The organism is Bradyrhizobium iriomotense (assembly GCF_018129405.1).
Lineage (GTDB): Bacteria > Pseudomonadota > Alphaproteobacteria > Rhizobiales > Xanthobacteraceae > Bradyrhizobium > Bradyrhizobium iriomotense_B.
Map to the genome: position 1 here is coordinate 57,672 of NZ_JAFCLP010000017.1, position 113,358 is coordinate 171,029.

Annotated in this window: 99 protein-coding genes (1 of these 99 cut by a window edge); 53 read left to right on the forward strand and 46 right to left on the reverse strand. The window is 62.1% G+C overall.

The window, feature by feature from the left end:
* The 6 genes from JQ592_RS28060 to JQ592_RS28085 all read right to left on the reverse strand — a co-directional run.
* A protein-coding gene (locus JQ592_RS28060; RefSeq protein WP_211406013.1) for a branched-chain amino acid ABC transporter permease crosses the window boundary here: on the reverse strand, positions 1 to 400 show its beginning. The gene continues 683 nt to the left of window position 1, outside the view; the window shows 400 of its 1,083 coding nt (coding positions 1-400); the start codon lies at positions 398 to 400; its stop codon lies beyond the left edge, outside the window.
* Position 401: 1 nt separating this feature from the next.
* Entirely contained in the window at positions 402 to 1,412 is a 1,011-nt protein-coding gene (locus tag JQ592_RS28065; RefSeq protein WP_211406014.1) for a branched-chain amino acid ABC transporter permease, read from the reverse strand.
* Positions 1,413 to 1,695: 283 nt separating this feature from the next.
* The gene (locus JQ592_RS28070; RefSeq protein ID WP_211406015.1) at positions 1,696 to 2,523 is read right to left on the reverse strand and encodes a helix-turn-helix domain-containing protein; all 828 of its coding nucleotides are present in this window, start codon (positions 2,521 to 2,523) and stop codon (positions 1,696 to 1,698) included.
* Between the two features lie 124 nt (positions 2,524 to 2,647).
* Complete coding sequence (locus JQ592_RS28075; protein WP_211406016.1) at positions 2,648 to 3,898, reverse strand: ABC transporter substrate-binding protein; 1,251 nt, start codon at positions 3,896 to 3,898, stop codon at positions 2,648 to 2,650.
* A 436-nt stretch (positions 3,899 to 4,334) separates the two neighbouring features.
* Entirely contained in the window at positions 4,335 to 4,700 is a 366-nt protein-coding gene (locus JQ592_RS28080) for a hypothetical protein (protein WP_211406017.1), read from the reverse strand.
* 255 nt (positions 4,701 to 4,955) lie between these two features.
* Entirely contained in the window at positions 4,956 to 5,204 is a 249-nt protein-coding gene (locus JQ592_RS28085) for a hypothetical protein (protein WP_211406018.1), read from the reverse strand.
* 492 nt (positions 5,205 to 5,696) lie between these two features.
* On the opposite strand from JQ592_RS28085, the gene JQ592_RS28090 reads away from it, so the two are divergent.
* From JQ592_RS28090 to JQ592_RS28110, 5 genes are all read left to right on the forward strand, one after another.
* Positions 5,697 to 6,377 carry a response regulator transcription factor gene (locus JQ592_RS28090; protein WP_211406019.1) on the forward strand — a complete coding sequence of 227 codons (681 nt, stop codon included), beginning with the start codon at positions 5,697 to 5,699 and terminating at the stop codon, positions 6,375 to 6,377.
* A gap of 9 nt (positions 6,378 to 6,386) precedes the next feature.
* Positions 6,387 to 7,811 carry a sensor histidine kinase gene (locus JQ592_RS28095; RefSeq protein WP_211406020.1) on the forward strand — a complete coding sequence of 475 codons (1,425 nt, stop codon included), beginning with the start codon at positions 6,387 to 6,389 and terminating at the stop codon, positions 7,809 to 7,811.
* 60 nt (positions 7,812 to 7,871) lie between these two features.
* On the forward strand, positions 7,872 to 8,795 hold the full coding sequence (gene rpoH, locus JQ592_RS28100) for an RNA polymerase sigma factor RpoH (protein WP_211406021.1): 924 nt from the start codon (positions 7,872 to 7,874) through the stop codon (positions 8,793 to 8,795).
* Between the two features lie 80 nt (positions 8,796 to 8,875).
* On the forward strand, positions 8,876 to 12,058 hold the full coding sequence (locus JQ592_RS28105) for an efflux RND transporter permease subunit (RefSeq protein ID WP_211406022.1): 3,183 nt from the start codon (positions 8,876 to 8,878) through the stop codon (positions 12,056 to 12,058).
* Positions 12,055 to 13,326, forward strand: a complete 1,272-nt coding sequence (locus tag JQ592_RS28110) for an efflux RND transporter periplasmic adaptor subunit (protein WP_211406023.1) — start codon at positions 12,055 to 12,057, stop codon at positions 13,324 to 13,326. Before JQ592_RS28105 ends, JQ592_RS28110 begins: the two co-directional genes overlap by 4 nt.
* Before the next feature lie 67 nt (positions 13,327 to 13,393).
* On the opposite strand, the gene JQ592_RS28115 is transcribed toward JQ592_RS28110, so the two are convergent.
* The 3 genes from JQ592_RS28115 to JQ592_RS28120 all read right to left on the reverse strand — a co-directional run bounded on the left by JQ592_RS28115 (position 13,394) and on the right by JQ592_RS28120 (position 15,176).
* Complete coding sequence (locus tag JQ592_RS28115) at positions 13,394 to 13,981, reverse strand: hypothetical protein (protein WP_211406024.1); 588 nt, start codon at positions 13,979 to 13,981, stop codon at positions 13,394 to 13,396.
* Between the two features lie 179 nt (positions 13,982 to 14,160).
* A complete protein-coding gene (locus JQ592_RS38370) occupies positions 14,161 to 14,394 on the reverse strand; it encodes a hypothetical protein (protein ID WP_246820719.1) in 234 nt (77 codons plus the stop codon).
* On the reverse strand, positions 14,358 to 15,176 hold the full coding sequence (locus JQ592_RS28120) for a hypothetical protein (protein WP_246820720.1): 819 nt from the start codon (positions 15,174 to 15,176) through the stop codon (positions 14,358 to 14,360). Before JQ592_RS28120 ends, JQ592_RS38370 begins: the two co-directional genes overlap by 37 nt.
* A gap of 64 nt (positions 15,177 to 15,240) precedes the next feature.
* Between JQ592_RS28120 and JQ592_RS28125 the strand changes: the two genes are divergently transcribed.
* Entirely contained in the window at positions 15,241 to 16,896 is a 1,656-nt protein-coding gene (locus JQ592_RS28125) for a molybdopterin-dependent oxidoreductase (protein ID WP_246820721.1), read from the forward strand.
* On the opposite strand, the gene JQ592_RS28130 is transcribed toward JQ592_RS28125, so the two are convergent.
* From JQ592_RS28130 to JQ592_RS28150, 5 genes are all read right to left on the reverse strand, one after another.
* Positions 16,843 to 18,339, reverse strand: a complete 1,497-nt coding sequence (locus tag JQ592_RS28130) for a sensor histidine kinase (RefSeq protein ID WP_211406025.1) — start codon at positions 18,337 to 18,339, stop codon at positions 16,843 to 16,845. The genes JQ592_RS28125 and JQ592_RS28130 overlap by 54 nt on opposite strands.
* Before the next feature lie 91 nt (positions 18,340 to 18,430).
* Positions 18,431 to 21,571, reverse strand: a complete 3,141-nt coding sequence (locus tag JQ592_RS28135) for an efflux RND transporter permease subunit (protein ID WP_211406026.1) — start codon at positions 21,569 to 21,571, stop codon at positions 18,431 to 18,433.
* Complete coding sequence (locus tag JQ592_RS28140) at positions 21,568 to 22,740, reverse strand: efflux RND transporter periplasmic adaptor subunit (protein ID WP_211406027.1); 1,173 nt, start codon at positions 22,738 to 22,740, stop codon at positions 21,568 to 21,570. Before JQ592_RS28140 ends, JQ592_RS28135 begins: the two co-directional genes overlap by 4 nt.
* 19 nt (positions 22,741 to 22,759) lie before the next feature.
* The gene (locus JQ592_RS28145) at positions 22,760 to 23,245 is read right to left on the reverse strand and encodes a hypothetical protein (RefSeq protein WP_211406028.1); all 486 of its coding nucleotides are present in this window, start codon (positions 23,243 to 23,245) and stop codon (positions 22,760 to 22,762) included.
* 183 nt (positions 23,246 to 23,428) lie between these two features.
* Complete coding sequence (locus JQ592_RS28150; protein WP_211406029.1) at positions 23,429 to 23,788, reverse strand: hypothetical protein; 360 nt, start codon at positions 23,786 to 23,788, stop codon at positions 23,429 to 23,431.
* 252 nt (positions 23,789 to 24,040) lie between these two features.
* On the opposite strand from JQ592_RS28150, the gene JQ592_RS28155 reads away from it, so the two are divergent.
* The 9 genes from JQ592_RS28155 to JQ592_RS28195 all read left to right on the forward strand — a co-directional run bounded on the left by JQ592_RS28155 (position 24,041) and on the right by JQ592_RS28195 (position 31,974).
* Positions 24,041 to 24,826, forward strand: a complete 786-nt coding sequence (locus tag JQ592_RS28155; RefSeq protein ID WP_211406030.1) for an alpha/beta hydrolase — start codon at positions 24,041 to 24,043, stop codon at positions 24,824 to 24,826.
* A 99-nt stretch (positions 24,827 to 24,925) separates the two neighbouring features.
* Positions 24,926 to 26,575: a malonate decarboxylase subunit alpha gene (mdcA, locus tag JQ592_RS28160; RefSeq protein ID WP_211406031.1), complete on the forward strand. Its 1,650-nt coding sequence runs from the start codon at positions 24,926 to 24,928 to the stop codon at positions 26,573 to 26,575.
* 9 nt (positions 26,576 to 26,584) lie between these two features.
* Entirely contained in the window at positions 26,585 to 26,902 is a 318-nt protein-coding gene (gene mdcC, locus JQ592_RS28165) for a malonate decarboxylase acyl carrier protein (protein ID WP_211406032.1), read from the forward strand.
* Entirely contained in the window at positions 26,899 to 27,837 is a 939-nt protein-coding gene (locus JQ592_RS28170) for a biotin-independent malonate decarboxylase subunit beta (RefSeq protein WP_211406033.1), read from the forward strand. Before mdcC ends, JQ592_RS28170 begins: the two co-directional genes overlap by 4 nt.
* Complete coding sequence (gene mdcE, locus JQ592_RS28175) at positions 27,824 to 28,546, forward strand: biotin-independent malonate decarboxylase subunit gamma (protein ID WP_211406034.1); 723 nt, start codon at positions 27,824 to 27,826, stop codon at positions 28,544 to 28,546. Before JQ592_RS28170 ends, mdcE begins: the two co-directional genes overlap by 14 nt.
* Positions 28,521 to 29,201: a malonate decarboxylase holo-[acyl-carrier-protein] synthase gene (gene mdcG, locus JQ592_RS28180; RefSeq protein WP_211406110.1), complete on the forward strand. Its 681-nt coding sequence runs from the start codon at positions 28,521 to 28,523 to the stop codon at positions 29,199 to 29,201. Before mdcE ends, mdcG begins: the two co-directional genes overlap by 26 nt.
* Positions 29,198 to 30,079 (forward strand): triphosphoribosyl-dephospho-CoA synthase MdcB, encoded by an 882-nt coding sequence (mdcB, locus tag JQ592_RS28185; RefSeq protein WP_211406035.1) that lies wholly within the window; start codon positions 29,198 to 29,200, stop codon positions 30,077 to 30,079. Before mdcG ends, mdcB begins: the two co-directional genes overlap by 4 nt.
* Positions 30,076 to 31,026 (forward strand): AEC family transporter, encoded by a 951-nt coding sequence (locus JQ592_RS28190; RefSeq protein ID WP_211406036.1) that lies wholly within the window; start codon positions 30,076 to 30,078, stop codon positions 31,024 to 31,026. Before mdcB ends, JQ592_RS28190 begins: the two co-directional genes overlap by 4 nt.
* Before the next feature lie 9 nt (positions 31,027 to 31,035).
* The gene (locus JQ592_RS28195; protein ID WP_211406037.1) at positions 31,036 to 31,974 is read left to right on the forward strand and encodes an acyltransferase domain-containing protein; all 939 of its coding nucleotides are present in this window, start codon (positions 31,036 to 31,038) and stop codon (positions 31,972 to 31,974) included.
* A gap of 189 nt (positions 31,975 to 32,163) precedes the next feature.
* On the opposite strand, the gene JQ592_RS28200 is transcribed toward JQ592_RS28195, so the two are convergent.
* The 4 genes from JQ592_RS28200 to JQ592_RS28215 all read right to left on the reverse strand — a co-directional run bounded on the left by JQ592_RS28200 (position 32,164) and on the right by JQ592_RS28215 (position 36,649).
* Positions 32,164 to 32,991: a helix-turn-helix domain-containing protein gene (locus JQ592_RS28200; RefSeq protein WP_246820724.1), complete on the reverse strand. Its 828-nt coding sequence runs from the start codon at positions 32,989 to 32,991 to the stop codon at positions 32,164 to 32,166.
* 621 nt (positions 32,992 to 33,612) lie between these two features.
* On the reverse strand, positions 33,613 to 33,996 hold the full coding sequence (locus JQ592_RS28205; protein ID WP_211406039.1) for a response regulator transcription factor: 384 nt from the start codon (positions 33,994 to 33,996) through the stop codon (positions 33,613 to 33,615).
* A 107-nt stretch (positions 33,997 to 34,103) separates the two neighbouring features.
* Positions 34,104 to 34,775, reverse strand: a complete 672-nt coding sequence (locus JQ592_RS28210) for a response regulator transcription factor (protein ID WP_211406040.1) — start codon at positions 34,773 to 34,775, stop codon at positions 34,104 to 34,106.
* Positions 34,772 to 36,649, reverse strand: coding sequence for a PAS domain-containing sensor histidine kinase (locus JQ592_RS28215; protein WP_246820725.1), 1,878 nt, complete (start codon positions 36,647 to 36,649; stop codon positions 34,772 to 34,774). Before JQ592_RS28215 ends, JQ592_RS28210 begins: the two co-directional genes overlap by 4 nt.
* Before the next feature lie 475 nt (positions 36,650 to 37,124).
* Between JQ592_RS28215 and JQ592_RS28220 the strand changes: the two genes are divergently transcribed.
* Positions 37,125 to 37,979, forward strand: a complete 855-nt coding sequence (locus JQ592_RS28220) for a helix-turn-helix domain-containing protein (protein ID WP_211406042.1) — start codon at positions 37,125 to 37,127, stop codon at positions 37,977 to 37,979.
* Positions 37,976 to 38,230, forward strand: a complete 255-nt coding sequence (locus JQ592_RS28225) for a hypothetical protein (protein ID WP_211406043.1) — start codon at positions 37,976 to 37,978, stop codon at positions 38,228 to 38,230. The genes JQ592_RS28220 and JQ592_RS28225 overlap by 4 nt, the downstream gene beginning before the upstream one ends.
* A 455-nt stretch (positions 38,231 to 38,685) precedes the next feature.
* Here JQ592_RS28225 and JQ592_RS28230 read toward each other — a convergent pair whose 3' ends face one another.
* Positions 38,686 to 39,378 carry an SDR family NAD(P)-dependent oxidoreductase gene (locus tag JQ592_RS28230; protein ID WP_211406044.1) on the reverse strand — a complete coding sequence of 231 codons (693 nt, stop codon included), beginning with the start codon at positions 39,376 to 39,378 and terminating at the stop codon, positions 38,686 to 38,688.
* Positions 39,379 to 39,617: 239 nt separating this feature from the next.
* Here JQ592_RS28230 and JQ592_RS28235 point away from each other — a divergent pair, with 239 nt between their 5' ends.
* From JQ592_RS28235 to JQ592_RS28275, 9 genes are all read left to right on the forward strand, one after another.
* Positions 39,618 to 40,421, forward strand: a complete 804-nt coding sequence (locus tag JQ592_RS28235) for an SDR family oxidoreductase (RefSeq protein ID WP_211406045.1) — start codon at positions 39,618 to 39,620, stop codon at positions 40,419 to 40,421.
* Positions 40,414 to 41,616 carry a pyridoxal phosphate-dependent aminotransferase gene (locus JQ592_RS28240; RefSeq protein WP_211406046.1) on the forward strand — a complete coding sequence of 401 codons (1,203 nt, stop codon included), beginning with the start codon at positions 40,414 to 40,416 and terminating at the stop codon, positions 41,614 to 41,616. Before JQ592_RS28235 ends, JQ592_RS28240 begins: the two co-directional genes overlap by 8 nt.
* Before the next feature lie 331 nt (positions 41,617 to 41,947).
* The gene (locus JQ592_RS28245; RefSeq protein WP_246820726.1) at positions 41,948 to 42,769 is read left to right on the forward strand and encodes an ABC transporter permease; all 822 of its coding nucleotides are present in this window, start codon (positions 41,948 to 41,950) and stop codon (positions 42,767 to 42,769) included.
* Positions 42,769 to 43,572, forward strand: a complete 804-nt coding sequence (locus JQ592_RS28250) for an ABC transporter permease (RefSeq protein WP_025576071.1) — start codon at positions 42,769 to 42,771, stop codon at positions 43,570 to 43,572. The genes JQ592_RS28245 and JQ592_RS28250 overlap by 1 nt, the downstream gene beginning before the upstream one ends.
* A 28-nt stretch (positions 43,573 to 43,600) precedes the next feature.
* Positions 43,601 to 44,665, forward strand: a complete 1,065-nt coding sequence (locus tag JQ592_RS28255; protein WP_246820727.1) for an extracellular solute-binding protein — start codon at positions 43,601 to 43,603, stop codon at positions 44,663 to 44,665.
* Positions 44,666 to 44,676: 11 nt separating this feature from the next.
* Positions 44,677 to 45,771: an ABC transporter ATP-binding protein gene (locus JQ592_RS28260; protein WP_211406049.1), complete on the forward strand. Its 1,095-nt coding sequence runs from the start codon at positions 44,677 to 44,679 to the stop codon at positions 45,769 to 45,771.
* A 138-nt stretch (positions 45,772 to 45,909) separates the two neighbouring features.
* On the forward strand, positions 45,910 to 46,605 hold the full coding sequence (gene pxpB / locus JQ592_RS28265; protein WP_211406050.1) for a 5-oxoprolinase subunit PxpB: 696 nt from the start codon (positions 45,910 to 45,912) through the stop codon (positions 46,603 to 46,605).
* Positions 46,602 to 47,579, forward strand: a complete 978-nt coding sequence (locus JQ592_RS28270; protein WP_211406051.1) for a biotin-dependent carboxyltransferase family protein — start codon at positions 46,602 to 46,604, stop codon at positions 47,577 to 47,579. Before pxpB (JQ592_RS28265) ends, JQ592_RS28270 begins: the two co-directional genes overlap by 4 nt.
* Positions 47,580 to 47,614: 35 nt before the next feature.
* Positions 47,615 to 48,382 carry a LamB/YcsF family protein gene (locus tag JQ592_RS28275; protein ID WP_211406052.1) on the forward strand — a complete coding sequence of 256 codons (768 nt, stop codon included), beginning with the start codon at positions 47,615 to 47,617 and terminating at the stop codon, positions 48,380 to 48,382.
* Here JQ592_RS28275 and JQ592_RS28280 read toward each other — a convergent pair.
* From JQ592_RS28280 to JQ592_RS28305, 6 genes are read right to left on the reverse strand one after another with little or no spacing between them, the layout of a single operon-like run.
* A complete protein-coding gene (locus JQ592_RS28280; protein ID WP_211406053.1) occupies positions 48,375 to 48,782 on the reverse strand; it encodes an acetyl-CoA carboxylase biotin carboxyl carrier protein in 408 nt (135 codons plus the stop codon). The two genes, JQ592_RS28275 and JQ592_RS28280, sit on opposite strands and share 8 nt — an antisense overlap.
* Positions 48,773 to 49,750 (reverse strand): biotin-dependent carboxyltransferase family protein, encoded by a 978-nt coding sequence (locus tag JQ592_RS28285; protein ID WP_211406054.1) that lies wholly within the window; start codon positions 49,748 to 49,750, stop codon positions 48,773 to 48,775. Before JQ592_RS28285 ends, JQ592_RS28280 begins: the two co-directional genes overlap by 10 nt.
* Positions 49,747 to 50,409 (reverse strand): 5-oxoprolinase subunit PxpB, encoded by a 663-nt coding sequence (pxpB, locus tag JQ592_RS28290; protein WP_211406055.1) that lies wholly within the window; start codon positions 50,407 to 50,409, stop codon positions 49,747 to 49,749. The genes JQ592_RS28285 and pxpB (JQ592_RS28290) overlap by 4 nt, the downstream gene beginning before the upstream one ends.
* Positions 50,406 to 51,761: an acetyl-CoA carboxylase biotin carboxylase subunit gene (gene accC / locus JQ592_RS28295; RefSeq protein ID WP_211406056.1), complete on the reverse strand. Its 1,356-nt coding sequence runs from the start codon at positions 51,759 to 51,761 to the stop codon at positions 50,406 to 50,408. Before accC ends, pxpB (JQ592_RS28290) begins: the two co-directional genes overlap by 4 nt.
* The gene (locus JQ592_RS38775) at positions 51,761 to 52,219 is read right to left on the reverse strand and encodes an acetyl-CoA carboxylase biotin carboxyl carrier protein (protein ID WP_211406057.1); all 459 of its coding nucleotides are present in this window, start codon (positions 52,217 to 52,219) and stop codon (positions 51,761 to 51,763) included. Before JQ592_RS38775 ends, accC begins: the two co-directional genes overlap by 1 nt.
* A gap of 47 nt (positions 52,220 to 52,266) precedes the next feature.
* The gene (locus JQ592_RS28305) at positions 52,267 to 53,025 is read right to left on the reverse strand and encodes an SDR family oxidoreductase (RefSeq protein WP_211406058.1); all 759 of its coding nucleotides are present in this window, start codon (positions 53,023 to 53,025) and stop codon (positions 52,267 to 52,269) included.
* 201 nt (positions 53,026 to 53,226) lie between these two features.
* On the opposite strand from JQ592_RS28305, the gene JQ592_RS28310 reads away from it, so the two are divergent.
* From JQ592_RS28310 to JQ592_RS28320, 3 genes are all read left to right on the forward strand, one after another.
* Positions 53,227 to 54,189, forward strand: a complete 963-nt coding sequence (locus JQ592_RS28310; protein ID WP_211406059.1) for a LysR substrate-binding domain-containing protein — start codon at positions 53,227 to 53,229, stop codon at positions 54,187 to 54,189.
* Between the two features lie 96 nt (positions 54,190 to 54,285).
* Positions 54,286 to 54,957 carry a 4-carboxy-4-hydroxy-2-oxoadipate aldolase/oxaloacetate decarboxylase gene (locus JQ592_RS28315; RefSeq protein ID WP_211406060.1) on the forward strand — a complete coding sequence of 224 codons (672 nt, stop codon included), beginning with the start codon at positions 54,286 to 54,288 and terminating at the stop codon, positions 54,955 to 54,957.
* Positions 54,958 to 55,464: 507 nt separating this feature from the next.
* A complete protein-coding gene (locus tag JQ592_RS28320; protein WP_211406061.1) occupies positions 55,465 to 55,905 on the forward strand; it encodes a cupin domain-containing protein in 441 nt (146 codons plus the stop codon).
* 128 nt (positions 55,906 to 56,033) lie between these two features.
* On the opposite strand, the gene JQ592_RS28325 is transcribed toward JQ592_RS28320, so the two are convergent.
* The 7 genes from JQ592_RS28325 to galE form a co-directional block, all read right to left on the reverse strand.
* Positions 56,034 to 56,309, reverse strand: coding sequence for a hypothetical protein (locus JQ592_RS28325; protein ID WP_246820728.1), 276 nt, complete (start codon positions 56,307 to 56,309; stop codon positions 56,034 to 56,036).
* Positions 56,310 to 56,365: 56 nt separating this feature from the next.
* Entirely contained in the window at positions 56,366 to 56,959 is a 594-nt protein-coding gene (locus JQ592_RS28330; RefSeq protein WP_211406062.1) for a DsrE family protein, read from the reverse strand.
* A 38-nt stretch (positions 56,960 to 56,997) separates the two neighbouring features.
* Entirely contained in the window at positions 56,998 to 57,540 is a 543-nt protein-coding gene (locus tag JQ592_RS28335; protein ID WP_211406063.1) for a hypothetical protein, read from the reverse strand.
* A complete protein-coding gene (locus JQ592_RS28340) occupies positions 57,537 to 58,580 on the reverse strand; it encodes a TAXI family TRAP transporter solute-binding subunit (protein ID WP_211406064.1) in 1,044 nt (347 codons plus the stop codon). Before JQ592_RS28340 ends, JQ592_RS28335 begins: the two co-directional genes overlap by 4 nt.
* A 25-nt stretch (positions 58,581 to 58,605) precedes the next feature.
* Positions 58,606 to 60,993, reverse strand: coding sequence for a hypothetical protein (locus JQ592_RS28345; protein WP_211406065.1), 2,388 nt, complete (start codon positions 60,991 to 60,993; stop codon positions 58,606 to 58,608).
* Positions 60,994 to 61,264: 271 nt separating this feature from the next.
* The gene (locus JQ592_RS28350; protein WP_211406066.1) at positions 61,265 to 61,486 is read right to left on the reverse strand and encodes a hypothetical protein; all 222 of its coding nucleotides are present in this window, start codon (positions 61,484 to 61,486) and stop codon (positions 61,265 to 61,267) included.
* Positions 61,487 to 62,425: 939 nt separating this feature from the next.
* Positions 62,426 to 63,472 (reverse strand): UDP-glucose 4-epimerase GalE, encoded by a 1,047-nt coding sequence (galE, locus tag JQ592_RS28355; protein ID WP_211406067.1) that lies wholly within the window; start codon positions 63,470 to 63,472, stop codon positions 62,426 to 62,428.
* Positions 63,473 to 63,996: 524 nt separating this feature from the next.
* Between galE and JQ592_RS28360 the strand changes: the two genes are divergently transcribed.
* The 4 genes from JQ592_RS28360 (at position 63,997) to JQ592_RS28375 (ending at position 68,448) form a co-directional block, all read left to right on the forward strand.
* Positions 63,997 to 64,356 (forward strand): VanZ family protein, encoded by a 360-nt coding sequence (locus JQ592_RS28360; RefSeq protein ID WP_211406068.1) that lies wholly within the window; start codon positions 63,997 to 63,999, stop codon positions 64,354 to 64,356.
* A 377-nt stretch (positions 64,357 to 64,733) separates the two neighbouring features.
* Positions 64,734 to 65,630 (forward strand): polysaccharide lyase, encoded by an 897-nt coding sequence (locus JQ592_RS28365; RefSeq protein WP_211406069.1) that lies wholly within the window; start codon positions 64,734 to 64,736, stop codon positions 65,628 to 65,630.
* Positions 65,631 to 65,825: 195 nt separating this feature from the next.
* Positions 65,826 to 67,094, forward strand: a complete 1,269-nt coding sequence (locus tag JQ592_RS28370; protein WP_211406070.1) for an NAD(P)-binding domain-containing protein — start codon at positions 65,826 to 65,828, stop codon at positions 67,092 to 67,094.
* Between the two features lie 13 nt (positions 67,095 to 67,107).
* Positions 67,108 to 68,448 (forward strand): hypothetical protein, encoded by a 1,341-nt coding sequence (locus JQ592_RS28375; protein WP_211406071.1) that lies wholly within the window; start codon positions 67,108 to 67,110, stop codon positions 68,446 to 68,448.
* Between the two features lie 82 nt (positions 68,449 to 68,530).
* On the opposite strand, the gene JQ592_RS28380 is transcribed toward JQ592_RS28375, so the two are convergent.
* Positions 68,531 to 69,529, reverse strand: coding sequence for a UDP-glucuronic acid decarboxylase family protein (locus JQ592_RS28380; protein ID WP_211406072.1), 999 nt, complete (start codon positions 69,527 to 69,529; stop codon positions 68,531 to 68,533).
* Between the two features lie 92 nt (positions 69,530 to 69,621).
* On the reverse strand, positions 69,622 to 70,983 hold the full coding sequence (locus JQ592_RS28385; RefSeq protein ID WP_349630506.1) for a polysaccharide biosynthesis/export family protein: 1,362 nt from the start codon (positions 70,981 to 70,983) through the stop codon (positions 69,622 to 69,624).
* A gap of 296 nt (positions 70,984 to 71,279) precedes the next feature.
* On the opposite strand from JQ592_RS28385, the gene JQ592_RS28390 reads away from it, so the two are divergent.
* The 4 genes from JQ592_RS28390 to JQ592_RS28405 all read left to right on the forward strand — a co-directional run bounded on the left by JQ592_RS28390 (position 71,280) and on the right by JQ592_RS28405 (position 77,330).
* Positions 71,280 to 72,740 (forward strand): undecaprenyl-phosphate glucose phosphotransferase, encoded by a 1,461-nt coding sequence (locus tag JQ592_RS28390; RefSeq protein ID WP_211406074.1) that lies wholly within the window; start codon positions 71,280 to 71,282, stop codon positions 72,738 to 72,740.
* A 175-nt stretch (positions 72,741 to 72,915) separates the two neighbouring features.
* Entirely contained in the window at positions 72,916 to 74,694 is a 1,779-nt protein-coding gene (locus tag JQ592_RS28395) for a Wzz/FepE/Etk N-terminal domain-containing protein (RefSeq protein WP_211406075.1), read from the forward strand.
* Positions 74,695 to 74,705: 11 nt separating this feature from the next.
* Positions 74,706 to 75,911 carry a glycosyltransferase family 4 protein gene (locus JQ592_RS28400; RefSeq protein WP_211406076.1) on the forward strand — a complete coding sequence of 402 codons (1,206 nt, stop codon included), beginning with the start codon at positions 74,706 to 74,708 and terminating at the stop codon, positions 75,909 to 75,911.
* A gap of 93 nt (positions 75,912 to 76,004) precedes the next feature.
* Positions 76,005 to 77,330: an O-antigen ligase family protein gene (locus tag JQ592_RS28405; protein ID WP_211406077.1), complete on the forward strand. Its 1,326-nt coding sequence runs from the start codon at positions 76,005 to 76,007 to the stop codon at positions 77,328 to 77,330.
* Positions 77,331 to 77,639: 309 nt separating this feature from the next.
* Here JQ592_RS28405 and JQ592_RS28410 read toward each other — a convergent pair whose 3' ends face one another.
* The 6 genes from JQ592_RS28410 to JQ592_RS28435 form a co-directional block, all read right to left on the reverse strand.
* Positions 77,640 to 78,452 carry a class I SAM-dependent methyltransferase gene (locus JQ592_RS28410; protein WP_211406078.1) on the reverse strand — a complete coding sequence of 271 codons (813 nt, stop codon included), beginning with the start codon at positions 78,450 to 78,452 and terminating at the stop codon, positions 77,640 to 77,642.
* Between the two features lie 150 nt (positions 78,453 to 78,602).
* The gene (locus JQ592_RS28415) at positions 78,603 to 79,400 is read right to left on the reverse strand and encodes an FkbM family methyltransferase (RefSeq protein WP_211406079.1); all 798 of its coding nucleotides are present in this window, start codon (positions 79,398 to 79,400) and stop codon (positions 78,603 to 78,605) included.
* A gap of 24 nt (positions 79,401 to 79,424) precedes the next feature.
* The gene (locus JQ592_RS28420; protein WP_211406080.1) at positions 79,425 to 80,663 is read right to left on the reverse strand and encodes a glycosyltransferase family 4 protein; all 1,239 of its coding nucleotides are present in this window, start codon (positions 80,661 to 80,663) and stop codon (positions 79,425 to 79,427) included.
* Positions 80,664 to 80,757: 94 nt separating this feature from the next.
* On the reverse strand, positions 80,758 to 82,023 hold the full coding sequence (locus JQ592_RS28425) for a nucleotide sugar dehydrogenase (protein WP_211406081.1): 1,266 nt from the start codon (positions 82,021 to 82,023) through the stop codon (positions 80,758 to 80,760).
* 495 nt (positions 82,024 to 82,518) lie between these two features.
* Positions 82,519 to 83,622 (reverse strand): glycosyltransferase, encoded by a 1,104-nt coding sequence (locus tag JQ592_RS28430; RefSeq protein ID WP_211406082.1) that lies wholly within the window; start codon positions 83,620 to 83,622, stop codon positions 82,519 to 82,521.
* Between the two features lie 205 nt (positions 83,623 to 83,827).
* The gene (locus JQ592_RS28435; protein ID WP_211406083.1) at positions 83,828 to 84,844 is read right to left on the reverse strand and encodes a polysaccharide deacetylase family protein; all 1,017 of its coding nucleotides are present in this window, start codon (positions 84,842 to 84,844) and stop codon (positions 83,828 to 83,830) included.
* A gap of 426 nt (positions 84,845 to 85,270) precedes the next feature.
* Here JQ592_RS28435 and JQ592_RS28440 point away from each other — a divergent pair, with 426 nt between their 5' ends.
* The 6 genes from JQ592_RS28440 (at position 85,271) to JQ592_RS28465 (ending at position 95,102) form a co-directional block, all read left to right on the forward strand.
* On the forward strand, positions 85,271 to 86,752 hold the full coding sequence (locus JQ592_RS28440) for an oligosaccharide flippase family protein (RefSeq protein ID WP_211406084.1): 1,482 nt from the start codon (positions 85,271 to 85,273) through the stop codon (positions 86,750 to 86,752).
* A complete protein-coding gene (locus tag JQ592_RS28445; RefSeq protein ID WP_211406085.1) occupies positions 86,749 to 87,882 on the forward strand; it encodes a glycosyltransferase family 4 protein in 1,134 nt (377 codons plus the stop codon). The genes JQ592_RS28440 and JQ592_RS28445 overlap by 4 nt, the downstream gene beginning before the upstream one ends.
* A complete protein-coding gene (locus tag JQ592_RS28450) occupies positions 87,882 to 88,691 on the forward strand; it encodes a heparin lyase I family protein (RefSeq protein ID WP_211406086.1) in 810 nt (269 codons plus the stop codon). Before JQ592_RS28445 ends, JQ592_RS28450 begins: the two co-directional genes overlap by 1 nt.
* Positions 88,692 to 89,442: 751 nt before the next feature.
* Positions 89,443 to 90,942: a heparin lyase I family protein gene (locus tag JQ592_RS28455; RefSeq protein ID WP_211406087.1), complete on the forward strand. Its 1,500-nt coding sequence runs from the start codon at positions 89,443 to 89,445 to the stop codon at positions 90,940 to 90,942.
* A 109-nt stretch (positions 90,943 to 91,051) separates the two neighbouring features.
* The gene (locus JQ592_RS28460; RefSeq protein WP_211406088.1) at positions 91,052 to 93,691 is read left to right on the forward strand and encodes a type I secretion system permease/ATPase; all 2,640 of its coding nucleotides are present in this window, start codon (positions 91,052 to 91,054) and stop codon (positions 93,689 to 93,691) included.
* A complete protein-coding gene (locus JQ592_RS28465) occupies positions 93,678 to 95,102 on the forward strand; it encodes an HlyD family type I secretion periplasmic adaptor subunit (RefSeq protein WP_211406089.1) in 1,425 nt (474 codons plus the stop codon). The genes JQ592_RS28460 and JQ592_RS28465 overlap by 14 nt, the downstream gene beginning before the upstream one ends.
* A 192-nt stretch (positions 95,103 to 95,294) precedes the next feature.
* Here the strand turns inward: JQ592_RS28465 and JQ592_RS28470 are convergent, their stop codons facing one another.
* Positions 95,295 to 96,194 carry a LuxR C-terminal-related transcriptional regulator gene (locus tag JQ592_RS28470; protein ID WP_211406090.1) on the reverse strand — a complete coding sequence of 300 codons (900 nt, stop codon included), beginning with the start codon at positions 96,192 to 96,194 and terminating at the stop codon, positions 95,295 to 95,297.
* Between the two features lie 618 nt (positions 96,195 to 96,812).
* Here JQ592_RS28470 and JQ592_RS28475 point away from each other — a divergent pair.
* Entirely contained in the window at positions 96,813 to 97,460 is a 648-nt protein-coding gene (locus JQ592_RS28475) for a response regulator transcription factor (RefSeq protein WP_211406091.1), read from the forward strand.
* A 517-nt stretch (positions 97,461 to 97,977) separates the two neighbouring features.
* Positions 97,978 to 98,235, forward strand: a complete 258-nt coding sequence (locus JQ592_RS28480) for a hypothetical protein (protein ID WP_211406092.1) — start codon at positions 97,978 to 97,980, stop codon at positions 98,233 to 98,235.
* A 122-nt stretch (positions 98,236 to 98,357) separates the two neighbouring features.
* On the opposite strand, the gene JQ592_RS28485 is transcribed toward JQ592_RS28480, so the two are convergent.
* The 4 genes from JQ592_RS28485 to JQ592_RS28500 are packed head-to-tail and all read right to left on the reverse strand — an operon-like array spanning position 98,358 to position 102,187.
* The gene (locus JQ592_RS28485; RefSeq protein WP_211406093.1) at positions 98,358 to 99,743 is read right to left on the reverse strand and encodes an AMP-binding protein; all 1,386 of its coding nucleotides are present in this window, start codon (positions 99,741 to 99,743) and stop codon (positions 98,358 to 98,360) included.
* Positions 99,730 to 99,975, reverse strand: coding sequence for an acyl carrier protein (locus JQ592_RS28490; protein ID WP_211406094.1), 246 nt, complete (start codon positions 99,973 to 99,975; stop codon positions 99,730 to 99,732). The genes JQ592_RS28485 and JQ592_RS28490 overlap by 14 nt, the downstream gene beginning before the upstream one ends.
* A 35-nt stretch (positions 99,976 to 100,010) precedes the next feature.
* Positions 100,011 to 101,921, reverse strand: a complete 1,911-nt coding sequence (locus JQ592_RS28495; protein ID WP_246820730.1) for a long-chain-acyl-CoA synthetase — start codon at positions 101,919 to 101,921, stop codon at positions 100,011 to 100,013.
* Positions 101,918 to 102,187 (reverse strand): phosphopantetheine-binding protein, encoded by a 270-nt coding sequence (locus JQ592_RS28500; RefSeq protein ID WP_211406113.1) that lies wholly within the window; start codon positions 102,185 to 102,187, stop codon positions 101,918 to 101,920. The genes JQ592_RS28495 and JQ592_RS28500 overlap by 4 nt, the downstream gene beginning before the upstream one ends.
* A gap of 244 nt (positions 102,188 to 102,431) precedes the next feature.
* On the opposite strand from JQ592_RS28500, the gene JQ592_RS28505 reads away from it, so the two are divergent.
* The 5 genes from JQ592_RS28505 to JQ592_RS28525 are packed head-to-tail and all read left to right on the forward strand — an operon-like array spanning position 102,432 to position 108,034.
* Entirely contained in the window at positions 102,432 to 103,658 is a 1,227-nt protein-coding gene (locus JQ592_RS28505) for an acyl-CoA dehydrogenase family protein (protein ID WP_211406095.1), read from the forward strand.
* 26 nt (positions 103,659 to 103,684) lie between these two features.
* Complete coding sequence (locus tag JQ592_RS28510) at positions 103,685 to 104,689, forward strand: amino acid--[acyl-carrier-protein] ligase (protein ID WP_211406096.1); 1,005 nt, start codon at positions 103,685 to 103,687, stop codon at positions 104,687 to 104,689.
* A gap of 32 nt (positions 104,690 to 104,721) precedes the next feature.
* Positions 104,722 to 106,023 carry an O-acetylhomoserine aminocarboxypropyltransferase/cysteine synthase family protein gene (locus tag JQ592_RS28515; RefSeq protein ID WP_211406114.1) on the forward strand — a complete coding sequence of 434 codons (1,302 nt, stop codon included), beginning with the start codon at positions 104,722 to 104,724 and terminating at the stop codon, positions 106,021 to 106,023.
* Positions 106,020 to 107,162 carry a homoserine O-succinyltransferase MetA gene (gene metA, locus JQ592_RS28520; protein ID WP_211406097.1) on the forward strand — a complete coding sequence of 381 codons (1,143 nt, stop codon included), beginning with the start codon at positions 106,020 to 106,022 and terminating at the stop codon, positions 107,160 to 107,162. Before JQ592_RS28515 ends, metA begins: the two co-directional genes overlap by 4 nt.
* 11 nt (positions 107,163 to 107,173) lie before the next feature.
* Positions 107,174 to 108,034: an acyl-CoA acyltransferase gene (locus JQ592_RS28525; RefSeq protein WP_211406115.1), complete on the forward strand. Its 861-nt coding sequence runs from the start codon at positions 107,174 to 107,176 to the stop codon at positions 108,032 to 108,034.
* A gap of 689 nt (positions 108,035 to 108,723) precedes the next feature.
* Here JQ592_RS28525 and JQ592_RS28530 read toward each other — a convergent pair.
* Positions 108,724 to 109,560: a xanthine dehydrogenase gene (locus JQ592_RS28530; protein WP_211406098.1), complete on the reverse strand. Its 837-nt coding sequence runs from the start codon at positions 109,558 to 109,560 to the stop codon at positions 108,724 to 108,726.
* A gap of 322 nt (positions 109,561 to 109,882) precedes the next feature.
* Here JQ592_RS28530 and JQ592_RS28535 point away from each other — a divergent pair, with 322 nt between their 5' ends.
* From JQ592_RS28535 to JQ592_RS28545, 3 genes are all read left to right on the forward strand, one after another.
* Positions 109,883 to 110,710 (forward strand): SDR family NAD(P)-dependent oxidoreductase, encoded by an 828-nt coding sequence (locus tag JQ592_RS28535; RefSeq protein ID WP_211406099.1) that lies wholly within the window; start codon positions 109,883 to 109,885, stop codon positions 110,708 to 110,710.
* A 255-nt stretch (positions 110,711 to 110,965) separates the two neighbouring features.
* Positions 110,966 to 112,699, forward strand: coding sequence for a nif-specific transcriptional activator NifA (gene nifA / locus JQ592_RS28540; RefSeq protein WP_211406100.1), 1,734 nt, complete (start codon positions 110,966 to 110,968; stop codon positions 112,697 to 112,699).
* 145 nt (positions 112,700 to 112,844) lie between these two features.
* Positions 112,845 to 113,039: a 4Fe-4S binding protein gene (locus JQ592_RS28545; protein ID WP_211406101.1), complete on the forward strand. Its 195-nt coding sequence runs from the start codon at positions 112,845 to 112,847 to the stop codon at positions 113,037 to 113,039.
* Positions 113,040 to 113,358 lie beyond the last annotated feature (319 nt).

A 113,358-nucleotide genomic window follows, 5' to 3' on the forward strand; every position in this document is an offset into this window, starting at 1 on the left:
GCACCGCGAGTGCGCCGCCGAGCGTTCCGAAGGCGGTCGCTAGCGCAAGCGCCATCGGGACTGCGAGCCACCACGGCCAGCCCAGGCTGATATTGGCATTGCCGCTGACGCCAAACACGGCGACCATGTACGCCGAGAAGCCAGCGATGGTGAGCTGCATCAGGCTGACCGTGCCGCCATAGCCGGCAAGGAACATCAGGCTCAGCGCCATGGTGCCGAGGATCAGCGTGGTGGCGAAGATCTCGATCAGGAAGAAGCCGTTGGCAATCAGCGGCATGATCAGGAGGACGGCCGCGACGACCCAGGCGGCGGGATTGTTCACCTCCGGCCACGTCCGCGCGGGGCGCTGTGCTCCGGCAGCGGGACGAACGGCAATGCGGGCGTCGTGGGCAAGCGACATCTCAGCGCCTCGCCAACAGACCTTGCGGCCGGATCGCCAGCACCAGCACCATGATCAGGAAGGTCACGACGATGGCGTAGGTCGGGATGTAGACCGAGCCGAGCTGCTCGGCGAGGCCGATGATCAGCGCGCCGAGCGCCGCACCGGGGATCGAGCCCATGCCGCCGACGATCACGACCACGAGGGAGGCCAGCAGGAAGCGGATGTCCTCGCCGGGCGACAATGACTGGAACGTGCCGCCGACCACGCCGGCTATACCGGCAAGTCCCGCGCCGAAGGCGAACACCAGCACGAAGACGAGCTGGATGCGCACGCCGGTCGCAGCGAGGATATCGCGGTCGTCGACGCCGGCGCGGATGATCATGCCGACGCGGGTGCGGTTGAGCGCGAGCCACATCGCCACGCCGATGACCACGGACGCGGCGAAGATCACGAGCCGCACCAGCGGGTATCGGAGATAGACCGGCTCGCCCGAGGATTTCACCGCTGTGATCAGCGGCAGGTCCACAGGTCCGATCAACCAGCTCGGGGTCTGGATCTGGTAGAAATCGCCGCCGCAGGCCCAGAGCATGAGGTCGGCAAACACGATCGACAGCCCGATCGTCACCATGGTTTGCCTGAGGTCCTGGCCCTCCATGCGCCGGAACACGATCACCTGGAGCAGCACGCCGACCAGGGCCGTCAGGATAAAGGCGACGATGAAGCTGAGCAGCCAGGAGCCGGTCGATGTGCTGATGGCGTAGCCGACATAGCCGCCGAACAGATAGAGCGAGCCATGCGCGAGGTTGACGTTGCGCATCAGGCCGAAGATCAGAGTAAAGCCGCTGGCGACGAGGAAGTAGAGGCCACCGAGCGTGATGCCGTTGAAGACGGCGTTGAGGAAGACGCGCTTGCGGCCGATGGCCTCTTCGAGACCTGGCGGCCAGACCGCAAATATCAGCCAGAGCACGACGGCAATGGCAATGATCGTGATCAGCGCCCAGGCGGGATGGCGTTCGACAAAGCGGCTCATGGCTTCACCTCGCCCCGCTTGCGGGGAGAGGTCGCGCCGAAGGCGCGGGTGAGGGGGAGTTTCCGCGAGTCGAACTGCCACCGACCTCGTGGAGATTCTCCCTCACCCCAACCCTCTCCCCGCAAGCGGGGCGAGGGGGCATGCAAGCCGTTGCCGGCTGCGAGCCCTGCCATCGACGTGCGTCCTCCCGGACTCAGCGATCCTCTTTTCGGGATCGCGTTGCCCACATCCTAGCCGGGCGGCGAGGGCGACGTTTGATCGTGAGTATCTTTTCGTGCAGCAGTCAGGCGCGCAAAACCTTGGCTGCGCGACGATAATCGGTCGGGGCCATCCCCACATTGGCGGCGAAGAAGCGGGTGAAACCGCTCTGCGAGGAGAAGCCGAGATCAAAGCCGATATCGGCGATCGGCGTCTCGCTGGCCACCAGCGCTTCGAGCGCCTGTTCCATGATCAGCGTGTTGAGATAAAGGTTTGGCGTAACCCCGGTCTGGACGCGGAACAGCCGGTAGAAATGCGGCCGCGACAGGCCGGATTCGCGCGCAATGGTGTCGAGCTCGATCTCGGCGCCGGGGCTCTCCGACATCATCTTGATACACTTGCGCACGCGAAAATCGGTGACGGAGCCGCTTGCGCGCGGATCCCGCGCTATCTCGGCCTGCTGCCAGCTTTCATCGTAGCAGATGTCGATCAGCCTCCGCAGCTCGCAATCAAGACTCGAGAGTGATGGTGCGCCGCACACAAGCGCCGCGGTTCGTCTGATGTGCTTGTCGAGCGCCGGCGTGCGCTTGAATTGGGTGCGGCCGAAACGCAAACGGTCGGTGCCCGAGGCATCGGGCGCAAACCATTCGGCATTGACGTAGAGCACGAAGAAGATGGCGCCGCCGTCGAGATCGGTCGGCAGGAAGTTGTGTGGTTCCCAGGGATTGACGGCGACAACGGAAGATTCAGTGAGATCGTAATGTCCATCGGAAACATCGATGCATGCCGGCATACCGCCGACATGGAAGATCAGATGACCTTCACGATGCGCGTGGATATTGAAAGGGCGGTTCAACTGATAAACCGTCGCCCGACCGAACCGGCCGTGGAAGACGGCGAGCGCCCGGCTCATGCCTTCCCCTCCCGAATGTTCTTGTCTTTTCAGCCAGCGTTCAACAACGCCGCCGAGATTGCAAGAGCGGAGAGCGACCGCGTCAGCAAGTCGCTCCCCAGTTGCGCACTGTCGATGTGATGCGTCAGTACTTCTTACATTCCGGCACGGTCCGGCTGGGCAGGCCGATCTTCGAGAACACGGCCGCATCATAGCCGAGCGTCTGATTCACGTTCGGGATCACCTTCACGACCTTGCTGAACAGCGCGCCCTTGCCGTCGTCGACGACTTCGGTGACGAAGTTGGTGCCGATCGCCTGCCTGTTGGAGTCGAGCTTGATCTTGCCGTTCGGCGCGTCGAGCTCGATCTTCGCCAGCGCTTCCCTGAACTTCGCCTGATTGTTGGAGAGATCGCCATTGACCTGACGGAGTGCGAGGATCAGCGCCATGGTTGAATCATAGTAGTTGGTCGCCAGCAGCGAGGGGCTCGGGAAGCGCTTGTTGGGCGGGAAGGCGTCCTGATAGGCCTTCACGAACTTCTGCCAGCCCGGATCCTCCCAGGTGTCGGCCTGGCCGCTCGCTGCGATGGTGCCGATGAGGGCATTCTTGGCGTTACCCTTCGACGACAGGATTGTCTGGTCGATCATGATGGAACCGCCCATCAGATGCGCCTTGCCGCCGGCCTGCTGATACTGGTTCAGGAAGTTGACGGCATCCGCGCCGCCAAGCCCGAGATAGATCGCATCGACATCGTCGGGCAGGGCGGCGATGACGGAGGCAAAGTCCTTCGTTCCCAGCGGCACCCATTGCCGGTTGGTGACCTGTCCGCCGGCGCCGCAGAACTCGAGCACCAGCCCGAACACCTGGGTATAGATGAAGGAATAATCCTCGCCGACGGTCGCGATCTTGCGATACTTCTTGTCCTCATAGGCGTATTTGCCGAGGCCGACCTGCCACTGCGCGCCGTCCATGTTGTAGCGGAAGAAGTTCGGAGCAGGATCGACATAGGTGGTTTCCTGCGCGCCCGACGCCGCATTGACGAAGGTCAGCTCGGGATGGGTCTTGGCAAAGTTCTTCACCGCGATGCCTTCGTCGCCGGAGAGCGGCGAAAGCAGGATCTGCACCTTGTCCTGCTCGATCAGCTTCCGGACCGCGCGCACAGCGGAGTCAGGCGTCGCGTCGGTCGAGGCGACGATGAATTCGAGTTCCTTGTCGCCGATCTTCTTGCCCAGCACATTGAGCGCGGTCTGGTGGCCGCGCATGCCGTCCTCACCAAGCACGGTGTAGGTGCCTTCGAGCGTTGCGGTCACGCCCACCTTGATCTTTTCCTGGGCGATCGCGGCGCCTGAAAGAAACAGGCTGCTCAGCGCGAGCAGCCCCATACTGCATTTCGACATTGTGCTCCTCCCTGTGTCATTGATTTATTGCCGCACCGAACCGGCACGACGCCCGTGGCTCGAAAGGCTCGCGGATTTGACGGGAAGGCTAGCCGAAGTCTGATGCGGTGCATGCGTGGACGCCTCGTTCGGCTTGACGGGCAGTCTCATTTTGGATGTTGCGGCGCAAATGGTTTCGCGGTGCAACAGGTGGTGGGTGAGGCGTTCTCGGGCTCGCCAATTCGAGCCACGATGCCAGCAGTTCAGTCGAGCGCGAAGTTGCGTGCGCTCCGAGCCTGAGGGCGGCCGTGGTCGGGATTTACCACCACGACCGTGACTCGTGGGTTTGACTCCTCTCGGCGTTGTAAGGGTACGGCGCGCTTCATCGCCGTTATCTTCGACTAAGACGGCAATACGCTTTGGTCAGTCCGGACCGATGGATGTTGAACGCGCAGGGCTAGCTGCAGCTGAGCGGTAACGGCTGGTCAGGATGCAGCTCGTACCAATCGTAGCAATCCGGATAGGCGCCGTAGAATCCATAGCCGGGCCGGTAGCGGCCGTAGCTGTGAAACGCGTGCTGGCGAAGGCCACCGGCATGACCACCGAAGCCGAGGTGCTCGCCGCCGAACCGGGCGCCGCCGCCAAAACCCCCATCATGGCCCATGCCGCCGAAATGCGCGCCGCCGCCAAAGCCCGCATGTCCGCCGCCGAAGCCGCCACCGCCGTGGCCGCCGCCACCGCCGCCGCCATGCGCATTGGCCGCGCCGATGGCGAGCGTCGAGGCGAGTGCTGCCGTCGCCAGAATCATGATTGTGCGTTTCATGAGAAACTCCTCTCGTGTTGGGCTCCTGGTCATGCCGTAGGCGAGGCTGCGGATGATCGGGCCAGTGATGAAAGAGAGGTAGGCGCGCTGCGCGGCAATCCAACTGAATTCGGCGTCAGATATCGGCGTGCCGCTCGCGAAGATCATCTCGTCGCGCGTGGCCGTGACGCACGCGAGGGAGCGGGCTGAACAGCGCAGCCCGCTCCCGTCATTCCAAATCCCGGCGGCGCTACACGGCCGGCCGCGTTGGTGCGATCAGAAGCTGCCCGTGCCCGGCTCGCACGGCACGTTGTTGCCGGTCCACGGCGCGGTGGCAAAGGCGCCGACGCGCGGTGCTGGAACGCAGGCGCGTTCGCCCGGATAATAGAATGGCGCGTTCGTCGCGACCGTATCGGCTTCCATCGCGGGCTGCTGCACGACGCGATGGTGCTCGCGCGCCATGACGGGGCCGCCCAGCATGGCGGCTGCGATCAATCCCATCGACAACAGTTTGGACGTGGTCATTCGCTCTCTCCATTGATGACATCAGGCCGAACCAAGCCGGCTCGTCATCGAGGTGTGAACGATCGGTCGCGATTCAAACGCACGATTTGCTCACCGCAGTTCAACCGCCTGTGAGCCGATGCGGCGTCGCAACCACGATCGTGCGAATGCATAACATCCGTGGCCCCTGAAACTACAGCACGTGCGTTGACGGCATATGTTCGATCCATCGCAGCTCGCAGCGGAGCCCCGGAAGATGATCACGAGCTTGGCAACACGCATCGTTCTTGCATCGGCGCTGCTCGTGAGGCGCGTCGTCCGCAACATGAACTGGAATTCAATGGCAGCGTCCGCGCCGCAAGCCTATCTCGTACCACAGCGAATGGCCGGCATCAGGCGGCGTCAAAGCCACGGGTTCGGCGCGCGCGGACGTCGAACATGACACCGCGCGCCGCTGAACCCATGCTTCCTCACCGCGCACTAAGGCGCCGCGCGGAACGTGGAGCGAAGATCATGAACCGGATTCTCCTGATCGAGGACGACACCGAGACCGCGGAGGCGATCGTCGCCGAGCTCGCCGATCGCGGCTTCGAGGTGCAGTGGGCCGGCGACGGCGTTGACGGTCTCGACCGGGCGCGCGCGTCTAGTCCCGATGCCATGATCGTCGATCGCATGCTGCCGGGAATGGACGGGCTGACCGTCATCGAGGCGCTACGCAAGGATCAGGTCAGGACGCCTGTGCTGGTGTTGAGTGCGCTCGGCGCCGTGGATGACCGGGTGCGCGGATTACGCATGGGCGGGGATGATTATCTCACAAAGCCGTTCGCGCTCGTCGAGCTGGTCGCACGGATCGAGGCGTTACTGCGCCGGCCGATCGATAGCCGTGAAACCATCTTGCATGTCGGGCCGCTGGAGCTCGACCTGATCGAGCGGACCGCGCGACGCGGCGCGCGCAGGCTTGACCTGCTGCCGCGCGAATTCCGCCTCCTCGAATACATGATGCGCAGGAACGATCAGCTGTTGACGCGCGCGATGCTGCTCGAGGAGGTCTGGAACTACAAGTTCGTTCCGGCGACCACCAACCTGATCGACGTGCATATGGGTCGGCTTCGCCACAAGGTGGACGGTCCCGGAGAGCCGCAGCTGATCCACAACGTCCGGGGCTCCGGCTTCGTCCTGCGCTCGCGGCAATAGGGGCACGGGATGCACCAGATCCAGTTGATCCGCTCCAGCACATTCCTTTGGGCCCTGGCCGTGGCGGCCGCCTTCGCGCTGTTCGTGGTTGCCTTGTTCGCGTTCATCTACTGGAAGCTCGATGGCTATCTGGTCACGCGATCCGACCGTATGATCACCGCGCAGATCCATTTCATCGCAGACTTGCCCCCGGCCCGCCGCATCAGCGCCATCGCGGATCATCTCGCGCAGGATTCGAGGGGCGTCCAGTACGCGGGACTGTTCGATGCCGCCGGCAAAAGGCTGGCCGGCAACATCGACCGCGTGCCGCGCGAGCTGGGACTCAATGGAGCGGTGCAGGGCGTGCGACTCGATCTGTTGGAAAAGCAGTTGGCCCATGTTCCCGTCGTCAGGGCAGTCGGCAGGCGTCTCGATGGCGGCGATGTCCTGGTGATGGGACGGAACGTGGATGAGACGCGCGAGATATCGAGCGTGGTGGGCCAGGCCTTGGCCCTGGGCTTGCTGCCGGCCTTCAGCCTCTGCCTGCTCGCCGGTGCCTGGCTGAGCTTGCGTGCCCAGAGGCGCGTGGAGGAGGTCAACCAGCGGGTCCAGCGCATCGTGGCCGGCGAGCTTCGCGAGCGGCTTCCCGAGGGCGGTACGGACGACCCGTTTGCGCGGTTGGCCAGGATCGTCAACGGCATGCTCGACGAGATGGAGATGATGATCAATGCGCTCGCCGGCGTTGGCAACGATATCGCTCATGATCTCAGGACGCCGCTCACGCGCGTCCGCCTGGCGCTGGAGCGCGGGCGGACGCATGCGGCAACGCTGGAGGAGCTCCAGGACATTACGGACAAGGCCATCGCCGGCATCGACCAGTCGCTCGCGATCGTGACCGCCTTGTTGCGCCTGACCGAGATCGAGAACAACCGCCGCATGGCAGGGTTTGGCGACGTCGCGCTCGACGAGATCCTGCGGGAGGTGTGCGACGTCTACGAGCCGATCGCTGAGGACAGGCATGTCGGGCTCTCCGTCGTCACCGAGCACAATGTGCAGGTGTGGGGTGACCGGGACCTGCTGTTCGAGGCGGTCGCCAATCTCGTCGACAATGCCATCAAGTTCACGCCGTCAGGCGGACGGGTGGAGCTAGCCCTGGAAGCGGAGGACGACACCGCGCTGGTGCGCGTAAGCGATACCGGGCCCGGCATCAGCGAGCAGGAGCGCGAAGCGGTGCTGCGGCGGTTCTACCGGTCCGACAAGATGCGCAACACCCCGGGCGTCGGGCTTGGATTGAGCCTGGTTGCCGCGATCGTCAAGCTGCATGGCTTCCGGCTGATCATTGGTCCCGCTCCCGGTGGGCGGATCGAGATCCTGGCCTGGACCGGGAGGGCGCGCAGACCCATCACGCGCCGATCGCGGACATTGCTGCACGCAGACGCGAGCCAGATGGGATGAACCGAATGATGCGCGATGCTTTCGCGATCAATCAGCCGGCCTGGAATGTAGGAGTGACAAATGCAGACTAGCCATCAAGTCGTGAGGCGCGATCCTGTTGCCGTGCCGGCCGCAGCGGTGTCGACGCCGTTCCTCACCGCCTATTCCGCCGCCATCCGGCGCTACGAGCTGCTTGAGTCAGGTCAGGAGCAGCAGCTGGCGCGTCGCTGGCAGGAAACGCGGGACCGGAGCGCCGCGGATGAGCTCGTCACCAGCCATCTTCGGCTCGCCGCCAAGCTGGCGCGAGGTTACAAGGGATACGGCCTGCCACTGGTCGATCTGATCGCGGAAGCGAATCTCGGCCTCGTGATCGCAGCGTCGCGCTTCGAACCCGGTCGCGGCGCGCGATTCTCCAGCTACGCGATCTGGTGGATCAAGGCCACTATTCACGAATACATCCTGCGGTCCTGGTCCCTGGTCAAGATCGGGACGACGGCTGCGCAGAAGAAGCTGTTTTTCAGGCTCCGCGGCGAGATCAGGAAAGCCACCGGCAACGTGATGGCAGGCGTTACGCCCGAGGTCGCCGAATTGATCGCCGGGAAGCTCGAGGTGACGGCGCGCGAGGTGATCGAGATGGACGCGCGACTCAATGGTGACATGTCGCTGAACGCGCGCGTCGGTGACGAGGACAGTGGAACCGAGTTGGAAGCCCTGCTGGTCGATGGGGCGGTCGACGCGGAGACATTGCTTGCCGATCACGAGCAGACGGATCAGCGCAGCAAGGCCCTGCGTGTTGCGCTGGACGGGCTTGCGGCGCGGGACCGTCGTGTCTTCGAAGCGAGGCGGCTGACGGAATGCCCCGTTACGCTCGATCAGCTCGCCAAGGAGCTGTCCATATCCAGTGAGCGGGTTCGGCAGATCGAGATCCGCACCTTCGCCAAGGTCAAGCGCGTCGTCATGCTCGCCGCGCAGGATGCGCCACGCGCCGCCGCGCGCAGCGACTGAATTCGTTTTCATTTGAACGGGGGCCCGGCCGTCCTCACCTGTCCGACGATCTCGCGCAATTTTGCTCCAGGCAGGCCACCATGGGAATTGTTCGCTTCGCGCTGCGGCTTCCGCACACATTCTATGTGCTTGCGGCGCTGATCCTGTTCCTCGGCGGCATCGCGATCCGCTCGATGCCGACGGATATTTTTCCGGAGATCCGGATCCCCGTCGTCACGGTCATCTGGAGCTACACCGGCCTCTCGACGCCGGAGATGGAGCAGCGCGTCAGCACCTACAGTCAATATTCGATCAGCGCCAATGTCAGCGGCATCAAGAATATCGAGGCGCAGACCCTCAACGGCCTGTCGGTTCAGAAGATCTACTTCCAACCGGACGTCAATCTCGATCTCGCAATCTCGCAGATCGTCTCGGCGACCAATGCCATCCGCGCCCTGATGCCGCCGGGCATCCAGCCGCCGATCATCGTGCAGTTCAACGCCTCGAGCGTGCCGGTGCTCCAGCTCAGCCTCGAATCGAACAGCCTGAATGAGCAGCAGCTCTACGATTTCGGCATCTACCGGGTCCGCCAGCAGCTGGCTCCCGTTCCGGGCGTGACCTTGCCCACGCCTGCCGGCGGCAAATACCGTCAGATCATGGTCGACATCGATCCGAACAAGCTGCTGTCGCGGGGATTGACGCCGCTCGACATTGTCAACGCGGTGAACAGCCAGAACCTGACGTTGCCGACCGGCACGACCAAGATCGGCGACACCCAGTACACCGTTCGCACCAACGCGACGCCGGCGACGATTCAGGATCTCAACATGATCCCGGTCAAGTTCGCGAACGGGGCCACGATCTTCCTGAAGGACGTCGCCCAGGTCCGCGACGGCGCCCAGGTCCAGCAGAACATCGTGCGCGAGGACGGCCATCGCGCCGTCCTGCTCAGCGTCATCAAGAACGGCAATGCCTCCACGCTCGCTGTCGTCAACGGCGTGAAAGCGGCCCTGACGTCGATCCGCGCGTCGGCGCCGGCGGGGCTGAAGATCAACGAGCTGTTCGACCAGTCGATCTTCGTCACTCATTCGGTCGACGGCGTGCTGCGCGAAGGCGCGATCGCGGCCGGCCTGACGGCACTGATGATCCTGGTGTTCCTGGGATCGTGGCGGTCGACGCTGGTCGTCCTGATCTCGATCCCGCTGGCGATGCTGTCCTCGCTGATCGTCCTGCATTTCCTCGGCGAGACCCTCAACACGATGACGCTCGGCGGCCTTGCCCTTGCGGTCGGTATCCTCGTCGACGATTCGACCGTAACGATCGAGAATACGCACCGGCTCTGGACCGAGGAGGGCATGCCGCTACCGGACGCCACCCTGCACGGAGCCGCCGAGATCGCGGTGCCGACGCTGGTCTCGACACTCGCGATCAGTTGCGTGTTCACCTCGGTCGTGTTCCTGGAGGGCCCGGCCAAATACCTGTTCACGCCGCTCGGCCTCGCTGTGGTGTTCGCGATGCTGGCGTCATACGGGCTGTCGCGGACGCTGACGCCAATCACCATCGGCCTGCTGCTGAAGAGCGAGCGGCGTCATGGCGAGGGCGAGCGCCCGTCAAACATCTTTGCCCGCGCCTCCGCGGCGTTCGAGCGGACGTTCGAGCGCCTGCGCGACGGCTATTCCGATCTGCTGCTCCGACTGCTGCGGCATCGCGCCATCGTGCCCGTTGTCGCCGTACTGGTGCTCGCGCTCGGGGCCACCATGTTCGTCTATGTCGGCAGGGACTTCTATCCCCTGATCGATGGCGGTCAGATCCAGCTCCATGTTCGCGCCCCCGCGGGTACGCGAATCGAGCGTACGGAGGCGATTTTCCAGGCGGTCGAGGACAAAATCCGCGACGTCATTCCGGAGCGCGACCGGGCGCTGATCGTCGACAATATCGGCCTGCCCGCGCGTCCCTATAACCTCGCTTTCACGGACGGTTCGACGATCGGGGTGAATGACGGCACCATCCTCGTGTCGCTGAAGGAAGGGCACAAGCCGACCGCGGATTACATCAGAAAGCTGCGGCAGGTGCTGCCGTCGGCATTCCCGGAGGACACTTTCTATTTCCAGGCGGCCGATATCGTCACGCAGATCCTGAACTTCGGTCTCCCGGCGCAGATCGATGTCCGCACGGTCGGTTACGGCAACAACAATCTGACTGTGGCCAAGGAGCTGCAGAAGAGACTCGCCGCGATCCCCGGCGTGGTCGACGCGCATCTGCAGCAGGAGGTCGATGCTCCCGCATTCTATGCCGACATCGACCGCACCCGCGCCGCGAAACTCGGCCTCAATGCGAGCACGGTGGCGACAAACATCAATGTCAGCCTGAGTTCGTCCGCTCAAGTCTCGCCGAATTTCTGGACGGATCCGGCGTCAGGCATCCCTTATTACCTGGCCGTGCAGACGCCTGAATACAGGGCCAACTCGCTGAACGCCCTGGACAACACGCCGGTGTCGGCCTCGCTCGCCGCAAGCGGGCAGACGGTGCCCGGCCTGCTCAGCAATGTCGCGACCTTCAAACGGGGCACTGTTCCGACCAATTCGAACCAGGCCAATGTCCAGCCCGTGTCCGACGTCTATGCGAGCGTGCAGGGCCGTGATCTCGGCAGCGTCGCGGCCGACATCGAGAAGGTGACGTCCACCCTGCAGAAGCAGCTCCAGCCGGGCAATTCGATTCAGGTTCTGGGACAGATCCAGAGCATGCATCAGTCGTTCCGCGATCTCGGACTCGGACTTCTGTTCGCGGCGATCCTGGTCTACCTGCTGATGGTCGTGAACTACCAGAACTTTGGCGATCCCTTCGTCGTCATCCTGGCGCTGCCGGCGACATTCTGCGGCATCGTGACGATGCTGTTCATCACCGGGACGACGCTCAACGTGCCATCGCTGATGGGAGCCATCATGGCGATCGGCGTTGCCTCCGCAAATTCCATCCTGCTCGTGACCTTCGCGCGCGACGAGCAGTTGAAGGGACACTCGGCATTCCAGGCGGCGCTGAGCGCGGGCCGGACGAGGATCCGGCCCGTGCTGATGACCGCGGCGGCGATGATCGTGGGCATGATCCCAATGGCGATCAGCGGACCCGGCGAGGAGCAGAATGCAGCGCTCGCGCGGGCGGTCATCGGCGGCCTGCTGTTCGCAACCCCGACCACCTTGCTGGTCGTGCCCTATCTCTTCGCCATGCTGCGCAAGGGCAACGACGGCAAGCCTCGCCACGGCGTATTCGAGGAGCAACCGGAATGAGTGACGTTCGCGCAAGGACCAATGACGACGAGGCAAGTGACCGCCCCGCGGCGGAAAGCCTCCGGATCGTGGAGCTGCCGGGCAAGGGCGCACGGTCCGGACGCCGTTTCGGTGGTGCGCTGTTCGGGGGAGGCGTGCTCCTGCTGCTTGCGGGCGGTCTCGGCATCGGCGGCTGGCGGCACTACCAGGCCGCGCGAGACGTTGCCGCAGTGGCAGAGCAGGTTCGAACCAACATTCCCGAGGTTCGTGTGGCGACGGTCCGGCCCAGCGGCGACCTCATGAAGGTGAGCTTGCCGGCGACGACGACCGCGTTCGAGGCGGCCAACATCTTCGCGCGGACCAGCGGCTATATCGAGAAGCGCTACGTCGATATCGGCGATCGGGTCAAGAAGGGCGACCTCCTCGTGGAAATCACTGCGCCGGAGCTGGATCAGCAGATCGCGCAGGCGCAGGCGACGCTCGCCCAGGACCAGGCCGCGCTTCAGCAGGCGCAGGCAAGCCGGGAGCTGGCCGACGTCACCAATTCGCGCGACAGCAATCTCGTCAAGCAGGGCTGGTTGACGGCACAGCAGGGCGACAATGATCGTCTCACCCTGCGCGCGCAGCAGGGCGCGGTGGGTGTCGCCCAGTCGAACATCGCTGCGCAGGAGGCGCAGATCCGCGTCCTTGAGCAGGAAAAGTCTTACCAGCGTGTGGTGGCGCCGTTCGACGGCGTGGTCACGCAGCGCAACGTGGACAATGGCAGCCTGGTGCAGGCAGGGTCGACCTTCATGTTCACGCTGATGCATTCCAACGTGATCCGAACCCAGGTGTTCGTGCCTCAGGACGAGGCGTTTGGCGTTGCTCCGGGCGTCGATGCGGACATCCGCGTCCCCGAGATTCCGGGGCGGACATTTGCTGGCAAGGTCACGCGGATCGCAACCGCGCTGCAGCCGGGGAGCCGGACGCTGCTCACCGAGATCGACGTTCCCAATCCCGACGGCCTGCTCAGTCCGGGCATCTATTGCACGGTCGAACTATCGATCCCGCGCAGGACGGCATCGATGACGATCCCCTCCGACGCGCTCGTCTTCGATCAGAACGGCCTCCATGTCGTGGTCGTCCGGAATGGCACGGTTCATTTTCAGCAGGTCTCGATCTCCCGGGATTTCGGCACCACGGTGGAAGTGCGCGCCGGCGTGCAGTCCGGCGACCAGGTCGTGCTCAATCCTGCGGTCAATCTGGTGGAAGGCAGCAAGGTCACCGTTCGCAAGACCGAAGTGAGCTAGGAACACGAAAGATGATGCGGATCGCATTCGTAACGGTGATGGCTCTGCTGCTGGGCGGCTCTCCTGGTCAGGCGCAGGTCGCAACGACCGGCAGCACGGCAATGGATCTGCCGACGGTGCCGGGCGCGATCGTGATCTCACCGCTCACCAGTCCCGGGCCGTTTTCGGCAACGACGGTGTCAGGTGCCCCGGACACGACCCTGGCGCCTGTCCCGCTCGCCTCGGATCCGACCACGCCGGGCACGGTGGTGGTCTGCGCTCCACCGTCGTCATCGCCAACGCCGATGCCGGCGACTCCGACCGTATCGTCCACAGGCCTTTCGACATCAGGCATCGCGGCCTCTATCCTGCCAGTCACGGGGCAGAACGGCAGCTCGATCGGGACCATCTCGACGGCAGCGCCGGCGGGAACGGGTGCGACGGTGGCATGCAGCTCGACGCCGGGGGGGCAGGTGACGAGCGCTGCGTCTCTGCCGTTGTCGATCCCGCAAGTGTCAGCAAGCCCCGCGCCCGGCACGATCCTGGCGGACGCCACTGGTGCCGGCGGCACGGGCATAGACCCGAGCGCCGCCGTCGTGCCCAGCCCGAACAGCTCGGCTTGTGCGGAGGGGGTCTCGATGAATCTTGCTTCGCCTGCGACTGTGTTGCCGGCCAACGCCTCAGGCGCAGCGCCAACGCCGGGCGTGTCGCCGATCCTGCCGCCGGGATGCTGAGGTGGATGGCGGCTCGAACCCTAAAGCGCGATGAGGTCTGGCTGAATCGTCATCGCGCTTTAGGTTGTTGTTTGCGCATGATCTTTTCGGAAAACCGCTTCGCACTTTTCCGGATCATGCTTTAGTGGCAGGTGCAAGACGCAGGACCGTTGCCGTCGCATGTCGAGAGGCCCGGTATCTCGGCCAGAGCGCGGGCAAAGGCGAGTGCGGGAAGATCGATCTCCTGGTCGAACAGGGCGCTGACCGGACCGACGAGATCAAGTGCCGTCTGCTGACGGTTCGATCCCGCCATGATCCTCGCCCAGGCTGCCGCAACCTTCAGCTCGTAGAAGCGGCAATGCTGGTCTCGGGCCACGGATAGTCCCTCGGCGAACAGCACTTCGGCTCGCGAGAGATTGGACGGGTCATTGGCCTCGGGCAGACGGCATTCCGAAGTGCGTAGGCGATCGCAAGCTTGTCCTTCTCGCGCTCGGCCTCCTGGAGGCACTCGGCGGCAAGGGATCTGCTCTGGCCGATCTTTCCCTGCAATAGCAGCACGCGGGCCAGCATCGCCTTGGCGAGGACGCTCTGGTTCAGCAGAAACCACATCTGGTTCGCGCCGCCGTCCAATCCATGAGCCGCATGGTCCAGCGACAAGGTCAGTTCGCGCCGTGCATCTTCCTGCGCGCCGAAGAAATGGGTGGCAGCGCCGATCAGGCGACGGCCTACCGTTTCGTTGGCGGGATTTCCGGTGCGCAGCGCGATCTCGAGGTAGCGTTCGCCGACCTCCTTGGCCTCAGCGTATTGGCCCGAATTGAGGTTGTAGCTCCACAACGTCCAGACCGCCTTGAGCTGAAGCTCGAGATCGGACAGCTCCTCGGCGAGCGCGAGACCGATGCTCAGCGCCGCCTTCATGCGATCCGCGGACCCCGTCGTGTTGAGGAGCGCGAATCCCAGCGCGACATAGAGCTGCGCCTTGAGTTTTGGAACGCAGGTGAACTCGGGGCTGAAATGCGCAAGCGCGTGCTCGATCCGCGCCGAGCATTCCACGAAGGACAATAGCTGCATCCAGACCGGAACGAAGCACACATCGTCGTTCGAATTCTGCGAGAACGGCGGCAAGGCGATCGCGTGGGAGGCGACGTCGAAGCGCTGCACCCCCGAATTCTTTGCGGAGCATACCGTCACGGAGCTCGCGAGCTGGAACGATTACGATCTCGAAATGGTCGGTCGGCTCACCCATCCGATGGCCTACGATGCTGCATCCGACCGCTATCTCCCGGTGGAGTGGAGCGCATTCGACATGATCGGCCGCGAGCTCGGGGCCCTGCCGGATCCGAACATGGCGGAGTTCTACACCTCGGGGCGGACCTCGAACGAGGCCGCGTTCCTCTACCAGCTGTTCGTGCGCGAATACGGCACCAACAATTTCCCCGACTGTTCGAACATGTGCCACGAGGCGGGCCAGAACCCGGGAACCAACAGCCCGCGGATGATGACCAGCCTGCGCAATGCGGCCCGCCGCGGTGCATCGATCATCTCGTTCAACCCGTTCCGCGAGCGCGCGCTGGAGCGTTTCCAGGCGCCGCAGAGCCCGGTCGAGATGATCACGCTGTCCTCGACGACCATCAGCTCGAAGCTAGCCGGCGCGTATAGGAAGGCGGAGCGCGCCATCCTCGTCTACGGCATGGGCATCACCCAACACTGGCGCGGCGCGAACAACGTGCAGCAGATCGCCAACCTCGCGCTGTTGCGCGGCAATGTCGGGCGCGAAGGCGCCGGCGTCTGCCCGGTTCGCGGCCATTCCAACGTGCAGGGCGACCGCACCGTGGGGATCACGGAGGTTCCCAAGGCGGACCTCCTCGAGCGCCTCGAGCAGCGCTTCGGCTTCAAGCCTCCCGCTGCGCCGGGGCATAATGTTGTTACCGCGCTGGAAGCCATGATCCGCGGCGAGGTGAAGGCCTTCTTCGCGATGGGCGGCAATTTCGCCGCCGCCATTCCGGACTGGCAGGCGACCCAGGCGGCGCTCGGCAAGCTCGATCTGACCGTCCACGTCTCGACCAAGCTCAACCGCAGCCACCTGATCCACGGCCGCGCCGCCCTGATCCTGCCGTGCATCGGGCGCACCGAGATCGATATCCAGGAATCGGGGCCGCAGTCGATCACGGTGGAGGACTCGATGTCGATGGTGCATGCGTCGGGCGGCCGCAACACGCCGGCATCGGAGCATCTCCTCAGCGAGGTCGCGATCATCGCCGGCGTCGCCAAGGCGACGCTGGGCGAGCGCACGGTGGTGGACTGGGACGGCTTCGGTGCCGACTACGACCGCATCCGCGATGCGATCGAGGCGGTGTTCCCGATCTTCCAGGGCTACAATGCCCGCATCCGTGTGCCCGGCGGCTTCCATCTCACTTCGACGGCGCGCGAACGCATCTGGGCGACGCCGTCGGGCAAGGCGAATTTCCTGGTCTTTCCGGGTTGCGGCGAGGACCCGGCGCAGAGCGATGACGATTTTCTGTGGCTCACCACCATCCGCAGCCACGACCAGTACAACACCACGCTTTATTCGATGTCTGACCGTTACCGCGGCGTGTTCGGCCAGCGCGATGTGGTGTTTCTCAACGAATACGAGCTGAAGAAGCGGGGATTGGCCGACGGCGATCGCGTCGACCTGGTCACCGCCTCCACCGACGGCGCCGAGCGGATCGCGCGCAACTTCCGCGTGGTCGTCTATTCCTTCCCGACCGGCTGCTGTGCGGCGTATTATCCAGAGACCAATCCGCTGGTCCCGCTCTATGCCCGCGACCCCCTCAGCTTCACGCCGTCATTCAAGGGCGTCCCGATCCGTCTGGTGCGTTCGGCGGCTGCCAGAGAATAGCGGCAGCGTGAACCAGAAGCGGGCTCCGCCATTTGCGCCACTGGTTTCGGCGCCGATGCGGCCTCCATGTGCTTCGACGATCGATCGGCAGATGGGCAGTCCCATGCCCATGCCGCTCTCCTTGGTCGTGAAGAAGCTTTCAAAGAGCCGGCCGACATGTTCGGCGGCGATGCCGGGACCGTTGTCCTCCACGGAACAGCACAACGTCGTCGCATTCTGCGTGACCGTGCTGATGACGATCCTGCGATCGTCGTATCCGGCTTGTATCATCGCCTGAACCGCGTTGATGGCGAGATTGACGATCACCTGCTGGAGCTGGGTGCGGTCACCGAGCACCTGCGGCGCGGCGGGATCAGGCCGGTGCAGGATCGCGACGCCGCGTGATTCCATCTCGTGTCGCAGGAACAGAAGCGCTTCGCGAATGATCTCGTCGAACGACAGGCAGGCCTGCTCCGGAGCTTTCCGCGAGGCCATGCCGTGAACGCGGGCCACAATGTTCGCGGCGCGCTTTGTATCCACGACGATGTTTTCGATGGTCTTGCGGATCTCGACGATATCAGGGGTTGGCCTGTTCAGCCATCGTAGCCCGGCGGCGCCGTTGGTGGCGATGGCGGCGAGGGGCTGATTGACTTCATGGGCGATCGAGGCGGTGAGCTCGCCGAGCATCGAGACCCGCGCGGCATGCGCGAATTCGGCCTGCACCTGCTGGAGCTTCTGCTGGGCGCGAACACGCTGTGAGATGTCAATCGTGCCGACCAGGCTGACCTCGAGATCGTTGATCGGGCCGACGCGGGCGGTCGTGAAGAGCACGTCGACGACGCGGCCGTCCCACGTGACCATTCTGGTTTCTTCCTCGAAATTCGTCTCGCCGCGATAGCGGGATTCCATCGCGCGCCGGAACGTATCGGGCCGTTCCTTCCAGCTCTCGGCCATGGAACGACCGACATAGCCTTCGACGCCTCCCCCGAACATCTGGATGGCGCGTTCATTGGCCTCCTGAAACGAGAGTGCATCCATGCAGGTCCGCAGAAACTCGGGATGGCTGTCGAAATAGGGGCCGAGATCCTTGACGCCCTCGGCGCGCAACTTTCGAAACAGCGCGACCAGCCTGCTGGCGTCGAGCTGCCGGAATGCAATCGGCATCCGGCTGAACAAATGGCGGTAACGCTGCTCGCTCCGCTCCAGCTCGGCGTGGGCCTTCTTCAGGGCCGTGATATCCATGATTGCCCCGACGAGCGTCAGCGAAGCGGCCAGAAAAGCGGCGAAAGCGATCGCCGTGAAATTGTCGCCAAGCAGTGAACAGGCGAAGGACAGCAGGGTCAGAACAAGGCTACCCCAAGCCCACAGCAGAATCCGATCCTGTATTGTCTGGATCGGCAGCACGCGGCGCCACCATCGCTGGGGCTGTGCGGGGTTAGAGCCATCCAGGCCTTCGAGCGTCATACGCGAGGTCTACCGCGGTGCGGAACGAGCGTCTTTTGCGTTTCTGCAGGTGCTTTGTCAAAACGCACGACGCTACCCGGCGTGGATCTGCTCAAGCCGATTCATGGCTGATTCCCGTCTCTGCCTCGCTCGTGGATGGGGTGGATGTCTCGGCCCGAGGCTTGCGTCCGGTGAGCCAGTTGCCGAGCCGGTCGAGATAGAGATAGACGACGGGCGTGGTGTAGAGCGTCAGGACCTGCGACAGCATCAGACCGCCGACGATGGTGTAGCCGAGCGGCTGGCGCAGCTCCGCGCCGGTGCCCGAGCCGATCATCAGCGGCACGCCGCCGAGCAGTGCCGCCATCGTCGTCATCAGGATCGGGCGGAAGCGCAGCGTGCAGGCCTGGTAGATCGCCTCTTCCGGGCTGAGCCCATGTTGGCGCTCCACCTCGAGCGCGAAGTCGACCAGCATGATGCCGTTCTTCTTGACGATGCCGATCAGGAGGATGATGCCGATGATGGCGATGACGCTGAGATCCATGTGGACCGCCAGCAGCAGCAGCAGCGCCCCGATGCCGGCCGACGGCAGCGTCGACAGGATCGTGATCGGGTGGATCAGGCTCTCATAGAGCACGCCGAGGATGATGTAGATCACGATCAGCGCCGCGCCGATCAAGAGCGGCGTGCCCGACAGGGAGGACTGGAACGCCTGGGCATTGCCCTGGAACGAGGTCGACAGCGAGGCCGGCTTGCCGGTGTCCTTCTCGATCTTCTGGATCGCCGTCACCGCATCGCCCAGCGCCACGCCCGGCCGCAGGTTGAACGAGATCGTCACCGATGGAAACAGGCTCTGGTGATTGATCAGGATCGGTGCGGGCTTGATGACGCTGTGAACCAGCGCGCTGAGCGGGACCTGCTGGCCGGTGGCCGAGTTCAGGTAGATGTCCTTGAGCGCTTCGGGCCCGTACTGGAAGCGCGGATCGACCTCCATCACGACATGGTACTGGTTCAGCGAGGTGAACATGGTGGAGACGATGCGCTGGCCGAAGGCGTCGTCGAGCGCATTGTCGATCGTCGTGGGCAGGATGCCGAAGCTGGAGGCGACCTCGCGATTGACGGTGACCTCCAGCCGTGGGCCGGCATTGGCCTGATCGCTCGCGACATCACTGATGACGTCGAGCGCGCGGAGCTTCTCCAGGAAGATCGCCGACCAGCGGGTGAGCTCGTTGGAATCGGCATCCGTCAGAGTGTACTGATACTGTGTCTTCGACAGGCGTGCGCCGATCGTGATGTCCTGTGCCGCCTGCATGTAGAGCGTGATGCCCTGGATGTGGGCGAGCCGCGGGCGCAACCGGTCGATGATCTGATCGGCGCTCGCCTTGCGCTCCGGCTTCGGCTTCAGGACGATGAAGATGCGGCCCTGGTTGAGCGTCGCGGTTGGGCCTCCCGGCCCGATATAGCTTGCCACCGACTGGATCGCGGGATCCTTCGAGAGTATGTCGACGATCGCCTGTTGGCGCTCCGACATCGCGGGGAAGGAGATGTCCTGGGCGGCCTCGGTGATGCCGACAATCTGCCCGGTGTCCTGTTGCGGAAAGAATCCCTTCGGGATGATCACGTAGAGGTAGCCGGTCAACGCGATGGTCGAGAGCATGACCAGCAGCGTCGCGAAGCGATGGCGCAGCACGACGCGAAGGCCCCGTGCGTAGAGCGCAAGCAGGGCATCGAAACCTCGCTCGAACAGCAGGTAGACTCGGCCGTGCTTCCTCCGTGAATCATTCTTCAGGAGGCGTGCGCACATCATCGGAGTCAGGGTGAGCGAGATGACCAGCGACAGCAGCAGCGAGGCGGTGATCGTGACGGCGAATTCCTGGAACAGCTTGCCGACGTAACCGCCCATCAGGAACAGCGGGATGAAAACCGCGATCAGCGACAGGGTGATGGAGACGATCGTGAAGCCGATTTCGCTGGAGCCCTTGAGCGCGGCCTCCATCGGCGTCATGCCCTGCTCGAGATGGCGTACGATGTTCTCGATGACGACGACGGCATCATCGACCACGAAACCCACCGCGATCGACAGCGCCATCAGCGAGAGGTTATCCAGGCTGTAGCCAAGCACGTAGAGCACGGCGAATGTGCCGACCAGCGCCAGGGGCACCGTGATTGCGGGGATGATGGTGGCCCAGAAATTCCGCAGGAACAGGAATATGACCATCACCACCAATGCGACCGTCAGCATCAGCGTGAATTGGACGTCGGAGACCGCGGCGCGGATTGTGGCGGTGCGATCGGCGGCGATCGTCACCTTGATCGCCGGCGGAACGGAAGCCTGCAGCTGCGGCAGGAGTTTCTTGATGCGGTCGACCGTCTCGATGACGTTGGCGCCGGGGACGCGCTGGACGGCCAGGATGATGGCGGGCTCCTTGCCGTACCAGCCGGCCAGGAGGTCGTTTTCGGGCGCCTCGATCGCGGTGCCGACGTCGCGGATCCGCACCGGCGAGCCGTTGCGATAGGCGATGATGAGGTCTTCATAGGCGGAAGGCTTCAGCAGCTGGTCGTTGGTGTTCAGCGTATAGGTGACGCGCGGGCTGTTCAGCGTGCCCTTCGGCAGGTCGACATTGGCGCCGGCGATGACGTTGCGGACATCTTCGAGGCCGATGCCGCGGGCGGCAAGCGCCTGCGGATTGACGCGAACACGGATCGCGGGTTTCTGCTGGCCGCCGATGCCGACCAGGCCCACACCGGGCACCTGGGAAATCTTCGGCAGCAGGATGTTTTCGGCATAGGCGTCGACCGTAGTCAGCGGCAGCGAATCCGACGTCAGCGCGATCAGCATGATCGGCGTCTCCGCCGGATTCACCTTTCTGATCGTCGGCGGGTAGGGGATGTTCGGCGGCAGGAAAGGGCTTGCGGCATTGATGGCGGCGAGCACATCCACCGCTGCGCTGTCCACCGTGCGCGACAACTCGAACTGCACGGTGAGCTGGGCCACGCCCAGCGCACTGGACGAGGTGAGCTGCGTGACGCCGGGGATCTGGCTGAGCTGCTGCTCGAGCGGCGTGGCCAGCGACGAGGCGATGGTGCCCGGATCGGCGCCGGGCAATTGCGCCGAGATCTGGATGGTCGGGTAATTGACGTTCGGCAGCGCACCGACCGGCAGCAGCGGATAGGCCGCAAGACCGCACAGGAGCAGGCCGGCCATCAGCAAGGCGGTCGCGATCGGCCGCAGGATGAAGGGCGCGGAGAGGTTCATGGGATCGCGTCCTGCACGGCGCTCTGCAGGTCGGCTTCCTGCGCGGCCTTGCCGTGCAGCTCGCGAACGCGGCTGCCCTCTGTCAGCCGATACTGGCCGTCCACCACGACGACGTCGCCGGATTTCAGCCCCTGGTCGATCAGGGCCTGGCCGTCGCTGATTTGTGCGACGTGGACCGGACGCAAGGCCGCGGTCTGGTCGGGAGAGACGACATAGACATAGCTGCCGTTCGGCCCCTGCTGCACGGCCGAGCCGGCGACAGTGAGCGCGTTCTTCTGAACCTCGAGCAGCAGGCGGGCGTTCACCAGCTGGCCCGGCCACAGCCGGTGCTCATGGTTCGGAAACACCGCCTTGAGCTGGACCGTGCCGGTCGTCCCCGCGATCTCGTTGTTGACCAGCAGCAGCGTGCCCTCGTCGAGCTTCATCTTGTTGTCCTGGCTGTAGGCGATGACCTTCAGCTCTCCCTTTGCGGCGTGCTGCTGGATCACGGGCAGGTCCGTCTGCGGCAGGGTGAAGAGCAGCGAGATCGGCTCGATCTGGGTCACGACGACGAGGCCGTTGGGATCGGTCGGGTGAATCACATTGCCGACGTCGATCTGGCGAACGCCGGTGATGCCGGGAATCGCCGATGTCAGGCGGGTATAGCTAAGCTGGACATTGGCCTGGTCGATCTGGGCCTGGTCCGCCTTCACGGCGGCCTTGAGCTGCGCCACCTGCGCTGTCTGCGTCTCGATCAGTTGCGGGGTCGCATAGCCCTTGTCGCCGAGTTGGTTGTAGCGCGAGAGATTGGCCTCGGCGTTTGCGAGTTGGGCCTGGTCCCTGTCGCGATTGGCGGTCAGCTGCTCGATCTGCGCTTCGTAAGGGCGCGGATCGATCTGGGCGAGCAGGTCGCCGGTCTTGACCGCCTGTCCCTCGGTGAACGCAATCTTGACGATCTGCCCCTGAATCTGGCTGCGCACGACGTCGGTGTTGTAGGCGATCACCGTGCCGATGCCGCGCAGATAGATCGGCACGTCCTTCCCGGTGACGGTGGCGGCGACCACCGGCACGACGACGGGCACCGGGGCGGCCGCGACGGCCGGCTTCTTGTCGCTAGCGAAGAACCAGAGGCCTCCGCCGATCAGGATCGCGGCGAGAGCAACGAGTGCAATGGTGAGGTTCCGTTTCACGGCGATGGTCCTTGTTGTCTCAGGGATTGCCGGAGCCGACGATTGAACCCGTGCCGCCCATGGACGTGGGTCCAGGCACCGCCACGGACGGACTGATTCCGGCGCCGCCGAGCTCGGTGGACCCGAGCGGAATCCCGACGCGGCCGACCGTCGAGGTCGAGGGAGGCAGGGCCGACTGGGAAGCCGTGCCGTTGGCGCAGGCGAGCGAGGAGCTTCCGGAGAGACCGCCGCCGTCGAAAAGAGCTCCCGATGATCCGGTATTGCCTGATGCGGCGCAGTTGGTCATGCCCTGCGATGGCGTGATCGGAGACACGCCCGGCGTTGCAATTTCAGTTGAGCCCAGCGGAATGCCTTCAGGCCGCGTCGAACCCATGTTGAGCGGCGAGGTCGAGGGCATGCCGGTCGATTGTGGTGTCGCTGGCATCGTCGGCAGCGTCATTTGCGCTATGGCCGCGACCGGAGCGAGCCATATCAGGCCCATCGCGAGCGCCACGCCCAGATGCATCGCTGCATACGGGCGGCACCGGAACCGCCCCGGCTGACCGCTATTCGTTGAGAGCTGTTCTCGCATGGGCTGCTCCGAAGACTTTCACTTGCGCCGGACGATAGGGACCGGCCAATGCAACCGTATTCCCTGAATGCACGTCGTGCTGTCTGGCCGCACGATCGGGGGGCATCCCTTTTGTGATCATTGCTGCTGCTTCAGAAGGATCTGCGTTGCCTGGGACAGCTCGCGGCGGCACGTGGCGATGTCTCTGGAACGGTCTGCGGCGCGGGCGCGGTCGAGTGCATCGAGCGCGAGCCGAAAGTCCAGTCCGCTGGGGCCCTCTGCCTGTGCCAGCGATCGCGGTGTGGGCTGATGACTGCGCAGCGCATCGAGGCTTTCCGGGCCCCAGCCATGCGCGCCGGCATTCTTCTCGATCGCCGCGTCCAGTTGCGCCTGGACGCGCCCGATCGAATCCGCGCAGGAAGCTGCATGAGCCGGGGATGCCGCATGGAGGAGGATTATAAGCGCAGCCGCAATCTGGATGAGTGAATTCGATGTCATTGTCGATCCTCTCGTGTCGGTGATTGAACGTCTGTCTCGAATGACGGAGCCGATACGAGCCGTCTTTCGCTTATGAACGTCGGCAGCTCCACATGCGCACGAGGTCGTGCCATCAGAGAAACCGGACGTGAGCTGGATCGGAGTTGTAGCGGACTTGCCGGCGTGCGAAGTGGCAAGGGCCGTTGTTTGCCGAAATACGCAAGGGAGCGGCGAAACTAGTGTCGCGTCATTCCAACCCGGAGTGATCCCGACATGAAACACCTCAACGCTGGCCTCGCCTTTGCCGCCGCTCTCTCCCTATTCGCGACCGTCACCCCGGCGAGCGCGGAACCCCTGAAGAACATCGTCCTGGTGCACGGCGCCTGGGTCGATGCGTCGGGCTGGAAGCCCGTCTACGAGATCCTGACCAAGGAAGGCTTCCGCGTGACGATGGTGCAGGAGCCCGAAACCTCGTTCGCCGACGACGTCACGGCAGCGAAGCGCATTCTCGATCTCCAGGACGGCCCGACGCTCCTCGTCGGCCACAGCTATGGCGGCTCGATCATCACCGAAGCCGGCGTCCACCCGAACGTCGTCGGCCTCGTCTACGTCGCCGCACACGCGCCCGATGTCGGCGAGGACGAATCGGCGCTGGGCAAGAAGACGCCGAGCGTGCTCGGCAAGACCGAAGGCGTCATCAAGGTCACGCCCGACAAGTTCACCTATCTCGATCCCGTGCAATTCCCGAAACTGTTCGCGCCCGATCTGCCGCGTGAGCGCGCCGAGTTCGTTGCGCGCTCTCAGGTCCCGGCTGCGACGCAGGTGTTCAGCACGCCGCTCACGGCGGCGGCGTGGAAGACCAAGCCGAGCTGGGGCATCGTTGCCGGTGGCGACCAGATCATCAATCCGGATCTCGAGCGCTGGTACTACGAGCGCGCCAAGAGCCACACCACGGTGATCCCGGGCGCCAGCCACTCGGTCTACGAGTCCCATCCGAAGGAAGTGGCGGCCGTCATCACCCGCGCCGCTCGCAGCATCGATCAACCGGCCACGCGCTGACGACGTGTTTTTGCCGGTCTTGACGCACGGCCGGCAGAAGGAAGGACGGCGGGAGCGACAGCACTCCCGCCGGCCTGACTGCCCCATCAGGAGGATTCCGTGAACACCAGCTGGCAGAATAACCGCGCCGCGCGCGATGCGCGCATAGCGGCCGGCGCCGGGCTCGCGCGCGGCAAGGTCGTTGAGGCGAGCGACGCCACGCGGATGCTCGAGGCGGTGATCAGGCCGGGCGACCGGGTTTGCCTCGAGGGTGACAACCAGAAGCAGGCCGATCTACTCAGCCGTGCGCTGCTCGCCGTCGATCTCGCGAAGGTTAACGATCTGCACATGGTGCAGTCGGGCGTCGTTCTTCCCGAACATCTGGACCTGTTCGAGCGCGGCGTCGCGAAGCGCCTCGACTATGCCTATTCCGGGCCGCAATCGGCGCGCATCGCCCGCATGCTGTTCGGCGGAAAGATCGAGCTGGGCGCGGTCCACACCTATCTCGAATTGTTCGCCCGCTATTTCATCGACCTGACGCCGCAGGTCGCGTTGATCGCAGCCGTCAGCGCCGACCGCGAAGGCAATCTCTACACCGGCCCCAACACCGAGGACACGCCGACCGTCGTGGAGGCGACCGCCTTCAAGGATGGCATCGTGATCGCCCAGGTCAACGAGATCGTCGAGACGGTGCCGCGGGTCGACATCCCGGCGGACCGCGTCCACTTCATCGTCAAGTCCGACAAGCCGTTCTTCGTCGAGCCGCTGTTCACGCGCGATCCGGCCGCGATCACCGAGGGACAGATCCTGACCGCGATGCTCGCGATCAAGGGCATCTATGCGCCCTATGGCGTGCAGCGGCTCAATCACGGCATCGGCTTCAGCACCGCCGCGATCGAGCTCCTGCTGCCGACCTTCGGCGAGAGGCTGGGACTGAAGGGCAGGATCGCAACCCATTTTGCTCTGAACCCACATCCGGCGCTGATTCCCGCGATCGAGTCCGGCTGGGTGCGGCAGATTCACTCGTTCGGGTCGGAGGTCGGCATGGATGACTACATCCGGGCCAGATCCGACGTCTACTTCACCGGCCCCGACGGCTCGCTGCGATCCAATCGCGCCTTTTGCCAGACCGCCGGCCTCTATGCCTGCGACATGTTCATCGGCTCCACGTTGCAGATCGACCTGCAGGGCAATTCGTCGACGGTCACGACATCCCGTATCGCCGGGTTCGGCGGCGCGCCGAACATGGGCGCGGATGCCCGCGGGCGCCGTCATCCGAGCGAGCCCTGGCTGAAGGCCGGAGCGGAGTCTGATCCCGACAGTCCCGCGGCGCTACGCCGTGGCCGCAAGCTGGTCGTGCAGATCGGAGAGACGTTCGGCGACAAGAACGTGCCGTTGTTCGTCGAGAAGCTCGATGCGATCGAGCTTGCGGAGAAGCTGAACCTCGAGCTCGCGCCGATCATGATCTATGGCGACGACGTCACGCACATCGTCACCGAGGAGGGTGTCGCGAACCTGTTGCTGTGCCGCACCGCGCAGGAGCGTGAGCAGGCCATCCGCGGCGTTGCGGGCTACACCGATGTCGGCCGTCGGCGCGACCACGGCATGGTCGCGCACCTGCGTGAGCGCGGGGTGATCCGCCGCCCTGAGGATCTCGGCATCAATCCGCTGGATGCGGATCGCAGCATGCTGGCGGCGCGCTCGATCAAGGATCTCGTGCGCTGGTCGGGCGGCCTCTACGCGCCGCCGTCGAAATTCAGAAACTGGTGAGGATGGTCCATGGAAGATCTCAGGTTTCAGCACAGGGTTCGCGCACGGGCCGGCGGCACCAGGCAGAGCGCGATCGTCGGCGTGGTCGCCTCGGGCAATCTGGAAGTGCTGGTGGAGCGCGTGCTGCCCGATGCGGAGTGCGCCCTCGACATCAAGACCGCGGCAATTGGCTTCGGAGAAGTGTGGACCGCCGTGATCGGCGATTTCGTCGAGCGCTATTCGCCCGGCGGGCTGAGATTTTCAATCAACGACGGCGGTGCGCGCCCCGATACGGTCTCGCTTCGGCTGGCGCAGGCGGTGCGATCGATCGCGGAGAATGGCCAATGACCGCGCCACTCAAGGACATCACCCCGGCCGAACGGGCCCGCAGCACCAGCTTCTACGAGGCGTCGGCCCGCACGCGGCTGGATCTGCTGCTCGATGCCGGCAGCTTCGTCGAGTTCATCGGGCCGGAGCAGCGCGAAGTCAGTCCTCACTTGAAGATTTTTGATCTGCCCGAGCAGTTCGACGACGGCATCGTCGTCGGTCGCGGACGCCTCGATGGCGCGCCGGTGTTCGTTGCCGCACAGGAGGGCCGCTTCATGGGCGGCGCCTTCGGCGAGGTGCACGGCGCCAAGTTGACAGGGCTGCTTCGCGCCGCGCGCCAGGTCGCCTCGATCCCCGTGCTGATCCTGTTCGACACCGGCGGCGTCCGGTTGCAGGAAGCCAATGCAGGCGAGCTCGCCATCGCCGAGATCATGCGCGCCGTCATGGAAGCGCGCGCCGCTGGCGTGAAAATCATCGGTCTGATCGGTGGCAGGTCCGGATGCTATGGCGGCGGCGGGTTGATCGCCGGCTGCTGCTCGGCGCTCGCCGTCTCGGAGCCCGGGCGCATCGCGGTCTCGGGCCCAGAAGTGATCGAGACCAATCGCGGTGTCGAAGAGTTCGACTCCCGCGACCGCGCGCTGGTCTGGCGCACCATGGGCGGCAAGCATCGCCGCCTGCTCGGCGCCGCCGACGTTTTCGTCGATGACAATGTACAGGATTTCCGCGAGGCCGCGCTGGAGCTGCTGGGTCTGGTCGGACCTTTCGGTCTCGATAGCCTGAAGGCCGAGCAGGAGCGGCTTGCCGACCGGTTGCGCCGCTACGGCGCCTGCTTCGATGCCGTCGACATCTGGACAGCCGAAGGCATTGCGCATGCCGAAACGGTTCCGGAGCTGCCGGCCGATCAGTTCATTGCGCTCGCCGACAGGATCGGGAGGACCAGCCGTGACGCTCGATGACATTCTCACTGCGCTGTTCCCCGACGGACATGAGGTCAGGAACGACAAGGGCGTGCTGCTCGGTACGGCGACGCTGCGATCCGGCGACAGCATGCTCGTCCTCGGTGTCGCGGATCGAACGGCACTGGGCGTCGACGAGGCGATCAGGTTGTCCGGTCATGTGCTCAGGTCGATCGGCCGGGACAGCGGTCCGATCCTGGTGCTCGTCGACAGCGACAGCCAGCGCATGAGCAAGCGCGACGAGCTGCTCGGGCTGAACGAATTCCTCGCGCATCTGGCCAAGGTGTTGATCCACGCGGACATGAACGGCCGCCCGACCATCGGTCTTCTCTACGGTCACTCGGCGGCGGGCGCGCTGCTCGCGACGGGACTTGCGACCCGCGTGCTGGTCGGATTGCCGGGCGCAGACCCTGCAGTGATGGACCTGCCGTCGATGGCGAAGGTCACCAAGCTGTCGATGGAAGCGCTGGAAGAGAAGGCGAAATCGACGCCGGTGTTCGCTCCGGGCCTGTCCAATCTCACGCAGATGGGCGCCGTTCACTTGACATGGAGCCATGCCGCTCCGCTTGCCGACCAGCTGGAGGCGCTGCTGGCCGACATGCCGGCCGCGCGGGACGGGCGGGATGCGCTCGGCAAGGCGCGTGGCGGCCGGCTCAAGGCCGCCGAAATCGCGGAGCGTGTTCGTGACCTCGCCCTGCAAGCACGCTGAGCGTCCACCGGGTCGTCACGACCTCGTCTTCGTCAGCCCGGCAGGGTGGCGCGCGATGCTGGATGCGCGCAGCGATCTCGCGACAGATTCCCTTCTCGCGCGCTGGCCTAAAATGCGTTGGCCGACGGTCAGGCGACGCGCGCTGCCACGGGAGGAAAGCGGTCTCGCTTTGGGCCTGCCCTTGCCGCCTTCGGCCGGCAAGAAGCGAATCTCCCTCCTGGTTGATAACGACCACGTCACCTCCGTCGCGAGGCCGCCGTTGCTGCGGCAGGCGCGGGCTTACGCGCCGCGCAACTGGTGGCCGACGCTCGACCGGCTCGACGCGATGGCGCATCGCCATGCGGTGGACGCGCGCGTGTTCGGCAGCCTGGCCTGGCAGTCGCTGACGGGACTCGACTACGTGACCACCCATTCCGATCTCGATGTCCTGTTCGAGTTTCGAAGCGAAACCGACGTCGATCGCTTCGTCGCCGATGTCGCCGCGATCGAGATCGAGGCCCCAATGCGGCTCGATGGCGAGCTGATGCGCGCGGATGGTGCTGCCGTGAACTGGCGCGAATACCATGGCGACGCGAGCGAGCTCTTGGTGAAGAGCATCGAGCGCGTGGTCCTGCTCGGCAGGCATCAATTCATTTCGGGAGCGATCGTATCATGATCACCACAGCCGCAAGAGGCGTGGAACGGACGGCGCTGCGCCGGGCGCAGATCGCGCCAAATGTCTCCGCTATCGGTGCTGTCGCCACGGATTGCCTGGTCAAGGAGCTCGAAACCTGGCCGAAGCCGGGGCTGGTGAGCCACGTCGACAACGGCAGCCACGACGACATGGATGCCGGCACGTTTCGCCGCAGCGCTGCGGCGATCAGGCCTCATCTGCAACGCCTGGCCGATGCGGGCGCGCTTGGTTGCGGCATGGGGCGGCTGCGGATCATCGGCCTCGAGGCGGAGCGGGCCATGTTCGCGGCGACGGTGGGGGTCAACACGCATCGTGGCGCGATCTTCGGGCTCGGCCTGCTGTGCGCGGCGGCCGGCGCGAGAGCCGCTGGATTGGTCGATCCCCGGCTCCCGCTTGGCGATGTCGTGACGCGCCTGTGGGGCGACAGCATCCTCGACGGTCCGGTGCTGCTGCACAGCCATGGCAGCGCGGCCCGCCGCCGCTTTCGCGCGGGTGGTGCGCGCATCGAGGCGGCGAGCGGATTTCCCAGCGTCTACGGAATTGGCTTGCCGGCCTTGCGCAGAGCGGCGCCTGTCGTGCCGGAGGATGCGGAAGCAGCAAGGGTCGAAGCGTGCTTTGCCTTGATCGCATCCGTTGAGGACACCAACCTCCTGCATCGCGGCGGGCTCGATGGCCTTCGCTTTGCGCATGAGGAGGCGCGCAGCTTCATCGCTTCAGGCGGCGTCTGCGCGTCCGGCTGGCGTGCGCGGGCGCAAACGATCCACGACAGCTTCGTCGCCCGTCGTCTTAGTCCGGGTGGATCGGCCGACCTGCTGGCTATGACGCTCTTCGTCGATGCCCATGAGGGGCTGAGCGCATGACGTCGAATGTCATCCTGATGGCGCTGGTGCCGGTCTTCTTCGTCCTGCTGCTCGGGTTCGTCGCAGGCAAGGCCCGCATCGTCGACAATGGTCGCGTCGAAGGCCTCAATGCGCTCGTGATGGATTTCGCCTTGCCGGCCTCGCTGTTCGCCGCGACCGCATCGGCCCCGCGCGACCGGATCACCGATCAGGTCCCGGTCTTTCTCGTGATCGGCCTGACCATGCTGATCATCTATCTCGCCTGGTACCGGTTCGAGCGCACATTCTTCGAGGTGACGAGGTCCGACGCAGCGGTGCAGGCTCTGACGGTCGGCTTCCCAAATCTTGCCGGAGTCGGTCTGCCGATCCTGTCGACCGTGCTCGGGCCGGCCGGTGTCGTCCCGGTTGCCGTTGCGCTGGCAACGGGATCGATCCTCGTCAGCCCCCTGACCCTCGTGATCGCCGAGATGAGCGGCAGTAAGACCCGCATCGCCGATGCTCCGGCGTCGCCGGTTCTGACGGCCACCCGGCGCGCGTTCGCCAAGCCGGTCGTGTGGGCGCCCGCGCTCGGCGTCGTGTTCTCGTTATCTGGTCTGAAGCTCGATCCACTTGTCCATGCCTGCCTCGTCCTGATCGGGAACGCGGCTGCGGGAGTTGCGCTGTTCCTGACCGGTCTGGTTCTGTCGGCCCAGTCGCTCCGGGTCGATTGGCGGGTCGTTGCAGCGACGGGAGCTGCGGACATCCTGCGTCCGTTGCTGGCCGTCGCGATCGTCTACGGCTTTCATCTCGGTCCTGATGTTGCGAAGACGGCAATTTTGCTCGCGGCATTGCCGTCGGGCTTCTTCGGCATCCTGTTTGCGGTCAACTACCGGCTGGATTCCGCGACGGTGGGATCGATGGTCATCACCAGCACCGGATTCAGCATCGTGACCCTGGCGATTGCGATCGCAACCCTCTTTCCTCGTTAGGCCGCGATCATGACGCTTGCGATCCTCTGCTCGGGGCAAGGCAGGCAGCATCGGGAGATGTTCGCCCTCACGGGCGATGCGCCTGAGGCCGCGCATCTGTTTGCGCACGCGGCGGCATTGCTCGGCGGCGAGGATCCGCGCGAGTTCGTCCACGCCGAAGCCGATGAGGCCCTGCATCGCAACCGCGCCGGCCAGATTCTCTGCACCCTGCAGCCACTCGCAGCAGTGAGCGCGCTCGCAGATGCCATTTCGCGTGGCGTCATCATTGCCGGCTATAGTGTCGGCGAAGTCGCGGCCTGGGGTGTCGGCGGCCTGTTCGATGCGACCGCTACGCTCGATCTCGTCGCGCGCCGCGCGGAGGCCATGGATACGGCCACGTGCGCAGGCGACGGGCTGATCTACGTCCGCGGTCTTTCGCGAGAACAGCTCGATCGCCTTTGCGAGCGCTACGACGCAGCGATCGCCATTGTCAATCCGGGCGAAGCCTTTGTCATCGGCGGCGGCCGCGAGGCGCTGAGCAAAATTGCCGGAGACGCGCAGGTGATGCATGCCGCAAGGATCGTCGCGCTGCCGGTTGAGGTCGCCTCGCACACCAAGCGGCTCGCAGAAGCATCGTCGGTCTTTCTTGAGGACTTGCGCAGTGCGCGGGTGGTATTCCCGCCGCAGGCCGGCGTGCGCATTCTGAGCAGTATAGATGCCGCTCCGGTCGTCTCGGCCGAGAGCGGCCTCGACAAGCTTGCGGCGCAGATCTCGCACACCGTGCAATGGGCCGATTGCCTGCAAGCCTGTGTCGAAGCGGGCGCGACGGGCTTTCTCGAGCTCGGTCCGGGGCATGCGCTGAGCGGAATGGCTGCGGAAATCGCTCCCACGCTTCCGGCGCGCTCGCTTGATGATTTCAGGAGTCTTCAGGGCGTCCGCGCCTGGGTTGCGCGTCATCTGAGCGCCTAGCTGGAGCCGCGCCGTCGAAAAAAGGGGGCCGTCCTTTGGGGGGAGGACGGCCCCTGAATGCTCGTATGCCCAGGGAGGAGGAAGGCTCGAGCGGTGACTTGGGGGTCTCAGTCACCTAACGCACACAGCATCGCCGATCCCGCAACAGAAGTATTTCACGAAGCCCGGCTAGTTCTCATTTCGCATGATTCACGAGAAATCAGCGGGCAGCACGTGAGCCACGGTCCTTGATGTCGAGGCCGGATCGGACAGCCTGAGCGAGACCGACGCGTTCCGGCTGGCGCAGCGCCACCGCGCGGGCGTGTCACCCGTGATCCGTTTGAAGACGGTGGAGAAATGCGCCTGGGTGCAGAAGCCGACGGTCAGCGCCACCTCGGCGAGGGCCATCTCGGAATTCGACAGCAGCGATTTCGCACGCTCGATGCGCTGATGCAGCAGATACTCGCGCGGTCGGTACCCCGTCGCGGCGCGAAACTGGGCTGCGAAATGCATCCGGGACAGTCCCGCGACCTTGGCGAGCTCGGACAGGCTGATGCAGTGGTCGAAGTGCGTCCCGACATATTCCTCGACGCGCCGCAGCCGCCATTTCGGCAGGGCATTCACCCTCGCGTGTGGCAGCTCGCGCCGGGCAAGGTGCATGGCCAGCGTCTGGCCGATGCAGCGCGCGAAGTCCCGGTCGGCCGAATGGCCGCGTTCGGTCAGCGCTTTCGCAAGCTGCTCGGCGAAGGGGTCGCGGAGCAGGATGAGGTCGTTGAGCCCTTGGGCAGAGGCAGGTCCTGCTCCAGCCCGCAGAGGCGGAAAATAGCTGCTGGCCGAGACGTGGAAGTGGAGGAAATCGCAGGGCGCGCAGAACTGCGCACTGAGCTGCTGCGACGGGGCGCCGATATACAGCGTGCCCGTCGGCATGACGCCGTCGAAGATGGTGTGACGGCCTCTGGTCAGCTTGACGCGGGTCGTCTTCAAGGCGATGGCGAAGAAGTATCGGTCCGCGGGCGTCGTCGCGTCTTCGCGCCTCATGCCCGTTTGCGTGCAGGTCCAGCGCGAGATCGTGATGTCGTCGGGCGCGGTGCCCGCTCGTTGACCGGGCTGACGCCACCTCCGTTCGAGGGGAAATGCGCGAGTCTCCTGCGGGGAGGCAGGTTCGCGGCGGCTGGGTTGATACGTCAACCGGGCGCCGGCCGCTTGCATATCAGTGAGCATCGTTCGTCCCCGTGTCCTGAATTCCGCTGCCGTGGTGATGGCTGCCGAATGCGATTGGTGGATGCTCAAACGATAGGTGCGATATCACCGCAAGGCTCGTTAAGGATGCTTAAGCGATATTAGATTTTGCAAATGCGAGGGGTGCGACCGCGTGTCGCAAAAAGTTCAATTGAACCAACGGGATCAATTGGATGCGTTGTGAGGCCCGCTGTTGGGGCCACGCGATTTTGACGCGAGGCGCAGGTCTGATTCAGGGGCAGGCGCGGTGACACGTCGATGCCGGGGGTGAGGCCCGGCGCGATCGCCTGCCGATGTCGACGAAATCGACGGCGACTATGAGGTTTGCCGAGGCCTGCCGGTATTTCCGGTCCACCAACCCGGTTGCCAGAATGCACGCTTGGGGGACGAGGGTGCCGCGCGAGGAGCGACGGATGGATTTTACGGCCGTGCGTCGTGGCCTGCCAGCGCGTCCTCGAGACAGCGGATGATCTCGTCGCCGCTGGAAGGCTTGCCGAGATAGCAATGCGCGCCAGCGGCCATTACGCGCTGACGCACGGCTTCGGTTGGAAATGCCGTCATGAAGATGATCGGGAAGCGCCGGCCGGAGGCGATCAACTGTGCCTGCAGTTCATCGCCGGTGATCACGGGCATCTGAATGTCGGCGATCATGCATGCCGGATCGTCTCCTGGCGCATGCCGCAGGAAGTCGACGCCGGACTCGTAGGCATCGGCCTGGTAGCCAAGCGAGCGAACGAGGCTCGCAAGCGAAGTGCGAACGCCCTCATCGTCGTCCACAATCGCAATCACAGGGGTTTTGGCCATTCGCGCACAATCCTGACCGCGGTGTTCCGCCGGGGCAAGGAGGATATCTCCCGTTGCGCGGCCGATGGCGTCTTATGCACCCGGGGCGAGGCCCACCGGAATTATACTCAGGTTTGGTCCGTAGACCTGCGGGTCTGGGAAACCCCGAGCGCCTCGGCCTTGCGAACGAGGTCGGCCAGTGACCTAACCCCCATCTTGCGCATGACGTTCCCGCGGTGGATCTTGACGGTGATCTCGCTGAGGCCGATCAGGGCGGCGACCTGCTTGTTCATCAGGCCGGCGGTGACATGGCCCATCACCTCGCGCTCGCGCGCCGTCAGGGTCTCGTACTGGGCCCGGATGTCCTCCCTGGTCGCGGCTTCGGCACGGTGCTGGGCATCGCGCTCGAGCGCCGCCGTCACGGCATCGAGCATGTCCTGGTCGCGGAACGGCTTGGAGAGGAAGTCGACGGCGCCAGCTTTCATGGCGCGCACCGACATCGGAATGTCGCCATGGCCGGTCATGAAGATGATCGGATAGCTGATGCCCTGCCGGACAAGTTGCCCCTGCAGATCGAGCCCGCTCACGCCCGGAAGGCGGACGTCCAGCACGATGCAGCCGGGGCCGTCGGGCAGCGAGCCGGCGAGCAGTTCGGCCGGCGAGCCGAACAGCCGCGTCTCGAGGCCGACGGATCGGAACAGGCTGTCGAGTGAGGCGCGGATGCCCGCATCGTCATCGACGATGATGACAGTCGCGCTGGAGGGTTGCGCCGGCGGCTGAGCCTGGTTTGGTCGTGTCATGGCGAGGCGTGTTCTTGGCTATATGGCAGTGTCAGGTGGAATGTCGCTCCCGAACCCGGGGTGCTCGCCACCGACAATCGGCCGCCGTGAGCTTCCACCGTCGTTCGGCAGATCGCAAGCCCCATGCCCATTCCGCCATCCTTCGTCGTGAAGAACGGGTCGAACAGGCGCGGCAGGTCGTTAGGGTGGATGCCCGGGCCGCTGTCCTGCACCGTGATGGCGAGGGTTTCGCTGCCCACGATGCCGGCGCGCAGCGTGATGGTGCGGGGACCGGGCCGGCCTGACATGGCCTGGCCGGCATTGACCAGAAGATTGACCAGGACCTGTTGCAGCTGAATCCGGTCGCCGCGAACCGGCGGCAGGCCGGGCTCCGTCTCGACGACGAGGGCGACGTCGTCCTTGGCGAGCTCGCGCGCGACCAGCGCCGTCGCCTCCGCGATGATCTCGCCTATTTGCAGCATGTCTTGCTGGGCCGGGGCCTTCTTCAGGAAGGTCCGGATGCGAGTGACGACCTCGCTGGCGCGGCGGCCCTGAGCAACGACATGGCCGATCGTGGTCGCAACCTCCTTGAGATCGGGGACGTCGCGCCGCAGCCAGCGCAAGCCGGCTTCGCCGCTGGTGACGATCGCCGCCAGCGGCTGGTTCACCTCATGCGCAATGGAGGCGCTGAGCTCGCCGAGGGTGGCAACGCGCGCAGCATGGGCTAGGTCAGCCTGCGCTGCGAGCAGCGCGTCTTGCGCCTGCTTGCGCTCGGTGATGTCGATGACGAAGACGAGCACGTCGTGATCTTCGTCGGATCGGGGCGAAAAGGTGATCGTGAACAGCACGGGGATCTTGCGTCCGTCGAGCCGCACGAGCTCGGTCTCTCCTTCGTGGAACCGCTCTCCTTGCGCGAATGCGACGAGGGCGTCGAGGAAACTGCGATCGTTCTCGCCCAGCAGCTTGTCCGCACTCTCGATGAAGGCCGCAGAGCTGCTTGCCCCCGCCATCTTCTGCAGGGCCGGATTGACGTCGACGATCCTGGCGAGCCCGCGGGCATGCCGGACGAAATCGGGATGTCGTGCCAGATAATCGCGCAGGTCCGCCCCGCGCGTCGGTAGCGAATCCAGCGCGGCCCGCAATCCGCTCCAGTCTTCCTCGACGACGCCGATCCGAGTTGCGTCGAACATCCGGCGGTATCGCTGCTCGCTCTGCACCAGCGCGCTGTGCGCGGCCACGCGGTCCGTGACATCGGTGTGCGTTTCGAGCACCGCCACGGGTTTGCCGAGGTGGTCGTGCTGCAGGGCCCATCGGGCATCGACGGCGAGTATGGAGCCGGCCTTCGTCCGCTGCTCCACCCTGCCTTCCCATCGCCCGGTATCGAGCAGGCTGGTCTCGATGACTTCCCGCCGGTCGGAATAGCTGGTTCGCAGCAGCTTGTCGGCGAATTGCCCGAGCGCCTCGTCGGACGACCAGCCGTAGGTCTGTTCCGCAGTCTTGTTCCAGAAGGTGATCACGCCGCCGCGATCCCTGACGAAGATCATGTCATGCGAGAGATTGAGCAGGCGCGCCTGCGCCGCGAGGCGCCTCGTCGCCGCGTGATTCTGCAGCACCAAGAGGGTCGTGATCCCGATTGCCGCCAGACTCACCAGCGCGCGAAGGGCAGGGGAGGCGATCGTCTCCAAATCGTGCGAGATGAGATAGGCGCTGATGGTCAGGACGATGCAGCCGGCTGCGGCGATGATGATGTCGTTGCGCCGGTTCGTCCGCGCCGCAAGCAGGATGGCAACAACGTAGAGAACGGCGACCGCGCCCTCGAGCGGCGTCAGCACGTCGACCATGAAGACCGCGAAGGCGAGAGCGGCGGACCAGAACCGCAAGCCGGCGCGGCTCATGGATGAACCCGTGGGCCGATCAAGGTTCGTCATCGTCGCAGGCGGTGTTTCTTCTCATCGCAGCGGCGTTGATGCCGCGATTTGATCGCGTCCACAATATCCGGCCAGACGATTTTCGTGCTCTCTTGGAAGACCTCGTGGGAAGTTGAATTCGGCGCGAGCTCCGACAAAGGGATTCCCCGCCAGAACAAGGCTTGTCGCTGATCTCGCCGAACGCGGGCGCGTCAAACTACCGCAGGCGCGTCGCACCGCCGGGCTCGCACGTCCGCGGATGCAGACGAGGAGTTCCGCTCGCGCTCTCGTCCGATGACTGCGCTTGCGATCATACCTAGGTATGACGCGGTTAACCCGAGACCTTATCCGTGCACCCGCGCGTAGAATGGAGCGTGCGGATCACCGAACTACTCTGCCCCCATCGCATTCGGGCAAGCCTGCCAGGCATTGCCGGTGCGTACTGGGACAAGGAGGCTCGACGATGTCGCTGCAGATGTCATACCCGCAAACCGCCAAGGATCATGTCGCCGCCGCAATCGACGTCTCGTCGATCGACGGCCCGCTTCTGCGGCCATCGAAACGTTCGCCGCGCTCCGGCGAGGGGGCAATGACGCTCTCCCTCGTGCATTTGGATGTTGCACTGGCCATCGAGCCGCCTGCGCCGGACGTGCCAGGTTTGGCCGACGGCGAGCCGAGCTTCAAAGTGTCCGCGAAACGTCTTGCGCGCGCGTCCGCCGAGTCCGATCGGGAGACGGATGCCGAGGAGGTCGCTGACCCCGTGATGCGGCGCCTCTCGGATGCGCTCGCGGCCACCAGAGCTATGCACCATCCCCATTCTGCCATCCTTGTCGACGCGTTGCGTCTGGCCATGCTGACCCGCAAAGCCAGCCGGCGGACGGTGGTCGGTCGAGGCCAGTCCGAGCCGGCCGAAGGCGACCGCGAAGGGCAAGCCTGCCGGGCGGTGCGGTCGCTGCAGAAATGGCGCCTCAAGCGCGTCATGCAGTATATCGACGATAATCTGGACGCGAAGGTCACCTTGCAGCATCTGGCCGCCGTGGCCGGCCTGAGCCGGATGCATTTCGCCGCGCAGTTCCGGGCGGCCGTCGGCATGCGGCCCCACGATTATTTGCTGAGGCGGCGGATCGAGCGAGCCCAGGAGTTGCTGCAGCGGGCCGACGTCTCGCTCGTCGACATCGCCTTGACCGTCGGCTTCCAGACGCAGGCTCATTTCACGACGGTGTTCAAACGCTTCGTGGGCGATACGCCGTATCAGTGGAGGAGTGCGCATCTCGCTCAATTTCTGCCGCTGCCGCGCCCCGAGGCGAGGCCGTCATGAGCAGCGTCGGCATTCAGGCCCTGTTGCTTTCACTGCTCGGCATTCACTCGGCGCTGACGCACCACGAGATCATGGCATTGTTGGCGATCGTTCGCGGTCTCGGCGCCTCCTATCGTTTCGCATCTTCGGAACCGGGGGCGGGCGTCTTCTATGGTCGCGTCACCCTAAGCTTCTGCAGGCTCATTGCCGCCGGCATCGCGCGTTATGCATCGATGGAGTCGGCGATCGAAGAAACGGCCACGCAAGTCTGAAAGCTCGTAGGATGGGTTGAGCCCTTGCGAAACCCATCTTCTGAATTGCAGTCCAGCACACTCAGTGCCGGATCATCTGTCTCCCTCCGCCGCCGACGCAAAGGCCTGACGCGAATCTGGTTCTCGCAAGTTCGAGCCGCTATGGGCGGATGACGAGAAGAAGCTCTCAGTGCTCTCCCGTGCGAGACGCCGGGACAGGCGGCCCGACGTGGAGCCCTGACATCGCTCCCGACGGATTTTCCGAAGGTGATATAATGCCCCTGTTTTGCCCGACGAGTCAAACGGCACCGTCACCGGCATAAGTGCTTGATCCCGCAGGCCGCGGCTACTGTGCATGGGGTTGTTTTCGACGTTTTTTTGCCGGAGCGCTCAACCATTCGCAAATCTCCGCTCCCACTCGCTCCGCCTCCCATCCCCAAAACGTCACGTTGTGGAGAAGTAGTTCCGGCCCCGCCTTAAAGCATCGGTTCGAACTGGCAGTGCACGAGCATCTCGGAGACCGACGCGTTGTTCGGCAGCATGAGTGCGGTTTCCACCAGGCGGGCGATGTCGCCCGGCTGGCTCATCTCGTGGCGGGGGATCTCGTCGTCGTTCAACGTCATGTCGGTGGCAACGTAGCCCGGACAGATCACCGTCGCCCGAATGCCGGCCGCGCGTCCTTCCCGGCGAATGCCGTGGGTGAGTGCGACAACGGCGAACTTGGTCATCGCGTAGCCAACGTTGCTTCCCACGCGCTTTCCGGCAAGGGACCCGAGATTGATGACCCGGCCATGACCGCAGACGGCCAAATGAGGGAGGGTGGCTCTGACGAGGCGGAGGGGACCCTTGACGTTTACGCGCCACATTTCGTCCAGTTCGTTCTCGCCTTCGTCGGAGACGCGGACCTTCGGATTGATTCCGGCCGCGTTGATGATGGCGTCGACGCCGCCCCACCGCGCGACCGTTGCGTTGACCCAGGCGATCGGGCTCTTGGCGTCTTCGGCATCATAGCGGTGCGTCATGAGCCTCTCGCTCTCGGAGAGGCGGCTCGGATCGCGAAGTCCCGCCGATACGCGGAAGCCCGACGCCAGCAGCCGGTCGACGACGGCGCGTCCGATGCCGCGCGAAGCCCCGGAGACCATGACGATCCGATTGCCGACTTCCAACATCCGTGTCCGTCTCCTACTGCGGGCCAAGAGTGTTGCGAAATGTAAGGGGACACCCGCGACGACGAGTAAGAGAAATTCACTCTGACTGCATCGGGTATGCTTATGGCTCGCGTGCCCGACGACTTTCAGCCGGGGATATTGGATGTCCTTATGAGGGCAGAACAAATCCGCTGTATGCGTGCGCCAATCTCCGCACGTAATTTTCCGCCGCTCGGCCTGACTGCAAGAGAGCTCTGCGGATGGGATTTTCGGACTACCGAACGGCGTTGGTGACGGGCGCGTCCTCCGGTATCGGGGCTGCGACGGTTCGGCGCCTCCGCGCCGAGGGGCTCGAGGTTCATGCGCTGGCGCGCGACGTTGGCCGGCTGGCCAGCCTGTCTGCCGAGACCGGATGCCACGCCTGCGCGGTCGATGTGAACGATCTCGACGCCTTGAAGCGCCTTGCGAGCTCCGCCGAATTCGATGTTCTCGTCAACAATGCCGGCCAGTCGCGGCGCGGCACTATTCTGGATACAGCGCCTGATGATGTCGACACGCTGGTCGACGTCAATCTGCGGGCGGTCCTGCACCTGACGCGGCTGATCGCACCAGGCATGGTGAGGCGCAACCGCGGCCACGTGGTCAACGTCTCGTCGATCGCCGGCCACTATGCCTTCGGCGAGAACGCGACGACATTCAATTCATCGGTGGCCTATCACGCAACGAAGGCGGGCATTCATTCGCTGTCGCAGCAATTGCGCGCCGATCTCTACGGCACCTGCGTTCGCGTCACCGAAGTTTCGCCCGGGCGCGTGGCGACGAGCATCTTCCAGAACCAGAACGCCGCCGACAACCCGGATGCCCGCTTTGTCGGCGGCTTCGAGACGCTTCAGTCCGAGGACATCGCGGATGCCATTGCGTTCGCGGTGGGATCCCCAGCGCGGATGAACGTCGCGATGATCGAGGTCGTACCAACATTCCAGGTCGTCGGTGAATTGCGATTTGCGAGCCGATCCGAGGCCGCACGTTTAAGAGAAATGAGAAGTGGAGCTGAAAATGCCTGAACTCGCAGACCGCCTCAAGACCGTGAAGGTGTCGGCCTCGGCGGCGATGACGGACAAGGCGCGCGAGTTGCGGGATGCCGGCGTCAAGATCGTGGGCCTGTCGTCCGGCGAGCCCGATTTTCCGACGCCGCCGCACGCGATCGAGGCCGCACATCGGGCCGCTCTCGCCGGCGATACCAAATATCCGGCGCAGCCGGGGACCGTGGCGCTGCGGACCGCGGTCCAGCGCAAGTTCAAGCGCGAGAACAATCTCGACTACGCCCTCGACGAGATCCTGATTGCCAATGGCGGCAAGCAGATCATCTTCAACGCGCTGTTTGCGACCTGCAATCCCGGCGACGAGGTCGTCATTCCGGCGCCGGGCTGGATCACCTATGCGGACATCGTTCTTCTGGCGGAGGCGACGCCCATCGCGGTGCCTTGCCCGGAGAACAACCAGTTCAAGCTCCGCCCGGCGGACCTGGATGCGGCGATCACGCCCCGGACGAAGTGGCTGATCCTGAATTTCCCCAACAATCCGACTGGCGCTGCCTGCACGCGCGAGGAGATGCGCGCGATCGCCGATGTCATGCTGAAGCACCCCGACGTCTGGATTCTCACCGACGACATCTACGAACATCTTACCTACGATGGCTTCGAGTTCTGCACCATCGCGGAGGTTGAGCCGAGGCTGAGGAATCGCGTCGTGACCGTGAACGGCGCGTCCAAGGCCTACGCCATGACCGGCTGGCGGGTCGGCTATTGCGGCGGTCCCAGGGACCTGATCGCGGCAATGAACAATGTCCACGGTCAGGCGACCGGAGGAATCTGCACGGTGAGCCAGGCGGCGGCCGTCGCGGTCCTGGACGGACCGCAGGACTACCTGAAAGAGCGCGCCGACATTTATCGCGACCGGCGCGATCTGGTGGTCAAGCTCCTCAACCAGATCCCCGGCATCACCTGCCACAAGCCCCAAGGGGCCTTCTACGTGTTTCCAAATATCGCCGGCTGCATCGGCAAGACCACGAGGGGCGGGCGACGGCTGGACACCGATGCCGACTTCATCTCGGCTCTGCTGGAGGAGCAGCATGTCGCGGCGGTGCCGGGCGGCGCCTACGGCATGAGCCCGTACTTCCGAATTTCCTACGCGACCGATACCGAATCGCTGAGGGAAGGCTGCCGGCGTATCGCGAGCTTCTGCGAAAGCCTGCGCTGACCGGGCGTCGATATGTCAGGGGCATGGCCCTCGGCGGAGAACGAAAGATGCAGCTGGCGGCATTCGTCGACCAAGATCGGAGCAGTATGCCGAACCAATTGTCATAATCCTTCCTAATGCCCCTAAACGAAGATGTTCTTGGTCCTGTAGGATGCCGACGCATAAGCTTTGTGCAAAGAGGGGTATTGTCTTGGTATCGCGCAGTCGAGGACGGCCAGCGATGACCACCAGCAACGATGCGGTGGCAGTCTTAGGTGTTCAAGCTCCACCGGCAACCCGGGGGGCACCGCGGTGGCGCCTGGCATTGCCAGTCGGGCTGTTGGCCGTCCCGATGCTGGCATTCCTCACATACTTCTTCTTCTATCCGGCGCTGGGGCTGCTGCTCTCGAGCATCCAGACCCAGGACAGCCGCGGCATCATCGGCCGTCCATTTACGCTGGCGCACTATGCGCGTCTGATCAACGTCGAGCTCTATGCACGCGTGCTCTGGACGACGCTGCGGATCAGCATCATCACCTCGGTGCTTGCGACAGTGCTCGCCTATCCGGTCGCGCTGGTGATGGTCAAGAGCCGTCCGATGGTCACGCGGATCATTACTCTGATCGTCATCGCGCCCCTGATCGTGAGTGTGGTGGTTCGCGGCTACGGCTGGCAGCTGGTGCTCCAGAACGGTCCAAAGGGAATGCTGAACTGGATCCTGATGACGCTGCATATCGTCGACGCACCGATATCGGTCCTCTACACCGAGGCCGCCGTCGTCATCGGATCGCTGCACGTGTTCTTCCCGATGATGGTTCTCCCTTTGGCCTCGGCGCTCGGCAAGATCGATCCCAATCTCGAAGATGCGGCCCGGATGCTGGGCGCGCCATGGTGGAAGGTGTTCCTCCGCGTGACGCTGCCGCTGAGCATGCCCGGCTTTGTCGCCGGCTTTACCCTGGTCTTTTCGCTCACCGCCGGCTCGTTCGTCATCCCCGCGATCCTGGGCGGCGCCTCGGCGGTGATGCTCGGCAATCTGATCGAGCAGCAGATCTTCGTCGTCTACGACTGGCCGTTCGGCGCTGCGATTGCCGTCGTTCTCGTCGGCCTCGTCCTTGCGGTGAACGGCGTCTCGATGTGGCTTCTGGAAGGCCGGCGCCTCAGGAGGCCCGAGTGATGGACGAGCGGTTTTCCGGCTTCGGCGCCTTCATCCTCTACACGATCACCGCCGGCATGATGCTGTTCATCCTGGCGCCGCTGCTCCTCGTCATGGCCGTGTCGGTTTCCGATTCCTATTTCGTGACGTTCCCGCCGCAGGGTTTCACGCTGAAATGGTACGCCAAGGTTCTCCAGGACCGCGACTTCCTCGAGGCGATGAGGCTGAGCATCCTGCTCGCGCTCGGCACGACGGCGGGCTCGCTCCTGTTCGGCGTGCCGGCAGCCTTTGCGCTGGTCCGCGGCCGCTTCTTCGGCCTGGCGGCGATCAAGGGATTCCTGCTGTCGCCGCTGATTTTCCCGGCGCTGGTCACGGGCCTGGCGCTGCTTCAGGTCCTGACCAAGCTCGGTTCGCAGGATGCGCGGCTCAATCTCCTGATCGGGCACGTGGTCGTGACGTCGCCCTATGTCATCCGCACCGTCGTCACCAGCCTCCAGCTCGTGGATGAGAACCTGGAGGATGCCGCGCGCACCCTCGGCGCAAACCGGCTGACAACCTTCTGGCGCGTGACGCTGCCGCAGATCGCCTCGGGCGTCGCCGCCGGCGGACTGTTCGCCTTCATGGTGTCCTTCGACAATTACCCGGTCACGATGTGGCTGGCGAACTCGGAATACTCGCCCGTGCCGCTCGTCCTGATGCGGCAACTGGTCAACGTCTTCGACCCTTCCGTGCCGGCGATGTCGACGATCATCATCCTGATGGCGATGGTCGGCGTGCTGCTGCTGGAGAAACTGGTCGGCCTTCGCCGCGCGCTGGCTGCCTGATGTGCATTGGTAGATGGAGATTGGACCGATGAAGCTGACACGTAGGACTCTCATTAAGGCCGGTGCATCCGCGGTTGCCTTTCCGACGATCATCAGCCGGTCGCGGGCGCAGGACGCCAAGCAGCTGCATGTCGGCGTCTACAACTCCGCGCTGGGCAAGCTGATCCAGAAAGAGGTCATTCCGAAATTCGAGGCCGAGTTCAAGTGCCGCGTCTTCACCATCGAAGGCGCGACGCTGTCCAACATCGCCGCTCTCCGCGCCACGCGTGATACGCCGCGCTTCAGCATGATGATGATGGACGATGTCGGCATCCCTCAGGCCAAGCAGGAAGGGCTGATCGACAAGCTCGATGCCGGGAAAATTCCCAACCTCGAGAAGGTCTATAAGCGCTATCTGTTCGAGGAGGGCTACGGCGTCGGCTTCTCGATCTCGAGCGCGGCGATGTTCATCAATCCGCAGGTGACGAAGCCGCTGGAGAGCTATGAGCAGATTTTCGACGCGAAATATCGCAAGCAGATCCTGCTGAACACGCCCAAGAACACCCAGAGCGTGCTGATGCTCATCGTGGCGACGGCGCTCACGACCGGCAAGCCGCTGCAGGAGGCGCAATATCTGGTCGATAGCGGCTGGGACAAGCTCGCTGCTCTCAAGCCCAACGTCCTGACGATCTACGACAGCGAGGCGCAGGTGCTCCAGGTGGCCCAGGGCCAGGCGACGATCGGCGGCATCGAATATTCGAAGGCGATCTATCCGCACACGGCGAAGGGTATGCCGATCGACATGACCTTCCCCAAGGAAGGTGCGTTCACCGGCATCAACAGCATGACGCTGGTCAAGAATGCGCCCGAGCCGGAGCTTGCCTGTGCCCTGATCAACCGCATTCTGGAGCCTTCGGTCGCCAAGATGCTGTCCGAGCAGACGCTCAGCGCGCCCTCGGTCGGCGGCATCGACTTCAAGCCGGAGACGGCCAAGTTCCTGGCCTATCCCGACACCAAGGCGACCGATCTCGGACTGTTCACGCCGGATTGGAAGTTCATCGTTCCGCGCCGCGGTCCGTGGCTGGAGCGCTATAATCAGGTGTTCACGAGCTAGGACAGGCTGCCATGAGGTCTTCCGAAGTCAGGCTTGACCGCCTCAGCAAGGAATATAACCGTACCGTTGCGGTCGACGACGTCTCGCTCACGATCGAGCCCGGCCATATGGTCGCGCTGCTCGGTCCGAGCGGATGCGGCAAGACGACCTGCCTGCGCATGATCGCGGGGCTGATCCGCCCGACATCCGGCGACGTCTTCGTGAACGACAGGAGGATGACCGGCGTTCCCGTGCATCGCCGCAATGTCGGGATGCTGTTCCAGAACTACGCGCTGTTTCCTCATCTGACCGTCGAGGAGAACATCGCCTTCGGCCTCGAGATGCGCGGGATATCCAAGGCCGATGCCGCAAGAAAGGTGGGCGAAGCGCTCAACCTCGTGCAGCTCTCCAGCTTCGGCAAGCGCTATCCGGCGCAACTCTCAGGCGGCCAGCAGCAGCGCGTCGCATTGGGGCGGGCCCTTGTGATCGAGCCGGCCATGCTGCTCCTGGACGAGCCGCTCGGGGCGCTCGACAAGGGACTTCGCGAGAGCATGCAGGTCGAGCTGCGCGCCCTTCAGCGCAGGCTCGGCCTGACCACCATCATGGTGACCCACGATCAGGATGAAGCCCTGACGATGGCCGACAAGATTGTGGTCATGCGCGATGGCAAGCTCGAGCAGGTCGGCTCGGCGACGGAAATCTACCAGCGCCCGGCCTCGAAATTCGTCGCGCAGTTCATCGGAGCGTCAAATCTGTTTCATGGGCCTGTCGAGCAGCGCAATGGAAGTGGAGCCGTCATTCGCGTCTCGCCCGAATTGAGCCTTCAGGTCGACCAGATCCCACAATCGGCAAGCGACGTGATGGTCTCGATCAGGCCCGAGGCGATCGTGGTCGAGCGCGTTGGCCAGAGCCCGGCGGCGCAACGTGCCAACAGCGTGACGGCGCGTGTCGACCAGGCCATCTATCGTGGATTCGTCAGTCATTATTATCTCAAGACGCAGAGCGGCGGGCAGATCATCGTATTCGAGCAGAATCAGTCGCAGCAGGCCGGGCTCCGATACGCGGTGGGCGAGGAGGTCGTGGCGCGATGGGAGTCGCCCAGCAATCACGTCATCGCGCGTCACTGAAATCGGAGGCGAGCGCGACGTCCTGCCGGCAATCGACATCCCTTATACCCGCAGACGAACATCGTCTTGGATCGGCTTACGCCGCTTGGCTAGATTTAGGGGTGGCAGCGCCGCGGGCGTTCGACCAGCGAGGCCCTTTTGTCGATTAATCAGCCAAACGCTCCCTTTGTCGGCACGATCGAGAAAAGCCCGAAGATCAGCCTGATCGGCACGCTTGCGATGCTGGTCGAGGCGCCCGGTGACTTCGACCTGGTTCAGCAGGGACGCGTCTGGGCCCTTGCGGAAGCAGTTTCCACTTGGCCCAACGTCCAGGAGGCCGTCATTGGCGTCACCAATGTGATGCTCGTATTCGAGCAGCCGCCGGCGGATATCGGCATGCTCAGCGCTTCGATCGTCGAGCTATGGCATCGTTTGCCCGGCCGCAATGCCGACGGCAAGCTCATCGAGATTCCCGTGGTCTATGGCGGCGAGCTCGGCTTCGATTTGCCGGCGGTGGCGAAGCGCGCCGGACTGTCCGAGCGCGCCGTCATCAGGATTCACAGCGAGGGCGAATACACCGTCTGCGCGGTCGCGAGTTCGCCGGGGTTCGGCTATCTCCACGGCCTCGATCCGCGCATCCATATGCCACGTAAATCGGTGCCGTCGCTCAACATGCGCGCAGGCTCGGTGACGATCGGCGGCATGCAGACAGGCGTCGCGGTGCTGACAAGTCCGAATGGATGGAACGCCATCGGCTGGGCCTCGATCGCGATGTTCGATCCGAAGTCCGAGCGGCCGTCGCTCATGCTTCCGGGCGACCGTGTCAAATTCAGAATCGAGCGGATCGAGCTGTGATCGAAATCCTGACCAGCCCCGCCTTCAACACCATCCAGGACCTGGGCCGCCACGGCGCGCGCCGTTTCGGCGTGAGCACCTCGGGCGCAATGGATCCCGTCGCGCTCGCCGCCGGCAATGCGCTGCTCGGCAATGACGACAATGCGGCCGGCATCGAGATCCAGACTTTTCCGTTCCGCCTGCGCTTTTCGGCCGACACCGCATTTGCGCTCACCGGTGCCGATCACGATGCGACGCTGCCCGGATCAGTCGTTCGGCCGTGGTGGTGCACGCGGGCGAAGGCGGGCGACGTTCTCGCGATCACCGCGCCGCGGCGCGGTGCGCGGGTCTACACGACGTTCGGAGGCGGCATCGAAGTTCCGCGCGTGCTGGGCTCGCGCAGCACGCATCTGCGCGGCGGCTTCGGCGGGCTCGAGGGCCGTACCTTGCAGGCGGGCGACGTCGTGCCGATCGGAAGCTCGTCGCACAGCAGCGAGGGCCGCTTCGACTTCGGCGTCGCGCCGCCGGATGTCGCGATTCCAGGCGCCGCTCCAGCGGACGATCGTGCGCTGCGGATCCGCGTGATGCGGGCCGGCGAGTACGACCTGTTCTCGGAGGCGATGCAGGCGACGTTCTGGTCGACGCGATGGAAGATCAGCGCCCAGAGCGACCGGGGCGGCTACCGCCTCACCGGCGGCAAGCTCACATTGGACGCGCCGGTCGAGATGCGCTCGCACGGTGTGGTGGCCGGCGTCGTGCAGGTGCCGCCGGCCGGCGAGCCGATCATCCAGATGAGCGATGCCAATACGGCCGGTGGCTATCCGAAGATGGCGACCGTGATCCAGGCTGATCTCTGGCGCCTCGGCCAGGCGGCACCGGGATCGGTCATCGCCTTCAGTGAGGTGAGCTACCAGGACGCGGTCGCGGCCATGGCTCCCGTCAACGACTACCTCGCGAAGCTGCGTGCGACCGCGGATCTGTATCGAGCGCTTTGAGTGGACGTCAACAATAACAAGAGCAGGGTACGAACATGAAAATCGGCATCAATTCGGACATGGGCGAAGGTTTTGGCAATTATCGCATCTGCGACGACGAGGCGCTGATGGGCATCATCTCGTCGGCCAATGTGGCCTGCGGTTTCCACGCCGGCGATCCCATCATCATGGATCGCATGGTTCGCCTGGCGAAGCAGAAGGGGGTCGAGGTCGGCGCCCATCCGGGCCTACCCGACCTGCTCGGATTTGGCCGCCGCGTGATCCAGATGGATGCCGCCGAGCTCGAGAAGCACATGGTCTATCAGATCGGCGCGTTGCAGGCGATCGCGGCCAATGCGGGCCACCGCGTGACCCATGTCAGCTTCCATGCCGCGATGGGCAACATGGTCAATGCGGAACCCGACATGGCCGATGTCGTTGCCCGCGCGATTGCGACCATCAATCGCGACTTCATCGTGTTCTCGCAGCCTGATGCCGAGATCGTGCGCGCCGCGCGCAAGGTCGGCCTGCGCATCCTCACTCTGTTCCTGGCTGATCGCGCCTATGACGAGCACGGCCAACTGGTGTCCCGCAAGCTTCCCAACTCCGTCATCACCTCGACCGAAGCGGTGGCCGAGCGGGTCAAGCGCTTCCTCGACAGCGGCACCGTGCAGACCATCGAGGGCAAGTCGATCAAGGTCGAGGCGCGCTCGATTCTGATCCACAGCGACACGCCCGGATCGGTCAACCTTGCCGCTACTGTGCGCCGCGTGATCGAGCAGGGCGGCGGCGAAGTCACGCCGGCAACGGTGCTGCTCAATTGATCGGGCGGATGCGCACAATCGGTGTAGCGTAGCCGACCGTTGCGCCAGGCTCCACGATCACGGCATCCACGGTGCCGGCCGCCGGCGCCACGATGGGCGAATACAAGAGCCCGATCTTGACGAGGCCGACGATCTCGCCGGCCTCGATGCGTTGGCCGGGTACGACGAACGGCTGGTCCCGCCAGGGATGAGCCGCAAGGAAATGTCCTGCGATGTCGGCTTTGGCGATGACGGAATGGTCTGCATCAGGGACGATAAGCGTCGGAGACGCCGCCATTCGCGGGTCCGTGTCGACGACGAGCTTCAGGGACTGGCCGGGCTCCTCGATCTCGATCGTGTCGACGCCGGACCTTTCGAGGATCTGCGCCAGACGCGCGATGTCGGTCAGCTCTATCGGCATGTTCTAGTCTCCTCGACAAGGCGCACATTGGTCCTGAGCCGCTCGAGATAGGCCGACATCTCGGCTTCGGCTGCCAGCGCATCGGTATAAGCAGTTTGCTCGAACCGCAGCTTGCCGCCGAGCCGCGCTTGCCCGACGCGCCACAGATCGGCGCGGATCACGGTTGCGATCTTCGGGTAGCCGCCGGAGGTCTGCGCGTCGCGCATCTGGATGATGGGCTGTCCGTTCGGCGGAATCTGGATGACGCCGGGGACGATGCCGTGCGAGCGCTTCTCGATCGGTGCCTTCGGCTTCACGGCGGGGCCTTGCAGGCGGTAGCCGTAACGGTTGCTCTGCGGCGTGATCTTCCAGCTGCTGGACCAGAATAGCGTCTGTGTGGCGGCGTCGAACCCGTCATACTCCCCGGCAATCACGACCCTGACGATGGTCTCGTCCGCGGCGGCGTTCGGCCGCGCCAGCGTGGTGCCGGCCGGCTCGATCCCGAGTTCCCCGATGGTCGCGCTCGACGCGGCGCAGGGCAGGACGTCGCCGGGCTGGAGCGGCCGTCCGTGCCAGCCGCCGAACTCGCCGCGAAACTGCGTGCTGCGCGAGCCCAGCACCATGGGCACGTCGATGCCGCCGCCAACGGTCAGATAGAGCCGTGCGCCGCGGGGCATTGTCTTGACGGTCAAGATATCGCCGGTACCGACGTGCGACCGCCACCATGGCGGGATCACGCGTCCTGCGATCTCGGCCTCGACATCGGCGCCCGTGAGCGCAAAGGCCATGTCCCGGCCGAAACGAAGCTTGAACGGCAGCATCGGGATTTCGATGCCGGCGGCGTTCTCGTCGTTGCCGAGAAGGATGTTGCCGGCACGCAGGGCGACATCGTCCATCGCACCCGACGTGCCGACCCCGAAGCGATACTGGTCGAAGCGGCCGAGATCCTGGACGCTCGCGGGTCCTGTGACTGACAGGATCTCGATCACCGGATCACCCGTTCGATCTCGAAACGGATCGTATCGCCCGGCGCGAGCGCGGCAGGCGTCGGCCAGGACGGATCGAAGAACGTCCAGCTGGTATGCCCGATGGCGTGCCAGCCGCTCGGCCCGGGCGATGCGGAGACACCGGTCTGCGATCCGCCGATGGAGACCGAGCCGCCAGCGGAGCGTTGCAGCGGCGTCTGCCGGCGCGGCATGGTGATGCGCGGGTCCATGCCGCCGAGATAGCAATAGCCGGGATGGCTGCCGAGCGCGAACACCGTGTAGAGCGGCGCGGCATGGATCGAGACCACGTCGTCGACGGACAGGCCGCAATGATCGGCGACGGACTGAAGAGACGATCCGATCTCGCCACCATAGGTGACAGGCAGCCTGATTTCGCGGCCGCCGATCGCGAGGCCTTCCGCCGCATCCCAACCGTCATTGAGGGCGGCGATCAGGGTGTCGAGCTCGCGCGGAGGGGTCTCGAAGGTCAGCATCAAATTGGTGATGCCGGGAATGGCCTCGCGGATATCAGGCCATTTCGATGCGATCGCCGCCAGCGACCAGATGCGCCGCTGATGCGGAAGATCGAACGCGCCGGGCGCCTCGAACAGGAGAGCTGACGTCCCGAGCAGGCTGATCCGCGATCGGTCAGGCGTCGTCATGGCGCGGCCACCTTCGTATTCATCCAGTGCTCGAGATGATGGATGTCGTAGCCGCCGCGGCAGAACGCGGGATCGGCGAGGATCGCCTGATGCAACGGCACATTGGTTCGGATGCCTTCGGCGCAGAGTTCAGACAAGGCGACGCGCGCACGCGCCAGAGCTTCTTCGCGGGTGCCGCCGTGGGCAATCAGCTTGGCGATCAGCGAGTCATAGTGCCGGGGAACGGTGGCGCCGGCGGTGATATGCGAATCGATGCGGATGCCGATGCCGCCCGGCACGTCCCAGCGCGTCACCGTGCCGGGCGAGGGCGCGAAAGTGGTGGGGTCCTCGGCATTGATGCGGAATTCAATGGCATGGCCGACACGGGCGATGTCGCCTTGCGCGATGCCCAACGGCTCGCCTTGCGCGATGCGGATCTGCGCCTTGACGATGTCGATGCCCGTCGTCATCTCGGTGACGGGATGCTCCACCTGGACGCGCGTGTTCATCTCGATGAAGAAGAATTGCCCGTCCTCGTAGAGGAATTCGAACGTGCCGGCGCCGCGATAGCCGATCCGCCGGCAGGCCTCGACGCAGCTTGCGCCCACCCGCTCGATCAGCGCGCGGTCGATGCCGGGCGCGGGAGCTTCCTCGACCATCTTCTGGTTCCTGCGTTGAAGCGAGCAGTCGCGGTCGCCGAGCCAGAGATGGTTGTCGTGCCGGTCGCACAGCACCTGAATCTCGATATGGCGCGGTTTTTCGAGGAATTTCTCGATGTAGACCGCAGCGTTCTTGAAGGCCTTGCTGGCTTCCGCGCGGGTCAGCGCCAGCGCCTCGTCCAGCGCGGCCTCGCTGCGCACGATCCGCATGCCGCGTCCGCCGCCGCCGCCGGCGGCCTTGATGATGACGGGGTATCCGATGTCCCGCGCGATCGCGCGCACCTCGACCGGATCTTCCGGCGGGGTGCTGTCCGGCCCGGGCACGCAAGGCACGCCCGCCATCCGCATCGCGCGCTTGGCTGCGACCTTGTCTCCCATGGTCCGGATACAATCGGCCGGCGGGCCGATGAAAGTGAGGCCGGCGCGCGCGACCCGATCGGCGAACTCTGCACTCTCAGAGAGGAAGCCGTAACCCGGGTGGATCGCCTGGGCGCCGCTGACCTCGGCTGCGAGCAGGATCGCCGCAACGTTGAGATAGGTGCTGCTCGCGGGCGCCGGCCCGATGCAGAGCGCCTGGTCTGCGAGCGCGACATAGCGCGCGTCGCGGTCCGCCTCCGAGTGAATGACGACCGTCTTGAGACCCATCGCCCGACAGGCGCGCTGGATGCGAAGCGCGATCTCGCCGCGATTGGCGATCAGGACCTTGTCGAACATCAGGACGAACCCGCAGGACCGATCCGGAACAGGGCTTGACCCGCTGCGATCTCCTCACCGTTCTCCGCGAGGATTGCAAGCACGACACCGGGCGCCTCGGCCGCGATGTCGATGAAGGTCTTCATCGCTTCGATGATGCAGATCTTCTGCCCGGCCTCGATCCGCGCGCCGACCTCGACCAGCGGCGGCTCGTCCGGCGCCGCAGCGCGGTAGAAGATGCCATGCATCGGCGCGGGCACGATGACGTCAGTAGCAGCCTCGGGAGCCGGGCTTGCCTGGTGATCGAGCGTGGGAGCCTCAACGCTGATCACGCTTGCAGGCTGCGCGGGGACCGCAGGTGCTCCTGCAGACACGCGCTTGAGGATGCGGATGCGGGCGCCGTCCTGCGTGAGGTCCAGCTCCGCGATGGAGGAGCGCGTAACGAGATCGACGAGTTGTTCGATTTTGGCGAGGTCCACAGTCACGTTCCGCGTTGACGGCCTGTCGAGTTCGGGGCGTTCATGCGTCACTCCGCAGGCGGCCGGCTCTTCTGTGCAAAATTGAGGCCGCCGACGACCTGCTGGGTCGGTAGGACTTCCATGAAGGCGACATTCATGCGCGCCGGCGACCCAACCGCGAACGCGATCGAATTGGCGATGTCCTCGGGCTGAAGTGAATCATAGTCGTCGAAGAAGCGACGCTTGGCTTCGGCGAGATCACCCAGCAGCCGGCCGAAAACCTCGGTCTCGACCCGGGCCGGCGATATCTCGGTGACGCGAACCCTGGTCCCATAGAGATCGACGCGCAGTTGCTGCGATAGCGAGTGAATGCCGGCCTTGGTGGCGTGATATACGGTGTTGCCGCCGCCAAACGCGTAGTGGCCGGCGATCGAGGAGATGTTGACGACGTGGCCGCGGTCGCGGCGTGCCATGCCCGGCACGATCAGCCGCGTCAAGTGCAGGACCGCGCGCAAATTGACGTCGATGAGGGCGTCGACATCCTCGGGTGTGGTGTCCAGGATATTGCCGCGCCGGGACTGGCCGGCGTTGTTGACCAGGACATCGAACTCGGCCGACTTCGCCAATGTCGCAAGCGCGTCGAGGTCGCTGATGTCGACGGCGCAGGGGCGGCATCCGGTCTCCGCGGACAGGGCGCTCAGGCGAGCGGCGTCGCGCGCTACGGCGTAGACTTCGAGCCCTTCCACACTCAGGCGGCGAACCGTCGCAGCCCCTATTCCGGAGGATGCGCCCGTCACCAGGGCCGTCCGATAGTCCGAAAATCCCATCCGCGAGGGCTCCTCTGCTACCGTCCAACCCGCTGGTGGCGTCGGCTGCAACGCGAGCGGCGGACGAGTTCAGCACTAGCTATAGGCCCCTCAGGTTCCCGGTGGTAAGAACAATTCCTTCTGATCCCATAGCTTCAGCCTATTGCTGCTGCATTGCTCCCTGACTGGATATCCGGAGACGTCGTATTGGATACAAAGCGCTTGGAGGCCTTCATCAAGGTCGTGGATCTCGGCAGCATGACGAGCGCGGCGAAGGTGCTGAATGTCGCGCAGCCGGCCCTGAGCCAGCACATTGCGAGCCTGGAGGCGGATTTCAAGTGCAAGCTGCTCGACCGCAGCGCCCGCGGGGTCAAACCTACCGAGGCCGGACGAATCCTCTACCGTTATGCCAAGTCGATCCAGCGGCAGCTCGAAGAGGCCAGGCGCACCATTCTGGACAACAAGCCGGAGCTGACCGGCAACGTCACGATCGGCCTGGCCCCGCTCAGCTCGGCGGCATTGCTGGCGACCCCGCTGCTCACGCAGATACGCGAACGCTATCCCGGCATCGTGCCGCACATTTACGACAGCTCCGGGGTCATGCTCAGCGAGATGATGCTGAAGGGGAGCATGGATATGGCTGTCCTCTACGGCGAGCGCCCGGTGACCGGTCTCGATTACAAGCCGCTGATGCGCGAGTACTTCTATCTTGTCGCGCCCCGCAGCATGTATCCGGAACAGATGCCTCCTGATGAAGTTTCCGCGGCGGAGGTCGCGCAATTCGACCTGCTCCTGCCATATCGGGAATCCTTCCTGCGACAGACCGTCGAGCGGGTCTGTGCCGAGGCGGGACTCCGCCCGCGCATCGTCGCCGAGATCCATTCCCAATCGACCTTGTCTTCGGCGATTGCAGCCGGAGTGGGGGCGGCAGTGCTGCCCATGTCGATCGCAAAGGAGTTGCCGAACCTCGACGAACTTTGCATTCGGCGGATCAACGCGCCGTCGGCCTCGCAGCAGATGTCGCTATGCATTTCCGATAACGCAGCGTTGTCCGACGCCGCATTCGCCGTCTACAAGATCTTGCTCGAGATCATCGTCAAGACCTGGGGGCCGTTCGATGTCCACCTCGGCTCGGGTGCCATCGCCACCGGTGGTCCAACGTCAGGGCCGAAGGACGAGCCATAACAAAACACGATGCGGCAATCCTAAAATCTGAATTTGCCGCCTCAAGGCGGTTGATTATGGAGGTGTAACGGAGATCGCGACCGCAAGGAGGTTATCATGGTGCATGTGATCAGGACATTCGAACGGCCCACCGCCGAGCTTGTCGAGCGCATCAAGAAGTTTCCTCCGTCCACCCTTCACGAGGCGCAGGGACGATCGGGCGCGCTGACCTCCCGCATCAAGCCGATCTATTCCGGGATGCGCGCCTGCGGGCCGGCACTGACGGTGAGCTGCCATCCGGCCGACAACATGATGCTGATCACGGCGATTTCGCTGGCCAAGCCGGGCGACGTGCTCGTGGTGAGCGCGGGCGATCATCCCGAGCAGGGCGGCTTCGGCGAGGTGCTGGCGACGGCCTGTGTCGCCAAGGGCATCGTCGGGCTGGTCACGGATGCCGGCGTTCGCGACGGCCTTGCGGTGCGTGACACCGGCTTCAACGTCTTCTCCTACGGCCTCTGCATGAAGGGCACGGTCAAGGAGACGCTCGGCACCATCAATCAGCCGATCGTCATCGGCGGCATCGCCGTCCGCCCCGGTGACATCGTGAGCGCCGATGACGATGGAGTCGTGATCGTGCCGAAGGAGAACATCGCCGATGTCTGCGTCAAGTCGGCGGCGCGCGAGGACAAGGAAGCCGGCGTGATGAAGGCCCTCAAGGCCGGCGGCGACATCCTCGAACTGTCTGGCATCGGCAAGGTGCTGGAGTCCAAGGGCTGCACCTTCGCCTGAGCGGGCAAGCGCCGCACGCAACAGCAGGAAAACCAGTGGCAGCCATTCTCGGCTCGGGCGAGCATCGCTACGGCCCCGCCATGCCGGTCCGCGCCTCGCGTTGCCTGCAGAAGCTGGAGCGGGCGGCCGACGTTCCGCGCTAGAGGCGAGCGTCGCCGGCCGCATATCGTCCCGTCCTGTGGATCGATGACACATCGTCATGATCGGGGCCCGGGGTGTGTCGGAACGCCGGAATTTTTGTCAGATCGGGGATTTCCGAACAGTCAAGCTCTCCGGCACGTCGCTCTTTGCCAACAGCACGCGGTTGGTTCCTGAGCCGTCAATCGCCACGAGGCGGATCAAACACCATCCGTGAACTTGCCGGGAAGAGGTACCTCTTAGTGGTGATGCGACAACGCGGCCTCTTCACGCGCTTCACAGGAAGCCTGAATATGCAAGTCACTGGGGACGCCGGGATCCGGCGCCAGATATCCTTGAAGCAATGCGAATGATGCATGCGAGGCGTTGATGCGCGAACTTGTTCAAGCGGCATATTGCGAGACGGTCAATCTCAAGCCTGCTCCGATAGAGCCGTCGTGGATCATTGAAGGCAATCCGGAAGCTCGTTCGCACCTTGTGTCGAGGAGCGCATGTAAGACTGCCTGGACCATGATCTGGTCCTGCACCCAGGGCAAGTTCAACTGGCATTACGATTTCGACGAGACCGTCGTGATCCTCGAAGGATCAATCATGCTCGAGGTCGACGGTGCACCGCCGACGCGTTATGGTGCCGGCGACGTGATCTTGTTCCGCACCGGTGCGCATGCCAAGTGGCACGTCGAGGATCGTGTGAAGAAGGTCGCCTTCTGCCGGCTGAACAATCCGGCTCCGCTGGGCTTCGCCATCCGTGCTGCCAACAAGCTCAAGTCAATGATGCCCGGGCAACCTGCGGCGTCGCGACTTACTTGACGGGATGCAAGGCAATTGCCGGAAATGAAATGGAAGGAACGTCGCTCAACGCAAGCTCTACTTCTCTCCATTACATTGGAACGACCTTAGAGCAGGCCTGCGTTTCTGGCCCGACGCCAGCCCATCCATCAATCCGATTTCATCGGGTCGACGTCGTCGTCAATCGCCGCCACGTAGTTCACGTGCAGAGTGATTGGAACTTTCGATCCGTCCAGGACCAGACGGAGGCTTTTCGGATAAAATCCGCCGCCAATGACGCGTCCGGTCTTTCCAGCCAAGCGAGCGCCGGCTTCAGGCTTTACCTGAACGCGTGAGCCCGGAGGAAACCCGAGATTGGTGCTGGCTGATTCCGGCATGGCTTTCACGGCAGTGAATGACGCAGTGCTCGACACCGCGAATTTCAAAGGAAATGCTCCCAGACGCGGCGAGGGCGGCCGACGTCATTGCCGCTACCCACCTGTCACGGCTTGACGTAGGTCCAGCCCATCTCTTGCAATTCCATCACGCGCACGACGCCCGATTTCACGATCTCCGCCTGGCGAACAATCGGTATGTCCCTGTTCTCGGCCTTCTTCATTTTCTCCTGGGTGTTGCCGCAGGCCTTGAACGAAACCTCAGGCGTGCTGAGAGCCATTTCCTCGATGCGCGCTTTTACCGGCGATGTGTCTTCACGCAGCATGTGGAGTCCGGGTCCAAATGTGACGACCTCGATCCTCACCTTCTCGCCGGCGTCCTTGTAGTACTGCGCCACGTTGATCGCGTTGTTGAGCGCGAGATTCATCGCCGGGGCGTCATTGGTGTTTACCTGCAGGATCAAATGATGCTCTCTCTGCTTCGGTGCAGCCGACTCCTTCGTATGGGCAGGCGCGGCCTGCTTCCGCTTGGCCGGCTTCGCGACGTGTTGTCTCGCGTGCGCCGCCTTATGCTGGACGGATTGCCCGTCTGCCGGCGTCCAGTATCTTCCGCCCTGTTCCGCGACTGCAAACGATGCAGAAGCCAGAACAGCAATCGCTGCCATCGCGAACACTTTGGCAATATGTTGGAACGTCATCATTATCCGCCTCCGTCGAAGAAAACAGGTTTTGCATCCCATCATTGACCCGGTGTCGCGATTGCGCGCGGCCATTTGCACGCCGCTGCGATCTTCGCGCGCGCTTCGTCCAATCCAGCGAGGGAGAAGGTGCCGTCATGGGCGTTGCCCCCCCGTTTTGAGACCAGGACCATAAGATCCCCGCTGTCTGGAAGTGACTGCAGCAGGCGAACAACGTCCCCGGTAAAGGCGACGCCGGGCCCGAACGTCGGGGTGGCTGCCGCGACTTGCACCGCCGGGTTATCATTGATGCGATAGGAAATTGCATCGTCACCGCCTCCGCGGGAGATGCCAGGTCCCGTGAGCACCAATTCAGTCCGGCCGCTGCGGCAGCGAATTGATAATTGCATCGCAGACTCGCCGGCTCCGTTGCGTGACGAGGTCGTGGCAGTCGCGATCGGAGAGTAGTCTATCGGCGAGGTCGTCTGGCTGACGACCCAGCCGTCTTCGGAGGACTGACGATGCTGTGTCATCGAATCCTGGGCCGCCGCTATGCCGCCTGTAGCCCCGAGCACTATGGGAAGCAGGATCACGGCGCGGTTCATTGCGATGCTTGTGTTGCGCGGTGCTGACGATCCAGCCACGCTTGCGCCGCAGGGACGCGCACGAGACCCGGAACTGTCGCAGCAAGATTGATGGATTTCCACTTCGGGTCGAAACCGGGCGCCTGCAGCCTGTCGATCCGGGAGAACAGATGTTCGATGAAGCGTGAGACGCGCTCGGAGCGATTCGACTTAACCGGCCAATTGAAGGCGACCAGAGCGGTCGGCACGGCGATCGTCGAAATCCGTTCGCCCGGCTTGATCAGATTGGGATAGTCGGCTTCACCGAGGGAGGCGGGAAGATAGTAGTCCTCGAACTTGTCGTCGTAGGGGAGGGACAGGAACTTGAAACCCGGCTCCCAGCGGCCTCGCACGAAAGCATCCACTGGCTTCGATGTAATGAAGACAACCGCTGCAATCTCGCCCTTGCGCATCTGCTCAAGCGCGACCTGGTGCGGAATGAACGTTTTTTCCACCTCGAGCTTGAGGCGGCTGAAGATCAGCGGGCCCGAATAGGCCGCAGCGGTGCCCTGCGTATTGAAGTTGACCTTCTTGCCGGAAAGATCGCTCAAGCTCTGGATCTCCGGTCGCACGAAGATATGCAGCTCGGACGGGAACAGATTCAGGACATACGCAATTCGTCGCTGGATGTCCGGAACCTGGCTTTTGTATTCCTCGAGTGCGTCGGAATTGATGATTGCGGCGTCGATGCCCCGCAAATAGAGCAGGGAATTCAGGTTTTCAGTGGCTCCGCGAGTGACGACCGGCAGAACGTGCAGGTTATCTCCATCGTCGACCACACGTGCGATCTCCGCCGCCAGGCGGATCGGTGCACCTTCGAGCAGGCCTCCGGCCAGGCCGACAGTCCAGGCGTTCATGGAGAGCACCTCAGGTCTTGGTCGCGGAGGCGCGGGCCGAACTGGCCGAGCATCGTGGGACTGCGAATTCAACGGCCGCGCATCCGCCCAGGGCTGAATGGCCACGAGCGATGATGCGAACGCCGCAAGCAAGGCCAGTCGGCGGAATCCTATGAACCCTTTCATCGACGAACTCCTTGACGCACGCTTTCTATCGGCGCAACGCTTCGTATCGCGCTTTTGCTTCCTTGATTCCCCCGGCTTCGGCTCGCGCATAAAGATCTCGCGCTTTAGTGGAATCCCCTTGCGTTCCGTACGTTCCGAAATTCGGCAGGATCAGCGGATCGTAGGTTTCCGCGAGCGCGAAGCTTGCTTTCGCGCTCCCCATCTCAGCGGCGCGCTCCAGCACGATCCGGGCCGAGCCGATGTCTCCCTGTTCAAGGAGTGCGCTCGCGCGCGCGACCAATTTCTCCGCCTGCGCGCTGTTGTTAGACTGGACCTCAGCATTGCCCTGGCTGCGCGCCGGTATGGCCTTGTCTTGGACTGGTCTGTCTCCGACCGATTTCTGTTGAATGGGCTTGTCGTGGACGAGTCCATCTTGCGTAGGCCGGTTTTGGATTGGCCGGGGCGGCGCCGACGGCGGCTCCTCGCGCGCGGCCTTGCCGGTGGTAGCCGGCGGAGGCGCAGCGGAGAGAGTTTTCGCCGCAAGCGCGCCGTTATCTCGACGCGCCAATGCCAGATCCTTTTCCAACCCCTCGGCGCGCTCGCGCTCACGCTGCAACAGGCTCCGCAGCTCGGCCGATTCGCGCTCTCCGGCCTGCTTGATCCGTGCCATGTCCTCGCTCGCCTTGGACGCCCGTTCGGTCTGCGCGTCGAGCTCGCGGCTTGCTTTCGCAAAGTCCCGGGCCAGCTGTTCAGCCCGCTCGCGCTCCCGACGCTGCGACTGCTCCAGCGAGGCCGTATTGCTCGCCGCCGTCTGTCTGAGCTGTGCCGCTTCCTCGCTGGCTTTGGCCGCTTGAGCTTCGTATGCGTAGACCTTGCTGCGAGCGATCGAGAGATCCTGCGCCAGCGCATCGGCTCTCTCGCGCTCCTTCTGCATCGACCGTCTCTGCTCCGCGGCGCCAGCCTTGGCTGCTTGCGTCAGCTTGGCGACTTCGTCGCTGGCATTTGCCGCCAGCGCCGTCTGCGCATCAATGTCTCGTCGCGCAACCGCAAGCGCCTGCTCGAGCTGGTTGATCCGATCCCGCTCCTGCTTTAGGGAGTTTTGCAACTCTGCTGCGCTGCTTTCTCCTGCCACTTTCGGTAGGGAGGCGTTTTCGTCGGCTTTCGCCACCGGTGCCGTTTGTACCTGGTATGCATAAATAGCGGTTCTTGTCAGGGAGAGATCCTGCTCAAGCATGTCGGCCCCGGGGCGCTCTTTCTGCATCGATTGCCTCAAGGCACTGGCCTCCGCCGCCCGACTTCGCTGCGAAAGTTCCTTGTTTGCCCTTGCCGCCAGCGCAGACCGGGTTTCGGCATCGTGCCGCGTGGCTGCCAGATCCTGCTCCAACCGCACCGACCGCCCGCGCTCCTGCTGCAGCGTCTTCTGGAACTCCGCGGCGCCGCGCTCGCCCGCCTGTTTCAGCCGCAACGTTTCCTCACCTGCTTTCGTCGCCAGAGCAGTCTGGGTTTCGAGATCGCGCCGCGCGGCTGCGAGATCCTGCTCCAGCCGCGCCGACCGCTCGCGCTCCTCCTGGAGCGATGTCCACAGCTCCGCGGCGCCGCTTTCGCTCGCCTGTTTCAGCCGGGACGTTTCCTCGCCTGCTTTCGCCGCCAGCGCAGTCTGGGTTTCGACGTCGCGCCGCGCGGCTGCGAGATCGTGCTCCAGCCGCGCCGACCGCTCGCGCTCCTCCTGGAGCGATGTCTGCAGCTCCGCGGCGCCGCTTTCGCCCGCCTGTTTCAGCCGGGACGTTTCCTCACCTGCTTTCGTCGCCAGCGCAGTCTGGGTTTCGACGTCGCGCCGCGCGGCTGCAAGATCCTGCTCCAGTCGCGCCGATCGCTCGCGCTCCTCCTGCAGCAATGTCTGCAGCTCAGCCGCGCCCCTTTCGCTCGCTTGATTCAGCCGGGAAGCTTCCTTCAGTCGGGAGGCTTCCTCGACGGCCTTCGACGCCAGGGCCTTTTGGGTTTCGATCTCGCGCCGCGCGGCGTCAAGATCCTGCACCAGCCACTCGGTCCGATCGTGCTCCTGCTCGAGACGTTGCAGCAACTCGATGTCGCGCCTTGCAAGGGCAAGTTCGCAGGTCAGTGATTCTGACCAGTCGCGTTGCTGTTCCGGAGGTCGCTGCAGAGTTCCCGTGTCGCCAGTCGTCGCTTGCGCAATCTGTATCGGCTTGTCGTTGCCGCCTTGGCGCCGCAGCAAGGTTTCGAACTCGTCGGAGCCGAGTTTGCGGGCAGTCATCGCCTCGCGTGCAGCTGCGAAGTGCCGCGGCTGAGCCGGGTACGCCTCCGTTTCCGATGCCCATGTCATGGTGAGCATGAAGGCTGCTATCCACAGGGGTGCGCATCGTCCCAGCGTGAGGGAGATCTTCATTTCCCCGTTGAGCATCACCGTGCGGGCCATCTGCAATCACCTGCCGCGGTAGCGATACGACATCCTTCAGATGTCTTCAGATGCTTCGTTATGATTATGCCCTCCAACTTTACGCGAGTCATATAGCTCGCATGGAGGACCCTCCCCACACTTTTGGGTTAGGCCACGGATTGTGCCCGATCATCGAAGCCGTGAACTGCTCAAAGTTCTTTTCTGTGTATCTCGCGACTCCAGGTTGGTATTCCGTTTGGCCGAAAGCAAACGGGTCGACAATCCTCACGTGCAACCACAATCAACCGTGCTAGAGATCTCGCGTTTGCCGCTTGAAGAACGGCAGCAGCTTCTCGAAAATCTCATACCGATGCCGGTCGATTTCCCAATTGAGTGCGTCACTAAAGCTGGGCGCGTGGGTATGGATCATTTCCCGGTCTGCTGAGACTTTCGTCGGCGTTCCGTCTAGGTCTACCCAGCCGCTCAGGGTTTTGCCGTCCCACTCAAGAGTTTGCGTGCGACTGATCGACAAGCTGGCCTCCGAGTAGCGCCTTCCTGGTTCGCCATTGCATTGCCCTCAACCTTTGCCCAGAAACAGCGCTTTAGAACAACTGCCATGGATGGGTACTCCGTGTGCGGATCGGCCTGCACCAACCGCCATTTGAAATTGCATGTCGCGCGTCCAATGATGCTTTGCACCTGATCGGCCATGTGCGGATCCAGAGCAAAGCGCGTAAGCCCGCAGCGTCGAGGCGTTGAAGGCCTCGCCCGGATTTTGGCTCGGCGTCCGATCCCTTTGGCTGTTCTCGGACAGCAAAGCGATCACGCGCTCGCCTTCCTTCTGGTGGGGTTTTCTTCGGTCTCGCCTATCCGCAGCGGCGCTGGACTGCTTCAGCGGTCGCTGTTGCCCCGATCGGCTTGCTTGAGATTATGCAACTTGGGTGCCGGGACGGCACGCGAGGCGTAAGGATTATGTGGTTGATGCGCTCTCAGCCTGCGTTGCTTCGCGCTGGCCGCAGTGGCCAACTGGATGATGGCGCAATCTGACGAAAATCCCGACCCGTTGACGCCTAGTGCATTGGTGCCCGCGAGCCCCGCCGCCGCTTGGGTCGGTGCCGCGGATCGCTAAATTTTAGCTCGGCGACCAGGCGCCAGAGCTGAACCTCGTGGCCATCCGCCAACCGCCCGGCCCGCTCGGTTGCGGACGCGTCGTCTGGGCAGTGAAGGTTGACCACGCCCCCCAATTGGCCGTGTTCGTCCAGAACGAATGCACGATAATGTGGCATCGCAAATCCCCACGCGACGGCATGTTACCTGCAGCCTCGCTCTGCGGCGTGGAGATTATGGGTGATTACGAGTACCTCTGATGGGCGGTATGTTTGCCGTAGTGGCGCGCCCGGAACCCGCTCATTTGGTCAGACCCATCGGCTCCCGTTCGAATACCTCAGGCGCACAGACTCAGCGGTGGCGGCTAAACTGCCTGCGCTGGCTCCCGGACTTTCGGAAGCTCGCGACCAAGATAGCCGTCCGGGTTCTGCAATTGCCAACGCCAATGGTCCGCACACATTTGCTGTAATGATCGCGTTGACTTCCAGCCCAACGCCTCCATAGCAAAAGTAGGATCAGCATAGCAGATTGCGACATCGCCGGCCCGACGTTCCCTGATTTCATAGGGGACTGATCGCCCGCTCACTGCCTCGAATGTGCGAACGACATCCAGAACGCTGCTGCCGTTGCCCGTTCCAAGATTGACCGTCAGCACGCCGGGCTGGCTAAGGTGGCACAAGGCACTCAAATGCCCGGATGCGAGATCGACCACATGGATGAAATCACGGATTCCGGTGCCATCAGGCGTGTCGTAGTCGTTTCCCCAAATCTGCAGCTTCTCCCGACGTCCAATCGCGACCTGCGCCACAAACGGAACCAGATTGTTGGGAACGCCTACGGGGTCTTCTCCTATGAGCCCGCTCTCGTGCGCACCAACTGGATTGAAGTAGCGCAGATTGCCGATCCGCCAACTGTCGTCCGACCTGCAAAGATCCTTCAGCATCTCTTCGATAACGAGCTTTGTGCGGCCGTACGGATTGGTCGGGCCGAGAGGATGCGTCTCGTTGAGTGGGAGGTAACTAGGTGTCCCGTAGACGGTAGCGGACGAGCTGAAAACGAGCGTGTTTACATCCGCCCTCTTCATGGCCGACACGAGCCGCATCGTGCCCAGGACGTTGTTCTCGTAATACGTCATGGGCCGTACGTTGGAATCGCCGACCGCCTTCAGGCCCGCAAGGTGAATGACCGCAGTCACTCCGGAGGTGCGGAGTACGTCATAGATCACGTCTTCATCCCGGATATCTGCGTGCCGAAAGACGAGCGAGCGCCCGCAGATGGATTGCACCCGCTCGAGCGAGGCCTTGTTGCTGTTGGAGAGATTGTCGAGCACGACGACGTCGAGCCCGGCGTCCAGCAACGCGATACAGACGTGGGACCCGATGTAGCCGGCACCTCCGGTCACCAAGATCATTTCTGATACTTTCCGTATGCGTCCACTAGACTCTACTAAGAGATACCGCCGGAGGATCGTCGGCGGCGCTCACGATTGCCGAATCGATGGCAATGCGCGCAGCCCTGCCGGCTATCGATCATCCACGTGATACTGGCCAGAGCCCAAGTGCAACAGCGCCGAAGTATTAACTCGTCTGGCACCTCGCACATCGTGGCGCGGATAGCGCGCAGGGGCACAACTTGTGTTACGATGAGCCGATATAGCTGATCGCGAAGTCGAATTGTACAAAACCGACCGGGCGTCCTGGATCGAAGCACGTTAGCCGGCGAGACATCGGAACGCGTTCGCTGGACTATCATGTCCAGCGGTGATTGCATGAGCTCGCGCCGTGCGCATTCCCCGTATGAGATACCTCAAAATCTCAAGCGCTCTCGCCACAATGGAGATTGCAAGACGACCTCCCAACGAGGATGGAGTGTGCATGTCACTGGGCGCTACGTGACGCCCCGGTGTGCGCTTTCAATGCCGACAGTAGGGTCCGAATGCCTCAAAAACTCATCCCTAGGATCGCCGCTTGGGCTTCGCTTATTGTTATTGCCTATGCGACGCTGTCTCCTCTTCGAGGCAGGCCAACTGTTCCGGTGTCGTCGAACCTTGAACATCTCGCTGCGTTTGCCGTTTCCGGCGCGCTGTTCTGCTTGGCTTATCCACGGCGCACTCCAACCGTCCTAATACTTGTAGTAGGCAGCGCCGCGTTGCTTGAAGTTCTGCAGCTGATTACGCCGGACCGCCACGCTCGAATTCTAGATGCAGTTCAAAAGATTGCGGGCGGCGTCGTAGGTGTTGTCGCCGGTCACGCTATAATGTGCGTTCATCGAGCGCGTTCTTGGCTCCAGCTTTAACGCTCTACGCGCGCTCAAGCCGCTGCAAAAGTCGTGCTGTGTCGACAGAGCCTCCGGATGGTTCTAAGCTTGAACCGTACTGCCTTGAGCGATCCGATCCGCGAATTGCCGCAGCGACGGCCCGAGCATAACCAGGCGCCCCCAACCTTGAGAAGCGGGGGAAATCTCGGCAAACAACCATCAGCGGCGTCGTGGTTTCGTGGGCAACGATCCTGAGCGGTCGACGCGGTAATCCAGAAGGGTTCGCATAGGGAGAGAATTTTACAGTAGGGGTGTGACCAGGCAATTCCCGACGTGCCACGCCGCGGGTCGCCCAGGCGTGCGGCCGTTGCCGCTGAACCGAATGTTGAGCCGGACATCAAGATGGTGACGTGAGAATGGCTGGTCTGTCAAAGCTTCCCGTAGGTCATAACAACGCTTCCAATCAGAGACGTGCGGTGCATGAAGCGTCGCGTGATAGGTATGAGGTGCGCAGGATTGCCAAGTTGGCGATCGCTGGCGTCGTCCTTTGCGTGCTAATTGCATGTGGGGCCGAGGCCGCTTTCCTATTTTCGAGCATCTTCATGGCGGGGCGAATCCCGATGTACGATGAATTTGCGACCCGAGATTTTTCACAATGGAACGGCTTGGCAAAACAAGTTTGTTGTAGTGGTTCAGCAATCGTGGTTGACGCGCCCAATTGGAAATCCAAGAGCGCAGTGAAGTTCGAGATAAATTTCTATGAGCCTCTCGTTAAGGGCAGTCATCGATCCGAATTCCGATTGAAGGCAACGGTGTTTCACCGGCCATATGAGTACGGATTCAAGATCTTCGTGCCCCAAGATTGGCAGTCCGATAACAATCAAGTCGTGGTGATGCAGATGCACAACGTTCCAGATAATTGGAAAGGTGAGTGGGGGCTCCCTCCACCGCTGGAATTGGGCTTGGTCAACGATTCCTGGGTTCTCCGGACAGCTTCGGGGCGGACCCAAACGTGGCTCGATCGAAAGGGCGACCTGCGTCATGACACTCCATGGTCGCAGCCGTTTGAACGCGGACAATGGAGCACCTGGATTGTTCGTACCAGGTGGTCGCTCGATGGGGATGGGATGATCGAGGTTGAAAAGGACGGGAAAGTGGTTTTCCAGCGGAACGGCGCGAACTGTTACGACAATTTATTGGCTCCCTATTTTAAATTTGGCGCCTATGCTCCTGCGTGGCGATACTTAACCGTCCCCCCCGAACCGAAAACCAGAGAAGTATTTTTTACGGATGTGTTTGCGCGCGAACTATGAAAGGCTAGCTTGAAACTTTTGGTGAGTGCTTTCGGCAGGCTGTTCGGATCATCGAGAGCCAAACTAGACTGCCTGCCGACGGGGTAATCCGAAAGCGTCCGCACCGGGGACGAGATTTAAGATAGGTGATTGACTGAGGTACACGCCTTCGTCTCGAAGGGCATGTTGCGCCGTAGATCATGATGGGGAACGGGGATGGTCGGTCCGTCGGATTTGCCGGTAGCGATCGTGGGGGCAGGGCCCTTCGGCCTCTCGGTTGCAGCACATTTGCGGTCCCGTGGTGTACGGTTTCGGATCTTTGGTACGCCCATGCATCGGTGGCGGGCGCAGATGCCGCTCGGTATGTTTCTGAAGTCGGAATGGGAGGCCTCGAGCATATCCGATCCGGCCGGGCGTTACACTCTGCGGCAATTCTGCGCAGAGGCACGGCTGCCCTACGGGAAAACTCCGCTTCCGCTTGACACGTTCACCAGATACGCAATGGCATTTCAGCAGCATCTGGTTCCGATGGTTGAAGACGTATTGGTGACAGCGGTCGACAGGAAGCCCGACTGCTTTGACCTGCGACTTGCGACCGGGGAGCGGCTCGGGGCGAATAGTGTCGTGATCGCGACGGGCTTGTCACATGCCGAGTACGTTCCGCAGGAATTGACGCAGCTGCCGGCGCAGTTGCGCTCGCACAGCAGCGCGCACCGCGATCTGAGCTTGTTCAAAGGTCGCGACGTCGTCGTTGTCGGCGCAGGACAGTCGGCTCTCGAGACTGCCGCTCTGTTGAACGAGGCGCAGGCAAGAGTATCCCTTTTCGTGCGTGGGTCGTCGATCAGCTGGAATGAGACTCCCTTGCCAGATCAGCGTTCACTCTCGCAACGGTTGCGCCGACCAGCGTCACCACTGGGATCCGGGCTTAAGACGTGGTTCTGCGCAAATGCGCCGATGCTGTTCTATTACCTGCCTCAGCGAACCCGTCTCACTATCGTGCGGGGTGACAAGACGCACGAAATGCTGCTGGGGCCCGCCGGCGCATGGTGGCTTCGGGAGCGGGTGCTGGGGCGCATTCCGATCTTGCTCGGCCAATCCTTGCTAGGAGTGGCGGCGATCGGCGGGAAGGCAGTTCTCCACGTTACCGGACCAGATGGAAGGTCACTCGATCTCGCTGCCGATCACATCATCGCAGCGACAGGCTTTCGATTTGCCGCCCGCTCGCTGCCGTTTCTCAGCGAACCATTGCTGCGCGATCTGCGCTGCGTCGAGCAGGTGCCCATACTGTCCCCCCACTTCGAGTCCTCCGTTCCAGGCCTATATTTCACTGGAATCGCGAGCGCCTATAATTTTGGGTCGGTAATGCGCTTCCTGTGCGGATGCCAATACACGGCCGAACGCATCTGCGACCATCTTGGCGGAAGGCAAGTGTCCTCTCGTTCACCCTACGGGGTAACGTCCGAGCGCAACCCGAAAGTCTCATGACGGGGTAGCGAACATGACCGCGCCGGTCCCTGTACTCATTTTGAAGACGGGGTGTTATCCCGTTCATTACGGCGGGCTCGGCATAATTCGAAGCCTTGGACGGTTGGGGATACCCGTATACACGGTTGCCGAAGATCACCTGGCCCCGGCGGGGATTTCCAGATACCTGACAGGAAGGTATGTTTGGAACGCCGGTCACCTGCCAAAGGAGGAGATGCTTGATAGGTTGGCGAGGATCGGCGAAAAGCTCAAAAAGCCCACGATTCTCGTTCCTACTGATGATCTGGGGGCGATCCTGATCGCCGAAGAGGCCGCCACGCTGCGACAGTGGTTCGTATTTCCCGACATATCGGCTGGCATGCCGCGGAATCTAGCGAACAAAGAGATGCTGTACGCGCTTTGCCGCCAGATAGGCGTGCCATGTCCGAGCACGCTATGCCCCACGTCGATCGCAGACGTATGTCAATTTGCCGAATTCGCGAGCTTCCCGATCGTCGTTAAAGCCGCGGCGGCATGGCTGAATCCCGAGGTGAGAGTATCCATTGTTCACACAGTACGGGAGCTTGTCGACATTTGGCATCAGATAGGAAATTCGAAACAGCCGAACCTGCTCCTCCAGGAATACATTCCCGGTGGAGAGGACTGGTTCTTCCACGGCTACTGCAATGGCGCATCGGATTGCCTGGCGAGTTTCACGGGTATCAAACTGCGGTCATATCCTCCACACGCTGGTGTCACGACGCTAGGAAGATCCGTAACCAACGACGTTCTGCTCCGTCAGGCCGAGGAGCTGCTCAAGTTGATATCCTATGCGGGCATAATGGATTTGGATTATCGCTTGGACAAGCGAGATGGACAATACAAGCTTCTGGACTTCAATCCGCGCATTGGAGCGCAGTTTCGCCTGTTCGTGGACGGCAATGGCCTCGATGTCGTGCGAGCGCTCTACCGTGATCTCACCGGACGGAACGTGCGCCGCTCGAGTCAGGTCGAGGGACGCATTTTTGTCGTAGAGCCGTACGATCTCTGTGCCTGCGTGAACTATTGTTGGCGAGGCGAACTGTCGGCCACCTCCTGCTTAGCTTCGTTGAAGGGTCACAAGGAGTTCGCCTGGTTCAGCTGGGATGACCCGCTGCCCTTCCTGATTGCTTGGGCTCGCCTTGCCACCCGAGCCGTTGGCAAAACAATCCGGACTGGATGGATCAAGTGCAAGGTCGCCTGCCAAACAGCGGGCGTGGCTCGCGAGCGTAAGCCTGATCAGTTGGTGTCACTCCGGCGGAACGGGTTATGGGCCCGCTTCATCTCGCTCGGCGGTGGACTATGGCACTATCTGGCGCGTCCGTGGTGGGACTAGCGAATCGCCTGTGATTCAGCGCTTCCGGTGCTTCGCGGCACCGGGGTCCATTTGGAATGCCGAGGAACAGGCCGCGCGCCGGCTATTCGGCGGCGATCGGATGCGGCTTCTCCTCGCGCAATCGGCGCACCTCGTCGTGGTGGAAAAATGCGACAGTTGGCTTCAGTCCGTCTTGCAGCCGGATGGCTGGTTGCCAGCCCAATTCCCTCCTGGCGAGGGAGAGATCCGGTCGACGTTGCCTTGGATCGTCGCGAGGCAACGGCAAATGGACGAGTTTTGACGAGGAGCCGGTTTCCGCGAGCACCAGTTCCGCGAGTTCTCGAATTGTAAATTCTCTATCATTTCCTAGATTGACCGGTCCGGTGAACGAAGCTCGACTGTCCATCAGCCGCACCAGGCCATCGATCAAGTCGTCTACGTAGCAGAATGAGCGAGTTTGGTTGCCCTCACCGTATAGCGTAATTGGCTCGTCGCTGAGCGCCTGAATAATGAAGTTGGAAACGACTCGACCGTCGGCCCTATGCATCCGCGGCCCGTATGTATTGAAGATGCGAGCGATCTTGATGTCGACGCCGCACTGTCGGTGATAATCGAAGAACAACGTCTCAGCGCAACGCTTTCCTTCATCATAGCAGGACCGGGGGCCAATGGGGTTCACATGGCCCCAATAATCCTCAGTTTGAGGATGAACGGCGGGATCGCCATAGACCTCGCTTGTCGAAGCCTGCAGAATTCGACATTTCAACCGCTTGGCGAGGCCCAACATGTTTATCGCGCCGTGTACCGACGTCTTTGTGGTTTGCACCGGATCGTGCTGGTATTGGACCGGCGATGCGGGGCAGGCCAAATTGTAGATTTCGTCGACCTCGACGTGCAAGGGAAAGGTGATATCGTGACGCAGAAATTCAAATCTCGCGTTTGAGTGCAAATGCTCAATATTGTGCTTGGTCCCCGTGAAGAGATTGTCCACGCATACAACCTCATGACCGTCAGAGAGCAGTCGGTCGATTAGATGAGAGCCCAAAAAGCCGGCTCCTCCGGTGACGAGAACGCGTTTGCAGCTGTCATAATTGCGTCGCATAACAATCGCCTTTCGAAATTAACATGCCGACGCCGTACTGAGCCAGCATTCCAATTGCCAAGAATTGCATTCCGGAGTTGCGGCAGGCCGCGCTATCTCGTCCCAACACGCAGCGAACCGTCCCCGGCCACATCGCTCCGGGCCATTCCTGATGGGACGCTTGAATTGGTTAGTTTGCGGGGAGGCAGGTCAGGACCGTCCTGGTATCGCAGGGTGATCTCGACGGCGTCGCCCGGCTGCAGCTCGGTATCTTCAGTCGCGACAATTCGTTCCCGCCCATTCTCGCTCTTTCTGACGATGATGATGTCGGTTTGATTGGCGGCTCCTCTGACGAGTTGTGATCTCACCATCGCGGTGTACTGAAGCTTTTCGCCGACGCCCTGCAGCTTCTCGCGGAGCTGGTTGAGCTTAGCGCTGGTGTCTTGCAACTCGCGGAGCAGGTCGAGCCTCCGCTGGTCATCGAGTCTCTGCAGCCTTCTGGTGAGGTCTTCCTGTTGCTTTTTGACCTGCAGCAGTTGCGCCGAGGTTTGCAATCTCCGCGTTGACGACAGCAGAACCGCGCGGCGCGCATCCGTAACGCGGGGGCTCGTCAACGATCCCTTGCCGAACAGATCGGTTGTTTTCTGCAGTTCTTCAAGGTCCGACTGAAATCCCTCCTCCTCCTTTTTTTGCTGCTCTGACAGCACGCGGACCTCTTCGTCTCCCTGTCGGACACCGCGCTGAAGGAACGCCTTTTCCTGTTGATAGTCACTCTGCTTCGTCTTTAGATATTCCGTCTCGGCATGGATTATTTCCGAAATCGCCGATCGGGGTATGGGCACGTTCGTCAAAATGCCCGGAGTGATCTGCGCACCCTCTCCAAGCTCGCTCTTGATGCGCCACATGCGCGCCTGTTCCTTGGCGAACTCCGTCCAAAGCGATCCATACTCGCTTCTCAAGTCCGCGGACTCGAGATACGGGTTATTCATTCGGGCATGCATGATGTCGTAGCCGCCTGCCAAGGCGATGAGTTGGCGTGCGGTAATGAAAGGACGGTAAGGGTACTCACCCGGTTTTGACACGTCCCCGTTGGCGTATACCGGCCGGTAGTCCACCACGGTCGCCGTGACCTCATCTGCGCCTATCACGATGACCATCTCGCGGCCATCCGATGTCCTCTGGCGAAACACCTTGCTGGCCAGTGCGGCCCCGATTTTGGCTCGGAGCTGCGGCAGTGGCAGGCCGGCTACCGAAAGCGCTCCGACCAGCGGCAGCGAAATATTTCCGTCCATTTGTACGGCCGCACGGCTCCGCAATTCCGGTATGCCTGCCACCGCAACCTCGAGTACATCTCCAACGCTTACGCAATATTCAGCCTTTGCCTGGGTGACGGAGATGGTCAGGCTTGCGGCTACCAAGCCCCATTTGATGCAGCGATCCAGGTTACTGAAGAGATCGATACGGAACGTGCTCACCAAGCGAAATCCTTTCAATCTGTTTTTGGGCGGACCTCCAGGCAACGATCCAGACAGCTGATCCGGAAGGCTAACCTCGTTACTCGTTCCGCGCTGGGCCGTTCAGTCCCCTTCCTCGCTGCCAATCCATGGGTCCATTGGAGCAGGTGCCCGAGAGGATTGCTGCTCGAATTTATTCCTGCAACGCCGCAGCTCAATGGACCATCATAGTTACCCATTTATAGGCAATTCCCATCCGGTGACTCGGACGGTACGGATTTAGAGGAGGGGACGACGTCAGAGGGTCATGAAGTGCTATGAATTATGCGTCCTTTGCCAAGCTTCCGGCACACTCGATCGAGTGCAACACCGCGATCCCACGCGCCGGTAGAGTGCGATTGGCGGCCCTGTTGGTCTTGGCAGCAGCTACCGAATTCCTACTCGTAGCCGTCGCGGCCTATTTGGCGGGCGCCATCCATCGGTCCTCGCCGGACCCGGCCAAGCACATTCCGGAAGCCCTTCTAATTGCCGCATTGAATTTGCTCGTTTCCATAGGCTTCCGGCAGTATTCCCGGATTCAGACGCAGCCCCGCCACGTGTTCCTGTGGAACGGCGCCAGCGGCGTCTTCCTCGCATTCTCCCTCTTTCTCGCAGCGCTATTCCTTCTGAACATTGCCGAAAACTACTCGCGCGCGACTGCCACGGCCCAGGCTGTGAGTGTCGGTCTTGCGGTGCTCTGCGTGCGAACAGTATGGTTCTCGTTACTCAAGACTGTCATTGCGGCGGGGGTAATCGACGCCCGGCGCATCATTGTTATAGGCGACCCCAGTCACTGCTTGTCATTTTCGGCTCGGGCAACAGCCACCGGAATACGGACCATCGGCTCGTTCGAGTTTCCGACGACTCGCGCTCACTCGTCCTTCCGGGCGCACCCTGGCGCTATCCAAGTGCTGGCAGACGTGCGCCAACTGGTCGCGGATTGCCGTCGGCTCCGAGCCGATGACATTGTCATTTTCGTTTCACAGCAGGATGTTTCGCCGGGGCTGACGCTTGCGAGCGCGCTATCAGACCTCCCAGTCGATGTTCACGTTGTCCCCGCGGGATGGATCGATCTGATGCCTATGTCGCGGATTACTCAGCTCGGCAACATGGTGACGATGCGGATCTTCCAGTCACCCCTTACTCCGTTCAACAGAGCAGTTAAACGAGCATTCGACATCGTCGCCGCAATCACCGGGCTTGTTTTGACGAGCCCCGTCTTCGTCATCGTGCCGCTCGCAATTAAGCTCGATTCCCATGGCCCGGTATTCTTTCGCCAGACGCGCCACGGCTACAACAATGAGCCCATTCGCGTGCTGAAATTCAGAACGATGGCCGTGATGGAGGAGGGCAACAATTTCAGATCCGTAACCAGACACGATCCACGTGTGACCCGCTTAGGGCGCTTCTTGCGCCGCACCAATTTCGATGAACTTCCCCAGTTGTTCAATGTCCTGGTCGGCGACATGTCGCTCGTCGGCCCCCGTCCACATCCAACCGCGCAGAATGAGCTGTTCGCCGAGCTGATCTCGTCATTCTTCCGGCGCCACAACGTCAAGCCTGGCATTACGGGCTGGGCGCAGGTCAACGGGTATCGTGGCGACACCGATACCCTCGAGAAGATGCAGCGTCGTGTCGAGCATGATCTCTACTATATCGACAACTGGTCGCTTCTTTTCGATCTGCGAATCGTCCTCCTCACGCTCTTCTCCAGGAAGGTCTACATGAACGCCTATTGAGAACTCCAAGGAAGGCAAATGCTCCGCCGATACGGCGTAATGTGAGGCGATACCATTCGCTGGCGTAGTTGTCGTCATCCGGCCAGGTTCACCCGAACTGTTGTCGTGGTCTCCCGATATGCTGCACGTTGGAACAAACAGTCGTGTTACAAGCCGCCGGAGCGCTCCCGAGCATGTGCTGTCTTCGGCCGAATTTGTCGCTGCATGCAAGACGTTCGTCCGTCGCCAGATGCCAATTCTGATAACTGTGCCGCTCCTGTGCGTCGCCATCGCACTGCTGTACCTCGCTGTCGCGACGCCCAAGTTTACCGCCGAGGCTTTGCTTCTCGTTGAACCCAAGCGAACTGACCAGCCGACCCCAAGCGGCGGAGATGCCGGATCCCAGGTGCCGATCCTGGATAGCCAGGTGGAGATCCTGAAATCCGAAAAGATTGCGCTTTCGATCATCCACGATCTTCAATTGACAACGGATCCAGAATTCGTCGGCTACGGTAGTGGCGTGCTCGGAAGAACCATGGAACTAATTTCGCGGATTTTCGGATCGGGGCAAGATACGGAATTTTCGCGTACCCGCCGCGCCCTGGAACGATTTGATCGCAGGCTCACGGTTAAGCGTATCGGTTTCACCTACGCCATCAGTATTCAGTTTGAATCGCCCCGTCCCGAACGCGCGGCCGAGATCGCCAATGCAGTCGCTCGGGGATACACGGCTGATCAGATGGAAGCGAATTATGAATCAGCTCGCATAGCAACGGAGTGGCTTCAGGGTCGCGTAGATGCGCTGCACGACAAGGCATCTAGCGCCCAGAAGGCGGTGACAGACCGAAAGACGGCGCAGCCGCCGACGAACCAAGCCCAGCTGGAGCTCCGCGACCTGGAAATCTCCGCGCAAGCCTACAGGCGGCTCTACGACACGTTCCTTCAACGCTACCTGGAGGCTGCCGAGCAGCAATCCTTCCCTGTTTCCCAGGGACGTCTGATGACCATCGCCTCGCCTCCAGTGAGGCCGAGCTCACCCAAAACGTTCCTCATACTTGCCATCTCGATCGCCGGTGGGATTGTTGCCGGAGTTGGCCTCGGGTTGTTGCGTGATGTTTCTGACCAGACCTTCCGTACGCGCGACAAGGTGCTGGCGGAACTTCAGGCAGACTGCATCGGAATCATCCCCGCAGCTATCCCGGAAGGTCCGGTGAGCGGCCCGCGAAACCCGAAAGCGATTCCAACTCGGGCAAAATCAAGGACCATTGTTTGCTCCGACAGCCTCATACGGAACATCGCTGACGCGCCACGATCGCACTTCAGTGAGTCGTTCCGGGCCGTCAAGCTCGCAGTCGACGTCATGACACGCGGCGGAAAGCGGCTCCAGGTCATCGGCGTCACATCGGCGCTCCCCAACGAAGGAAAGTCGACGGTGGCCGCGTCTTTGGCGCAACTCATGGCACAGGGGGGAGGGCGGACCATTCTACTTGATTGCGATCTACGAAATCCGTCGTTGTCATCCACGTTGGCCCCCAATGCCGCCTGGGGCATCCTCGACGTTACGTCTGGACGGGCCAAGCTGGACGACGCCACGTGGATCGATCCTGCTACACACCTGCACTTTCTTCCGGCCGCCAACAGCTCGCAGCTGGCTTATACGAGCGAGGTGCTCGCGTCCGAGGAGATGGCGGCGCTATTCAAGACCCTGCGGGAGACCTACGAATGCGTGATCGTCGATCTCTCGCCGATTGCACCGTTTGTAGATGTCCGCACCGCTGCGCATCTCATGGATTCGTTTGTTTTCGTTATCGAATGGGGTCGCACAAGCATCGATGTGGTGAAAAAGAGCCTCGACGTAGCCGGTGACGTCTATGGCAACCTGATAGGCGTGACTCTCAACAAGGCCGACATGAATGCGCTTAAACGTTACGGGGAAGTCTTTGAGTCCTATCCCGAGCTCTATTCCCAAGAATAGGAGTCTTGTAAATGACGGTCATGCCGCCCCTGTCGGCGAGTGCGACGTCAGCGAAACTGACTCGACGCGTTGAAGTACGTCGCGGGGGAGTTCCGCCTGCGACCGGGGAGTCGCGTCCGAGTGCATCGGTGCTCGCTGCCCCAAGTCCAATCCATGTGTTTGTGGCCACGCCCTTCGGAGAGCGCGGCGAGGGAGGTATCGACCGCCTTGCGGACGAAATTACCTCGGCGATCGCCCGACGTAACGATCTCAATGTCCGGATTGCACGTTTGACTACCAGAGGTCGCGGCAGCCTTCTCTTCTCTCCCTTCGTACTTTCATGGGCCGCGGCACGCTTATGCGTGGCATCATGGCTCGGCAGGGTGAGTGTGCTCCACATCAACGCGGCCTCATATGGGAGCTTGTATCGAAAGGCGCTGCTTGCGGCCGTTGCGCGCCTGTTGGGCGTTCCGTACGTGGTTCATCTTCACTCGGGAGCTTTCGACCAGTTTTGGCAATCGGCGGGGCCGTGGCTGGACCGGGTCATCGCAGGTTTTCTGCGCAACAGCGCTGCGATCATCGTGCTTGGGCGGTATTGGAGCGAGCTCATAGACCGCCGTCTCCCTGGGATGGAAGGCAAAGTCGTGATCCTGCCGAATGCGACCGCATCCGTCGCAACAGCGGCGGAGAAGGCGAAGGATGGGCGGGTACGGATCTCCTTCTTTGGAAAACTGGGAGAGATGAAGGGCACTCCGCAGCTGATTGAAGCACTCGCCTCCTTGCGCGACCGGTCCGATTGGACCGCCACGCTGGCGGGACACGGAGACGTGGCCGGCACGCGCGCAAAGCTGGAAGAGTTGCGGATTGCGGATCGCGTCTCGGTGCCTGGTTGGCTTGCTCCTGCGGCGATTGCCGATCTCCTGCGCCGGACGGACATTCTGGTGCAGCCGTCATTCATTGACAATCTGCCGATGGCCATCCTCGAGGCGTTTGCTCAAGGGATTCCAGTCGTGGCAACTCCGGTTGGCGTGGTGCCGGACGTCATTGCACAGAATGTCAATGGGCTCCTCGTCCAACCCGGCGACGTGCGAGGGCTGTCGGACGCGTTGGCTGAACTGATCGGCAATCCGGCTCTTCGGCAGCGCCTTGGCGCTTCGGCACGGCGCGATCACGCAGCCCGGTACGAAATGAATGGTTACCTTTCGCGGCTCGCGGAGATTTGGCGCTACGCCGTATAATTGGTCGTCACGCGCTTCCTTTTTCTCGTGGAGCCCATTGGGGCAGCGCGTCGATCACGTTCAGGCGGCTCGCCATCCGGAAGGATGCGCTTTATGTATCACGTCATCGGCGGCCGGGTTGAGCAAGCGCCAGAAGATCATCAGCGAACAGCTGTCGTGTTGCTGTATTGTCTCATTTTGGTGTTCATCTATCCCTTTATGCTGCTCATTTCCGGCGTCGATACGTCCGTTCCCGCGGCGCTTCAAACTGAAAACAAGACGATCTACTGGCTCCGGTATTTCGTTCCGTTGCTATGCATCGGTTTTGCTCTGGCATGTGGCAAATCTAACTTCCTTCTCCACCTCCCCCCCGCGCTGCTGCTCTATAGCGTACTGTGCCTCTTGTCGGTCGCGTGGTCTGAAGATCCTTACCCCTCCTTCAAATATGGCTTGCGGTTGTTGTTATACGTCGTTGCGGTTGCCGCGCTTTGTGAGGTGTTGAGCTTGGAGATTGTGTGCCGCGTGCTTCTGAAGATATTTGCATTCATCATTCTCTCAAGCGTCGCCTTGGCGATTTTGGCGCCCGGCTACGGAACGCATCAGGCTAGCGACGCGTCTCAAAGCGTGCATGCTGGTCTATGGCGGGGTGTAACAGGTCACAAGAACGAACTGGGCGCGATGGCCTCCTGTGCAATGATCGCGTTTCTCTTTTCCAGCCACCTCGGTTCGTCGCTACTCGGGTTTCGTCCCACATGTCTTGCCGCTTCGGTTGCTTGCCTGATATTCGCCGGCTCGGCAGGCGGACTGGTGTCCGCGATCACCGTGCTGACCATATATTTCTTTATCTACCTCACGTGGCGATGGCCGGTGGCCTTTACCTGGCTGTTTGTGTTTACTGCGGGAGCCGCTTTGGCCGTGGTGCTCTTGGCTGCGGATATCGATACGCTTTCGTTGCTTGGCAGAGACAGCACTCTGACCGGTCGCACGGCGATATGGCAAGCCGTACTTCCGATGATTGCCGACAGCCCGCTGCTTGGACACGGCTACTATACGGGGCCAACTGCTGTCGCAGGTCCCCGCTTGATGCAGTTGTTCGGACCAGCCATCTCAGATCCTCACAACGGATATCTGACCCTATTGCTCGACACCGGAATAGCCGGTCTTTCTCTCTATTTGTATTCGGTTCTGAGGGTTATTTTTATGGGGATGACTCAAGCCAAACATGAAGGGCGCAGGCCGAATTGCTTCATGTTTCTCTTGATAACTCCCATTCTGGGAATAGTGTTGGCGTTTTTCGAGGGACATCCTGTTGGAGACGAGGGCAGCATCGGAACTCTGAACTTCTTCGGCTTGGTCGCGATTTACTCGTACGTGAAGCAGTCTCAGGCCAAGCCCGAGGTCGCGCGGGAGCCGGGCCGGGATGTCGGGGTGCTCATATAGCGAGCTCCGCTAGCGCATGCGATCTGCACCTGCTCCTCTTACTTAGGAGGTCCAGTGATCGAGACCGTCGACAAGAACAGCGCGGATCAAATGTCGCCACCCTCTCCGAGAATCGATGCGACAGGGACGGACAAACGTTGGCCAGCAGTGTCTTAAGCAACTCCCCAGGGCCCTTTGTGGCTTTTAGATTAAGCGCGAACCTAAATCGAGTTGGTGCCTGGACAGGTAGTTGACTCGGACTTGCTCCCAGAGAACCGCTCGCCCCTGGCGATAAGGCTAACGCGGCGATCCGACCAGGTCACCTTGATGTTATCTGGTTTGGGTTTCTGACTTTGACGCATCGCTCACGCGACGAAGGGCAAAGTACCAACCAGAGACCGCCCAACTTGGTAGCTTATCAGCCAATTGGATATCGCGCGGTGACCCGCTGATGAAGTCGGAATTTCGCTGGTCGATGAGCTCAAAGCTGGCGGCTTTAGCCATGCTCAACACTCGTGCTCGGGTTAACCATTGATTGCGTGTTCCATCTCGGCGGACATACGGCTCGAGCCCCAACAGCCGCCGTATCGTGTTGTTGCGACGGAGATATGCCTTCGGGTTTAGATGGTTCTGATTTACCTCGTACCATCCATAGCCGTTGGGCGTGGATAGCAGCAGCAACCCGCCAAGACGCAAATTGATGGCGGCATTCGTGAGGAGCCGTTCGGGGATCAATACTTCGGCAAGTACGTCAGCCAAAATGACCGCGTCATACGGCGCGCCGTGATTGAAGGTTGCGGCATCGCCAACTTGCGCATCGACGCCGTGAGCGCGGGCGATCTCGACAGCCTGTGGAGAAACATCCACCGCCTTGACCTGATAGTTTTGGGCGACCAGAGACATAGCAATTGGACCAGTTCCACAGCCCAGTTCAAGCACCTTGCGGGCGCCTGCATTGGCCAGATGCCGATGAATGAAGGCTAATTTCTTGATATCGACTGGACGGGTATAAGTCGTGATGAAACCGGGCTTTGCTCCATGATGGAGGTGGGCTTTCTGTTCACGACTACGCATGAATTCGCTCCGCCTCTTGAGGATCGTATCGATCCGGCTTTCAGGCGATGGCGGGTCAGTTTCGGGCATGCCACCAACGCACCGACGCGCCGCATGCGTTCCATCTCTTCCCCTCGCCAAGCAGAAGGGATGCCAAATCAATGGCTTTCGATTTCTTCTCGGACGGCACTTTAGCTTCCCTGTCCGAGTGCGCGACGCAATGACCTCTGGCGATCGTTTTCAACTCCCACTCGAGAGGCTGCGCACCGTCGGGCAGTACAGGAAGTTATTGATATAGGGGAGACTCCTCCGACTTGCGATCACAGTTTCGAGCGACGGCGGTTGATTGCCGGCACTCTCGAACATTCTGGCAGGACGACGCTTGCGACGCTCAAAATAGAACCCTTCGTAGCCAAGCTCGGAGAGGCGCTTATCAATTCGGCTAAGCCCACCGGGATTGTGCCGCTCCTCGATTTCTATCAGCAAGAAGGGGCGTTCGCGGGCGATAGTTTCTCGTCCTCCGTCAAGCACGTCCTCCTCATGACCTTCGACGTCGATCTTGATGAAGGACACGTTTTTGAATTCATAGTGGTCCAGCCGACGCAGAGAAACGTCGATCGTCCGAGAAAGGCGCTCGTCAGTGACCACACGCGGCTCAAGGCTGGCCATGCCCTTATCCTCGCCCCGAGAGGAAACGAGTGGAATTCGCAATTTTGTCCGGCCTTCCCGGGACGATAGCGCAACATTCTCGACCTCGACATTCTTCACCCTCAACCGGCGAATGCGCTCAGCGTCTTCTGGAATTGGCTCGAAAGCATAAACGTAGCGGGCCATCCGACTGAGATGATACGCGTAGAGCCCAGAACTGGCGCCGACGTCGAGAGCGATACCATCTCGGCGCACGTATTTGTGCAATTCGCGCAACTCCCACTCTCCAGTGTGGAGATACTCCTGCCAAAAATGCTTGCGCATCCCGATCCGGTACCTGATCTCTGCCAATCGCCGGTATTGTGAGATCTGCGTCGTCTTGTCTAACATCGTGAATTCCCCAAACGACCAGGCTCACCAACGGACGGTCCTTTTAGCAAGCACGTTTGAGTAGGCGCGCCCCGGTCCGTCCAGCGCCCGGCTATACGCTTGAAGCAACTTCGGGGCTTCGTAGTTCCACGCAAACCTCTCCTCTATGCGCGTCCGGCCGATGGCGCCCATGCGCGCGCGCGCGGGCGGGTCGTCCAGAAGGGCCAGGAGCTTGTTGGCAAAATCTATCGGATCGTTGGGCTTCGCATAGACTGAAGCGTCGCCTGCGCTAAAACGCCCTTCGGTAAGCTCGAACTGTACGATCGGTTTGCCGAGCGCCATATATTCGAGGACCTTGTTCATCGTCGATTTGTCGGTCATCGCATTCACAGGGTCGGGGTCGACACACACGTCCGCAGTGGACAGGATCTCGAACAACGTATCGTCAGGAGCGCGACCGGTGAACGTCACGTAGTCGCCAAGTTCCATCTTCTCGGCCAGTGTCTTGAAACCTTGCAGGCCAGGTCCGCCTCCGACCAAGCAGAATTGCACGTCGCGCCGGCCCAACACGTGAATCATGTGAGCTGCGGCCTCGAGCAGCAGGTCTATTCCCTCCTGTGCACCCATTACGCCGACATAGCCGGCGAGAAATCGTCGCCCGCAGCGCCATGACGGGTTGGGTGTTCGGACCTTGAGTCGGACTGGATCCGGTCCGCTTCGTACGACGAAGACGTCCTCCGGCCGCTTTCCCCCGCGTGTGACGGCAATCTTGCGGTAGCTGTCATTTGTGGCGATCACCACGTTGGCGGTCTTGAAGGTTAGCCACTCAACCAATTTCAGCGCGCGCCAGAAAAGGCCACGTTTGCCGAATTTCGATTCGTACATCTCCGGGCCGATGTCGTGGTGATCGAATATGAACTTCTTTCCAAGCAGCTTGAACGGGAGAGCCACGAGAAATATCAGGTCCGGCGGATCGCAGCCGTGAATCACGTCAAAGCCATGTCGGAAGTGTATGAGCAGCGCGAGCCGCATTTCATGTATCAGTGCGGCCGAGTATTCCAAGAGGAAGCCCAAAGCCCCCTCTGCCTCCACGGGCAGGGAGTGACGATAGATGTGAATGCCGTCCAAGTATTCGTAACGTTTGGTGTGCGCCTTCCCCTCAGGACAGATGACCGAAACGAGGGCCCCTGCGTCGCGCAGTGTTGATGCTTCCTGCCACACTCGTCGATCGAACGGTACCGGCAGATTCTCGACGATGATGAGCACCTGGCGGCCGGCCATCATTCCCTGCGTTATCCCGTTTGTGTTGGACTGCACCGGTGCGAGGTCCGATGCGTCCGAGCAGCTAATTTGGGCCATATACCGGACCTCCTGCGGGTCAAAGAGCGCTGATGTCCACGAACTTGGCGGTCTTTAGCGCCAGCTGTTTGGAAAGTCCGTAAGTGTCGATTACCAAGTCGAAGGTCCTTTGCTCGACTTCCCCTTTGGATATGAGCAAATCGCCGATGCTCGGCAATTGCGAGTACGTGTATCCGAGGTTTTGACCCATTAGCTGCTCGGGCTTCACCGAGACGTCATAGATCGAAAGCTCGTAACCATGCTGAAGAATTCGACGAGCAAGATCGATCTGTGCACTTTCGCGCAAATCGTCGGAGTCCGGCTTGAACGCCAGGCCGATCATGAGAATGATCGCCTTCGCGGGCAGGCCGTCAACGCAACGGTGAAACAGAAACCGCTTATGTGCTTCATTGGAACGCAGCAGCGCGTCGATCACATGGCTATTTGCGCCCACGTCTTCCGACATGTGGTGCAGTGCGCGTACATCCTTCGGTAAGCACGAACCGCCGAACGCTCCGCCTGGCCTCAAGTATCGCGGCGATATATTGAGCTTGTGATCTGCAACAAAGATCTCGTGAACCTTGCTGACCTCGACGTCCATGCCCAGGCAGATGCGGGCAATCTCATTGGCAAACGCCACCTTCAAAGCGTGAAACGAATTGTCGACGAATTTGGTGAATTCCGCCTCTCCGTACCGCGTCACGAAGGTGGGGGCGGTCATGTTGCTGTACAGCTCCTGCAATCGCCGGCATGGCTGCCCGTCGGCAGTGCCGATGACGATCTTGGGCGGCTCGAAGTAGTCTCTAATTCCCTCTGACTCGCGCAAAAACTCCGGGTTGTAGACAATCTCCACGGCTTGATCGACGGGGCAGCCGAGCACGGTCTCGAAGATTGGCCTGATCAGTCCGCTTATGGATCCTGGCCGCATGGTGCTGCGATAGACCACGGTGAGCTTGTCCTTGCGTCCGGGAAGCTTTACCGCATTGGCAATTTGCCGGGTGACTTCTGCAACCATGGTCATGTTGTGAGAGCCATCCGGAGCGCTCGGCGTTCCGACACAGACCAGGGCCATTTCGGCGTCAGCCAGTGCCGGTTGCGGGTCGGCCACGATCGAGAGGCGGCCCTCGCGTATTCCAGCCGACAGTTGGGCGTCGACGCCCGGCTCATGGATCGGAGAGCGTCCCAGGGCGAGGATCTTTCTTTTCTCCTCGTTGACTTCGACGCCGATCACGGTGTGGCCTTGCTTGAGCAGGCAAGCGGCCACCGTGATACCGACATAGCCCATGCCGAAAATCGCAATGTTCAATCGATCCTCCTGCGGTGCCCCTGACGGGCAGCCGTCCGCGTGCGCGGCGGCATACCGTCGGTCGCGGCAAACCGTGCTTGATCTCGGATTTCACATTTCTCGGTCGGCTTTCGCAGCCCACTGAGCGTTTTCATCTTGGAGGCGATCATGATATCTGCGCCCGTGCATTTCCTTGGACATATCCATGCTCCCCCGCCAGCGCTGTCTTCGAGACATCTAGAGGTGGAAGTGGAAGGTCCGGGCACAATAAGTGCAAAAGCCGCTGCGTGGGCCTGCCAATCGGGATTACCCAACTCGGTCGTGCTTGTGGTTTCAGCTTATAGACGGCGCGCCGTCGCCGACACGGGCTGGCAGCTCGAGGGCATGGCGCCGGGAGATCTGCGAGAAAGACGGACGAAGAGATCCTGTCGCTACCTCCGGAAGCAGTCTTCGTGGAGCGGTCCAGCCTGGACGAAATCTCCCGTTCCGAAGCCTGTCAAATTGATCCGTGTATGATTACTGGCGGCCCAAAAGCGCCTGGAAGACCTCCTTGTAGCCTTCGACCATACGATCGGCTGCGAAGTTCGTGCCAACAAACCTCGTCGCTGCAATCCCAAACGCCTGCCGTTTCGCGGGATCGAACAACGTCTTGAGTGAATTCACAAAGTCTTCGGTATCCCCGACAGGAAACAGGAACCCTGTCTCCCCGTGACGCACAATCTCGGCAGCTCCGCCCACATCGCTGATGACGACAGGGATGCCGAGCGCCATCATCTCCAAAGGCGCCAGAGGCAAGGTCTCCCCGAGACTGCAGAGGACTCCAACGTCGAAGGCGCTGACATACGGCCGCACATCCTCCTGCATCCCGACGAAGACAACGTGCTCCGACAGCCCACAGGACCTCGTATATTCTTCAACGTTGGGTCGCGTGGCACCGGATCCCACGAAAAGCGCCTTCGCTGGAACTCCGCGACCGCGAAGGAGACGTATGGCGTCAACCAGCTGACGATGATTCTTTTCTGGACGAAACCTTGCGCACATGCCGATCACGTAGTCGAGCGGTCCGAAGCCCATAGCCGCCCGGGTCGGATTTCTCCATTGCTGCACCGAGCATGGCGAAAACCGCGATAGGTCTATGCCGTTGTGAATAACCGTCGCATGATCGGAGCGGTAGCCGCGCTCTTCCCAAAGCCTCCGTTGAGTCTGCGAAACGTAAATCAGGGCATCCGCCCGAGCGAAAAGCGGCCTATAGAGCGCGTTCAGAACGCGATCTTTGAGACTGAAAAGATAGGACGAGTGGAATATCGAAACGAGTTTGGCCCCTGATGGTGCCAATCGCCGCGAGATAACTCCGAACAGTAGCGGCCGCTGGTTCACTGCTACAACTATATCGGGCCTCTGTGCGCGAATTAGCCGCGACACCTTTCTCATCGTGTCGATGTTGTAGAGCCTATTACCATCGCAAGCCGCAACGGATACCACGTTCGATGTGAGCGGCTTCCCGGGCTCTTGTTTGAGACTTACGATTGTGCAGAGGTCACCTTGCGACGCCAGGGTATTAGCCAATTGGAACGTATGGTTTTCCGCGCCTCCGGGCTGAGCGACGTTCAGCACGAACATAATGCGCATCGCTTGACACTTTCTGGAGCTGAAAGGGCGAGCAAGAGCGTCCTGCAATCCGAGCGCCTCAACATCGACACACGCCGGCACCGTTCAGGTCTCCTCGTCCAAAGGAAGTTGACACCGCGGGTGCTGCAGTCGAGGGCATTTGATCTCGCGGTCTGCAGGGAATCTCCGTGCGGCGCCTGGCAATGCTGCCACGAGACTATAGCCTCGCTGCACCAAGGCGGGCGCCAGCCTCGTGGACGCCGTTCACGTTGGCCTCAAACGACATTCGTGCCTCCAAGTGGCAGCCGACACCTATGCGAGGTAGCGCAAAACGATTGAGACTCCCGTCACCGAGGTGGCCTTTCCGCGTCGTCACGGCTGTTGAAAAGCCGGCTAGCTCGGCAAGGTGATATTCGCGAGGCCCGCATGCGCGGGCGCCACCATAGGGATAGGCCAGGTGACGAACAGGCAGTTCGATGAGGGTCTCCAGGTATTTGCGATTGTCTTCCAGTTCGGCTCGCGCGGAGGAGGAGTCGAGCGTTGCGAGCGCCGCGTGCGACGCGGTGTGCGCGCCGATTGACGCCAGAGGATGGCGTGCAAGGTCTTGCAGCTCCTGCTCGTCCAGAAAATATGCGTCGTTCAGCGCCGAGAGTGAGATCCTGTATTTATGGAAGGTGCGTTCGAGCAGTGAGGCGCGGCGGTAGTCCTCGTGAACCCACTGGGTTGCTGTCTTCAACCCGGCTCTCTTGCTGAGAAAGTCCGGACAATCAAACGCGGCCTCCATCGGATCGATCGCGACGTGGTTCTCTCGGCGAAAGAGTTCTCGCAGCCCGAGCCACCATGTCTTCATGGCGCGAGTTGGAGCGCCCGTGGGGACGTAGACCGTGAATGGTGTCTTGTTCCGCTCCAGGAGCGGAAGCGCCACAGAACGGACGTCTCGATATCCGTCGTCAAACGTTACGACTGCGTATCTCGACGAGTTCGGCTCGTTTCGCGCCAACGCCTGCAAACACTGATCAAGGCTGACGATGTGCCATCCCTGACGTTGGAGCCATTCAAGCGAATGCTGGAAGAGATCAACCGACGTGCCGGTCATTAGCTCTTGGCGGAAATCCCGCTGTATTTCATGGAACATCACTATGACCGCCCGTCCGGCGAATAGTCGGCGGAATACCGGCATGAGCCCTGTCCAATGAATGCCGTACAGGATTCCGTCTTTTACGAGTTGCCTCATTTCGCCTCCACAAGACCGCCATGCAGCTGAGCTCGTGTACGCGGCTTTGGTTAGCTCCACGGCCGTAACAGATACTGCCATAATGAACTTGCGATCGATACCAAGCGGACGGCAAGCGGTGTTACCCTTTCGGGTTACCCATATCGACCCCGGACTTCCCTTGCGATTGGACAGCGCGCCAACCTATCTTCAGATCGCAATTCTGATGACCGGGAGACGTTTTTCTTTGGTGTGCGCGATCGGCCATGATCCGAGAGAACACGGTGCAAGCCGGATTTCGCCTGACCGTCGACCCTGTCGACTGGCGACGCCGGATAGGCGTCGTGCAGACTGCTCGCCGCTCGGCCTTCGCAGCACCTTGCCCCGGCGGGAATTTATGGGCTCTCCCAGTTACGGACTCCCGCCGAGCGGCAAAGGATGCCCTCTATGAAGGGAGCCCCCCTCAACGCAGCCGCCATGATGTACGCGAAAGTCGTGGGCTTCGCCGCGGGTATCGTGATCGCTCGGGTGATCGGAGCGACCCAATACGGCATGATAAACGTTGCTCGCAGCGTGTTGGAAAGCTGCAGCATTGTCAGTCCCCTCGGCCTCGATCTCGCTATGCAACGCCATTTGGGATCAGCATCGGAACATCTTGCCGCGCGACTGGGTCAGCTGAGAGTCTTCCGGCTCATCGCCTTCGGCATTGCAGTTATCCCGCCTTTACTCGCGGCGACTGGTTTCAGCAGCTATGTCGAGGAGTCGATCTATCGCTATCCGGACTTCGCAAGTGTCCTTCTCGTAACGCTAATAGCGCTTCCTTTCGCAACGGACATCGCGGTGTTGGGCGGGGCCTATCGGGGTGTGTTGAACCCCGCGCCTTTCATGCTGGCAAACTTCGTGGTGCAGCCCACCGTCCGATTGATAATTATGGGACTGCTGTTTGTTCTTGGATATCGGTTGTGGGCGGTCGTGGTTGCGATGTCCGCCTCGTACATCATCTCCTGGGCAGTGTTGGCCTTTCTTGCCCACAAGGACATGAGCGCTAGGGACACCGATGATCGACTGGACTGGATAGAAATCCGATCGGTTCTTCGATACGCCCCGTGCCTGGGCGCTTCGCTCATTTTCGTCGTTTGGATCCGGAGCGCCGACTGCCTTTTTCTCGGTTATTTCGGAAGCGCGAGGGATGTCGGCCAATATGCAGCCATCCTGACGATTGCGCAGTTGATCGGTCTCGTTGGAGAGGCGTTGGGGCAAACTCTGGGCCCTCGCGTTGCGCTGCGCTATCGGAACAATGACCTCGCCGCGATGGAATATCTTCTTGCTGAAAATATTCGTCGAATGACGCTGCTTTCGGCGCCTATATTCGCCGCTATCCTGTTCTGGGGCGATCGCATCGATCTGGTGCTTGGACCCACCTTCGAAGTCGATACTCGCGTGGTTGCCCTCGTCAGCGCAAGAATCTTCTTACAGACCATATTTGGATATAGCGGATTCGCGCTTTCCATGACTGGATGGCACGCTCGGGAGACGGTGCTTCTGGGCTGCGGATTTCTGCTTTCGGTCGTTTTGTGCTCGGTGCTGGTCCCGCCGCTTGGACAGCTAGGCGCTGCGCTGGCAAGCTTCGTGACCATGTCGATGATAAATCTGGTTCGCTGCGCCGTCGTGCTCAGGATGTTTAAAATTCGGATTGTCGGAGCGTCCGTGGCGACTACGACTGTACTGGCAGTCACGACGGCAGGCTTCGTTTGGCTCCTGTTGCGCGCGGTTGATACCCGGACCCTGGCGTTCACGGTACTTGAAGCAGCCGTGTTCCTGGTGCTTTTTGCGGGCACGGCATGGCGCCTGCTGATTACCGATCAGGACCGAGACTACATTTTCGCCCTCTTCGGGCCATTTCGCGGATTGGTCAGGATCGGAAGATGAGAGTTGCACTCGTATCATTGCATTACGCTGAATATTCGTCGCGCCTCGCGATGGCGCTGAGCCGGCATCACGACGTCATGCTCATTCTGGATGCCACCAATGCTCGATACGAGCTTTCAAGCGCTCTGCGCGACGCAATCATTGAACGCGGGCTGGTTCGCTGGTTTCCGCGTCAGCGGCGGCTCAATGCACCAATTGAACTGGTTAGGCTCGTGTGGACGTTGCGAAGCTTCCGTCCGGATGTGATCCATGTTCAGGAGATATATAAATGCATTCCGACCTGGGCGAATGACGTCCTTCGGTATTCGATACCCCTGGTGCTCACGGCACACGATCCCTTACCGCACAGCGGACTTCTCGATCGAAGGGCCGCAGCAGCGATTCCATGCCGCGGACGATTGCGCGATCATGCGGATCGTCTGATTGTTCACGGAGACAGGTTGCGGAACGAGTGGGGAGAAAGAGAGCCTCGCGTCGGTCCGCGTCTTGCTTCGGTGCCGCACGGCGTTCTTGGCAGCAGCGTTCCAGAAGCGCTCTCGGAGCCGTCGACGTTCCTCTTTTTCGGGCGCATCGAATCCTATAAGGGCCTCGAGTTTTTTCTCAAGGCGGGAGCGTTGCTGGTCGAAGGAGGATTGTGGCCTCGCTTGATTGTCGCCGGCACCGGCTCGGATCTCGAACGCCATCGAGCGCAAATCGGTGAAATGCCATGGGTTGAGTTGGTGGACCGGCGGTTTGATGCAGACGAGATCCCAGGTCTGTTCGCGCGATCGAGCGCGATCGTGCTCCCGTACACTGATGCCACGCAGAGCGGCGTTGCCGCGATGGCCTTCGGATTCGGACGACCTGTTATCTCGACAAGTGTCGGCGGTCTGCCAGACGTGATTTGCGATGGGTACAATGGTTTGTTGGTCCCCCCGAACAATGCAGAAGCATTGGCAGAGGCGATGTCGCGGCTGATCGTGAGCGACGAGTTACGTAAGAGCCTAACTGCGGGAGCAAGCGCCTATGGAAGCACTGAATTGAGCTGGGACCGGATCGCTCGACAGACCTCCGCGGTGTACGAGAGCGCCATCATCGCTCACCGTCGGTCGACTGCTTGCGCAAAGGGTAATGTCTTCTCGTGGAGGTGATGTTGCAGAGCGTCGCGCCACTCGCCTTCTGCGGTTTCCTCGTTCTGCACCTTGGAATCTCGTATCCATTGGCGCCGATAGCCACGACGGCCGCGAACAGCGCAGTAAATATGGTCAACGAGACGAGCGATCATTCAGCCGAGATCGTGCGGCCGTTTCCGGCCAACGGTTCTACGACAAGTATCGACAACAACGTCTACATGACCCAAAGCGCGGACCGGAGCTGGAGCCTAAACTCCTTTGATGCCGACACACTCCGGTTCGAGGTGCGCTCGGGAGACCGTTGGGTTTCCTCCGACTGGGCCGACCCGGTGGGCGTTGAACGCACTGAAATTGCTGGACAGAAACTGTACCCGCCCGGTACGCAGATCGACATCGTTTACGACTTCATGGTTGAACCCGGGCCGAGGAATTCTGCGAGCGGCCCCGGGCATTTTCTGGTTGTCGGCCAAATGCACGAATACAATGTAAACAAGTCTCCTCCATTCGCCGTTGAAATGGTGAGCGGCGATCACATGGCGATCGACATTGGGACCGGCATTCCCGTGTACCTTTACGTCGACCCGGCCCCAATTCAGCGCGGTCGCTATTATTCCATGAAGGTTCAGGTGAAGTTCGACAACAATCGCAATGGAGCTCTCCGGGTCTGGCGGGACGGCGTTCAAATCGTTGACCATCATGGGTCAATCGGAACCGGTGCTGAAACGTATTGGAAGCAGGGCATCTATCGCTCGTCAGCTCCGGAAACCATTGCAGTGCGTTTCAGAGGCTTGAAGATCACGGCAGCAACGATGTCGGTACCTCGCTGATGAATGCCGGCGACCGCGTCGGGATGACAGCAAGCGCGGCCCGCTCGCGTTCCTATTAGAGTCACGACCGGACCTGGCCATTTGCGAGTGATTACCTGCCGTTCGCACTTCATCCCACTCGCGAACTCCTCGTAACCTCAGCGCCGCGAGTGTTGCCGAAGCTCGTCGATGAGGCTGGCCAAAGCGCACGCAGTTTGCGGAGGTAATTACGGATGAGATCCCAAGGACCGGGCGGCGTCTTGATCGACAAATCAAGCGTACATGGGCGAATACGCTAGCGTTTGGGCGCTACATACATATGTATAAATCACATTTTGAAAGTTTTTTCGCCATTTTTGATTATTAACCAACCGACCCAGCAGTCGGGGGGCCAGCGTTCCAAAAATTCCAACTGCTTTGAAAATCCGCGCGTAGTCGAAAGCTGCGTGCATGCGGTATGTCGCGCGGCGTCTTGCCGCGCGGCAGTAGGAATGCCTGTTTCAACTTCAAGAAGGACTATGGAATGGCACTTTCCGCACCTAAGGGGCACCCCTCAAGCCTTTGAGGAAAACGTCGTCGGCACGGCGTTCAGCATCCCACTAGCATAACGACATCACGAACTATGTGGCGCAGGTGTCTGCGTTCACGGAGTGATGCTGGCTGAGTTGAACCATTCGGACCGAACCGGGCCAATGGGCTCCTCGATGCCTGTCGTCTGGCAGGGACGACGTAGCACACGACGAGTCAGTATATCTACGGAGATTCGACAACTATGACGATCACGTCCTTCACATCGACCAACGACGGCACAGTCACGATCGATGGCAGCAATTATACGGTCCAGAACGCCAACCAGAGCTATAGCCTGAGCGAACCCGATACCAATACGCTGCGGTTTCAGTTGCAGTCGGGTGATTATTGGAACGGTTCGCAGCGTAGTGAAATTGCCGGGAACACTGTCTATGCGGCGGGCACCCAGATCAACCTGTCTTATGACTTCATGGTCGAGCCTGGACCTGTGGACGATGCGAATGGTCCCGGAGAATGGACCGTCATCGGCCAGATGCATGAAGACAGCCTCACTGGTTCGCCACCGTTCGCCGTCGAGCTGGTGAACGGGGACCACATGGCGATCGACATCGGGACCAGCAATCCGGTGTACCTTTACACCGACCCGAACCCGCTTGTGCGCGGGCAATACTATTCGATGCAAGTACAGGTGAAATTCGCGAATGACAGCAGCGGATTTCTCGAAGTCTGGCGCAACGGCGTTCAGATCGTCGATTATCACGGTCCAATCGGGAACGACCTCGGGACTTATTGGAAGGAGGGCGTCTATCGCTCGGCATCCAGTCAAACGATGGCAGTCGATTACAGAAATCTGCAGATAACCACGGGATCCGCGCCGGCCCCCACGTCAACGACGTCGTCCACTACGACGCCTACGTCGCCCGTGACGTCGCCGTCCTCAACGACGCCCACGACCCCCTCCGTGACGAAGCCGGTCCTCACCGTCGCGGATAACTCGCTCTGGGTCGCCGGCCGTGGCGGTACCGTCGATCTCGGAACGAAGGTGTCGACGACCGATTCAAACGACCGCGTGACCGTGCACATCACGGGGCTGCCAAAATATGAATCGATCACTGACAATCTCGATGGTCAGACGTTCCACGGAAAGGACATCACGTTGACGGCCGCGCAGGTCAACAGCGGGCTGACACTGACCTCGACCTACAGGGGCGGCGGCCATCCGGTTGCGGAACTTACGCTGACGGCGAGCGCGACGGATCCATCAACCGGTGCGGTCGCGACGGCTGCGCCACAGATCATCAGCGTGACGGATCCTCGCCCTGCGACAGTCTCGACCACAACGACGTCGTCGCACGACGACCACGCTGTGACGGATCAACAGCCTGCTGCCGCCACGACGGCTGTGACTCCGACGACCTCGCAGACGATCGAGCCTACGGATCATCAGTCGGCGGCTGCAAACGCGGGATTCCTTGCAAGCAGGGCCTTTGAGTTGCTCCAGCAGCATCTTGATCCGGCCGCCAGCAGCCTGGCAACGACCGCTGCCCATCCGGTCATGGCGGCAGATCATCCGTCTGCCACCGGGACCACGATGGCGTCGCTGGCAAGCCAGAGCTTTGCGCTGCTGAACCAGTATCTGGCCGCTCACACCGGCCGGGTGGATCCCGGTCAGATCGTGGCGGCTGTGTCGCAGGCGACCGGTTGGGGGCACGACACGTTGCTGGCCAGACCGCAGCACTAAGGCCGAGCCGCACCCGGGCTCTGCGCCTGGGGGCGGCACCCTCAATGTTTTGGAATGCATGAGAAGGAACATCATACGCGGCCGGTAGCCGCGAAGGGTTGAGTAATAAATGGCGATCCAGAATGGAAATGCCCATGCCGCAGATCTGGGACTTCGATCCCTGTCTCTGTTCCTGCGCCTTCATGGCGTGAACGCCGAGCCCGACCAGCTCCGCGACCGTTGCGGAGACAGCGCAATCGGCATCCATGCGATGCTTCGCTGCGCCCGCGATTTCGGACTGAAGGTCGCTTCGCGCACGACACATTGGAAACAGCTCGCAGGCATTGGCCTCCCCGGAATCGCAGGGCTGCGTGATGGCGGATTCCTGCTGCTCGGGAAGGTCGAGGAAGATGCCGCGCTGGTGTTGCATCCGACTTCGACACATCCGAAGTTGATGCCGCGTGCGGAATTCGAAGAGATCTGGGACGGCCGTCTGCTTCTGTCCGGATCTCAAGGCCTCGCCGATCGGGCGCATCATGCATTTGCCAGTCTGATCGCGCACGGACGCGATCTGGCTAACCGTGCCGGTGACGCGCTTGCGCGTGTCTATCGTCGCGATATGCCGGTCCGGGGGCCAGGCCCCGAGCCTGTGGACGGTGATGAATCGGGCTTGATCGCGATGGCGATATTGCTGCGTTGCCACGGCATCGCGGCCGACCCGGAGCAAATTCGCCATCGCATGGGCACATCGCGTGTCGGTGTGACCGAAATCTTGCGCTGCACCAGGGAGTTCGGCCTCAAGGCCCGGGCACAGCGGTCGAACTGGAACAGGCTCGCCGTCACGCCGTTGCCGGCGATCGCAGCGCTACGCGACGGCGGCTTCCTGATCCTGGGCAAGGTCGTCGACGACACGCTCCTCGTTCAGCGTCCATTGTCTTCCCGGCCCGAAGCGATGACGCAGGCCGAACTCGAGGCGATCTGGGACGGCGATATCATCCTGATGACCCGACGTGCGGCCCTGACGGATCTCTCCAGACGATTCGATATCGGCTGGTTCCTCGGCGCGGTTCACAAGTATCGCGGCCTTCTCGGCGAAGTGCTGATCGCCTCGTTCTTCCTTCAGGTCTTTGCGCTTGTAGCCCCGCTGTTCTTCCAGGTCGTCATCGACAAGGTCCTGGTTCATCGAAGCATCAGCACGCTCGATGTGCTGGTCGCGGGCCTCGTCGCGTTGACCTTGTTCGAGACCGTCCTCGGCACGTTGCGCGTCTATCTGTTCGCGCACACGACGAACCGTATCGATGTTGAGCTCGGCGCACGGCTGTTTCGTCACCTGATGGCGCTGCCGATCGCCTATTTTCAGACACGCCGCGTCGGCGACTCCGTTGCCCGCGTTCGCGAGCTCGAGAACATCCGTCAGTTCCTGACGAGCTCGGCGCTCACGCTTGTCGTCGATCTCCTGTTCACCGTCGTCTTCCTTGCGGTGATGTTCTACTACTCGACACCGCTGACGCTGATCGTCCTGGCTTCATTCCCGTTCTACATCGGGATCTCCGCAGGCGCCGCGCCGTTGTTTCGCCGGCGCCTCGATGAGAAGTTCAACCGCGGCTCGGAAAATCAGGCCTTCCTGGTCGAGAGCGTCACGGGCGTTGAGACACTGAAGGCGATGGCGGTCGAGCCGCAGATGCAACGCCGTTGGGAAGAGCAACTTGCCGGCTATGTCGGGGCGAGTTTCCGCGTTCTCAGCTTGAACAATACGGCGAGCCAAGCGGTCCAGATGATCAACAAGCTGGTCACGGCCGCCACGCTCTACTTCGGCGCCAGGTTCGTGATCGGCGGCGACCTGACCGTCGGCGAACTGGTCGCGTTCAACATGCTGGCGGCACGGGTGAGCATGCCGGTGCTTCGGCTCGCGCAGATCTGGCAGGATTTCCACCAGGCGCGGCTGTCGGTCGATCGCCTCGGCGACATTCTCAACACCATTCCGGAGCCAAGCTTCAGTTCAGCCCGCGCCGGGCTGCCGCCGATCCGCGGCAAGGTCGTGTTCGAGCACGCGACCTTCCGCTACCGCGCCGACGGCCCCGAGGTGCTGCACGATGTGTCCTTCAGCGTCGAGCCCGGACAGGTCATCGGTATCGTCGGCTCTTCGGGCTCGGGCAAGAGCACCATCGGCAAGCTGATCCAGCGCTTCTACGTGCCGGAGAGCGGACGCGTCCTGGTCGATGGCGTTGATCTCGCGACGGTCGACCTGACCTGGCTCCGGCGCCAGATCGGTGTGGTTTTGCAGGAGAACGTGCTCTTCAATCGCTCGATTCGCGAGAACATCGCGCTCGCCGACCCGTCCATGCCCATGGATCGGGTCATCGAGGCGGCCTCGCTCGCCGGCGCTCACGACTTCATCCTGGAGCTGCCGGAGGGCTACGACACCGTCGTCGGCGAACGCGGCAGCACCTTATCCGGCGGGCAGCGTCAGCGTGTTGCGATCGCTCGCGCACTCATCACCAACCCGCGCATTCTTATCCTCGACGAGGCGACCAGTGCGCTTGACTACGAAAGCGAGCGGGCCATCCAGCAGAACATGAAACGGATTGCCGCCGGCCGGACCGTGTTCGTCATCGCTCATCGGCTCTCGACCGTGCGCAATGCGAACCGGATCATCACGCTCGAGCACGGCCGTATCGTCGAGGATGGCAGCCACGATGAGCTGATCCGCTCGAACGGACGCTATGCAAATCTCCACTACCTGCAGGCCGGTATCCATGACGTCCGCTAGCCGAAATATCGTTCCGTTTCCGCGAGCCGAGGTTCGACGGCGGGAGCATGAGATTGCATTTCTGCCGGCGGCGCTCGAGATCACCGAATCGCCGCCGTCTCCGATTGGTCGCGCGATCGGGGCGAGCATCATCGCGGTGTTCTGTGTCGCGCTGTTGTGGGCATCGCTCGGCAGCGTCGATATCGTCGCTACCGCGACAGGCAAGATCGTGCCTGGTGGCCGTACCAAGCTGATCCAGCCATTCGAGACGGGCGTTGTCCGCGCAATCCACGTACGTGACGGACAGAGCGTCAAGGCCGGCGACGTTCTGATTGAGCTTGATCCAACGATGACGGAAGCCGATCAGGAGCGCCAGAGAAGCGATCTCGTTGCCGCCGAACTCGACGTCGCGCGGCTGCGCGCGGCGCTCACCGACGACCCGCTCGCCGCCTTCCGATCGCCGCAGGGTGCAAGTGCTGCGGAGATCGACATGCACCGCCAATTTCTCATCAGCCAGCGCGCCGAACAGAGCGCCAAGCTCGCGGAAATCGAGCGCCAGCAAGGTCAGAAGGAAGCTGAACGGGGGACCACCTCGGCGAGCGTGGCGAAGCTCCAGGCGACGATACCGGTGCTCCAGGAGCGGGTCGATATTCGCAAGAATCTGGTCGACAAGGCCCTGGCCTCGAAGGTTGTCTATCTCTCCGAGTATCAGGAATTGGTCGGCCTTCAACAGGATCTGGTCCTCCAGCAGAGTCGGCTCCGCGAAGCCGACGCCGCGATCGCCTTGCTGAAGGAAACGAAAGAGAGGACCGCCGCGGAGTATCTTCGTACCACCTATGACGCACTTGCGAAAGCCGAGCAGAAGGCAGCAAGCGCTGCGCAGGAAGTGGTCAAGGCGGAGCGGCGCACGAAGCTTCAGCATCTGACCGCGCCGGTCGACGGCACCGTACAACAGCTCGCCGTTCACACGGTGGGAGGCGTTGTGACGCCGGCGCAAGCCCTGGCCATCGTGGTCCCGACCGAGAGCCAGCTTGAGATCGAGGCCATGCTCTCCAACCGCGATATTGGATTCGTGCATCCCGGACAAAAGGCGGAGATCAAGATCGATACATTCAACTTCACGCGTTATGGGCTGCTGTCCGGAGATGTGCTCAGCGTGTCCACGGATGCCATCACGCGCGACAGGCAGGGTGGATCGAACGAACGCGCGTCGGGGACCGTGCAAGGCAGCAGCGAGCCCAAAGGCCAGGAGCTGGAATATGCGGCGCGCATTTCGCTCGACCGCACGCACATGCAGGTGGAGGATAAGCTCGTCAAACTCGGCCCAGGCATGGCGGTGACGGTGGAGATCAAGACCGGCGCGCGCAGGATCATCAGCTACCTTCTCTCGCCACTGGCGAAATATAGGCAGGAGGCGCTGCGGGAGCGTTAAGTAGGGAGTGAGTTCTCGCAACGCCGGTGCTCGACGTCACCACTGGGAGAACGTCGACGCTGTCCGCGTGCTGTTCGCGCGAAGGCGGCAGGAGAGGTGTCCTGCCGCTGTCGTGAAATCGACGAAAAACGTCGCAGTTTGCGCCCGCGATGGGAGCATTCCGACGATTGCGGTCGTATCCGCTCCCTTGGACTACTTGTACAACCGTACTGCCGCGCCGGTCGCTCGTTCGATGCTCTTGTGGAGTCCACCGTCGATAGGCGTTGCTGCGGCGTGACCAGACTGGCGGCCCAAGGAAGCCGTCCGATCGAGGTGATCCGTCTCAGAGATCATCTCGAGAGGCGTCACGACACCCGCATCCGCATCCGCCGCTATCGGTGCGTGGTTGTTTGACGTTCGCACATGCGATTCATGGTTCATTCCCCAGATAGCCGCCTGAGTCCGGTTCTGAACTCGTATCTTCCGCAAGATCGCTTTGACGTGAACCTTCACAGTGGCTTCGGCGATATCGATCTTTCGAGCAATGCCCTTGTTGGAATCGCCTTCAATGAGGCAAGACAGGATTGCCCGTTCGCGCGGAGAGAGCTGCGGCGAGATCGCGTCCTCTGGAGCAACGAGGATCACGTGTTCATTTTGGCTGCATTGCGTCGTTTCGCGCTCGCGTTCACGATTGCCATCGAGAGCAAACCACAGCAATGCAGGCGGGAAGACGGTCTCGCCCATCGTCACGAGTTCGACCGACTTGATGAAAGCGTCGCACGAATTGACGTTGACGAAGTAGCCGTTAGCTCCTGCGCGAAATGCGGAGGCAAGCTCGACCGGCCGATAATTGTCGGACACGATTGCAATGGGCGCGTCGGGATAGCGATCCTTCAAATATCCAATCTGCGCTATCTCGATGCCGAAATCATCGCCGGTGTGGATGATGAGAAACATCAGTTTCTCAGCTTGAAGGGAGCTTGGCAGCTCCTCAGGGCTCGAAGCAGATATGGCAATGCGAAAATTTGCCGTATGCAATATTCTGGCAATACCTTCACGGATCAAAACGTTCTTTCCGAGAAGTGCCATTCCGTAGATTTGACGCCTCCTCATTTTTTTATCCTCCAACCAACGCACTGATACAACAGAAACCAACTCAATGTAGTCTCGCGATAGGCGGCCAAGCCTTTTGAGTGGGCCGCTTCGCCCCGCTTGCACACTTTTGGGCTAGTGAATTTTCGTTACTCCGAAAGCCTGTGTTCGCGAACTCCATCCCTCCCATTTTGCTGAAGCTTTGAATAATGTTAGATGGGAATTTACGATAGCCCTATATATCCTTCGTTATATGCGTGCAGGCGCCGCAGTCCGACCCGCGACGCTGCTTTTGGCGCAGTCTCTGCGCGAACTGCATGATCATGTTTATTCAAAGTGGAAAACGGCCGGGCTTCGGCCGTCGATTCCGCCTCCGTGTGATCCCGGTCTGCGACCGAATTTCGCGGCGCTCTGGCCGGCAGGAGTGTAGTCTCAGGGGGTACGGACGTCGGAAGCGCAAGTTGCCGCGTGAGGATCGGAGAGCGAGGAGAGCAGCGCGTCAAGCCAATTCAATTTTGCGCTGCGACATAGACATCGGTCGTATTGGAAAGAATTTCGAAGGATCTGCGCTGCCCTTTGGGAAATAGCAGCGCGTTAACGGCGTTAAAGCTTTTGGGGGCGTCAGGCTGAGGAGCGCCCATGCGACGTACTAATGTAGTCATTGCAGACCGGCATCCGGTCGTCCTACAGGGACTGAGCAACGTGCTCAGTACCGAGGCGGACTTCAACATCGTTGCATCTTGTAGCGACGCTGCGAGCTGCATCCAGGCGATTTATAGCCTGGCGCCCGACATTGCGATTGTTGATCCCGCGATGCCCGAGCTTGCCGCGCTGATAGTTCTTTCCGTCAATTCAGAAAATCGTTCGACGCATTTGGTGTTTTTCGCCTCGAGTGAAGATTGCGGATTGCTTTTGGATGCGGCCCCCTTTGCCTGCAGCATCGTCCTGAAGGATGCGGAGCCGGAGGCGCTGGTGCAGTCCTTACGGCACATCGCCAATGGCCGAAGTCTGCTGCCGATGATGTCATCCGATTCGATCGCATCGCAGGAGCAGGGCGCGAATTCGGACAGGATGATGACAGCTCTGACCGACCGCGAGCGTCAGATCATGCGTCTGGTATCCGAAGGATTGTCGAATAAGGACATCGGGCGACGGCTGTGCATTTCCGTCGGCACCATCAAAGTGCACCTTCACAACATTTTTCAAAAACTTGAAATCAGCAATCGAACGGAGCTCGCGGCAATAGCTATCGCGCAACATGATCGTCCGACAGGTGGAGAGCGCTAAGAGGATCGTCGCGGTCCGTCAATCCCCCGGTCACACCTCCCACTGCAATGAGCAGGCGCCTCAACCGGATGCGCCGGCCTGACCTGAAAGAATCTCGCGAGCGCGCCCAAAGCCCGGTTTCGTGCCCGAAGGCCAAGCCTGCGTCGCGAGCGCGGTAGGCCTCCGACTTCGGCGGCCACTGCGTCCATCGCAAGCTGAATGAGGTAATCCGTCAGGACTGTCAGTTCATCCGTAATGGCAGTCAGTGCAACGAGAGAGAAGGGCTATTCATTCATCATCTGCGGCTCTGGGTCGATCGTACTGGTCCGCTGTCAGGTAAAGCGTCGTCGCGGGCTATAGCGAACGGCTCGAGATAGCATCGCAGAGATGTGCCGATTGGAACTCGGCAACTGCGGAGCGGCGGCCCTGGCCTTTCCTTCCTGCCCCCCCAGTGGTCAGGGCCGTTCCCCCTTCGCGCCTTGTCGGCAGGACAGATAACTCTGTGGTTGAGATGAAGGCCAGTATGGGGCGCAGCTAGATGTCCCTCGAGTTTCACCGTGCCGTCGAGGACATGGAAATCTGGAGCGCGACCGGCGACGGCTTTTCGTTTGTCATCACGTATGAGAGCCCAGCTGGCGGCGGTTTTCATGGACGCGCGGGCTATGTGGCGTCATGGCGGCCGCTCTATGGGGGGAACGGCGCGATCAAGATCGGTGGTTCGGCGTTTGTAACTCTTGCGGAGGCCGAGAAGGCCTGCAACACGATGCTTGGACATCTGACGGGAGCGCCGTGTTGAACCGTACAACCCAAGTCAAGAGAGCGGTTCCTGTAGGGAGAAGCTGCCAAAATTGACGCGGCCGGCGAGCCTGCGCGCAATGGCCAAGCCGATACCGCGGCTGCCGCCCGGTGATGAGGACGTTATGCATCGGTGCGCGCCAGCTTTCCCGCTGCCGTGACTTCTAGTCGCTCGACGAAACGGATCACCGCGGGAACCTTCCATGCTGCGAGGCTGTCCTTGCATTGGGTGAGTATCTCTGCGCGGATGGTCTCGTGGCACTTCTCATCGGTGCCGGCCGTGAGGATGACATCGGCAACTACAATGGCGCCCGTGATCGGGCTCCTGCGCGATCGCGCCCGAGACATTTGAACGCAGGCGTGACGGTTGATCACGGCCTCCACCTCTTCCGGATGCACCTTCAACCCGCCGATATTGATAATGCCGCCTCGCCGGCCGACGAAGTGGTACCGTTCGCCGCGCAGCTCGACGATATCGCCAGTATCGACGAACCCCTCCTCGTCGGCGAGCGGCGGCGCATCGGCCCCGACATAGGCGCGCGCGGTACGCTTGGAGCGGATCCGCAGCGAGCCCTCGACGACCTTCATCTCTACGCCGTCCCGATTTCGTCCGATCAGGTGGGCAGGAAACCCCTCGCGCCCGTCGTCGACGCTAAACCCAACTCCGGCTTCGGTCGAGGCATAGGCGTGACCGATCGACGCGTGCGGAAATGCCTGGGCCAAGCCGTCGAGCACTGCCTGGTCAGCGATTTCGCCGGACAAGCGGATATAGCGCGGCGAAAAATTGGCGGTCGCGCCGCTCATCAGGAGCTTGCGCCAGTGCGATGGCGTGCCGGAGATGTGGCTGACGCCGCCCGCGCGCAGCCGCGCCACATGGACCGCGATGGCTTCCCCGGGCTCGGATAGCACCATCGATCCACCGCCGAGCACGGCGCGCAGGAAGATTTGCAGGCCGCCATAGCGGCGGATATCGTAGAACGTCGCCCACGTTGCGTCGCCGTAGCGCGCAGGCCCCTCGGCAATAATCGCGCCGGCGAGCCCATCGAGCGTATGTCGGACGATCTTCGGCAGCCCCGACGTCCCCGAGGTCAGCATCAACCATTCGGTCGCATGGTCGACCGTCCGTCTCGTGGCCCTCCGGTCGGGCAGGTCGATGCCGATAACAGTGTATTTTCCGGCGCGCGATCCGGATAGCGGTCGATCGGTGACGATGGTGTCGATCCCGGCCTGCTCGACCAGGGCCTGCAGGCGCTCCCAATCGAGATCGGGTGGGCATAAAAGCATGCGGCGTGCGACGCCGTCGAGCTCGATCATTGCGAGCGCGGAGAGCAGCTGTCTCGATGTCGCAATCAGTACCGAACGGCCAGACAAGTCGCAGCATCGGCCGGCCAGGCAGCTGAACTCGACAATGTCGGTCAGCGATACGCTGTGCCGGGCATCGGAAATGGTGCGGTCCTTCGGTCCTTGGCCGAGGTAGTGGCGTAGCGCGATGCTATCAGGCGGGAACATTCTCGTAAGCTCTGACGAACTCACCGAGTGTGGACGGGAAGGCTGCGTCCTCAGCAATAGTGAAGGGATCGACGCCGAGCTCGTCCTCCAGCCGCGCAACCAGAATCGCGAAGGCCAGCGAATCGAATCCGGTTTCGTTCAGGGACAGGTTGTCCTGAAGCGGCGGAAGCGTGACCTTCTGTTCTTCGGCGATCTGCTCCATCGCGGAGAAAATCTTCGTTCTGACCGACATGATGAACACCTCTCATTTCGATTTCCGGGCCGATGTTAGAGCCTGATTGCGCCCTCAACGATGCGCGCGTAGACGGACCGGTCGATCGAACGATAGTCGCCGGTCGCCGGATCACGCAGGAACAGCGGATCGTCCACGATTGAAGGATCGAATCCCTCGCGGACCAGCTGCTGCTTCTTCTTCCTGAAGGTGTCAGTCGCATCCAGCGCTCGGCACAACCTGACGAAAGCTGGAATTGCATAGGGCGGCAGGCGACTCGAAAGGTGTTCTCTGAATATCCCGAAATCGAAATTCTGGTCCACCACCAGGGCCGCCATGCCGGCGCGGCCATCGGTGCCGGACACTGCAACTCCATAGATCGAGGCGTCGAGAACGCCGGGGCAGTCCGCGATTGCGTCGTTCACTTCGCTGGTCGCGACGTTCTCGCCCTTCCAGCGAAAGGTGTCGCCGACGCGGTCTATGAAGTGCAGGTAGCCCTGCGCATCGCGCATCATCAGATCACCGCTGCGGAACCAGGCATCCCCCATGACGAAGACGTTGTGCAAAATCTTCTTCTTGGTCTCGGCGGGATCCGTGTAGCCTTCGAAAGGCCGGCCGTCGGAATTGGCCTCGCCGATCCGTCCGACAGCCTCGCCGGTCTCGCCGGGGGCGCACGCGATGCAGAGCCCTGCCTCGTTACGGACTGGGCTGCCGCTGTCGGCATCGACCTTGATAATCGAAGTCGGAAAACGATGCGCCAGAACCGGCGGTATCCGGCCGATCGCGCCCGGCTTTCCTTCGACGTTGAACAGCGAAAAATTGCCTTCGGTTGCGGCATAGAATTCGAGGATCTGCGGAATCGCGAACCGGTTGGCGAACATCTCCCAGATGTCGCGGCGCAACCCGTTGCCGACAGCCAGCCGCAGCCGATGCCGCGTCTCTTGTTCAGATACTGGCGCCTTCAGCAAATACCGGCAGAGCTCGCCAATGTACTGGAACATCGTACAGTCGAAACGCTCGATGTCGCGCCAGAAGCCGCCAGCGGAGAATTTCTCCGCAATCGCGACAGAGCCGCCCGCGCAGAGCATGCTGCAGGGAGCCGCGACGCCACCCACGGAGTGATGGAGCGGCAGGCAATCGTAGAGACGATCGTCGGTGGACGCGCCCGTCAGTCCGGCAAACCAGCCACCCCAGGCGAGAACGCGGCGATGACTGACGTTCGCCGCCTTCGGCAGGCCAGTGGTGCCCGATGTGTAGATGAGGAGCGCGCGTCCATCGATCGTGACGTCGCCACGTTCGGCGGCGGACAGCGGTCGTGGCTCGAAGGCGGCGAGCGCCGCATCCAGATCGCCGCGTCGATCGCCGGTGCCAAGGCTCCAGCATTGCGGCACACGGTGCAGATGGGGACGCGCGCCCTCGAAGGCGTCGACGCAATCGGTTGCGAGGATGAGGTGATCGGCATGAGCGACATCGATGCAGTGGGCAAGCGACCGGCCGATCAGCCTGGTGTTGATCAGCGCCACTGTTCCACCAACGCTGCTGATACCGAGCCAGCAGGCGAGGTAGTCCGGCCCGTTCGATGCCAGCAGGCAGACGGTGCGGCCGGCATGAAGGCCAACGTGTCGCGCCCAACGCGCATACCGGTTGATCCGGTTGGTGAGTTCGCCATAGGTGAAGGATTGGTCATCCGAGAGCAAGGCAGGTCGCTCCGGCTGACGTTGAGCCCAATCCTCGACGATGTCGGCGAACAAACGATGCGGCTGGGCCTCGAGCCGTGCGGTCAGTGCGATGGCTTGCAGCCATGTCTTGGCTGCGGAGCGCCGTGGAGCGTCGCGTGCGGTCGCGCGCTGGATCACGGCCTTGTTTATAAATTGATCATGCGGCCGGGCTGGATCGGTATCCGCCCGCACCCGTTCGATGCGGCTTGCCTGGTTCTCGAAGCACAACCTTTGTTCAACGGGCTTCATTCTGACCCGGATCCGAGCTGGTTGAGGATCATCCGCTCCATCGCCTTCACCGATTGGAAGTTTTCGGGTGTGATTTCGAGTTGAGGAAGAATGAGATCGAACTCGGCTTCGACCTTGAGCATCAACTCGACCATACCCATCGAGCTCAGCCCAATGTCCACGAGTCGCGACTCCGGATGGACCTCGGCGATGATTGCATTCTGCTGGAGGACGCTCCTGACGACCGACAGGACGCGATTCTGAACGTTGACGGCAAAGTCGTGCATTTCAGCCGGTCTCCTGCCGTGGCCAGGCGTGATCACATGGAGGGCGACGATACCCAACTGCACCTTCGGCCAATAGCTCTGCTTCGGAGGTACCTCGCCCGGGAGTGGAAGCTTCTTGATACCCACTTCTGCGCCAAGGACGCGGCGGGGGAAGTGGGCTAGTTGTCGGTTTTTGATCGGACTTCGTCTCGACCCGGCTCGCATCGTTCAATCATGACAACCATGAAGCGGGAGGCTCTGGCCCATGACCGTGCAGGAAGTTCCGTTCCGCAACAGCGCCACTGAAATTGGTCGAATTTCCTTTTCTCCTGACGACTCCTCGTTCCAGCAGCGAACGGCAAATGTCGCGGAGGTCGCCGCGGCCGAGGCAGAAGCGGTCGATCGCGAGGCGCGCTTCCCGCGGAAGGCGATCGACGCGGCGCGGAAGGAAAGACTTCTGGGAGCCCAGATTCCGATCGAGTTCGGCGGGGAAGGTGCGTCGATCTCCGAGATCGCCGATATGTGCTACGCGCTCGGCCGCGCCTGCGCTTCGGTCGGAATGATCTTCGCGATGCATCAGACCAAGGTCGCGTGCCTGGTTCGCCACGGCGCGGGCAGTGTGTGGCACGAAAGTCTCATGCGACGCGTGGCTGCCGAGCAGCTGCTGTTGGCATCATCGACCACGGAAGGCCAGAACGGCGGAAACATACGCTTCAGCTCCGCCGCAGTGGAGCGCGCAGGCACCGAGATTTCGCTGCTGCGCGACGCGACGGTGATTTCGTACGGCGCCGAGGCGGACGGCATCATCACCGTTGCCCGCCGCTGCGAATCTTCTGCCGGATCCGATCAGGTGCTGCTGGCCATCACCCGTGATGATTATACGCTGGAGCGCACTCTGGGGTGGGAGACCCTCGGCATGCGCGGGACCTGCAGTGCGGGTTTCAAGCTGGATTTCAAGGGGACCGCGGACCAGATATTCCCGGTAGCATACGAAAAGATCCATGCGCAGACGATGACGCCTGTCGCCCATCTGTGCTGGTCCTCGGTCTGGGCGGGAATCGCAGCAGCGGCGGTGGACCGGGCGCAGCTCTTCGTCCGCAAGGCCTCCCGCGGGTCGGGCGGCAATATGCCTCCTGCCGCGGCGCACTTCACGGCCGCCAGGATGACCCTGACAAAATTGCGCGCGGTCATTGCGGCAAGTCTGCAGTTCTATGAAGCCCGCGGACAAGACGTGCGCGCGTTGTCGTCCGTGGACTTCCAGTCCTCGATCAATCTTCTCAAGGTGGAGGCCTCCGAGCTTGCGGTTGCGACCGTCATGCACGCGATGCGCACCTGCGGCCTGTCCGGCTATCGCAACGACACCGACGTGAGTATCGGCCGCCACCTGCGAGACGTGCTTTCAGCTCCGATCATGATCAACAACGATCGCATCCTCACCAGCATTGGCCCGGCGACGCTCATGAGCACGGTTCCAGAGTCCCTGTGCGATTGACTTTCTTCCGAGAAGGAGAGGGCCTGATGAAAGTGGCCATTGTTGAAGCACCGGCTGCCTCCACTCAGGCTCCAGCCGATCCGTTGGACCATCTCGCCGATGCGCTGTTCCACGAGATGGGCTCGCCCGGCGTCTATGGCCGCACCGCACTCTACGAAGACGTGGTGGAGCGAATTGCCGCGGTGATCTCGCGGAATCGCGACCCGAACGCCGAGGTGATGCGTTTCCCGCCCGTCATGAATCGCGCGCAGCTCGAGAGGTCGGGTTACCTGAAGAGCTTTCCCAATCTCCTCGGCTGCGTCTGTGGCTTGCACGGCATGGAAAGTGAGATCGACGCGGCGGTCAGCCGCTTCGATGCCGGCGGTGACTGGACCACCTCGCTGTCGCCGGCCGATCTCGTTCTCTCGCCGGCCGCTTGCTATCCGGTCTATCCGATCGCGGCGAGCCGGGGGCCCGTTCCAGCCGGAGGCTGGAGCTTCGACGTGGCTGCCGACTGTTTCCGCCGCGAACCGTCGCGCCATCTCGACCGGCTGCAATCCTTCCGCATGCGGGAATTCGTCTGCATCGGTAGTGCTGATCACGTCTCAGCATTCCGGGAGCGTTGGATCATGCGCGCGCAGAAGATAGCCCGCGATCTCGGGCTAACCTTCAGGATCGACCATGCCAACGACCCGTTCTTCGGCCGGGTCGGGCAGATGATGGCGGTGAGCCAGAAGCAGCAGTCGCTGAAGTTTGAACTGCTGGTGCCGCTGCGCTCCGAGGAGCGACCGACCGCCTGCATGAGCTTCAACTACCACCGGGATCATTTCGGCACGACATGGGGCATCGTCGATGCAGCCTCCGCGCCGGCCCACACGGCCTGCGTGGCGTTCGGAATGGATCGTCTGGCGGTCGCCATGTTCCATACCCACGGCAAAGACGTCGGCCTGTGGCCGACCGCGGTGCGCGAGCTGCTGAACTTCGCGCAGACCGACGACCGAGCACCTTCAGCAAGCGAGGAGGCCCGATGCGCCAGGGAAGTCGGGAGCTAGCCCGGGGCCGGAGAGCCGAAGGGCCAGCTACTATGAGAAGAGAGACTGTCGCCGTCCACGGCGGCTTTGAAGACGATCCGGCAACGAAGGCTGTTGCCGTGCCAATCTACCAGACGGCCTCCTATGCATTCGACAGCGCCGACCATGGAGCGGCGCTCTTCAACCTCGAAGTCGACGGCTTCCGTTATACCCGGATCGGCAATCCAACCAACGCCGTGCTGGAGAAGCGCGTCGCCGCTCTTGAAGGAGGCATCGAGGCACTCAGCGTTGCCTGTGGACAGGCCGCGGTGAACTATGCGGTCGTCAACATCGCGGAGATGGGCTCCAATATCGTCTCGGTTCCGCAGCTCTACGGCACCACGCATACGCTGTTCGCGCACATCCTGCCGAGGCAGGGCATTGCTGTCCGCTTTTCGCAAGACGACCGGCCGGAAAGCGTCGAACGGCTGATCGACGACGATACACGGGCGGTGTTCTGTGAGAGCGTCGGGAATCCGGCCGGAAACGTCTGCGACATCCAGGCGATGGCCGAGGTCGCGCACCGGCACGGCGTTCCCCTGATCGTCGACAACACCGTACCGACGCCGATCCTTCTCAGGCCGATCGAGTACGGCGCTGACGTCGTCGTGGAGTCGCTCACGAAATTCATGGGCGGGCATGGCACGACGCTCGGTGGAATTATCATCGACAGCGGCAGGTTCCCTTGGACGGAGCATCGTCGGCGCTTCCCGATGATGAACGAACCGGAGAAATCGTACCACGGTCTGGTCTTCACCGAGCGCTACGGCACAGCTGCCTACATCGCGCGTTGCCGCGCCGTTTCCCAGAGAACAACGGGCGCCGTGCTGGCGCCGATGAACGCTTTCCTGCTGCTCCAGGGCATCGAGACCGTCGCGCTCCGGATCGAGCGGCACGTCGAGAATGGCGCAAAGGTCGCGCGATTCTTGCGCAATGACGGCCGTGTCGGGTGGGTCAATTATGCGGGCTTTCACGACAGCCCCTATTTCGCGCTGACGCAGAAGTATCTGGATGGTCGAGCGTGTTCACTGCTGACTTTTGGTGTCGCTGGAGGTTTCGAGGCGGGCAAGCGGTTCTACGACAGGCTGAAGCTCTGCAAGCGGCTGGTCAACATAGGCGATGCGAAAACGCTCGCCTGCCACCCCGCATCGACAACGCACCGGCAAATGTCCGTCGAAGAACAGGAGAAAGCCGGCGTGCGGCCCGAGATGATCAGGTTGAGCGTCGGAATCGAGCACATCGACGACATCCTCGCGGATCTCGACCAGGCGCTCTGCGCCGTCGATGTTTCGGCAACCGTGAAGGCATTCGGATGACTGTCCTAATTGATATAGATTCGCACGAGCATCACCTCTTCTCCAGGGCACCGAGCGGCGCCTATGCGAAGGCGCCCCTGGGAAGCCGGGCAGATTGTCTCGACATCGGGCTCATTAATAACATGTCGGATGCCGCCCTGATGTCGACCGAGCGCCAGTTGTTCGACCTGCTCGATGCGGCCGCGGGACGACTTTGCGTCAGGCTGCACTTGTATACGATGGAGTCGACCCCCCGCTCGGAATGGGGGCGCGATTACGTGCGTCGATACTACCGTGGCATCGGCGATCTACTGAACAGGAGCCTGGATGGAGTGATCGTGACAGGCGCCGAACCAAGGGCCGCCAGCCTTACAGACGAGCCATATTGGACCACCTTCGCCGAGATCGCCGACTGGGCGACGGAGAATACCGTATCGTCGGTATTTTCCTGCCTGGCTGTTCACGGCGCCGTCCTGCACCTGGACGGCGTTGCGCGCCACAAGCTGCCTGCCAAATGCTTCGGTGTTTTCGCTCAAACAAAGACGAGACATCATCCCTTGATGCAGGATGTGCCGAGGACCTTCCGGATACCGCACGCCCGTTGGAATGAGGTGCAGGAGGAGGATCTCTCGGACTGCGGATACTCGGTTCTCACCTGGTCGGCGGAGGCTGGGGTCGACTGCTTCGTCAAGCAGCAAAAGAAAAGCCTTTTTGTCCATTTCCAAGGCCATCCGGAATACGAGACCCAGAGCCTGCTGGGTGAATATCGAAGGGATATGGGGCGTTTCCTCCGGGGAGAGAACGAAGTCTGTCCGACCATACCGAGGGGCTACCTGAACGAGGGCGCGGAGCAGATCCTGATAGCTTTCCGACAGAAAGCCCTCTCCGACAGAAACGCCGAGCTTTTTGCCGATTTCCCGGTCGATCGGCTCGCGAAGGACCTCAGCAACGTCTGGCGTCTTCCGGCCCAGCGGATATACCGCAACTGGTTGCACTACATTGTCTCGCAGCGACGCTCACACTCGGTGCGAGAAGCATCGCCCGCTGCCGCCGCAATTCCGGCACGTCGCCACGGACGCAAGTTGGTTGCCGCTCGATCCGCTCGTCTGGCGCGCTCGCCACCCCCGGGGATCACAAGGCGGCTCGGATACAAGGAGTGAGAGTTCTGGCGATGGTCCGATGCCGTGAGATAGGAATAGCCGATCTCGACGCCGTCGCGGATCTTCTGGCAAACGGCTTTCCAAGACGCTCGCGGGATTACTGGATCGAGGGACTCAGGCGCTTGTCTGTGCGAGAGACGCCCGACAGCTTCCCGCGCTTTGGCTATATGCTCGAGCACGACCGGGTGCCGGTCGGCGCTCTGCTGCTGATCCACACGGCAAGGAACGATGGCGGTAGAGCCTCCATCCGCTGCAATCTCTCCAGCTGGTATGTGGAGCCCGCCTTTCGCAGCTACGCTCCCATGCTGACCAAGGTCGCGCAGCGCCACAAGGACGTCACCTACGTCAATATCACTCCAGCGCAACGGACTTGGCAAGTCATCGAAGCGCAGGGATTCCGCCGCTATTGCGGCGGCTTGTTCTTTTCCTTTCCGGCAGTATCTCGCCCGGTCAAGGCGATGCGCGTGGAGATCGTCGGACCGAACGCGACAGCGATCGAAGGATTGCCGGTGGCTGACGTCGCGTTGCTTGCGCGTCACGCATCCTATGGCTGCCTCAGTTTGGTGTGTCGCGCCGGCGATGGCCGCGCCTTTCCGTTCGTGCTGCAGCCGCTGCGGGTCGGTCGTATCAGGCTGCCGGTGATGCAATTGATGTATTGCGCCGATCTGGCCGATTATGTTGTTTGCGCCGGCGCTATGGGCCGCTTCCTGATTCGACGCGGCTGGATGTCGATTGCTCTCGATGCCAACGGCCCTGTGACCGGCCTCGTCGGCATTTACAGGGAGCCGATCGGCCGAAAGTACTTCAAGGGTCCGCATTGCCCCCGGCTTGCCGATCTGTCGGACTCTGAGCTGGTGATCTACGGGCCGTGACTTCGTCGTTCCAGGACAGTTCCAACCGGTCGAGAAATGGCTCAGACCGTGCTCGAGGGCGAGCGCCGCGCCGTTTGTGCCCTTCCGGCTTGCAAAGCGATCAGTGACATATTCGTGTCAAGGAACGTTCGTAGCCTGAAAACTTGCTGTGGCATCCAGGCAAGGGTTCGGGGCAGTCGTCATTCGTCTCTGGCGATGCTGATGGCTTGCCGGAGCAATTGATCGGTGTCACGCCGCGTGCCGTATCTCACTTTGCGCCGATGTCGTTCGACATTTCCGCCCAGCCGCTTGCCTCCGCACTTTCTACACGTCGAGCCTGGGTGCGCTCACCAATCAAACCCTTTGCTTACCCGATGCCCGCGAGAGCAGGACGGGTCGCGTGCGGCGCTTTGTAGTCGGGCGTCACGTGCCGCAGATTGGTGTGCGCCTTTTCCATTGTCTCTATTATCTTCACTCCATTCTTTCCAAACCCCGCGTCGGCGCGGACCGCTATGTCTCCAAGGTCGTCAAATATCGTGCGCGACGGGCCGGCCGCTCTTCGAGAATCCGCTTCACGGAATTGGAGCATAGTCCGCACCGGACTGTGCAGCCGAGGCAGCCGTAGACCTGCGCAGCCGAGCAAAGCTCGCCGTCGGTCGATGCCACACCCCTGATGTCGTGATCGCTGATGACATTGCAGGAACAGACGATCATGCCGGGTTCCATTGTGATACCCGTCGGCCGGCGTGGAGCCGGACGGCGGCGATTGTCGCGTGCGCAATGGCGCGCCCGCGGCCGTCTGTGCCAGTCCACTGGGCATCGCGCCCGCGCGGGTCAATCTCCAGCAATTTGACGCCGACCGGAACCTCGCTGCCGTCGCGGGCGATGCCGCGCAGTACGCCGTCACGCGGCGCGAGCACCGGAACACCGGAGAGATGGCCGAGCACGAGATCCCTGTAGACGCGGGTGCCGATCTCGATCGGTGTGTGCCAGCGCCCCGCGAACTGCGAATAGACGAAGCGTTCCGCGCCGACATCACCCAGGGTGCTCGCAACGCCGTCGGCAGCGTCGGTCCAGCGCTCGTCGCTGACAAGCCCGATCTTGCCCGGACGCGTCTCCACTGCGACGTCGCAATTGAAGTCCGATGAGAACCCGGGGCCGAGACCAATGGTCAGCCGGGCCACCCGTCTGAGGTCGGGCGTGATCCGACGCTTCTGAAGACGCGCGTCGATGAGAAGGTCGATGTGGCGGACGGGAAGCAGATCGAGCAGGCCGAGCCAGGTGACCAGGAGTCGCGCCGGCCGGCACAGAGCCTGGTGGACCTGCATGCCGTCGTCCACGCGTTCGGCGACGATGTCCTCGAGTTGCGCGGTGTCGGTGAAGAGGGCATCGTGGAAGGCCATCTTGCGGCGGATCACCGGCGGGTCCGGATCGTGTGACAGCACTACACAATACCCTGCGCGCACGAGCTGGATGCCGATCGCTGAGGCGATCTCATTGGTGCCGAGGATGACGGCGAAGAGTCGTTGGTCGTTCGGCTGAAACATTTGAAACCACGTTTGCAGACAAGGCGTAGCAAGCCAGGACGCGATTGAGCCTGAAACGAAGAGAGCAAGAGCCGGGCCATTTGGAACGATTGAAAATCAGCTCACAACCGTCGGCCAACATTCAGGAACCGAGAGGGCGCAATGATTGCCGCATCGGGTCCGAAAGTCCACGTACTCCTGTTGCAAACCATCCAACGTGTCGTGAAGCCGACATCCCGACGCGAAAACTGCAACGATCGGTCGGCGGAGCGTGGCCCAAATCCTGCAAAGTTGCTCCACATGCAATGCCAGGCGTCCGGTCTGGACGCAGTGAGGAGCTTGTGTGACGCTCGATCTACTGGACCGCGATGGCGCATCGGCGCCCGATGTCGCACTCTGTCCGTTCCACAGCGACAAGTCGCAGGCGCAGCATGGCGAAGGGAAGACGCTGGTGCTGACCGGCGCATCCCGGGGAATCGGCCATGCGACGGGAAAGCTGTTTTCCGAAGCCGGCTGGCGGATCATCACCTGTTCGCGGCAGCCGTTCGATGGCGATCGATGCCCGTGGGATTCGGGGACGGATAATCATGTTCAGGTCGAATTGAGCGACCATCGCGCGTTGCCGCGCGCGGTCGCCGAGATCAAGGAGCGGCTCGACGGCCGGCCGCTGCATGCGCTGATCAACAATGCCGGCATTTCGCCCAAGGCCGCCGACGGCAGCCGGTTGAACTCGCTGACGACACCGGTCGAAACCTGGATGAGCGTGTTTCACGTCAACCTGCTCGCGCCGATCCTGTTCGCCCAGGGCCTGGTCGACGAGCTGAAGCTGGCATCCGGTTCGATCGTCAACGTCACCTCGATCGTCGGCTCCCGGGTGCATCCCTTTGCCGGAACGGCCTATGCGACGTCGAAGGCCGCCCTTGCATGCTTGACCCGCGAGATGGCGCACGACTATGCGCCGTTCGGAATTCGCGTCAACGCGATCGCTCCTGGCGAGATCAAGACGGACATTCTGTCGCCGGAGACCGAGGCCCAGCTGGCGCCGATCATACCGCTGCACCGCGTCGGCACGCCGGACGAGGTCGCCAAGGTGATCTTCTTCCTGTGCTCGGATGCGGCCAGCTACGTCACGGGTGCGGAGGTACCGATCAACGGCGGGCAACACGTGTGATCACATGCCCGTCGCTACTCGCCAAAGAAATGTCGCCGATTTGCGCTGGATCAATGCGGAGATCGCGCTTTCGAGCGTGTCGCACGTTCCGACGGTAAATTCCGCGGATCGGATGACAAAGCGTGCACATGCGATGGAATCTTTTTGCAGCGTTGCCGACAAGTTGAGCGCGACTCCCGACACGACATGAATGAGAATAAGACAAATTCCAAAGAAGGCTGTGGGGAGGATCTAACAGGCAACGGAGATTCCGTCATGCTGCACGCTGCTCCCGTGGTTGAACGCCCGCAGGCCGATCAGATCGCGCCGATCGTGCCGCTGAACGAGATCGCACTGACCGGCATCTTCGAGATATCGAAGATATTGACGGCCCCGACCCGCCTGGAGACGACGCTCGCAAATGTCGTCAACCTTTTGCAATCATTCCTCCAGATGCGTCATGGCGTTGTCGCGCTGCTCTCCGATGACGGCGTTCCCGATCTTGCGGTTGGCGCCGGATGGAGCGAGGGCAGCGACGAGCGTTATCGTGGGCGCTTGCCACAGAAAGCCGTGGACCAGATCGTTGCGACGGCGATGCCGTTGGTCGCGGAGAATATCGCCACCCATCCCGCCTTCAGTCCCCAGGACGTGGAGACTCTCGGCGCGTCGGAGACGGCGACACGTGTGTCGTTCATCGGTGTGCCGATCCGCATCGATGCCAAGGTCGTCGGAACGCTGACGATCGACCGGGTCTGGGACGAGCGGCCGCTGTATCGGCTCGATTCCGACGTCCGCCTGCTGACGATGATCGCCAATCTCGTCGGCCAGACCGTGAAGCTGCATCGCGTCGTCGCGCAGGACCGCGAACGGCTGATGCATGAGAGCTACCGCCTGCAGAAGGAGCTGTCTGAGCTCAAGCCGACGCGCGATCGCCGCAAGGTTCACGTCGAAGGCATCATCGGCGACAGCGCGGCGCTGCGCGGGCTGCTCGACAAGATTGCGGTCGTGGCCAAGTCGAACTCGACGGTCCTGCTGCGCGGTGAATCCGGCACCGGCAAGGAGCTGATCGCCAAGGCCATTCATGAGCTTTCGCCGCGGGCCAAGCGCCCGTTCATCAAGATCAACTGCGCGGCCCTGCCGGAATCGGTATTGGAATCCGAACTGTTTGGCCACGAAAAGGGGGCGTTTACCGGCGCGCTCAATTCCCGGAAGGGGAGGTTCGAGCTCGCGGACAAGGGCACCTTGTTCCTGGACGAGATCGGTGAGATTTCCGCCTCGTTCCAGGCCAAGCTGCTGCGGGTGCTCCAGGAGCAGGAGTTCGAGCGGGTCGGCGGCAACCAGACCATCAAGGTCGACGTTCGCGTCATTGCCGCGACCAACCGCAATCTGGAAGAGGCGGTGGCACGCAACGAATTCCGCGCCGATCTCTATTACCGCATCAGCGTGGTGCCGATGATGTTGCCGCCGTTGCGCGAGCGGCGCAGTGATATTCCGCTGCTCGCCAACGAGTTCCTGAAGAATTTCAACACCGAGAACGGCCGCGCGTTGAGCTTCGATCGGCACGCGATCGAGGTCTTGATGAGCTGCGGCTTCCCCGGCAACGTGCGGGAGCTCGAAAATTGCGTGCAGCGCACGGCGACGCTGGCGCCGGGACCGGAAATCGTCAGGAACGATTTCGCATGCTGTCATAACCAGTGTCTGTCGGCCATGCTTTGGAACGGCGGCTCCGAGAGCGCCTCGCAGCGCTCCTTGCCGATTGTGCCGCTCTCTGTCCTTCCAGCCGCTGCCCTGCGCGAGACTGCTGTTGGGGGACCGCCGAGAACCGTGGAGCCGGCAACTTCCGAGCCGAGCGTTGGGCTCGCCGGCACTGTCGCAGAGCGCGACCGCGTCATCGCGGCCATGGAGAAGTCCGGCTGGGTTCAGGCCAAGGCCGCGCGCCTGCTCGGCCTGACGCCGCGGCAGATCGGCTACGCGCTGAAGAAGCACGGCGTCGAGGTCAAGCGGCTCTGACGGCGGCTGTCGCAGATGCGACATGCTGTCGGGGCCACGACAAGCCGCTTGGGCAGATAACCGTTGAATTTCCGACGTTTCCCGGTTGGCACGACGCTTGAAAGGAGATGTCCGACGACATCGTCTGCCCAAGGAGTCGGAACACATGTCCTACAAGATTGTCGCCTCGCAATGCACGGTTTGCGGCGCATGTGAGTTCGAGTGCCCGAACGCCGCGATCAGCCTCAAGCGCGACATGTATGTGATCGACCCGAAGAAGTGCACCGAGTGCGAAGGGCATTTCGATGCGCCGCAATGCGCGGTCGTCTGCCCGGTGCCCGACACCTGCGTTCCGGCCTGAGGGCAGGTCGATGGCGCGGTCGAGGCCAGCAGTCTGGATTGGAAACCTGGGCACGGGCATCCGCCGGTGTGTCGTGCAGATCGGCCGGTTGATGGTGAGCCCCGACCGGCATGTCACTCTGGTGATTGCGCGCGCTGCGAACCAGGCGCGCAGGCGGCCCATGGTTGCCGCGGCTGGATATGTCTCCTCGCGGACGGAGCGATAGATGGCGGCTGTTCAGGAAACCATCGAACGGGTTCGCGGCATCGACGTCGACCAGTATCGTTATGGGTTTGAGACCCTGATCGACTCCGAGAAGGCCCCCAAGGGGCTGTCGGAA

Excerpts from the sequence above, each read along its gene's own strand:
- JQ592_RS28445 (WP_211406085.1), top strand. The coding sequence starts at position 86,749 with ATGAGAGTTGCACTCGTATCATTGCATTACGCTGAATATTCGTCGCGC.
- JQ592_RS28510 (WP_211406096.1), top strand. The coding sequence starts at position 103,685 with ATGAAAGTGGCCATTGTTGAAGCACCGGCTGCCTCCACTCAGGCTCCA.
- JQ592_RS28495 (WP_246820730.1), bottom strand. The coding sequence starts at position 101,921 with ATGAAGCCCGTTGAACAAAGGTTGTGCTTCGAGAACCAGGCAAGCCGC.
- JQ592_RS28335 (WP_211406063.1), bottom strand. The coding sequence starts at position 57,540 with ATGAACCGCGCCGTGATCCTGCTTCCCATAGTGCTCGGGGCTACAGGC.
- JQ592_RS28330 (WP_211406062.1), bottom strand. The coding sequence starts at position 56,959 with ATGATGACGTTCCAACATATTGCCAAAGTGTTCGCGATGGCAGCGATT.
- mdcB (WP_211406035.1), top strand. The coding sequence starts at position 29,198 with ATGATCACCACAGCCGCAAGAGGCGTGGAACGGACGGCGCTGCGCCGG.
- JQ592_RS28280 (WP_211406053.1), bottom strand. The coding sequence starts at position 48,782 with ATGCCGATAGAGCTGACCGACATCGCGCGTCTGGCGCAGATCCTCGAA.
- JQ592_RS28230 (WP_211406044.1), bottom strand. The coding sequence starts at position 39,378 with ATGTTGGAAGTCGGCAATCGGATCGTCATGGTCTCCGGGGCTTCGCGC.
- rpoH (WP_211406021.1), top strand. The coding sequence starts at position 7,872 with ATGCAGACTAGCCATCAAGTCGTGAGGCGCGATCCTGTTGCCGTGCCG.
- JQ592_RS28525 (WP_211406115.1), top strand. The coding sequence starts at position 107,174 with ATGGTCCGATGCCGTGAGATAGGAATAGCCGATCTCGACGCCGTCGCG.
- JQ592_RS28200 (WP_246820724.1), bottom strand. The coding sequence starts at position 32,991 with ATGAGGCGCGAAGACGCGACGACGCCCGCGGACCGATACTTCTTCGCC.
- JQ592_RS28065 (WP_211406014.1), bottom strand. The coding sequence starts at position 1,412 with ATGAGCCGCTTTGTCGAACGCCATCCCGCCTGGGCGCTGATCACGATC.
- JQ592_RS28400 (WP_211406076.1), top strand. The coding sequence starts at position 74,706 with ATGACGGTCATGCCGCCCCTGTCGGCGAGTGCGACGTCAGCGAAACTG.
- JQ592_RS28405 (WP_211406077.1), top strand. The coding sequence starts at position 76,005 with ATGTATCACGTCATCGGCGGCCGGGTTGAGCAAGCGCCAGAAGATCAT.
- JQ592_RS28190 (WP_211406036.1), top strand. The coding sequence starts at position 30,076 with ATGACGTCGAATGTCATCCTGATGGCGCTGGTGCCGGTCTTCTTCGTC.
- JQ592_RS28070 (WP_211406015.1), bottom strand. The coding sequence starts at position 2,523 with ATGAGCCGGGCGCTCGCCGTCTTCCACGGCCGGTTCGGTCGGGCGACG.
- JQ592_RS28480 (WP_211406092.1), top strand. The coding sequence starts at position 97,978 with ATGTCCCTCGAGTTTCACCGTGCCGTCGAGGACATGGAAATCTGGAGC.
- JQ592_RS28235 (WP_211406045.1), top strand. The coding sequence starts at position 39,618 with ATGGGATTTTCGGACTACCGAACGGCGTTGGTGACGGGCGCGTCCTCC.
- JQ592_RS28360 (WP_211406068.1), top strand. The coding sequence starts at position 63,997 with ATGCCTCAAAAACTCATCCCTAGGATCGCCGCTTGGGCTTCGCTTATT.
- JQ592_RS28110 (WP_211406023.1), top strand. The coding sequence starts at position 12,055 with ATGAGTGACGTTCGCGCAAGGACCAATGACGACGAGGCAAGTGACCGC.
- metA (WP_211406097.1), top strand. The coding sequence starts at position 106,020 with ATGACTGTCCTAATTGATATAGATTCGCACGAGCATCACCTCTTCTCC.
- JQ592_RS28135 (WP_211406026.1), bottom strand. The coding sequence starts at position 21,571 with ATGAACCTCTCCGCGCCCTTCATCCTGCGGCCGATCGCGACCGCCTTG.
- JQ592_RS28490 (WP_211406094.1), bottom strand. The coding sequence starts at position 99,975 with ATGTCGGTCAGAACGAAGATTTTCTCCGCGATGGAGCAGATCGCCGAA.
- nifA (WP_211406100.1), top strand. The coding sequence starts at position 110,966 with ATGCTGCACGCTGCTCCCGTGGTTGAACGCCCGCAGGCCGATCAGATC.
- JQ592_RS28370 (WP_211406070.1), top strand. The coding sequence starts at position 65,826 with ATGGTCGGTCCGTCGGATTTGCCGGTAGCGATCGTGGGGGCAGGGCCC.
- JQ592_RS28150 (WP_211406029.1), bottom strand. The coding sequence starts at position 23,788 with ATGACATCGAATTCACTCATCCAGATTGCGGCTGCGCTTATAATCCTC.
- JQ592_RS28415 (WP_211406079.1), bottom strand. The coding sequence starts at position 79,400 with ATGTTAGACAAGACGACGCAGATCTCACAATACCGGCGATTGGCAGAG.
- JQ592_RS28130 (WP_211406025.1), bottom strand. The coding sequence starts at position 18,339 with ATGACGCTCGAAGGCCTGGATGGCTCTAACCCCGCACAGCCCCAGCGA.
- JQ592_RS28440 (WP_211406084.1), top strand. The coding sequence starts at position 85,271 with ATGAAGGGAGCCCCCCTCAACGCAGCCGCCATGATGTACGCGAAAGTC.
- JQ592_RS28250 (WP_025576071.1), top strand. The coding sequence starts at position 42,769 with ATGGACGAGCGGTTTTCCGGCTTCGGCGCCTTCATCCTCTACACGATC.
- JQ592_RS28390 (WP_211406074.1), top strand. The coding sequence starts at position 71,280 with ATGAATTATGCGTCCTTTGCCAAGCTTCCGGCACACTCGATCGAGTGC.
- JQ592_RS28170 (WP_211406033.1), top strand. The coding sequence starts at position 26,899 with ATGACCGCGCCACTCAAGGACATCACCCCGGCCGAACGGGCCCGCAGC.
- JQ592_RS28435 (WP_211406083.1), bottom strand. The coding sequence starts at position 84,844 with ATGAGGCAACTCGTAAAAGACGGAATCCTGTACGGCATTCATTGGACA.
- JQ592_RS28090 (WP_211406019.1), top strand. The coding sequence starts at position 5,697 with ATGAACCGGATTCTCCTGATCGAGGACGACACCGAGACCGCGGAGGCG.
- JQ592_RS28340 (WP_211406064.1), bottom strand. The coding sequence starts at position 58,580 with ATGAAAGGGTTCATAGGATTCCGCCGACTGGCCTTGCTTGCGGCGTTC.
- JQ592_RS28475 (WP_211406091.1), top strand. The coding sequence starts at position 96,813 with ATGCGACGTACTAATGTAGTCATTGCAGACCGGCATCCGGTCGTCCTA.
- JQ592_RS28085 (WP_211406018.1), bottom strand. The coding sequence starts at position 5,204 with ATGACCACGTCCAAACTGTTGTCGATGGGATTGATCGCAGCCGCCATG.
- JQ592_RS28450 (WP_211406086.1), top strand. The coding sequence starts at position 87,882 with ATGTTGCAGAGCGTCGCGCCACTCGCCTTCTGCGGTTTCCTCGTTCTG.
- JQ592_RS28245 (WP_246820726.1), top strand. The coding sequence starts at position 41,948 with ATGCTGGCATTCCTCACATACTTCTTCTTCTATCCGGCGCTGGGGCTG.
- JQ592_RS28545 (WP_211406101.1), top strand. The coding sequence starts at position 112,845 with ATGTCCTACAAGATTGTCGCCTCGCAATGCACGGTTTGCGGCGCATGT.
- JQ592_RS28125 (WP_246820721.1), top strand. The coding sequence starts at position 15,241 with ATGGTCGGTCGGCTCACCCATCCGATGGCCTACGATGCTGCATCCGAC.
- JQ592_RS28195 (WP_211406037.1), top strand. The coding sequence starts at position 31,036 with ATGACGCTTGCGATCCTCTGCTCGGGGCAAGGCAGGCAGCATCGGGAG.
- JQ592_RS28075 (WP_211406016.1), bottom strand. The coding sequence starts at position 3,898 with ATGTCGAAATGCAGTATGGGGCTGCTCGCGCTGAGCAGCCTGTTTCTT.
- JQ592_RS28080 (WP_211406017.1), bottom strand. The coding sequence starts at position 4,700 with ATGAAACGCACAATCATGATTCTGGCGACGGCAGCACTCGCCTCGACG.
- JQ592_RS28320 (WP_211406061.1), top strand. The coding sequence starts at position 55,465 with ATGCGCGAACTTGTTCAAGCGGCATATTGCGAGACGGTCAATCTCAAG.
- JQ592_RS28315 (WP_211406060.1), top strand. The coding sequence starts at position 54,286 with ATGGTGCATGTGATCAGGACATTCGAACGGCCCACCGCCGAGCTTGTC.
- JQ592_RS28215 (WP_246820725.1), bottom strand. The coding sequence starts at position 36,649 with ATGAGCCGCGCCGGCTTGCGGTTCTGGTCCGCCGCTCTCGCCTTCGCG.
- pxpB (WP_211406055.1), bottom strand. The coding sequence starts at position 50,409 with ATGACGACGCCTGACCGATCGCGGATCAGCCTGCTCGGGACGTCAGCT.
- JQ592_RS28095 (WP_211406020.1), top strand. The coding sequence starts at position 6,387 with ATGCACCAGATCCAGTTGATCCGCTCCAGCACATTCCTTTGGGCCCTG.
- JQ592_RS28485 (WP_211406093.1), bottom strand. The coding sequence starts at position 99,743 with ATGTTCCCGCCTGATAGCATCGCGCTACGCCACTACCTCGGCCAAGGA.
- JQ592_RS28515 (WP_211406114.1), top strand. The coding sequence starts at position 104,722 with ATGAGAAGAGAGACTGTCGCCGTCCACGGCGGCTTTGAAGACGATCCG.
- mdcC (WP_211406032.1), top strand. The coding sequence starts at position 26,585 with ATGGAAGATCTCAGGTTTCAGCACAGGGTTCGCGCACGGGCCGGCGGC.
- JQ592_RS28500 (WP_211406113.1), bottom strand. The coding sequence starts at position 102,187 with ATGCACGACTTTGCCGTCAACGTTCAGAATCGCGTCCTGTCGGTCGTC.
- JQ592_RS28505 (WP_211406095.1), top strand. The coding sequence starts at position 102,432 with ATGACCGTGCAGGAAGTTCCGTTCCGCAACAGCGCCACTGAAATTGGT.
- JQ592_RS28255 (WP_246820727.1), top strand. The coding sequence starts at position 43,601 with ATGAAGCTGACACGTAGGACTCTCATTAAGGCCGGTGCATCCGCGGTT.
- JQ592_RS28530 (WP_211406098.1), bottom strand. The coding sequence starts at position 109,560 with ATGTTTCAGCCGAACGACCAACGACTCTTCGCCGTCATCCTCGGCACC.
- JQ592_RS28305 (WP_211406058.1), bottom strand. The coding sequence starts at position 53,025 with ATGGGATTTTCGGACTATCGGACGGCCCTGGTGACGGGCGCATCCTCC.
- JQ592_RS28375 (WP_211406071.1), top strand. The coding sequence starts at position 67,108 with ATGACCGCGCCGGTCCCTGTACTCATTTTGAAGACGGGGTGTTATCCC.
- accC (WP_211406056.1), bottom strand. The coding sequence starts at position 51,761 with ATGTTCGACAAGGTCCTGATCGCCAATCGCGGCGAGATCGCGCTTCGC.
- JQ592_RS28205 (WP_211406039.1), bottom strand. The coding sequence starts at position 33,996 with ATGGCCAAAACCCCTGTGATTGCGATTGTGGACGACGATGAGGGCGTT.
- JQ592_RS28210 (WP_211406040.1), bottom strand. The coding sequence starts at position 34,775 with ATGACACGACCAAACCAGGCTCAGCCGCCGGCGCAACCCTCCAGCGCG.
- JQ592_RS28470 (WP_211406090.1), bottom strand. The coding sequence starts at position 96,194 with ATGAGGAGGCGTCAAATCTACGGAATGGCACTTCTCGGAAAGAACGTT.
- JQ592_RS28460 (WP_211406088.1), top strand. The coding sequence starts at position 91,052 with ATGGCGATCCAGAATGGAAATGCCCATGCCGCAGATCTGGGACTTCGA.
- JQ592_RS28260 (WP_211406049.1), top strand. The coding sequence starts at position 44,677 with ATGAGGTCTTCCGAAGTCAGGCTTGACCGCCTCAGCAAGGAATATAAC.
- JQ592_RS28345 (WP_211406065.1), bottom strand. The coding sequence starts at position 60,993 with ATGGCCCGCACGGTGATGCTCAACGGGGAAATGAAGATCTCCCTCACG.
- JQ592_RS28430 (WP_211406082.1), bottom strand. The coding sequence starts at position 83,622 with ATGTTCGTGCTGAACGTCGCTCAGCCCGGAGGCGCGGAAAACCATACG.
- galE (WP_211406067.1), bottom strand. The coding sequence starts at position 63,472 with ATGATCTTGGTGACCGGAGGTGCCGGCTACATCGGGTCCCACGTCTGT.
- JQ592_RS28155 (WP_211406030.1), top strand. The coding sequence starts at position 24,041 with ATGAAACACCTCAACGCTGGCCTCGCCTTTGCCGCCGCTCTCTCCCTA.
- JQ592_RS28465 (WP_211406089.1), top strand. The coding sequence starts at position 93,678 with ATGACGTCCGCTAGCCGAAATATCGTTCCGTTTCCGCGAGCCGAGGTT.
- JQ592_RS28145 (WP_211406028.1), bottom strand. The coding sequence starts at position 23,245 with ATGCATCTGGGCGTGGCGCTCGCGATGGGCCTGATATGGCTCGCTCCG.
- JQ592_RS28380 (WP_211406072.1), bottom strand. The coding sequence starts at position 69,529 with ATGCGACGCAATTATGACAGCTGCAAACGCGTTCTCGTCACCGGAGGA.
- JQ592_RS28410 (WP_211406078.1), bottom strand. The coding sequence starts at position 78,452 with ATGCCCGAAACTGACCCGCCATCGCCTGAAAGCCGGATCGATACGATC.
- JQ592_RS28365 (WP_211406069.1), top strand. The coding sequence starts at position 64,734 with ATGGCTGGTCTGTCAAAGCTTCCCGTAGGTCATAACAACGCTTCCAAT.
- JQ592_RS28455 (WP_211406087.1), top strand. The coding sequence starts at position 89,443 with ATGACGATCACGTCCTTCACATCGACCAACGACGGCACAGTCACGATC.
- JQ592_RS28225 (WP_211406043.1), top strand. The coding sequence starts at position 37,976 with ATGAGCAGCGTCGGCATTCAGGCCCTGTTGCTTTCACTGCTCGGCATT.
- JQ592_RS28240 (WP_211406046.1), top strand. The coding sequence starts at position 40,414 with ATGCCTGAACTCGCAGACCGCCTCAAGACCGTGAAGGTGTCGGCCTCG.
- JQ592_RS28420 (WP_211406080.1), bottom strand. The coding sequence starts at position 80,663 with ATGATGGCCGGCCGCCAGGTGCTCATCATCGTCGAGAATCTGCCGGTA.
- JQ592_RS28105 (WP_211406022.1), top strand. The coding sequence starts at position 8,876 with ATGGGAATTGTTCGCTTCGCGCTGCGGCTTCCGCACACATTCTATGTG.
- JQ592_RS28275 (WP_211406052.1), top strand. The coding sequence starts at position 47,615 with ATGAAAATCGGCATCAATTCGGACATGGGCGAAGGTTTTGGCAATTAT.
- JQ592_RS28220 (WP_211406042.1), top strand. The coding sequence starts at position 37,125 with ATGTCGCTGCAGATGTCATACCCGCAAACCGCCAAGGATCATGTCGCC.